This window comes from Pseudomonas sp. GD03944, assembly GCF_029839275.1.
Taxonomy (GTDB): domain Bacteria; phylum Pseudomonadota; class Gammaproteobacteria; order Pseudomonadales; family Pseudomonadaceae; genus Aquipseudomonas.
In genome coordinates, this window is the sequence record NZ_JAOCAH010000001.1 from 224,181 (window position 1) to 338,264 (window position 114,084).

The 114,084-nt window shown below is 64.5% G+C and carries 102 protein-coding genes and 1 tRNA gene (2 of these 103 running past the window's edge); 44 read left to right on the forward strand and 59 right to left on the reverse strand.

Annotation, left to right across the window (positions count from 1 at the left end; all coding sequences use genetic code 11):
* The 4 genes from N5C28_RS01090 to N5C28_RS01105 all read right to left on the reverse strand — a co-directional run.
* Positions 1–938: the beginning of a DNA internalization-related competence protein ComEC/Rec2 gene (locus N5C28_RS01090; protein WP_279820302.1), read on the reverse strand. It extends 1,276 nt beyond the left edge of the window; only the first 938 of its 2,214 coding nucleotides appear in the window; its start codon is at positions 936–938; its stop codon lies beyond the left edge, outside the window.
* Positions 939–1,136: 198 nt separating this feature from the next.
* On the reverse strand, positions 1,137–2,381 hold the full coding sequence (locus tag N5C28_RS01095) for a lipoprotein-releasing ABC transporter permease subunit (protein ID WP_279819128.1): 1,245 nt from the start codon (positions 2,379–2,381) through the stop codon (positions 1,137–1,139).
* The gene (gene lolD / locus N5C28_RS01100) at positions 2,381–3,064 is read right to left on the reverse strand and encodes a lipoprotein-releasing ABC transporter ATP-binding protein LolD (RefSeq protein WP_279820305.1); all 684 of its coding nucleotides are present in this window, start codon (positions 3,062–3,064) and stop codon (positions 2,381–2,383) included. Before lolD ends, N5C28_RS01095 begins: the two co-directional genes overlap by 1 nt.
* A 7-nt stretch (positions 3,065–3,071) precedes the next feature.
* Positions 3,072–4,322: a lipoprotein-releasing ABC transporter permease subunit gene (locus N5C28_RS01105; protein WP_279819131.1), complete on the reverse strand. Its 1,251-nt coding sequence runs from the start codon at positions 4,320–4,322 to the stop codon at positions 3,072–3,074.
* 150 nt (positions 4,323–4,472) lie between these two features.
* On the opposite strand from N5C28_RS01105, the gene N5C28_RS01110 reads away from it, so the two are divergent.
* From N5C28_RS01110 to N5C28_RS01120, 3 genes are read left to right on the forward strand one after another with little or no spacing between them, the layout of a single operon-like run.
* A complete protein-coding gene (locus N5C28_RS01110) occupies positions 4,473–5,042 on the forward strand; it encodes a PilZ domain-containing protein (protein WP_279819134.1) in 570 nt (189 codons plus the stop codon).
* An 11-nt stretch (positions 5,043–5,053) separates the two neighbouring features.
* Positions 5,054–5,356 carry a phosphodiesterase gene (locus tag N5C28_RS01115; RefSeq protein ID WP_279819136.1) on the forward strand — a complete coding sequence of 101 codons (303 nt, stop codon included), beginning with the start codon at positions 5,054–5,056 and terminating at the stop codon, positions 5,354–5,356.
* Complete coding sequence (locus N5C28_RS01120) at positions 5,353–6,072, forward strand: glycerophosphodiester phosphodiesterase (RefSeq protein WP_279819139.1); 720 nt, start codon at positions 5,353–5,355, stop codon at positions 6,070–6,072. The genes N5C28_RS01115 and N5C28_RS01120 overlap by 4 nt, the downstream gene beginning before the upstream one ends.
* 157 nt (positions 6,073–6,229) lie before the next feature.
* On the opposite strand, the gene sthA is transcribed toward N5C28_RS01120, so the two are convergent.
* From sthA to N5C28_RS01165, 9 genes are all read right to left on the reverse strand, one after another.
* Complete coding sequence (gene sthA, locus N5C28_RS01125) at positions 6,230–7,624, reverse strand: Si-specific NAD(P)(+) transhydrogenase (protein WP_279819141.1); 1,395 nt, start codon at positions 7,622–7,624, stop codon at positions 6,230–6,232.
* A 96-nt stretch (positions 7,625–7,720) separates the two neighbouring features.
* Positions 7,721–7,951 carry a (Na+)-NQR maturation NqrM gene (nqrM, locus tag N5C28_RS01130; RefSeq protein ID WP_279819143.1) on the reverse strand — a complete coding sequence of 77 codons (231 nt, stop codon included), beginning with the start codon at positions 7,949–7,951 and terminating at the stop codon, positions 7,721–7,723.
* Positions 7,948–8,871, reverse strand: a complete 924-nt coding sequence (locus N5C28_RS01135) for an FAD:protein FMN transferase (RefSeq protein ID WP_279820308.1) — start codon at positions 8,869–8,871, stop codon at positions 7,948–7,950. Before N5C28_RS01135 ends, nqrM begins: the two co-directional genes overlap by 4 nt.
* A gap of 112 nt (positions 8,872–8,983) precedes the next feature.
* The gene (gene nqrF, locus N5C28_RS01140) at positions 8,984–10,207 is read right to left on the reverse strand and encodes an NADH:ubiquinone reductase (Na(+)-transporting) subunit F (protein WP_279819145.1); all 1,224 of its coding nucleotides are present in this window, start codon (positions 10,205–10,207) and stop codon (positions 8,984–8,986) included.
* 15 nt (positions 10,208–10,222) lie between these two features.
* Complete coding sequence (gene nqrE / locus N5C28_RS01145; protein WP_279819149.1) at positions 10,223–10,831, reverse strand: NADH:ubiquinone reductase (Na(+)-transporting) subunit E; 609 nt, start codon at positions 10,829–10,831, stop codon at positions 10,223–10,225.
* Entirely contained in the window at positions 10,831–11,505 is a 675-nt protein-coding gene (locus N5C28_RS01150; protein ID WP_279820311.1) for an NADH:ubiquinone reductase (Na(+)-transporting) subunit D, read from the reverse strand. The genes nqrE and N5C28_RS01150 overlap by 1 nt, the downstream gene beginning before the upstream one ends.
* Positions 11,502–12,290, reverse strand: a complete 789-nt coding sequence (locus N5C28_RS01155) for a Na(+)-translocating NADH-quinone reductase subunit C (RefSeq protein WP_279819152.1) — start codon at positions 12,288–12,290, stop codon at positions 11,502–11,504. Before N5C28_RS01155 ends, N5C28_RS01150 begins: the two co-directional genes overlap by 4 nt.
* Entirely contained in the window at positions 12,283–13,494 is a 1,212-nt protein-coding gene (locus N5C28_RS01160) for an NADH:ubiquinone reductase (Na(+)-transporting) subunit B (protein ID WP_279819155.1), read from the reverse strand. The genes N5C28_RS01155 and N5C28_RS01160 overlap by 8 nt, the downstream gene beginning before the upstream one ends.
* Before the next feature lie 3 nt (positions 13,495–13,497).
* A complete protein-coding gene (locus tag N5C28_RS01165; protein ID WP_279819157.1) occupies positions 13,498–14,835 on the reverse strand; it encodes a Na(+)-translocating NADH-quinone reductase subunit A in 1,338 nt (445 codons plus the stop codon).
* 274 nt (positions 14,836–15,109) lie between these two features.
* On the opposite strand from N5C28_RS01165, the gene N5C28_RS01170 reads away from it, so the two are divergent.
* Positions 15,110–15,667: a chalcone isomerase family protein gene (locus tag N5C28_RS01170; protein ID WP_279820312.1), complete on the forward strand. Its 558-nt coding sequence runs from the start codon at positions 15,110–15,112 to the stop codon at positions 15,665–15,667.
* Between the two features lie 47 nt (positions 15,668–15,714).
* Here N5C28_RS01170 and N5C28_RS01175 read toward each other — a convergent pair whose 3' ends face one another.
* Entirely contained in the window at positions 15,715–17,181 is a 1,467-nt protein-coding gene (locus tag N5C28_RS01175; RefSeq protein WP_279819159.1) for a glyceraldehyde-3-phosphate dehydrogenase, read from the reverse strand.
* Between the two features lie 130 nt (positions 17,182–17,311).
* Here N5C28_RS01175 and mfd point away from each other — a divergent pair, with 130 nt between their 5' ends.
* Positions 17,312–20,764, forward strand: coding sequence for a transcription-repair coupling factor (gene mfd, locus N5C28_RS01180; RefSeq protein ID WP_279819161.1), 3,453 nt, complete (start codon positions 17,312–17,314; stop codon positions 20,762–20,764).
* Between the two features lie 13 nt (positions 20,765–20,777).
* Positions 20,778–21,317, forward strand: coding sequence for a CsiV family protein (locus N5C28_RS01185; protein ID WP_279819164.1), 540 nt, complete (start codon positions 20,778–20,780; stop codon positions 21,315–21,317).
* A 72-nt stretch (positions 21,318–21,389) separates the two neighbouring features.
* On the opposite strand, the gene nagZ is transcribed toward N5C28_RS01185, so the two are convergent.
* The 3 genes from nagZ to N5C28_RS01200 are packed head-to-tail and all read right to left on the reverse strand — an operon-like array spanning position 21,390 to position 23,678.
* Positions 21,390–22,388, reverse strand: a complete 999-nt coding sequence (nagZ, locus tag N5C28_RS01190; RefSeq protein WP_279819166.1) for a beta-N-acetylhexosaminidase — start codon at positions 22,386–22,388, stop codon at positions 21,390–21,392.
* A gap of 9 nt (positions 22,389–22,397) precedes the next feature.
* Positions 22,398–22,922, reverse strand: coding sequence for a L,D-transpeptidase (locus N5C28_RS01195; protein WP_279819168.1), 525 nt, complete (start codon positions 22,920–22,922; stop codon positions 22,398–22,400).
* 48 nt (positions 22,923–22,970) lie between these two features.
* The gene (locus N5C28_RS01200; RefSeq protein ID WP_279819170.1) at positions 22,971–23,678 is read right to left on the reverse strand and encodes a TetR/AcrR family transcriptional regulator; all 708 of its coding nucleotides are present in this window, start codon (positions 23,676–23,678) and stop codon (positions 22,971–22,973) included.
* Positions 23,679–23,955: 277 nt separating this feature from the next.
* Between N5C28_RS01200 and lexA the strand changes: the two genes are divergently transcribed.
* Together lexA and sulA are read left to right on the forward strand one after the other, a co-directional pair.
* Positions 23,956–24,564, forward strand: a complete 609-nt coding sequence (lexA, locus tag N5C28_RS01205) for a transcriptional repressor LexA (protein WP_279819171.1) — start codon at positions 23,956–23,958, stop codon at positions 24,562–24,564.
* Positions 24,565–24,574: 10 nt separating this feature from the next.
* Entirely contained in the window at positions 24,575–25,048 is a 474-nt protein-coding gene (gene sulA / locus N5C28_RS01210; RefSeq protein ID WP_279819172.1) for an SOS-induced cell division inhibitor SulA, read from the forward strand.
* A gap of 70 nt (positions 25,049–25,118) precedes the next feature.
* On the opposite strand, the gene N5C28_RS01215 is transcribed toward sulA, so the two are convergent.
* The 6 genes from N5C28_RS01215 to fadB all read right to left on the reverse strand — a co-directional run bounded on the left by N5C28_RS01215 (position 25,119) and on the right by fadB (position 32,435).
* Positions 25,119–25,355 carry a hypothetical protein gene (locus tag N5C28_RS01215; protein WP_279819174.1) on the reverse strand — a complete coding sequence of 79 codons (237 nt, stop codon included), beginning with the start codon at positions 25,353–25,355 and terminating at the stop codon, positions 25,119–25,121.
* A 68-nt stretch (positions 25,356–25,423) separates the two neighbouring features.
* Positions 25,424–25,942: a DUF6586 family protein gene (locus tag N5C28_RS01220; protein WP_279819176.1), complete on the reverse strand. Its 519-nt coding sequence runs from the start codon at positions 25,940–25,942 to the stop codon at positions 25,424–25,426.
* A 74-nt stretch (positions 25,943–26,016) separates the two neighbouring features.
* A complete protein-coding gene (gene topA, locus N5C28_RS01225; RefSeq protein ID WP_279819178.1) occupies positions 26,017–28,623 on the reverse strand; it encodes a type I DNA topoisomerase in 2,607 nt (868 codons plus the stop codon).
* 145 nt (positions 28,624–28,768) lie between these two features.
* Complete coding sequence (locus N5C28_RS01230; protein ID WP_279819180.1) at positions 28,769–29,005, reverse strand: DUF1653 domain-containing protein; 237 nt, start codon at positions 29,003–29,005, stop codon at positions 28,769–28,771.
* 77 nt (positions 29,006–29,082) lie between these two features.
* Positions 29,083–30,258: an acetyl-CoA C-acyltransferase FadA gene (gene fadA / locus N5C28_RS01235; protein ID WP_279819183.1), complete on the reverse strand. Its 1,176-nt coding sequence runs from the start codon at positions 30,256–30,258 to the stop codon at positions 29,083–29,085.
* Positions 30,259–30,287: 29 nt separating this feature from the next.
* On the reverse strand, positions 30,288–32,435 hold the full coding sequence (gene fadB / locus N5C28_RS01240) for a fatty acid oxidation complex subunit alpha FadB (protein ID WP_279819186.1): 2,148 nt from the start codon (positions 32,433–32,435) through the stop codon (positions 30,288–30,290).
* A 476-nt stretch (positions 32,436–32,911) separates the two neighbouring features.
* Here fadB and N5C28_RS01245 point away from each other — a divergent pair, with 476 nt between their 5' ends.
* On the forward strand, positions 32,912–33,721 hold the full coding sequence (locus N5C28_RS01245) for a hypothetical protein (protein WP_279819188.1): 810 nt from the start codon (positions 32,912–32,914) through the stop codon (positions 33,719–33,721).
* 106 nt (positions 33,722–33,827) lie between these two features.
* Here N5C28_RS01245 and N5C28_RS01250 read toward each other — a convergent pair whose 3' ends face one another.
* Positions 33,828–34,265 (reverse strand): hypothetical protein, encoded by a 438-nt coding sequence (locus N5C28_RS01250; RefSeq protein WP_279819191.1) that lies wholly within the window; start codon positions 34,263–34,265, stop codon positions 33,828–33,830.
* Between the two features lie 87 nt (positions 34,266–34,352).
* On the opposite strand from N5C28_RS01250, the gene N5C28_RS01255 reads away from it, so the two are divergent.
* Positions 34,353–34,793 carry a universal stress protein gene (locus N5C28_RS01255; RefSeq protein ID WP_279819193.1) on the forward strand — a complete coding sequence of 147 codons (441 nt, stop codon included), beginning with the start codon at positions 34,353–34,355 and terminating at the stop codon, positions 34,791–34,793.
* A 45-nt stretch (positions 34,794–34,838) separates the two neighbouring features.
* Here N5C28_RS01255 and N5C28_RS01260 read toward each other — a convergent pair whose 3' ends face one another.
* On the reverse strand, positions 34,839–35,525 hold the full coding sequence (locus N5C28_RS01260; RefSeq protein WP_279819196.1) for a hypothetical protein: 687 nt from the start codon (positions 35,523–35,525) through the stop codon (positions 34,839–34,841).
* A 36-nt stretch (positions 35,526–35,561) separates the two neighbouring features.
* Complete coding sequence (locus N5C28_RS01265) at positions 35,562–37,487, reverse strand: ATP-binding cassette domain-containing protein (protein WP_279819199.1); 1,926 nt, start codon at positions 37,485–37,487, stop codon at positions 35,562–35,564.
* Positions 37,488–37,789: 302 nt separating this feature from the next.
* Here N5C28_RS01265 and N5C28_RS01270 point away from each other — a divergent pair, with 302 nt between their 5' ends.
* Positions 37,790–39,718 carry a transglycosylase SLT domain-containing protein gene (locus N5C28_RS01270; RefSeq protein ID WP_279819201.1) on the forward strand — a complete coding sequence of 643 codons (1,929 nt, stop codon included), beginning with the start codon at positions 37,790–37,792 and terminating at the stop codon, positions 39,716–39,718.
* A gap of 51 nt (positions 39,719–39,769) precedes the next feature.
* Here the strand turns inward: N5C28_RS01270 and N5C28_RS01275 are convergent, their stop codons facing one another.
* From N5C28_RS01275 to yegS, 3 genes are all read right to left on the reverse strand, one after another.
* Positions 39,770–40,573: an MOSC domain-containing protein gene (locus N5C28_RS01275; RefSeq protein WP_279819204.1), complete on the reverse strand. Its 804-nt coding sequence runs from the start codon at positions 40,571–40,573 to the stop codon at positions 39,770–39,772.
* 111 nt (positions 40,574–40,684) lie between these two features.
* Positions 40,685–41,620, reverse strand: coding sequence for a chemotaxis protein CheV (locus N5C28_RS01280; RefSeq protein ID WP_279819206.1), 936 nt, complete (start codon positions 41,618–41,620; stop codon positions 40,685–40,687).
* Between the two features lie 119 nt (positions 41,621–41,739).
* Entirely contained in the window at positions 41,740–42,645 is a 906-nt protein-coding gene (gene yegS / locus N5C28_RS01285; protein WP_279819208.1) for a lipid kinase YegS, read from the reverse strand.
* Between the two features lie 215 nt (positions 42,646–42,860).
* On the opposite strand from yegS, the gene N5C28_RS01290 reads away from it, so the two are divergent.
* On the forward strand, positions 42,861–43,559 hold the full coding sequence (locus tag N5C28_RS01290) for a pirin family protein (protein ID WP_279819210.1): 699 nt from the start codon (positions 42,861–42,863) through the stop codon (positions 43,557–43,559).
* Positions 43,560–43,594: 35 nt separating this feature from the next.
* Here the strand turns inward: N5C28_RS01290 and N5C28_RS01295 are convergent, their stop codons facing one another.
* Genes N5C28_RS01295 through N5C28_RS01305 form a run of 3 tightly spaced genes read right to left on the reverse strand, consistent with a single transcriptional unit; the run spans position 43,595 to position 48,350 of the window.
* A complete protein-coding gene (locus N5C28_RS01295; protein WP_279819213.1) occupies positions 43,595–45,154 on the reverse strand; it encodes an FGGY-family carbohydrate kinase in 1,560 nt (519 codons plus the stop codon).
* A 17-nt stretch (positions 45,155–45,171) separates the two neighbouring features.
* Positions 45,172–46,758 (reverse strand): glycerol-3-phosphate dehydrogenase/oxidase, encoded by a 1,587-nt coding sequence (locus N5C28_RS01300; protein WP_279819215.1) that lies wholly within the window; start codon positions 46,756–46,758, stop codon positions 45,172–45,174.
* Positions 46,755–48,350 (reverse strand): FAD-binding oxidoreductase, encoded by a 1,596-nt coding sequence (locus tag N5C28_RS01305; RefSeq protein WP_279819218.1) that lies wholly within the window; start codon positions 48,348–48,350, stop codon positions 46,755–46,757. The genes N5C28_RS01300 and N5C28_RS01305 overlap by 4 nt, the downstream gene beginning before the upstream one ends.
* Positions 48,351–48,477: 127 nt before the next feature.
* Here N5C28_RS01305 and N5C28_RS01310 point away from each other — a divergent pair, with 127 nt between their 5' ends.
* Entirely contained in the window at positions 48,478–49,518 is a 1,041-nt protein-coding gene (locus N5C28_RS01310; protein WP_279819219.1) for an AraC family transcriptional regulator, read from the forward strand.
* Between the two features lie 38 nt (positions 49,519–49,556).
* Here N5C28_RS01310 and glp read toward each other — a convergent pair whose 3' ends face one another.
* Both glp and moaB read right to left on the reverse strand, forming a co-directional pair.
* Positions 49,557–50,771, reverse strand: coding sequence for a gephyrin-like molybdotransferase Glp (gene glp, locus N5C28_RS01315; RefSeq protein WP_279819221.1), 1,215 nt, complete (start codon positions 50,769–50,771; stop codon positions 49,557–49,559).
* Positions 50,768–51,307 (reverse strand): molybdenum cofactor biosynthesis protein B, encoded by a 540-nt coding sequence (gene moaB, locus N5C28_RS01320; RefSeq protein ID WP_279819223.1) that lies wholly within the window; start codon positions 51,305–51,307, stop codon positions 50,768–50,770. The genes glp and moaB overlap by 4 nt, the downstream gene beginning before the upstream one ends.
* A gap of 68 nt (positions 51,308–51,375) precedes the next feature.
* Here moaB and mobA point away from each other — a divergent pair, with 68 nt between their 5' ends.
* The 4 genes from mobA (at position 51,376) to N5C28_RS01340 (ending at position 53,350) form a co-directional block, all read left to right on the forward strand.
* The gene (mobA, locus tag N5C28_RS01325) at positions 51,376–51,969 is read left to right on the forward strand and encodes a molybdenum cofactor guanylyltransferase MobA (protein WP_279819225.1); all 594 of its coding nucleotides are present in this window, start codon (positions 51,376–51,378) and stop codon (positions 51,967–51,969) included.
* 80 nt (positions 51,970–52,049) lie between these two features.
* Positions 52,050–52,271 (forward strand): YgdI/YgdR family lipoprotein, encoded by a 222-nt coding sequence (locus tag N5C28_RS01330; RefSeq protein WP_279819227.1) that lies wholly within the window; start codon positions 52,050–52,052, stop codon positions 52,269–52,271.
* Positions 52,272–52,429: 158 nt separating this feature from the next.
* Positions 52,430–52,506: transfer RNA gene (locus N5C28_RS01335), tRNA-Pro, on the forward strand.
* Positions 52,507–53,059: 553 nt separating this feature from the next.
* Positions 53,060–53,350, forward strand: coding sequence for a DUF3077 domain-containing protein (locus tag N5C28_RS01340; RefSeq protein ID WP_279819229.1), 291 nt, complete (start codon positions 53,060–53,062; stop codon positions 53,348–53,350).
* 401 nt (positions 53,351–53,751) lie between these two features.
* Here N5C28_RS01340 and N5C28_RS01345 read toward each other — a convergent pair whose 3' ends face one another.
* On the reverse strand, positions 53,752–54,000 hold the full coding sequence (locus N5C28_RS01345) for a hypothetical protein (RefSeq protein ID WP_279819230.1): 249 nt from the start codon (positions 53,998–54,000) through the stop codon (positions 53,752–53,754).
* Between N5C28_RS01345 and N5C28_RS01350 the strand changes: the two genes are divergently transcribed.
* Positions 53,968–54,543: a hypothetical protein gene (locus tag N5C28_RS01350; protein WP_279819232.1), complete on the forward strand. Its 576-nt coding sequence runs from the start codon at positions 53,968–53,970 to the stop codon at positions 54,541–54,543. The genes N5C28_RS01345 and N5C28_RS01350 overlap by 33 nt on opposite strands.
* A 139-nt stretch (positions 54,544–54,682) precedes the next feature.
* On the opposite strand, the gene N5C28_RS01355 is transcribed toward N5C28_RS01350, so the two are convergent.
* From N5C28_RS01355 to N5C28_RS01370, 4 genes are all read right to left on the reverse strand, one after another.
* Positions 54,683–55,567 (reverse strand): chemotaxis protein, encoded by an 885-nt coding sequence (locus tag N5C28_RS01355; RefSeq protein ID WP_279819234.1) that lies wholly within the window; start codon positions 55,565–55,567, stop codon positions 54,683–54,685.
* Positions 55,568–55,649: 82 nt separating this feature from the next.
* Positions 55,650–55,886, reverse strand: a complete 237-nt coding sequence (locus tag N5C28_RS01360; protein WP_279819236.1) for a glutaredoxin family protein — start codon at positions 55,884–55,886, stop codon at positions 55,650–55,652.
* A gap of 44 nt (positions 55,887–55,930) precedes the next feature.
* Positions 55,931–57,091, reverse strand: a complete 1,161-nt coding sequence (locus tag N5C28_RS01365) for a DUF5610 domain-containing protein (protein ID WP_279819238.1) — start codon at positions 57,089–57,091, stop codon at positions 55,931–55,933.
* 136 nt (positions 57,092–57,227) lie between these two features.
* A complete protein-coding gene (locus tag N5C28_RS01370; protein WP_279819240.1) occupies positions 57,228–58,436 on the reverse strand; it encodes an ammonium transporter in 1,209 nt (402 codons plus the stop codon).
* A 382-nt stretch (positions 58,437–58,818) separates the two neighbouring features.
* Between N5C28_RS01370 and N5C28_RS01375 the strand changes: the two genes are divergently transcribed.
* The 4 genes from N5C28_RS01375 to N5C28_RS01390 all read left to right on the forward strand — a co-directional run bounded on the left by N5C28_RS01375 (position 58,819) and on the right by N5C28_RS01390 (position 61,095).
* The gene (locus N5C28_RS01375) at positions 58,819–59,145 is read left to right on the forward strand and encodes a DUF883 family protein (RefSeq protein WP_279819242.1); all 327 of its coding nucleotides are present in this window, start codon (positions 58,819–58,821) and stop codon (positions 59,143–59,145) included.
* Between the two features lie 11 nt (positions 59,146–59,156).
* Positions 59,157–59,540, forward strand: a complete 384-nt coding sequence (locus N5C28_RS01380) for a phage holin family protein (RefSeq protein ID WP_279819244.1) — start codon at positions 59,157–59,159, stop codon at positions 59,538–59,540.
* On the forward strand, positions 59,537–59,842 hold the full coding sequence (locus N5C28_RS01385) for a hypothetical protein (protein WP_279819247.1): 306 nt from the start codon (positions 59,537–59,539) through the stop codon (positions 59,840–59,842). The genes N5C28_RS01380 and N5C28_RS01385 overlap by 4 nt, the downstream gene beginning before the upstream one ends.
* Positions 59,843–59,931: 89 nt before the next feature.
* Positions 59,932–61,095, forward strand: a complete 1,164-nt coding sequence (locus tag N5C28_RS01390; RefSeq protein WP_279819250.1) for an EAL domain-containing protein — start codon at positions 59,932–59,934, stop codon at positions 61,093–61,095.
* A gap of 42 nt (positions 61,096–61,137) precedes the next feature.
* Here the strand turns inward: N5C28_RS01390 and N5C28_RS01395 are convergent, their stop codons facing one another.
* On the reverse strand, positions 61,138–61,791 hold the full coding sequence (locus N5C28_RS01395) for an SCO family protein (protein ID WP_279819253.1): 654 nt from the start codon (positions 61,789–61,791) through the stop codon (positions 61,138–61,140).
* A gap of 28 nt (positions 61,792–61,819) precedes the next feature.
* Positions 61,820–63,658, reverse strand: a complete 1,839-nt coding sequence (locus N5C28_RS01400) for a multicopper oxidase domain-containing protein (RefSeq protein WP_279819255.1) — start codon at positions 63,656–63,658, stop codon at positions 61,820–61,822.
* A 627-nt stretch (positions 63,659–64,285) separates the two neighbouring features.
* On the opposite strand from N5C28_RS01400, the gene N5C28_RS01405 reads away from it, so the two are divergent.
* From N5C28_RS01405 to N5C28_RS01415, 3 genes are all read left to right on the forward strand, one after another.
* Positions 64,286–65,617 carry a deoxyguanosinetriphosphate triphosphohydrolase gene (locus N5C28_RS01405; RefSeq protein ID WP_279819257.1) on the forward strand — a complete coding sequence of 444 codons (1,332 nt, stop codon included), beginning with the start codon at positions 64,286–64,288 and terminating at the stop codon, positions 65,615–65,617.
* Between the two features lie 3 nt (positions 65,618–65,620).
* On the forward strand, positions 65,621–66,694 hold the full coding sequence (locus tag N5C28_RS01410; protein WP_279819260.1) for an FUSC family protein: 1,074 nt from the start codon (positions 65,621–65,623) through the stop codon (positions 66,692–66,694).
* A 129-nt stretch (positions 66,695–66,823) separates the two neighbouring features.
* The gene (locus N5C28_RS01415) at positions 66,824–69,778 is read left to right on the forward strand and encodes an HD domain-containing phosphohydrolase (protein ID WP_279819262.1); all 2,955 of its coding nucleotides are present in this window, start codon (positions 66,824–66,826) and stop codon (positions 69,776–69,778) included.
* Between the two features lie 45 nt (positions 69,779–69,823).
* Here N5C28_RS01415 and N5C28_RS01420 read toward each other — a convergent pair whose 3' ends face one another.
* The gene (locus N5C28_RS01420) at positions 69,824–70,165 is read right to left on the reverse strand and encodes a YggL family protein (RefSeq protein ID WP_279819265.1); all 342 of its coding nucleotides are present in this window, start codon (positions 70,163–70,165) and stop codon (positions 69,824–69,826) included.
* A gap of 258 nt (positions 70,166–70,423) precedes the next feature.
* Here N5C28_RS01420 and dacB point away from each other — a divergent pair, with 258 nt between their 5' ends.
* The gene (gene dacB, locus N5C28_RS01425) at positions 70,424–71,863 is read left to right on the forward strand and encodes a D-alanyl-D-alanine carboxypeptidase/D-alanyl-D-alanine-endopeptidase (RefSeq protein WP_279819267.1); all 1,440 of its coding nucleotides are present in this window, start codon (positions 70,424–70,426) and stop codon (positions 71,861–71,863) included.
* A 30-nt stretch (positions 71,864–71,893) separates the two neighbouring features.
* On the opposite strand, the gene N5C28_RS01430 is transcribed toward dacB, so the two are convergent.
* Positions 71,894–74,692: a diguanylate cyclase gene (locus N5C28_RS01430; RefSeq protein ID WP_279819273.1), complete on the reverse strand. Its 2,799-nt coding sequence runs from the start codon at positions 74,690–74,692 to the stop codon at positions 71,894–71,896.
* Positions 74,693–74,784: 92 nt separating this feature from the next.
* Complete coding sequence (rlmKL, locus tag N5C28_RS01435) at positions 74,785–77,031, reverse strand: bifunctional 23S rRNA (guanine(2069)-N(7))-methyltransferase RlmK/23S rRNA (guanine(2445)-N(2))-methyltransferase RlmL (protein ID WP_279819276.1); 2,247 nt, start codon at positions 77,029–77,031, stop codon at positions 74,785–74,787.
* A 434-nt stretch (positions 77,032–77,465) separates the two neighbouring features.
* Between rlmKL and rmf the strand changes: the two genes are divergently transcribed.
* Positions 77,466–77,681, forward strand: a complete 216-nt coding sequence (rmf, locus tag N5C28_RS01440; RefSeq protein WP_003244273.1) for a ribosome modulation factor — start codon at positions 77,466–77,468, stop codon at positions 77,679–77,681.
* 107 nt (positions 77,682–77,788) lie between these two features.
* On the opposite strand, the gene N5C28_RS01445 is transcribed toward rmf, so the two are convergent.
* Together N5C28_RS01445 and N5C28_RS01450 are read right to left on the reverse strand one after the other, a co-directional pair.
* A complete protein-coding gene (locus N5C28_RS01445) occupies positions 77,789–78,817 on the reverse strand; it encodes a quinone-dependent dihydroorotate dehydrogenase (RefSeq protein ID WP_279819278.1) in 1,029 nt (342 codons plus the stop codon).
* 85 nt (positions 78,818–78,902) lie between these two features.
* Complete coding sequence (locus tag N5C28_RS01450) at positions 78,903–79,124, reverse strand: DUF2835 domain-containing protein (RefSeq protein ID WP_279819280.1); 222 nt, start codon at positions 79,122–79,124, stop codon at positions 78,903–78,905.
* A 150-nt stretch (positions 79,125–79,274) separates the two neighbouring features.
* On the opposite strand from N5C28_RS01450, the gene N5C28_RS01455 reads away from it, so the two are divergent.
* Positions 79,275–80,165 (forward strand): DUF6685 family protein, encoded by an 891-nt coding sequence (locus N5C28_RS01455; protein ID WP_279819282.1) that lies wholly within the window; start codon positions 79,275–79,277, stop codon positions 80,163–80,165.
* A gap of 361 nt (positions 80,166–80,526) precedes the next feature.
* Here the strand turns inward: N5C28_RS01455 and N5C28_RS01460 are convergent, their stop codons facing one another.
* Positions 80,527–80,916, reverse strand: coding sequence for a helix-turn-helix transcriptional regulator (locus tag N5C28_RS01460; protein ID WP_279819283.1), 390 nt, complete (start codon positions 80,914–80,916; stop codon positions 80,527–80,529).
* A 122-nt stretch (positions 80,917–81,038) separates the two neighbouring features.
* Here N5C28_RS01460 and N5C28_RS01465 point away from each other — a divergent pair, with 122 nt between their 5' ends.
* The 3 genes from N5C28_RS01465 (at position 81,039) to N5C28_RS01475 (ending at position 82,656) form a co-directional block, all read left to right on the forward strand.
* A complete protein-coding gene (locus tag N5C28_RS01465; protein ID WP_279819285.1) occupies positions 81,039–81,260 on the forward strand; it encodes a DNA-binding protein in 222 nt (73 codons plus the stop codon).
* Entirely contained in the window at positions 81,257–81,541 is a 285-nt protein-coding gene (locus tag N5C28_RS01470) for a hypothetical protein (RefSeq protein WP_279819287.1), read from the forward strand. Before N5C28_RS01465 ends, N5C28_RS01470 begins: the two co-directional genes overlap by 4 nt.
* 116 nt (positions 81,542–81,657) lie before the next feature.
* Positions 81,658–82,656 carry an alpha/beta hydrolase gene (locus tag N5C28_RS01475; RefSeq protein WP_279819290.1) on the forward strand — a complete coding sequence of 333 codons (999 nt, stop codon included), beginning with the start codon at positions 81,658–81,660 and terminating at the stop codon, positions 82,654–82,656.
* Positions 82,657–83,142: 486 nt separating this feature from the next.
* Here the strand turns inward: N5C28_RS01475 and N5C28_RS01480 are convergent, their stop codons facing one another.
* The 5 genes from N5C28_RS01480 to N5C28_RS01500 form a co-directional block, all read right to left on the reverse strand.
* The gene (locus N5C28_RS01480; protein WP_279819292.1) at positions 83,143–87,999 is read right to left on the reverse strand and encodes an NAD-glutamate dehydrogenase; all 4,857 of its coding nucleotides are present in this window, start codon (positions 87,997–87,999) and stop codon (positions 83,143–83,145) included.
* A 404-nt stretch (positions 88,000–88,403) separates the two neighbouring features.
* On the reverse strand, positions 88,404–89,708 hold the full coding sequence (locus tag N5C28_RS01485) for a TRAP transporter large permease subunit (protein WP_279819293.1): 1,305 nt from the start codon (positions 89,706–89,708) through the stop codon (positions 88,404–88,406).
* Between the two features lie 52 nt (positions 89,709–89,760).
* Positions 89,761–90,264 carry a TRAP transporter small permease gene (locus tag N5C28_RS01490; protein WP_279819296.1) on the reverse strand — a complete coding sequence of 168 codons (504 nt, stop codon included), beginning with the start codon at positions 90,262–90,264 and terminating at the stop codon, positions 89,761–89,763.
* Between the two features lie 119 nt (positions 90,265–90,383).
* Positions 90,384–91,370 carry a TRAP transporter substrate-binding protein gene (locus tag N5C28_RS01495; RefSeq protein WP_279819298.1) on the reverse strand — a complete coding sequence of 329 codons (987 nt, stop codon included), beginning with the start codon at positions 91,368–91,370 and terminating at the stop codon, positions 90,384–90,386.
* A gap of 319 nt (positions 91,371–91,689) precedes the next feature.
* Complete coding sequence (locus tag N5C28_RS01500; RefSeq protein WP_279819302.1) at positions 91,690–92,640, reverse strand: LysR family transcriptional regulator; 951 nt, start codon at positions 92,638–92,640, stop codon at positions 91,690–91,692.
* Positions 92,641–92,965: 325 nt separating this feature from the next.
* Here N5C28_RS01500 and N5C28_RS01505 point away from each other — a divergent pair, with 325 nt between their 5' ends.
* The 12 genes from N5C28_RS01505 to N5C28_RS01560 all read left to right on the forward strand — a co-directional run bounded on the left by N5C28_RS01505 (position 92,966) and on the right by N5C28_RS01560 (position 106,653).
* The gene (locus N5C28_RS01505; RefSeq protein ID WP_279819304.1) at positions 92,966–94,183 is read left to right on the forward strand and encodes an OprD family porin; all 1,218 of its coding nucleotides are present in this window, start codon (positions 92,966–92,968) and stop codon (positions 94,181–94,183) included.
* A 145-nt stretch (positions 94,184–94,328) separates the two neighbouring features.
* Positions 94,329–96,209 (forward strand): methyl-accepting chemotaxis protein, encoded by a 1,881-nt coding sequence (locus N5C28_RS01510; RefSeq protein WP_279819306.1) that lies wholly within the window; start codon positions 94,329–94,331, stop codon positions 96,207–96,209.
* A gap of 432 nt (positions 96,210–96,641) precedes the next feature.
* On the forward strand, positions 96,642–97,394 hold the full coding sequence (locus N5C28_RS01515) for a LamB/YcsF family protein (protein ID WP_279819308.1): 753 nt from the start codon (positions 96,642–96,644) through the stop codon (positions 97,392–97,394).
* Positions 97,391–98,107 (forward strand): allophanate hydrolase subunit 1, encoded by a 717-nt coding sequence (locus N5C28_RS01520; protein ID WP_279819310.1) that lies wholly within the window; start codon positions 97,391–97,393, stop codon positions 98,105–98,107. Before N5C28_RS01515 ends, N5C28_RS01520 begins: the two co-directional genes overlap by 4 nt.
* The gene (locus tag N5C28_RS01525) at positions 98,104–99,024 is read left to right on the forward strand and encodes a biotin-dependent carboxyltransferase family protein (protein WP_279819312.1); all 921 of its coding nucleotides are present in this window, start codon (positions 98,104–98,106) and stop codon (positions 99,022–99,024) included. The genes N5C28_RS01520 and N5C28_RS01525 overlap by 4 nt, the downstream gene beginning before the upstream one ends.
* 169 nt (positions 99,025–99,193) lie before the next feature.
* Positions 99,194–100,153: a MoxR family ATPase gene (locus N5C28_RS01530; protein ID WP_279819315.1), complete on the forward strand. Its 960-nt coding sequence runs from the start codon at positions 99,194–99,196 to the stop codon at positions 100,151–100,153.
* 5 nt (positions 100,154–100,158) lie between these two features.
* Positions 100,159–101,100, forward strand: a complete 942-nt coding sequence (locus N5C28_RS01535; RefSeq protein ID WP_279819318.1) for a DUF58 domain-containing protein — start codon at positions 100,159–100,161, stop codon at positions 101,098–101,100.
* Entirely contained in the window at positions 101,097–101,588 is a 492-nt protein-coding gene (locus tag N5C28_RS01540) for a DUF4381 domain-containing protein (protein WP_279819321.1), read from the forward strand. Before N5C28_RS01535 ends, N5C28_RS01540 begins: the two co-directional genes overlap by 4 nt.
* Positions 101,581–102,612: a VWA domain-containing protein gene (locus N5C28_RS01545; RefSeq protein WP_279819324.1), complete on the forward strand. Its 1,032-nt coding sequence runs from the start codon at positions 101,581–101,583 to the stop codon at positions 102,610–102,612. Before N5C28_RS01540 ends, N5C28_RS01545 begins: the two co-directional genes overlap by 8 nt.
* On the forward strand, positions 102,609–104,351 hold the full coding sequence (locus N5C28_RS01550; protein WP_279819327.1) for a VWA domain-containing protein: 1,743 nt from the start codon (positions 102,609–102,611) through the stop codon (positions 104,349–104,351). Before N5C28_RS01545 ends, N5C28_RS01550 begins: the two co-directional genes overlap by 4 nt.
* Positions 104,348–105,988 (forward strand): BatD family protein, encoded by a 1,641-nt coding sequence (locus N5C28_RS01555; protein WP_279819330.1) that lies wholly within the window; start codon positions 104,348–104,350, stop codon positions 105,986–105,988. Before N5C28_RS01550 ends, N5C28_RS01555 begins: the two co-directional genes overlap by 4 nt.
* Before the next feature lie 197 nt (positions 105,989–106,185).
* Positions 106,186–106,653, forward strand: coding sequence for a hypothetical protein (locus N5C28_RS01560; RefSeq protein WP_279819333.1), 468 nt, complete (start codon positions 106,186–106,188; stop codon positions 106,651–106,653).
* Positions 106,654–106,843: 190 nt separating this feature from the next.
* Here N5C28_RS01560 and N5C28_RS01565 read toward each other — a convergent pair whose 3' ends face one another.
* The 3 genes from N5C28_RS01565 to N5C28_RS23855 all read right to left on the reverse strand — a co-directional run bounded on the left by N5C28_RS01565 (position 106,844) and on the right by N5C28_RS23855 (position 107,939).
* A complete protein-coding gene (locus N5C28_RS01565) occupies positions 106,844–107,020 on the reverse strand; it encodes a hypothetical protein (protein ID WP_279819335.1) in 177 nt (58 codons plus the stop codon).
* A 2-nt stretch (positions 107,021–107,022) separates the two neighbouring features.
* A complete protein-coding gene (locus tag N5C28_RS01570; RefSeq protein ID WP_279819336.1) occupies positions 107,023–107,481 on the reverse strand; it encodes a hypothetical protein in 459 nt (152 codons plus the stop codon).
* Between the two features lie 188 nt (positions 107,482–107,669).
* Positions 107,670–107,939: an HlyD family efflux transporter periplasmic adaptor subunit gene (locus tag N5C28_RS23855; RefSeq protein WP_347881247.1), complete on the reverse strand. Its 270-nt coding sequence runs from the start codon at positions 107,937–107,939 to the stop codon at positions 107,670–107,672.
* A 347-nt stretch (positions 107,940–108,286) separates the two neighbouring features.
* On the opposite strand from N5C28_RS23855, the gene N5C28_RS01580 reads away from it, so the two are divergent.
* Positions 108,287–109,123 (forward strand): AraC family transcriptional regulator, encoded by an 837-nt coding sequence (locus N5C28_RS01580; protein ID WP_279819339.1) that lies wholly within the window; start codon positions 108,287–108,289, stop codon positions 109,121–109,123.
* Here N5C28_RS01580 and N5C28_RS01585 read toward each other — a convergent pair.
* The 4 genes from N5C28_RS01585 to N5C28_RS01600 form a co-directional block, all read right to left on the reverse strand.
* Positions 109,120–109,710: a LysE family translocator gene (locus N5C28_RS01585; protein WP_279819342.1), complete on the reverse strand. Its 591-nt coding sequence runs from the start codon at positions 109,708–109,710 to the stop codon at positions 109,120–109,122. The two genes, N5C28_RS01580 and N5C28_RS01585, sit on opposite strands and share 4 nt — an antisense overlap.
* Positions 109,711–110,140: 430 nt before the next feature.
* The gene (locus tag N5C28_RS01590; RefSeq protein WP_279819345.1) at positions 110,141–112,519 is read right to left on the reverse strand and encodes an RND family transporter; all 2,379 of its coding nucleotides are present in this window, start codon (positions 112,517–112,519) and stop codon (positions 110,141–110,143) included.
* A gap of 21 nt (positions 112,520–112,540) precedes the next feature.
* Positions 112,541–113,629, reverse strand: coding sequence for a YCF48-related protein (locus N5C28_RS01595; protein WP_279819348.1), 1,089 nt, complete (start codon positions 113,627–113,629; stop codon positions 112,541–112,543).
* Between the two features lie 380 nt (positions 113,630–114,009).
* A protein-coding gene (locus N5C28_RS01600) for a DUF1329 domain-containing protein (RefSeq protein ID WP_279819349.1) crosses the window boundary here: on the reverse strand, positions 114,010–114,084 show its 3' end. Its footprint extends 1,296 nt past the window's final position; only the last 75 of its 1,371 coding nucleotides appear in the window; the start codon falls outside the window, past its right edge — the gene reads right to left on this strand; the stop codon is at positions 114,010–114,012.

Here is a 114,084-nt window from a genome sequence, read left to right on the forward strand (position 1 = left end):
AGCACGAAGGCCATGGCCAGCATGAACGGCAGCCACACCCCCAGATGCAGGAAGCGCCAGCGCCACAGCAGGACCATGCCGACCATCACGCAAGCCCGCCGTACCGGCACCTCGAAGCCGGCCAGGAAGCCATAGCCCAGCGCCCCGCTGAAGGCCACCGCGCAGGCCCAGGGCAGCCAGGGCAAGGCCCGCGGCCACCACCCGAGGCGCGCCAGCCCGGCGATCAGGCCATAGATCAGACCGGCCACCAGGCTGATGTGCTGCCCGGAAATGACCAGCAGGTGCACCGTCCCGGTGTCCTGCAGCACCCGCCAGTCGGCCACCGACAACCCCGAGCCATCGCCCAGCACCAGCGCCGCGATCGCCCCTTCACGGCCGTGGGCGGGCGTCGCCAGCACCTGCTGCCGCAGGGCATCGCGCCAGGCGCCGCCGCCCCGCGCCTCGTGAAGGCGCTCGCCACTTTTCACCGTACCGGTTGCACCGAGCCGACGCGCCAGTAGCCAGGCCTCGTAATCGAACGACTGGGGATTGACCAGGCCATGGGGGCGCTTCAAGCGCACGACCAGCCGCCAGGTCTCGCCACCCCGTAGCGACGGCCCGCCGTACCAAGTCAGGCGCAGGGTATTGGGCAGGCTGGCGCGCCGCGATGTCGCGCCCTCCAGTTGAAAACGAACCAGCCCGTCGCGGGTATCCGGCAACCCCACCACCGTGCCCTGCACCCAGAGCGTGCGCCCGTCCAGCGCCGGAGCCAGGCGGTCATCCAGGGCCGACTGGGCGGAGAAAGAGGCCCAGGTCAGGCCAAACAGAAACAGGGCCAGCGGGTAGACACGAAACGGCAGCAGCATCAGCCCGAGCACCGGCATCAGCCACAGCACCCAGGCCGGCGGCAACGCCGGCAGGAAACGCAGCAGGAGCAGGCCTGCCACGAACGCGAACATCCCTGTACGCATGTCATGCTCCCGGCTCCCGTCCCTGGGAGCCCGTCGAGATAGCGAAACGCCGATGGTATCGGCAGCGCCCGTTCACCCTAAGCGCAACCGATGGCGCAGCGCAAACGGGAACGCGACGGGGTGCGCGTCCCGCTGAAACGAAAAAGCCGCTACGGGGTAGCGGCTTTTGTGGTCGTCATGCGCCCATCACTCGTAGCGCAGGGCCTCGGCCGGCTGGATGCGCGACGCCCGCCAGGACGGGTACAGCGTGGCCAGGAAGCTCAGGCTCAGGGCCGCGCTGCAGATCAACAGCACGTCCATGCCCTGCAGGTCGGAAGGCAGGTTGCTGATGAAGTAGACATCCGAACTCAGCACCTGCTGGCCGCTGAGGCGCTCGATCCAGCCCACCAGTTGACTGACGTTCAGCGCTGCCAGCACGCCGAGGACGCCGCCGACGGCGGTGCCGATCAGGCCGATGACCGTACCCTGCACCATGAAGACCCCCATGATCTGGCCGGGCGTGGCCCCCAGAGTCCGCAGGATGGCGATGTCCGCGCCCTTATCGGACACCACCATGATCAGGGTGGCGATGATGTTGAAGGCCGCCACGGCGACGATCAGCAGCAGGAGCAGGCCGATCATGGTCTTCTCCATCTTCATCGCGCTGAACAGGCTGCCCTGGGTCAGGGTCCAGTCACTGGCGCGGTAGCCCTCGCCCAGGTCGGCTGCCACCGCCGCCGACACCTGCGGTGCCTGGTAGAGGTCCTTCAGTTTCAACCGTACGCTGGCCACCTGGCCGGGCTGCATGCGCTGGATGTGCGCGGCGTCGGCGACGTTGAGCAGGGCCAGGGAGCTGTCGAGTTCGGCGCCCACCTTGAAGATGCCCACCACGTTGATGCGCTGCATGCGCGGCGTGATGCCACCCGGCACGGAGCTCAGCTCCGGCACGATCAGCGCCAGCTTGTCACCCAGCTTCAGTTGGAAACGCCGGGCCGTAATCTCGCCGATCACCACCCCGAACTCGCCTTCGCGCAAGTCGCTGAGGCTGCCCTGCACCATGTGCTGGTCGATGATCGAGACCTGCGATTCCAGCGCCGGGTCGACGCCCTGCAACTGGATCGGCTGCATGCCGCCGCGGTAGGACAGCATGCCCTCCAGCTCGGCGAAGGGCGCGGCCGCCACGACTTGCGGGTGCTTGAGTGCGGCCTCGGCGACGACCTTCCAGTCATCCAGGGGCTTCATCCCGCTGATGCTGGCATGGGGCACCATACCGAGGATGCGCGAACTCATTTCCTTCTGGAAACCGTTCATCACCGACAGCACCACGATCATCGCCAGCACGCCCAGGGACAGACCGATCATCGAGGTCAGGGAGATGAAGGAAATGTAATGGTTGCGTCGCTTGGCCCGCGTATACCGCGTGCCGATGAAGATGCTGAGGGGACGGAACATCAGGCGGCCACCAGCTTGCCGTCTTCCAGGCGCAGCACGCGGTCCATCTTCTGCGCCAGCTCCAGGTCGTGGGTCACCACCAGGAACGCGGTCTGCGAGGCGCTGCTCAGCTCCTTCATCAGGTCCTGAATGCCCTGGGCGGTGTGGTGGTCGAGGTTACCGGTCGGTTCATCCAGTAGCACCAGGCCCGGCTGGTTGACCAGCGCCCGGGCGATGGCCACGCGCTGACGCTCGCCACCGGACAGCTCCGCCGGCTTGTGCGCCAGGCGATGGCCCAGTCCGACACGCTCCAGCAGCGCGGTGGCGCGCTGGCGGGCCTCGCTGATCGGGGTCTTGCCGATCAGCAGCGGCATGCACACGTTCTCCAGTGCGGTGAACTCCGGCAGCAGGTGGTGAAACTGGTAGACGAAGCCCAGCGCGCGGTTGCGCAGCAGACCGCGCTGTTTCTCGTTGAGCGCCGACAGCTCCTCGCCCGCCAGCCACACACTGCCGGTGCTCGGGGTGTCGAGGCCGCCCAGCATGTTCAGCAGGGTACTCTTGCCCGAGCCGGAACTGCCGACGATGGCGACCCGCTCACCGGGGTGCAGCTCCAGCTCCAGGCTGTCCAGCACGACCACCGACTGCGGGCCTTCGTCGTAACTCTTGCCCAGGTTGCGGCAGCTCAGGACGGCGCCATCGTGCAGGGTTTGCTTACTCATAACGCAGTGCCTCCGCGGGCTGGGTGCGCGCCGCGCGCCAGGCCGGATAAAGAGTGGCGAGGAAACTCAGGACCAGGGCCGCGCCGCAGACTTGCAGGACGTCGGCCCACATCAGTTGCGACGGCAGGTAATCGATGAAATAGACGTCGGCATTGAGGAATTTGATGCCCAGCACGCTCTCCAGCGCCGCGATCATGGCGCTGATATTGAGGGCCGCCAGGATGCCCAGGCACGCGCCGATGGCCGTGCCGAACACGCCGATCACGGTGCCCTGGACCATGAAGATCGCCATGATCTGGCGCGGCGTGGCCCCCAGGGTGCGCAGGATCGCGATGTCGCCCTTCTTGTCGGTGACCACCATCACCAGCGTGGAAATGATGTTGAACGCGGCCACCGCGACGATCAGCAGCAGGAGCAGGCCGATCATGGCTTTTTCCATGCGGATCGCCTGGTACAGGTTGCCGTGGGTACGGGTCCAATCGCGGGCGTGGTACTCGCGGTCGCCCAGGGTCTGCGCCAGTTCCCAGGCAGTACGCGGTGCCTGGAACAGGTCATCGAACTTGAGGCGGATACCCTGCACCTGATCACCCTGCCAGCGCTGCAGGCGAGCCAGGTCCTGGACGTGGGCCATGGCCAGGAAACCGTCGATCTCGCCAGCGCCCACGTGGAAGATGCCGACCACGGTGAACCGCTTGAGGCGCGGGAACATGCCCGCCGGGGTCACGGTGACCTCGGGTGCGACGAAGGTCACCTTGTCACCAATGCCAACGCCGAGCTTGGCCGCGGCCTTGTCGCCCATGACGATGCCGAACTCGCGGGGTTGCAGGGCCTGCAAGCTGCCCTGCTGGAAGAAGTCGCCGATGATCGACACCTTGGCTTCTTCCGCGGGGTCGACGGCGTTGATCAAAACCTTCTGCACCTTGCCGTCGTTGGTCAACAGCCCCTGCATCTGGCTGAACGGGGCCACGGCCACGACTTGCGGGTGTTTCAGCGCTTCATCACCCAGGGCCCGCCAATCCTTGATCGGCGTCGGGCTCTCGATCGTGGCATGGGGCACCATGCCCAGCACGCGGGTGCGCATCTCATGGTCGAAGCCATTCATCACCGACAGCACCAGGATCATCACCAGCACCCCCAGGGCCAGGCCGATCATCGAGGTCAGGGAAATGAATGACACGAAGTGGTTGCGGCGTTTGGCACGCGTGTAGCGCATGCCGATGTAAACAAACAGAGGTCTGAACATATCGAGGCTGGTTCGAGGGGGAAAGGAACGTCCGTGTGGTGGCGCCAGGCAAGCGACCGTCAAGGCCGCCAAAAACGACAGAGCCAGACTCTCGCTACGCGTTTCGACGGCCTGATACACTCAGACCATCACCGCAGCCCTGGGTTCGCCATGTCGACTCACGATGAAGATGACCGCCGCGAATACTATCGTATCGACGATACGATCGCACTGGATTTCACCCCCTTGTCCAGCGCCGAAGCGCTTGCCAGTGATGAACTCCAGGACAGCTCCCCGCTGTTCAACCTGCTCAGCGACCTGCACCTGATGGACTTCGAGTCGCAGCACCTGCTGCGGCATATCAGCGAACGCGACCGCACGCTGGCCAACTACCTGAAAGTCATGAACAAGCGCATCGACCTGCTCGGCCAGGCGGTCGCCCAGAGCCTGCTGCGCGATATCGGCCCGCCCAAACGCGTGAGCCTGTCCGAAGGCGGGGTCAGCTTCAACAGCCCGCAACAGGTCGCGGTCGGCACCCACCTGGCGATCAAGATGGTGCTCATGCCCCAGGCCCTCGGCCTGCTGCTGCGCGCCAAGGTCATCCACTGCCGCACTCGCCCCGATCAGCAGTTCGACATCGGCGCGGCGTTCGAAGCGTTGACCGACGCACAGCGGCAACTGCTGGCGCGGCATATCCTTCAGCGCCAGGCCCTGGAACGTCGCCAGGCCCGAGAAAACTGATGGGAACCGCCATGCCACGCCTCTTGCCGCTACTCGCCCTGCTCCTGCCGCTGTACGCCACCGCCGACACCCTGCAGATTCCCGTCGGCCAGCAAGGTGCCGACCTCCAGGACTTGCCGCGTCTGGGCGAATCGCGCCGCGCGGTGCTCGAGCGCCACGGGCTGGCCGACCAGGAGCACCCCGCCGTCGGGCAGCCGCCCATTACCCGCTGGGACTACCGCGACTTCAGCGTGTATTTCGAATACGACCATGTGATCAACAGCGTGCGCCATCACCAGCCACGCGCAGTGACGCCCAGCAAGGAGCAACCGTGACCCAGATCTATGGCCATCGAGGCGCCAAAGGCGAAGCACCGGAAAACACCCTGACCAGCTTTCAGCGCTGCCTGGAACATGGCGTGCGCCGCTGCGAGCTGGACCTGCACCTGTCGCGCGACGGCGACCTGATGGTCATCCACGACCCGACGCTCAAACGCACCACGGGCCACCGCGGCAAGGTGGTCGAACACGATGCCGCCGACCTGGTGGGCTATGACGCCCGCAAGGGTGGCCCCGGCTGGAAGGCGCCCTGCCCCATCCCGCGCCTGGACGAACTGTTCGAACGTTGCGATTTCGAGCACTGGCAGCTCGAGGTCAAGAGCGCCTCGAAGGTTCGCGCCGCGCGCACGGTCGAAGCCATCGCCGCGCTGACCGAACGCCACGGCATCACCGACAAGATCACCGTGACCTCCAGCTCCCGCGAAGTGCTCAGCGCCCTGCAGCGCCACACGCCGCACCTGTCCCGTGGGCTGGTGGCCGAATACGCCTGGCTCGACCCGATCAAGGTGGCGCGGCACTACGGCTGCGACCTGCTCGCACTGAACTGGACGCTGTGCACCCCCGAACGCCTGCTCAAGGCGCAGAAGGAAGGGCTGCATGTGTCGGTCTGGACCGTCAACGAGCCCGCGCTGATGCGCCGCCTGGCCGACTTCGGCGCCGACAGTATCATCACTGACTTCCCCGGCCTGGCGGTGGCAACTCTGCAGCCCTGACCCGCGAAAACCGCGCAATAAAAAAACCGGCCCCATGGGCCGGTTTTTCGTTACTGCGTCGCGCCTGGTCAGAAACTCTCCCGGTTAGGCCAGCGCCAGTCGCGGGAGTTGCTGAACGGGTCCTCCCCGACCGGCTCAGGCCACCGGTCGGAGCCGCTCAAAAAAGCCGGTTGAGACCGTCGAACGCGGCCACCCGATAGGCCTCGGCCATGGTCGGGTAGTTGAAGGTGGTGTTGACGAAATACTTGAGGGTATTCGCCTCGCCCTTCTGGTTCATGATCGCCTGACCGATGTGCACGATCTCCGAAGCCTGGTAGCCGAAGCAGTGCACGCCGAGCACTTCCAGGGTTTCACGGTGGAAGAGAATCTTCAGCATGCCCACCGGTTCGTGGGAGATCTGCGCACGGGCCATGCTCTTGAAGAAGGCCTTGCCCACTTCGTAAGGCACCTTGGCCATGGTCAGCTCGTGCTCGTTCTTGCCGATCGAGCTGATCTCCGGAATGGTGTAGATACCGGTCGGGATGTCATCGACGACGCGCCAGCTGCCGTTGTCGACAATGCTGCCGGCGGCCGAACGGCCCTGGTCGGCCGCGGCACTGGCCAGGCTCGGCCAGCCGATCACGTCACCGGCGGCATAGATATTGGCGACCTCGGTGCGGTAGTGCTCGTCGACCTGCACCTGGCCCCGGCTGTTGACCTTGATGCCGATGTTTTCCAGGCCCAGCTTGTCGGTGTTGCCGGTACGCCCGTTGCACCACAGCAGCGCGTCCGCCTTGATCTTCTTGCCGGACTTCAGGTGCAGGATCACCCCGTTGTCCAGGCCTTCGATGCGCTCGTACTCCTCGTTGTGACGAATCAGCACGTTGTTGGTGCGCAGGTGGTAGCTCAGGGCGTCGGAGATTTCCGAATCGAGGAAGCTGAGCAACTGGTCGCGGTTGTCGATCAGGTCGACCAGCACGCCCAGGCCGCTGAAGATCGAGGCGTATTCGCTGCCGATCACCCCGGCGCCGTAGATGATCAGGCGACGCGGCGTGTGGCTGAGGGTCAGGATGGTGTCGCTGTCGTAGACACGCGGGTGGTTGAAGTCGATATCGGCCGGGCGATACGGGCGCGAGCCGGTGGCGATGATGACCTGCTTGGCCACCAGGGTTTCCACCACGCCATTGGGGCACACCACCTCGATGGTCTGCTCGTCGGCGAAGCTGCCGGTGCCACAGAACACGTCGATGCGGTTGCGGGCGTAATAGCCGGTGCGCGAGGTCACCTGCTTGGCGATCACCCGCTCGGCGCTCTTGAGCACATCGGGGAAGGAGAACCAGCGCGGCTCGCCGATCTGGCGGAACATCGGGTTGGTGTTGAACTGCATGATCTGCCGCACCGAGTGACGCAGTGCCTTGGAGGGGATGGTCCCCAGGTGGGTGCAGTTGCCCCCGACCTCACGGCGGCTGTCGACCACTGCCACCTTGCGCCCGGCCTTGGCCGCGTTCATCGCAGCCCCCTCTCCCGCCGGGCCTGAGCCCAATACCACTACATCGTAGTTGTAGACCGCCATGTTTACTCCTCAGATCAGGCCGGAGCGCTTGTGGCGCACCCTCGGCAGGGCCGGCCGCGAATGGTGCGTACCGGCTGTCAATCTATACCGACTCGATCAGCGTTTGCTCGCGTCGTAAGCCAAGTCGGTGCTCGGTGCATCGGTCTTGTCGCGATTGACCTCTTCGCACTTCTCCCGGCTGCCCCCGCAAATCGAGCATTCCTTCTCGATCCCGAGATTGGCGATACCGCCGCAGGAGCCGGCAATCGGCTTGCGGCCCATGATCACACCGATCGCCATCATGCCGACAACCAGCACCATGACGAGAAAAACCACCAAGAAAGTCATTGCTCATCTCCCGCGGCGAATAGCCGCTCGAATTCAGCAGTCGTGCGTGTGACGAAACCGTCGCCCTCACGCGTCACGAAAAAGGCCGCGATAGCGTTACGCTCGGCGAACGCCATGCCCGCATCCGGCCCCAGTACCATCAATAGGGTAGACAACCCATCGGCGCGTAAGGTCGATGGATCGGCCACCGTGACGGCCGCGAGCCTGTGGTCCACCGGCAATCCGGTCAGCGGATTGAGGGTATGGGAGTACCGATGACCATTTTCTTCGAAATAGTTGCGGTAGTCGCCGGATGTGGAAATACCGTAGCCATCAAGTTTCACGATACGCTGCGCGACACGCTGGTCGGCCCGTGGCGCTTCGAGCCCGATGCGCCAGTGACTGCCGTCCGGCTTGAGACCGGCAGCCTTCAACTCGCCAGTGGCTTCCACCAGGTAGCTCCGCACCCCGAGCTCGCCGAGCCGATCGATGATGCGGTCGACCGCATAACCGGCCGCGATACTGTTGAAATCCACTTCGACGTCCGCATCCTTGCACAGGCGCTGTCCATCGATGCGCAGATGATGCTGACCGATACGCTGAAGCGTCTCGGCCAACTGATCGGCGCTCGGTACCGCTTCCCCCTTCGCCTTGGGGCCGAATCCCCACAGGTTGAGCAACGGTTCGAGGGTCAGGTCGAATGCCCCTTCGCTCTCGCGGTGCAGCCGATCACCGGCGCTGACCAGATCCAGTACCCCTTGCGGCATGGGCTGACAGGTGCCCGCAGGCGCCTCGTTGAAGCGTTCGATCAGCGAGTCGGGGCGATAGGTCGATACCTGGGCATCGAGCTCGGCCAGTATGGCCTCGGTCTCGGCCTTGAGCACTGCCGCAGGCGCCACCGCGTCGGTCCGAACGTACTTCACGGAATAGGTGCTGCCCATGGTCGGGCCGCCGAACGTTTCGATGCGCTCAGAAAACCAGCAGCCCGTTAAGGCTGTCGACAAGGCGACAGCGATAACGGGCCGGAGTGCAGCGTAGTGTGTCAGCAACGGATCAGCCGCCGAAGTCGTCAAGCAGGATGTTCTCCTGCTCGACGCCGAGGTCGACCAGCATCTTGATGACGGCGGCGTTCATCATGGGCGGGCCGCACATGTAGAACTCGCAATCCTCGGGAGCTGGGTGATCCTTGAGGTAGTTCTCGAACAGCACGTTGTGGATGAACCCCTTGAGACCGCTCCAGTTGTCCTCCGGCTGCGGATCGGACAACGCCAGGTGCCACTGGAAATTCGGGTTCTCCGCCTGCAGCTGGTCGTACTCTTCGGTGTAGAAGGCTTCGCGCATGGAGCGCGCGCCGTACCAGAAGCTGATCTTGCGCGTCGACTTCAGGCGCTTGAGCTGGTCGAAGATGTGCGAACGCATCGGGGCCATGCCCGCACCACCACCGATGAAGACCATCTCGGCATCGGTGTCCTTGGCGAAGAATTCACCGAAGGGGCCGTACACGGTGATCTTGTCGCCCGGCTTCAGGCTGAACACATAGGAAGACATCTTGCCTGGTGGCAGATCGTCCTTGCCTGGAGGTGGCGAAGCGATACGAATGTTGAATTTGACGATGCCGCGCTCTTCCGGGTAGTTGGCCATGGAGTAGGCACGAATCACGGTCTCGTCGACCTTGGACACGTACTTCCACTGGTTGAACTTGTCCCAGTCGCCGCGGTACTCCTCCTGAATGTCGAAGTCCTTGTAGTTCACCGTGTGCGGCGGGCACTCCAGCTGCACATAGCCACCCGCGCGAAAATCGACGTTCTCGCCCTCCGGCAGCTTCAGGGTCAGCTCCTTGATGAAAGTGGCCACGTTGGGGTTGGACTCAACGGTGCACTCCCATTTCTTCACGCCGAATACTTCTTCGGGTACCTCGATCTTCATGTCCTGCTTGACCGCGGTCTGGCAGGACAGGCGCCAGCCCTCCCGGGCCTCGCGCTTGGTGAAGTGCGATTCCTCGGTGGACAGCATCTCGCCACCACCGCTCTCGACGATGCACTTGCACTGTGCACAAGTGCCGCCGCCGCCACAGGCCGAAGACAGGAACACGTTGTTCGCCGCCAGGGTCTGCAGCAGCTTGCCGCCGGCTGGTACCACGATGGTGCGTTCGCCGTTGATCTCGATGTTCACGTCACCGCTGGAAACCAGCTTGGCACGCGCTACCAGAATGATCAGCACCAGCGCCAGGACGATGGCCGTGAACATGCCGATCGCCAGAAAGATTTCATAGTTCATCTGTTCATTCCTTCCTTACAACTGCACGCCGGAGAAGGACATGAAGCCAAGCGACATCAGACCGATGGTGATGAAGGTGATACCCAGGCCCTGCAGGCCGTCGGGTACGTCACTGTACTTGAGCTTCTCGCGGATGCCTGCCAGCGCAGCGATCGCCAGCGCCCAGGAAAGACCGGAGCCGAAGCCATACACGGTACTTTCCGCCAGGTTGTAATCACGCTCGACCATGAACAGGGTGCCGCCCATGATGGCGCAGTTCACCGTGATCAGCGGCAGGAACACACCGAGCGCGTTGTAGAGCGCCGGTACGTACTTGTCGAGGAGCATCTCGAGAATCTGCACGATGGCCGCAATCACACCGATGTAGCTGAGCAGACCGAGGAAGCTCAGGTCCACGTCCGGCAGGCCGGCCCAGGCCAGTGCGCCATCCTTGAGCAGGTAGGCGTAGATCAGATTGTTGGCCGGCACGGTGATGACCTGCACCACCACCACGGCGATGCCGAGGCCAATGGCCGTTTCCACCTTCTTGGAAATGGCGATGAAGGTACACATGCCAAGGAAGAAGGCCAGCGCCATGTTCTCGACGAACACGGCCTTGGCCATCAGGCTGAGATAGTGTTCCATCAGTAGGCCTCCTTGTTGGAAACCTGAGGTGCCATCTTGAAGCTCGGCTTCTCGACCTGATCTTTCTTCCAGCTACGCAGCGCCCAGATGAACAGGCCGATCAGGAAGAACGCCGAAGGCGGCAGCAGCAGCATGCCGTTGGGCTGGTACCAGCCACCGTCATTGACCACCGGGATGATGGTGTAGCCCATCAGTTTGCCGGCACCGAACAACTCCCGGACGATACCCAGCACGATCAGCATGGCGCTGTAACCCAGGCCATTGCCGATACCGTCGAAGAACGACAGCATCGGCGGGTTCTGCATGGCGAAGGCTTCGGCACGGCCCATGACGATACAGTTGGTGATGATCAGGCCGACGAATACCGACAGCTGCTTGGACAGGCTGTAGGCATAGGCCTTGAGAATCTGATCGACCACGATCACCAGGGACGCGATGATCACCATCTGCACGATCATGCGGATCGAGCTCGGGATCTGGCTGCGAATCATCGAAATGAACAGGTTGGAGAAACCGGTCACCAGCGTCAGCGCGATGGACATCACCAGCGCGGTCTTCAGGTTCGAGGTCACCGCCAGGGCCGAGCAGATACCGAGGATCTGCAGGCCGATGGGGTTGTTATTGAAGAGCGGATTAAGCAGGACTTCTTTGATGGTTGGCTGCGACATGATCAGGCCTCCCCTTTCTGCAGATTGGTCAGGAAACGGGCGAAGCCGTTCTCACCAAGCCAGAAGTGCAAAAGATTGTTCACGCCGTTCTGGGTCAGAGTCGCACCCGCCAGGCCATCGACCTGATGAGTCGCCTGCGAGCTCTGCGCATCGACGTTACCTTTGATGATCCGAATGACCAGATCGCCCTGCTCGTTGTACAGGGTCTTGCCTGGCCACAGGCTCCGCCACTTCGGATTATCCACTTCGCCACCCAGACCAGGCGTCTCGGCGTGCTGGTAGAAACCGAAACCGGCAATGGTGTTCAGGTCACCCTTGAGCGCCATGAAACCATGCAGGGTCGACCACAGGCCGTAACCACGCACGGGCAGGATCAGGGTTTCCAGCTCGCCATCACGCTCGACCAGGTAAACGGTGGTGAGGTTCTCGCGACGTTTGATGGAGGCGATGTCCTCGCTACCACTGAGGGCTTCGGACTGCTGCGGGTCTTTGGCTGCGACCAGCGGATCGAAGGTCAGCGGATCCTGCGCATCGCTGAACGTACCGTTGTCCAGATCGACCACGCGGGCGCTGATGCGCTCATCGAACAATGCCTTTACCTCAGCGCCGCTCATGTTCGCCTCGCCCAGCCCGGCAATCGCCAGGATGCTGCGCTGCTTGTCGAGCAGGCGGTTTTCCACTTGGGTCGGTCTGAGCGCGATCGCTGCACCGGCCACGAACACCGAGCACACCAGGCAGACCAGCAGAGCGACGGTCAGCGTGCGAGCGGTGGATTCTTTTTGACTAGACATTGCGTGCCAGCCTCCGCTTGATATTGGCTTGAACGACGAAGTGGTCGATCAGCGGTGCGAACAGGTTGGCGAACAGAATCGCCAGCATCATGCCCTCGGGGAATGCCGGGTTGACGACACGAATCAACACCACCATCACGCCAATCAGGGCGCCGAAGATCCACTTGCCGGTATTGGTCATGGAAGCGGACACCGGGTCAGTGGCCATGAAGATCATGCCGAACGCGAAACCACCGACCACCAGGTGCCAGTACCAGGGCATGGCGAACAACGGGTTGGTCGCCGAGCCCAGCAGGTTGAACAGCGTGCTCAGGCCGATCATGCCGAGCATGACGCCTGCGACGATGCGCCACGAGGCGATCTTCGTCATCAGCAGTACCGCTCCGCCGATCAGGATGGCCAGCGTGCTGGTCTCGCCCAGGGAGCCATGCATGGTGCCGATGAAGGCATCCATCCAGGTGATGCCATTGTTCACGATGTTTTCGATGCCGCCCGAGGCCGCCAGACTCAGCGACGTGGCACCAGCGAAACCATCCACGGAGGTCCATACCGCGTCACCGGACATTTGCGCCGGGTAGGCGAAGAACAGGAACGCACGACCGGTCAGCGCCGGGTTGAGGAAGTTCTTGCCGGTACCGCCAAACACTTCCTTACCGATCACCACGCCGAAGCTGATACCCAGGGCCACCTGCCACAGCGGAATGCTTGGCGGCAGGATCAGCGCGAACAGCACCGAGGTGACGAAGAAACCTTCGTTGACTTCATGCTTGCGGATCGAGGCGAACAGCACTTCCCAGAAACCGCCCACGATGAACGTCACCGCATAGACAGGCAGGAAATAGGCCGCACCCTGAATGAAGTTGTCCCACAGGCTGTTCGGATCGAAACCGGCCAGCGAGCCGATCAGGGCGAAGCGCCATCCCTCTTGCGCAGCCAGCAGCTCAGGGCTCTGGGCGAAGATCAGGTTGGCCTGGTAACCGGTGTTCCACATGCCGAAGAACATCGCCGGGAAGGTGCACAGCCAGACGGTGATCATCATGCGCTTGAGGTCGATGCCGTCGCGCACGTGAGCGGTGGTCTTGGTCACGCTGCCAGGGCGATAGAAGAAGGTGTCGACAGCCTCGTACAAGGCATACCACTTCTCGTACTTGCCGCCCTTCTCGAAGTTGTGCTCGATCTTGTCGAGCAATGCGCGAATACCCACGGTTTAACCCTCCTTCTCGATACGGCTGAGGTTGTCCCGCAGGATCGGACCATATTCATACTTGCCGGCGCACACATAGGTGCACAGCGCCAGATCCTCTTCGTCGAGCTCGAGGCAACCGAGTTTCTGCGCCATCTCGGTGTCGCCGACGATCAGATAACGCAGCAGTTGGGTCGCCAGGATGTCCAGCGGCATGACCGCTTCGTAGTTGCCCACCGGCACCATCGCACGCGGGCTGCCATTGGTGGTGGTGGAGAAGGCGAATGTCTTGGCGGCCATCAGCTTGGACACGAAGATGTTCAGCACCGAGTGCTTGTTAACGCCAGCACGCAGGTAGTGCAGCATCTCGCGGTCGGTGCCCTCGGCCAGGCACGACACCTGCTGGTGGTAGCGCCCCAGGTAGGCGAACGCACCACGGGCGGTCCGCCCACCGAGGACCGAGCCGGAAACCACACGATTGTATCCAGTTTCCAACTGACCGGCGGTCAGTTCGTCCAGGTTGGCCCCCAGGCGCGTGCGCAGCAGGCGCGGCTCTGTCACCACCGGGCCAGCCAAGGACACCACGCGATCCACCCACAGGTGCCCCGTGGTGAACAGCTTGCCAATAGCGATCACGTCCTGGTATCCGATCGACCACACACTCTTGGTGGCATTGACCGGATCGAGAAAATGAATGTGGGTCCCGGCCAGGCCTGCGGGATGCGGACCGGCGAAAGCCTCTACCTGCACCTTTTCCAACTGTTCGCCCGGCAGGCTGGCCTGTGGCGCCTTGCACAGGAACACCTTGGCGAGACCACTCAGAACGGTCAGGCCGTTTTCGAAATCAGCGGCATGGTCGGCAATTACCACGGCGGGATCGGCTGCCAGCGGATGGGTATCGATCGCCGTCACGAAAATCGAGCTGGGTACCGCGTCGATCGCTGGAACCTGGCTGAACGGGCGGCTGCGCAGTGCTGTCCACAATCCGGACTGCTGCAGGTTTTCGCGAATGCTCGAATCGCTCAGGGTGGCCAGTTCGCTCACGGGGTATTGGGCGAAGGTCAGCTGGTCATCACCCTCGAGGTCGATGACCACCGATTGCAGCACCCGCTTTTCGCCGCGATGGATCGCGCTGATGACACCGGCTCCGGGAGCCGTGTAGTTGACCCCAGGCAGCTTCTTGTCGGAAAAGAGGACCTGCCCCAGCTTGACCCGATCACCGACCTGAACCTCCATGGTCGGCTTCATGCCGTGATAATCGAAGCCTATGACGGCGACGCTGCGCACGGGCCTTGCGGCTTCTATACGCTGCACCGGCGCGCCGGTTATGGGCAAATCGAGCCCATGTTTTATTTTGATCATAGGTTTGCCTAACCACTGATTTATAAAGCTTTTTAGAATACGCGGGACGCTTCACGAACCGAATGACGGCCCCTTGCCAGAAGCGTTCCTGGCAAGAGTTATGATGTCCGACACGGGTAACAAATCCGCCCGATTATAAAGACGCCCAGGCCTCACTGGCCACCCAAGCACTTGCTTTTTTTGAACTTTCCGTAACAGAGAGCAACAGAGACCCGCTTGACCACAAGCATTGGGCAGGCGAAATAGCGGCATTTACACCCATCGGAATTTCATGATGCTTCGCGCATACGCATTACTTATCCTGCTTGCTCAAAGCCCGGCTCTGCTGGCCGACACGGCACGTCTGCGCGAGGCCGCCTTTCCCTCGGAGCACTGCGCGGAACAACGCTGCCTGGAGCGAAAGAATCAGTCCGTGCTGGTCTACCTGTGGGTAGACGTCTATGTCGCCGCGCTGTACGCAGAACCCGGGATCAGCGCCTCACAGGCACTGGCCGAGCGAGGCGACAAGCGCCTGGAGCTCTATTACCTGCGCAACATTGATCGAAAAGACGTGATAGAGGCAGCCTGGGTCACGCTGCGCCGACAGCAGGGCGCCGCCGAACTGGAGGCACTGCGCAGCGAACTGGATGCCTTGCACAGCCGCTTCGAGAATATCCGCCCGAAGGATCGTTATGCGCTCAACTACCGCGGCGAGCGCGGCATGAACCTGGAGCGCAATGGCGAGGTGGTGTTCAGCAGCGCCAATCCGGCGCTGGCGGATGCCTACCTGGGTCTCTGGCTGAAACCGCAAGGGCTGTCGGATGCCTTGCGCACCGACCTGCTGAAAGATTGAGGATGAAAAACGGGAGCCGAAGCTCCCGTTTTTTGGACCCCTACCGCTTAGCGGGGGAACGCTGGCGGGTTGACCCCGGCCATGTCTTCCATCACGCGAACGACCTGGCAGCTGTAGCCGAACTCGTTGTCGTACCAGACGTACAGCACGACACGGTTGTCGTTGGCGATCGTCGCCTCGGCATCCACCACACCGGCATGGCGCGAGCCGACGAAGTCGGTCGATACCACTTCCTGGGAGCTGACGAAATCGATCTGCTTCTGCAGGTCGGAGTGCATGGCCATCTGGCGCAGGTACTCGTTGATTTCCTCGCGGGTGGTGGCCTTCTCCAGGTTCAGGTTGAGAATGGCCATGGACACGTTCGGCGTCGGAACGCGGATCGCATTACCGGTCAGCTTGCCTTTCAGCACCGGCAGCGCCTTGGCGGCAGCGGTGGCGGCGCCGGTCTCGGTGATCACCATGTTCAGCGCGGCACTGCGACCACGACGACTGCCCTTGTGGAAGTTGTCGATCAGGTTCTGGTCGTTGGTGTAGCTGTGCACGGTTTCCACGTGACCGTTGACGATGCCGTACTGATCATTGACTGCCTTGAGCACCGGCACGATGGCGTTGGTGGTGCAGGAAGCGGCGGAGATGATCTTGTCTTCGTCGGTGATTTCGCCATGGTTGATGCCATGCACGATGTTCTTCAGCGCGCCCTTGCCCGGTGCGGTCAGCACCACGCGGTCGACACCCGGGCAGGCCAGGTGTTGGCCCAGGCCCTCGGCATCACGCCAGACGCCGGTGTTGTCGACCAGCAGGGCGTTCTTGATGCCGTACTGGGTGTAGTCGACTTCCTTCGGGTCCTTGGCGTAGATCACCTGGATCAGGTTGCCGTTGGCGGTCAGGGTGTTGTTTTCTTCGTCGATGGTGATGGTGCCGTCGAACTTGCCATGCACCGAATCGCGACGCAGCAGGCTGGCGCGCTTGACCAAATCGTTGCTCGCCCCCTTGCGCACGACGATGGCACGCAGGCGCAGGCCGTCGCCACCACCGGTCTTCTCGATCAGGATGCGTGCCAGCAGGCGGCCGATGCGACCGAAACCGTACAGGACGACGTCAGTGCCTTCGCGGCCGGCGCCGTTCTGCTTGCCAACGACATCAGCCAGCTCATCCTTGACGAACTGCTCGACGCTGCGGCCATTGCCTTCGGCCTTGAACTTGCCGGCCATCTTGCCCAGATCGACCGACGCGGCGCCCAGCTTGAGCTCGCTCATGGCCTTGAGGATCGGAAAGGTATCGTGCACCGACAGCTCGGCGTCGTTGGCCAGGCGATGACGGGCGAAACGATGGGCCTTGAGAATGTCGATCACCGAACGGTTGATCAGACCACGTCCGTAGATAGAGGTGACCACGCTGTTGTTACGGTAGAGCTGGCCAATCATCGGAATCATCGCTTCCGCGAGGGCTTCACGATCGATCCACTCACCGAGACACTGGTCGGGCTTCTGAGTCACGGGCAGTACCTTCCACATGTAGGGGCTGAAAAAAGGGGCTACATTATGACGGCGCACGCAGGCGGGAGCAATGCACACCTGTCGCGACTGACAGCTGGCGCCCTCGCCCGCTACAATCCCCGACCCGTGCCATGACCGTGAGCCGCCTGTGTCTGCAACGACCGCTTCCGTACTGAGCCTCCCGTCCCTGCCGGCCAGCGCCGGAAAACAACACTGGGGCAACCTGCCCGGCGCCGCACTGAGCCTGGCGATTGCCGAAGCCGCCAGCAGCGCCAAGCGCTTCACCCTGCTGCTGACCGCCGACAGCCAGAGCGCCGAGCGCCTGGAGCAGGAGCTGAGCTTCTTCGCCCCCGGCCTGCCCGTGCTGCACTTCCCGGACTGGGAAACCCTGCCCTACGACCTGTTTTCGCCACACCAGGACATCATCTCCCAGCGCATCTCGGCCCTGTACCGCCTGCCGGAACTCAAGCACGGCGTGCTGGTGGTGCCGATCACCACCGCCCTGCACCGCCTGGCGCCGACGCGCTTCCTGCTGGGGTCGAGCCTGGTGCTGGATGTCGGCCAGAAGCTGGATGTCGACGACATGCGCACCCGCCTCGAAGCCGCCGGCTACCGCTGCGTCGACACGGTCTACGAGCACGGCGAATTCGCGGTCCGCGGCGCTCTGATCGACCTGTTCCCCATGGGCAGCTCGCAGCCCTTCCGCATCGACCTGTTCGACGACGAAATCGAAACCCTGCGCACCTTCGACCCGGAAACCCAGCGCTCCATCGACAAGGTCGAGTCGATCAAGCTCCTGCCAGCCCGCGAATTCCCGCTGGAGAAGAAGGCCGTCACCGACTTCCGCGGCCGCTTCCGCGAGCGCTTCGACGTGGATTTCCGCCGTTGTCCTATCTATCAGGACCTCTCGTCGGGCATCACCCCGGCCGGCATCGAGTACTACCTGCCGCTGTTCTTCGAAGAAAGCGCCACGCTGTTCGATTACCTGCCCCAGGACACTCAGGTGTTCTCCCTGCCCGGTATCGAAAAGGCCGCCGAGCAGTTCTGGAACGACGCCCGCAACCGCTACGAAGAGCGCCGCGTCGACCCCGAGCGCCCGCTGCTGCCACCGGCTGACATCTTCCTGCCCGTGGAAGACTGCTTCGCCCGCCTGAAAGACTGGCCGCGCGTGGTCATCAGCCAGGACGACATCGAACCCGGGGTCGGCCGTACCCGTTTCGACGCCCGGCCACTGCCGGACCTGGCGATCCAGGCCAAGGCCAGCGAGCCCCTGGCTGCCCTGCGCCGTTTCATCGAGGAATATCCGGGCCGGGTGCTGTTCTGCGCCGAATCCGCCGGGCGCCGCGAAGTGCTGCTGGAGCTGCTGGCGCGGCTCAAGCTGAAACCGAAGGAAGTCGACGGCTGGCCGGCCTTCACCGCCAGCAAGGAGCGCCTGGGCATCACCATCGCCCCGCTCGACGAAGGCCTGCAACTCGACGACCTGGCGCTGGTGGCCGAAAGCCCACTGTTCGGCCAGCGCGTCATGCAGCGCCGACGCCGGGAGAAGACCCGCGACGCTGGCGATAACGTCATCAAGAACCTCACCGAGCTGCGTGAAGGCGCGCCTGTGGTGCACATCGACCACGGTGTCGGCCGCTACCTGGGCCTGGTGACCATGGAGTTCGACGGCCAGGCCGCCGAGTTCCTCGCCCTGATGTACGCCGAAGAGGCCAAGCTCTATGTGCCGGTGGCCAGCCTGCACCTGATCGCCCGCTACACCGGCAGCGACGACGCCCTGGCACCGTTGCACCGCCTCGGTTCGGAAACCTGGCAGAAAGCCAAGCGCAAGGCGGCCGAACAGGTTCGCGACGTCGCCGCCGAGCTGCTCGACATCTATGCCCGCCGCGCCGCCCGCGAAGGCTATGCGTTCGCCGACCCGCTGGCCGACTACGCCACCTTCAGTGCCGGCTTCCCGTTCGAGGAAACCCCGGACCAGCAGGCTGCCATCGATGCGGTGCGCGACGACATGCTGGCCGCCAAGCCGATGGACCGCCTGGTCTGTGGCGACGTCGGCTTCGGCAAGACCGAGGTGGCCATGCGCGCCGCCTTCATCGCCGTGCACAGCGGCCGCCAGGTGGCGGTGCTGGTGCCCACCACCCTGCTCGCCCAGCAGCACTACAACAGCTTCCGCGACCGCTTCGCCGACTGGCCGGTGCGGGTCGAGGTGATGAGCCGCTTCAAGAGCGCCAAGGAAGTCGAGAACGCCATGCAACAGCTGGCCGAGGGCAAGGTCGACATCGTCATCGGCACCCACAAGCTGCTGCAGGGCGACGTCAAGTTCAACAACCTCGGCCTGGTGATCATCGACGAAGAGCACCGCTTCGGCGTGCGCCAGAAGGAACAGCTCAAGGCGCTGCGCAGTGAGGTCGACATCCTGACCCTGACCGCCACGCCGATCCCGCGCACCCTGAACATGGCCGTCTCCGGCATGCGCGACCTGTCGATCATCGCCACCCCGCCGGCTCGCCGTCTGTCGGTACGCACCTTCGTCATGGAGCAGAACAACCCGACCATCAAGGAAGCGCTGCTGCGTGAGCTGCTGCGCGGTGGTCAGGTCTACTACCTGCACAACGACGTGAAGACCATCGAGAAGTGCGCGGCCGACATCGCCGAGCTGGTTCCCGAAGCCCGCATCGGCATCGGCCACGGCCAGATGCGCGAACGCGAGCTGGAACAGGTGATGGGCGACTTCTACCACAAGCGCTTCAACGTGCTGATCGCCTCGACCATCATCGAGACCGGCATCGACGTGCCGAGCGCCAACACCATCATCATCGAGCGCGCCGACAAGTTCGGCCTGGCGCAGCTGCACCAGCTGCGCGGCCGCGTCGGCCGCAGCCACCACCAGGCCTATGCCTACCTGCTGACCCCGCCGCGCAAGCAAATGACCGATGACGCCCAGAAACGCCTGGAAGCCATCGCCAACGCACAGGACCTGGGCGCCGGCTTCGTCCTGGCCACCCACGACCTGGAAATCCGCGGTGCCGGCGAACTGCTGGGCGACGGGCAAAGCGGGCAGATCCAGGCCGTCGGCTTCACCCTGTACATGGAAATGCTCGAGCGCGCGGTGAAAGCCATTCGCAAGGGCGAGCAGCCGAACCTCGACCAGCCCCTGGGCGGCGGTCCGGAGATCAACCTGCGCGTGCCGGCGCTGATCCCCGAGGACTACCTGCCGGACGTGCATGCCCGATTGATTCTCTACAAACGCATCGCGTCGGCCACCGACGAGGACGGCCTGAAAGAGCTGCAGGTGGAAATGATCGACCGCTTCGGCCTGCTGCCCGAGCCCACCAAGAACCTGGTGCGCCTGACGCTGCTGAAGCTGCAGGCCGAAGCCCTGGGCATCACCAAGGTCGATGCCGGCCCGCAAGGTGGCCGCGTGGAGTTCGCCGCCGACACCTGCGTCGACCCGCTGACCCTGATCAAGCTTATCCAGAGCCAGCCGAACCGTTACAAGTTCGAAGGGGCCACCCTGTTCAAATTCCAGGTGCCGATGGAGCGCCCGGAAGAGCGATTCAACACACTCGAAGCGCTGTTCGAGCGCTTGACCCCATCCAAGTAAAGGACTGACCCCCATGCGCGCATTACGCACCCTGGCCCTGCTGCCCCTGCTCCTGCTGTCCCTGCTCGGCCCCGGCCTGGCCTGGGCCGATCGCCTCCACCAGGTGGAGATCATCGTCTTCCGCCAAGCTGGCGAGCCGATCCCGGCCGCCCAACCGGTACCGGACGACTGGGCCCAGGGCGCACTGCCAGTCGACGCAACCCAGGAACGTGCCACCGCACTCAACGGCGAAGCGGCCAAGCTCAACCCGGGCAACGGCTACCAGGTCCTGCTGCACAAGGCCTGGACCCAGAGCCTTGGCAGCGCGCCGAGCACCGCCGCCATCAGCACGGGCAACGAGCAATTCGGGCACTTCCCGGTGGAAGGCACCCTGCGCCTGACCCAGGCACGCTTCGTCGATGTCGAGGCCGACCTGTGGGTCAACCAGTTCGATGGCAGCGGCCTGGTCACCGGCAGCGAGCGCATCAAGCAGAGCAGCCGCCTGAAAACTGGCGAACTGACCTACCTGGACCACGGCAGCCTGGGCCTGCTGATCCGCGTCAGCCCGCTGTAAGCAACAGCGGAATGCAAAAAGGGCCGCATGAGCGGCCCTTTTTCATATCACCTGGCTGCGCCAGGAAACGGTTCAATCGATCAGCTGCGCCGCCCGCAGGGCATTCACCGCCACCCGCCAGCGTGGGTCCTGTCGGTACTCCGTGCCTGGAAAGGCGCTACGGCGCATGCGGGCCAGGCCCTGGGGCACTGTCACCTTCAAACGCTGCAAGGCGCTCAGTGCCAGCTCGGCGGCCGCACGGTCATTGCACACCAGGCCCATGTCGCAGCCGGCATTCAAGGCCGCCTCGATGCGGCAGGCGGCATCGCCCACCACATGGGCACCAGCCATGGACAGGTCGTCACTGAAAATAACGCCCTGGAAGCCCAGCTCACCACGCAGGATTTCCTGCAGCCAGCGCCGCGAGAAGCCGGCGGGCTGGACATCGACCTGCGGGTAGATCACGTGGGCCGGCATCACCGCCGCCAGCTGCCCGGCGAGGCGGGCGAACGGCTGCAGGTCGACGGCACGAATGTCCTCGAGGCTGCGCTCATCCACCGGAATCGCCACATGGGAGTCCGCTTCGGCCCAGCCATGCCCTGGGAAGTGCTTGCCCGTGGCCGCCATGCCCGCGGCGTTCATGCCACGAATGAAGGCGCCCGCCAGCTGGGCGGCCCAGGCGGCGTCGCCCTCGAAAGCGCGACTGCCGACCACCGCACTGCGCTGGTGATCGAGGTCCAGTACCGGCGCAAAGCTCAGGTCCAGGCCAACGGCCAGCACCTCGGTCGCCATCAGCCAGCCGCAGTGCTCGGCCAGGACCTCGGCATTCGGGTTGTCGGCAATCGCGCGCATGGCCGGCAACCGGACAAAGCCTTGGCGCAGGCGCTGCACCCGACCGCCCTCCTGGTCGACCGCCAGCAGCAGATCGGGGCGCACAGCGCGAATCGACGCCGCCAGTTCACGCACCTGGCGCGGATGCTCGATGTTGCGCGCGAACAGAATCAGCCCACCCACCTCGGGCTGCCGGAGAATCTGACGGTCGTCGGCAGTCAGCCAGGTGCCGGCGATATCCAGCATCAGAGAGCCTTGCATGTTCAATCCTTACTTGAGTGGGGCCGCCGCCCAGACCGGGCACGGCGCTTCTTCGATCTGTACCGCGCAATGGACGGGAACCCGGGCAAAGAGTTCCAGCAGGTCGGCGTTGCGCAAGCGCACGCACCCGTGGGAGCGGGCCACGCCCATCGGCTCGGTTTCGGGGGTGCCGTGCAGGTAGATATAGCGGCGAAAGGTGTCAACGCTGCCCAGGCGATTGCGCCCCGGCTCGCAGCCGCTCAGCCAGATGATCCGCGACAGGATCCAGTCCCGGCCGGGGAACTGTTCGGCCAGCGCCGGCGACCAGACCTCGCCGGTCCAGCGCCGGCCGCGCAATACGGCGCCAATCGGCAGGCCATCACCGATCTTCGCGCGCACCTGGTGCCGGCCACGGGGCGTACAGCCGGAGCCGTTGAGCTCTCCGGGGCCGTTCAGGGCAGTGGAAACAGGAATACGCAGCAGCAGGTCGCCGTCAGCGAAGCCGTACAGGCGCTGATCGGCAATGGAGATATGCAGGAGATCGAGAGAACGCATGGGCAGCTAGCTTAGCGGATCGCCTCCGCCAAGCCCACTCCCCTTGCATCACACCTTGGCCGGTGTGGTGCTGCTCTTGCTGCGCGGTTTGAGTTGCGCGGCGGCCAGCGCCTCGTCGGTGACGCCGCTGTCGGAACGCATGCCGGCGGCCAGGAACGGCACCATCAGCCGCATGACCTGCTCGATCGAGGTGTTCACGCCGAAATCGGTTTCCGCCATGGCGCGCAGCGCCTTGATCCCGGACATGCTGAACGCCGCAGCCCCGAGCATGAAGTGCACGCGCCAGAACAGCTCCAGCGGCGGAATGCGCGGAGCGGCTTCGTGGACCAGCAGCATGTAGCGCCGGAACACCTTGCCGTAGACCTCTTCCAGGTATTTGCGCAGGTGTCCCTGGCTCTGGCTGAACGCCAGGCCCAAGAGGCGCATGAAGATGGACAGGTCGTTGCCGCTGCGCGGCTTGACCGCGAGAGCCTGCTCGACCAGTAACTCCAGCAGCTCTTCGAGGGTCGCCTTGGCTTCGGGTTTGGACTGGCGACGGTCCAGTTCGCGCTCGAGACTGGCGCAGAACGGGCCGAGGAAACGGGAGAAGACTGCCTGGATCAGGGCTTTCTTGGAGCCGAAGTGATAGTTCACCGCCGCCAGGTTGACCCCGGCCTTGCTGGTGATCAGCCGCAGCGACGTCTCGGCGAACCCTTTCTCCGCGAACAACTGCTCTGCCGCATCAAGAATGCGCTCAACGGTTTCCGACTGTGCCATGAACCTTCACCTGACAAACACTCGTTTGAAACATACGTTTCAGCCTGTCGCCTTGTCAAGCCGCATCATCCGCCTTTTGGCTGGCCGGTCACGCGCGCACTACAAGGAAGCCGCTGACGTCCTTAATAGATGCATTGACGCGCACACAACCCGCCAAGTAACGCGCAGCCGATATGAAATCGCAAGCCCAATTGCTCGCCTCGCTCAAAAGGAGGATTGCCAAGCTCGATTCACTGTATATAATCCCAGTCACTGTATAAAAAGACAGAGCCCAGCCATGCTGAAACTGACGCCACGCCAAGCCGAGATTCTTGCCTTCATCAAGCAATGCCTTGAAGACAATGGCTACCCGCCCACTCGTGCCGAGATCGCCCAGGCGCTCGGGTTCAAGTCACCCAATGCCGCGGAAGAGCACCTCAAGGCGCTGGCCCGCAAAGGCGCGATCGAAATGACGCCCGGCGCCTCGCGCGGCATCCGCATCCCGGGCTTCGAACCCAGCAACGAGGAAGAAGGCCTGCCGGTCATTGGACGCGTCGCTGCCGGTGCGCCGATCCTCGCGCAACAGCACATCGAAGAATCCTGCCGCATCAACCCCGAGTTCTTCCACCCCAAGGCCGACTACCTGTTGCGCGTGCGCGGCATGAGCATGAAGGACATCGGCATCTTCGACGGTGACCTGCTGGCGGTACACACCACCCGTGAAGCGCGCAACGGCCAGGTGGTCGTGGCCCGTATCGACGACGAGGTCACGGTCAAGCGCTTCAAGCGCGAAGGCAACACGGTGTGGCTGATCGCTGAAAACCCGGAGTTCTCCCCTATCGAGGTCAATCTCGAAGAGCAGGACCTGGTCATCGAAGGCTTGAGTGTCGGCGTTATCCGCCGCTGAAGGAGGCCCCATGCAGTTCCCGCAATCGCTGAACCGTACCCAACTGCCACTGTTCGATGCCTTCCTGGCGTCATCCGTACCGCCGCTGCTCGAGGAAACGGATGCCGACTGGCAGGAACAGCCCGAGGCGTTCAGTGAGTTGTCGTTACGGGGAGCTGCCGGGCACTGCCTGACGCTGCTGGCGCCGATCCTGCGCGAGCTGAGCCAGAACGATGATGAGCGCTGGCTGACCCTGATCGCGCCGCCGCGCAGCCTGACCCAGGCCTGGCTGCGCAAGGCCGCGGGCCTGAACCGCGAGCGCATCCTGCTGCTGCACCCACGGGGCGAGCAGACAGCGCTGGAGCTGGCCCAGGAAGCCCTGAAACTGGGGAGAAGTCACACGGTGGTCAGCTGGCTGCATCCGCTCGAACGCGCTGCCCGCCTGCAGCTCGAACAGGCTGCCCTCCTCGGCAAGGCGCAAAGCCTGAACATCAGCCTCGGCTAGGCTGCTGCGTACCCGGGCACAGGGACCGTGCCACGCGGGATACGCCTACTTCCTACTGCGCCACACGCACTCAATGCAGAACGCGCGGGCCTTCTTCGTCATGCTGAAAATCGTTTTCCGCCAGCTTGCCTGCCATCTGCACGCCTACATTGAGCATGGCCTTGGCCACCTCTACGTGCTGGCCTTGCAGAAACGCCTTGGCATCGGCAGAAAAATCGAGCACGACCAGCGCCTCTTCATCCTCCGCGCGGCGCAAGGCAATGCGCCCATCGGGTAATTCAACGATTTCCAGGAAGGATGTCGGCATAACTCAGGTTCTCCACGTCAGGCCGGCATTGTAACAGCCACCTTCCTGACCCGCCCACCGAAAGTGGACTACCACTCGGTGAGCGTTTCGCGAAATCGCCTGGCCAGCCCTTTCAACTGCTCACGCCACGCTTCCAGCGTCTCACGCGCCAGAGGCGGCTCTTCCTCGTCCAGGCTGACCGCCTGGATCAGCGGTGTGGACGGGTCGACCTTGGCCTTCTTGTCGGCCTGGGGCGGCTGGAACAATGCCGCGTAAGCGGCTAGGAGCTGCGCCAGCCAGGTTTCCGATTGCTGGGCGAGTTCGACCAGCTCGGCCAGCTCCGGGCAAGGCGCCGACTCGACGACGGCCGGCACCAGGAACTGCTCGGCGCGGGGCGCGGTGCTGCCAGGCAGGCGGTAATAGCCGGCAATCTCGTGGCACAGCCCCAGCACGGCACCGTACAGGTGAAACAGCGCCGCTTCGCGCTCGGCCTGAACCAGCGCCTGGGCATTCATCGCCCGCCCCTCTTCCGCCACGCGCCAGGCGTCCAGCGCCAGGCCGGCGTAGAAGATCTTCTGGTTCGTTCGGGTATACAACTCATTGGCCATGATCGGGGCCCTCCGCTGCAGATCGATCCACTATACGCCCGCGCTCACCGCCAGGGTGTGCGCGGGCGTATCGGTCAGCGTTTGTCTTCGACCTTCCACTTGCCGCCGTCGAAGAACGCACGCCAGCCCGTCGGTTTGCCTTCGACTTCGGTCTGCACGTACTGCTCCTTGGTCTTGCGGCTGTAGCGAATCACGGCCGGGCGACCTTCCGGATCCTTCTTCGGCGCATCCAGCAGGAAGTGGTACTTGGCATCGATCTCGTCCTTGTGCGGAATCAGCTCCTGAACCAGCGGCGCACGGGTCTCGCGGTTCTTCGGGAACTGGCTCGCCGCCAGGAACAGGCCGGAAGCACCATCGCGCAGCACGTAGGTGTCGTTCACCTTCTCGCACTTCAGCTCCGGCATCTTCACGGCGTCCATCTTGGGTGGCGCAGGCTCGCCGCTGCGCAGCAATTTGCGGGTGTTCTTGCACTCGCTGTTGGTGCAACCGAAGAACTTGCCGAAACGGCCGGTCTTCAGCTGCATCTGGCTGCCGCACTTGTCGCACTCCAGGCTCGGCCCTTCGTAGCCCTTGATGCGGTACTGACCCTGTTCGATCTCGTAGCCCGAGCAATCCGGGTTGTTGCCGCATATATGCAGCTTGCGGGTTTCGTCGAGCAGGTAGGCGTCCATCGCCGTGCCGCACTTCTGGCAACGGTGTTTGCCCAACAGCACCAGGGACTCGGACTCACCCTCGTCATCCGCCGCAATTTCATCGCCCGGCACCAGGTTGAGGGTCGCCTTGCAGCGTTCCTTCGGCGGCAGGCTGTAGCCCGAGCAGCCGAGGAACACGCCGGTCGAGGCCGTGCGAATCATCATCGGTCGGCCGCAGTCGCGGCAGGCGATGTCGGTCAGCGTCGGCAGGTTGGCGCGCATGCCGCTGTCGCTGGCTTCGGCCACTTCGAGTTTCTTCTTGAAGTCGCCGTAGAACTCGTCGAGCAGGTGTTTCCACTCACGCTCGCCCTGGGCCACGTCGTCCAGGTTCTCTTCCATCCCGGCGGTAAAGCCGTAGTCCATCAGGTTGGCGAAGCTCTCCGACAGGCGCTCGGTCACGATGTCGCCCATCTTTTCGGAGTAGAAGCGCCGGTTGTGCAGCGTGACGTAGCCACGCTCCTGAATGGTCGAGATGATCGCCGCATAGGTCGACGGACGGCCGATGCCACGCTTTTCCATTTCCTTCACCAGGCTGGCTTCGGAGTAGCGCGCCGGCGGCTTGGTGAAGTGCTGGCTCGGGTCCAGCTTGATCAGCTTGAGGGCTTCACCCTCTTTCATTTCCGGCAGTACATCGTCATCGCCCGGTTTGCTCAGCTGCGGCAAGACGCGGGTGTAACCGTCGAACTTGAGGATGCGGCCCTTGGCGCGCAGCTCGAACTGGGCGGCATTGACCGTGACGGTGGTCGACAGGTATTCGGCCGGCGGCATCTGGCAGGCCACGAACTGGCGCCAGATCAGCTCGTACAGGCGCTCGGCATCACGCTCCATGCCGGACAGCTGGGTCGGCTTGAGGTTGACGTCGGACGGGCGAATCGCTTCGTGCGCTTCCTGTGCCCCTTCCTTGCTGCTGTAGAGGTTGGCCTTGGCCGGCAGGTATTTCTTGCCGAACTCGCCCTCGATGAAATCGCGCACCATGCTCACGGCATCAGCCGACAGGTTGGTCGAGTCGGTACGCATATAGGTGATGTAGCCCGCCTCGTAGAGACGCTGCGCCATCATCATGGTCTTCTTCACGCCGAAGCCCAGACGGTTGCTGGCCGCCTGCTGCAGGGTCGAGGTAATGAACGGTGCCGACGGCTTGCTGCTGGTCGGCTTGTCTTCGCGCTTGGCGACGCTGTAGCTGGACGCCTTGAGCACATTCAGGGCCGCAGTGGCCTGAGCTTCGTTGAGCGGCTTGAAGGCAGCGCCGTTCTCGCGGGCGACCTCGAAGCGCACGTTGTCACCCTTGGCGGTACCCAGGTCGGCGTGCACTTCCCAGTATTCTTCCGGCACGAAAGCGCGGATTTCCTTTTCGCGCTCGACCACCAGCTTCACCGCCACGGACTGCACACGACCGGCGGAGAGGCCACGGGCGATCTTCGACCACAGCAGCGGCGACACCATGTAGCCCACGACGCGGTCGAGGAAGCGACGCGCCTGCTGCGCGTTGACGCGGTTGATATCCAGCTCGCCCGGCTTGGAGAACGCTTCCTGGATGGCTTTCTTGGTGATTTCGTTGAACACCACGCGCTTGTAGCGGCTGTCATCGCCGCCGATGGATTCGCGCAGGTGCCAGGCAATGGCTTCCCCCTCGCGATCCAAGTCGGTTGCGAGGTAGATGGTGTCGGCTTCCTTGGCCAGGCGGCGCAGTTCGTCGACGACCTTCTCCTTGCCCGGGAGGATCTCGTACTTGGCTTTCCAGCCATGCTCCGGGTCCACCCCCATGCGGGCGAAGAGTTGACGCTTGGCCTTTTCCTTGGGCGACAACGCAGGCGCTTCGGCAGCCGCCTTGCCACGTTTCGCAGGCTCCTTGGCGGCACTCGCCGAGCCACTGGTAGGCAGGTCACGGATATGGCCGATGCTCGACTTCACCACGTACTGGCTGCCCAGGTACTTGTTGATGGTCTTGGCCTTGGCCGGGGATTCCACGATGACCAGCGATTTGCCCATGGATTGGAAAATTCCTGAAATTCGATAAATGAAAGGCGTGACGCCTTGAATCTGTTGCCGTGCTGCCGGTGAGCCACCCTCGCGGCACCGCTATATATAGTGGCGGTCGAGGTGAGGTCAAGCGCAGCAATGGCGCGACATCGGCTCAGGGCCGATCAAAGAGGGCCGTTTCAGCCTGAACCAAAGCAAAGCGCGGAACGGTCTCGCCGTCCACTTCGACGCGCTCGCAAAACATCTCCAGCGGCCGGACCCACAGGCCGAAATCGCCGTAGAGCGCCTGGTAGACCACAACCTGCTGTTCGGTCTCGGAATGCCGGGCAACGCCAAAGACACGGTACTCGGGGCCTTTATAGTGCCGGTAGAGGCCGGGTTGTAATTGCATGCCAGATGTCCTTGAAAAATTTTCGCCTGAAAAACGAAAACCGGGGCACCTGGCCCCGGTTTCGTGTCGACCAACGCTTAGATGCGTTCGAAGACGGTGGTGATGCCTTGGCCCAGGCCCACACACATGGTGGACACGCCAAACGTACCACCGTTCTGCTTCATTACGTTCAGCAGGGTACCGGAGATACGGGCACCGGAACAACCGAAGGGGTGACCCAGGGCGATTGCGCCGCCGTGCAGGTTGACCTTCTGTTCCATCTTGTCGAGCAGCTTGAGGTCCTTCAGCACAGGCAGGGCCTGGGCGGCGAAGGCTTCGTTGAGTTCGACGAAATCGATGTCATCCATGCTCAGGCCGGCACGCTTCAGGGCCTTCTGCGTGGACGGCACCGGGCCGTAACCCATGATCGCCGGATCGACGCCGGCCACCGCCATGGCGCGAACCACGGCCATCGGCTGGATGCCCAGGTCCTGAGCGCGCTGGGCGCTCATCACGATCATGCAGGACGCACCGTCAGTGATCTGCGAGGAAGTGCCCGCGGTCACGGTACCGCCCTTCGGGTTGAACGCCGGCTTCAGCTGAGCCAGGCTCTCGACGGTGGTTTCCGGACGAATGGTTTCGTCGAAGTCGAAGACTTTCAGGAAGCCGTTCTCGTCGTAGCCTTGCATCGGGATGATTTCATCCTTGAACTTGCCTTCGACGGTGGCCTTGTGTGCCAGACGGTGCGAACGCTCACCGAAGGCATCCTGCTGCTCGCGGCTGATGCCGTGCATCTTGCCCAGCATTTCAGCGGTCAGGCCCATCATGCCGGACGCTTTGGCGGCGTACAGCGACAGGTGCGGGTTCGGGTCGACGCCGTGCATCATGCCGACGTGGCCCATGTGCTCCACACCACCGACGACGAACACGTCGCCGTTGCCGGTCTGGATCGCCTGCACGGCAGTGTGCAGGGCGCTCATGGACGAACCGCACAGGCGGCTGACGGTCTGGCCGGCGCTGGTGTGCGGGATCTGGGTCATCAGCGACGCCATGCGCGCGATGTTCCAGCCCTGCTCCAGGGTCTGGTTGACGCAGCCCCAGATCACGTCCTCGACCTCGGCCGGATCGACCTTGGTGTTGCGCTCCAGCAGCTTGCTGATCAGGTGTGCCGACATGGTTTCGGCACGGGTGTTGCGGTGCATGCCACCTTTGGAGCGCCCCATCGGGGTGCGGCCGAAGTCGACAATGACTGCATCTCTCGGATTCAGGCTCATAAATTCACTCTCGCTCTAGTCTGTCCGCATTAACCGAAGAACTTCTGGCCTTTGGCGGCCATTTCGCGAAGTTTGGCGGTCGGGTGGTACAGCGCGCCCAGATCGGCGTATTTGTCGGCCAGGGCCACGAATTCAGCTACACCGATGCTGTCGATGTAACGCAGCGCACCACCGCGGAAGGGCGGGAAGCCGATGCCGTAGATCAAGCCCATGTCGGCTTCGGCAGCGGTGTCCACGATGCCGTCTTCCAGGCAACGGACGGTTTCCAGGCACAGCGGGATCATCATGAAGTTGATGATGTCTTCGTCGGTCACTTCGCGTTGCTCGGTGACGATCGACTTCAGCAGCTCGTAGGCCGCCGAGTCGGAGACCTTCTTCGGCTTGCCGCGCTTGTCGGTCTCGTAGGCGTAGAAGCCCTTGCCATTCTTCTGGCCCAGGCGGTTGGCCTCGTACATCACGTCGACGGCGGTCTTGCCTTCCACGGCCATGCGGTCCGGGAAGCCTTCAGCCATCACGTCACGGCCATGGTGACCGGTGTCGATACCGACCACGTCGGAGAGATACGCCGGGCCCATCGGCCAGCCGAACTTCTCCATGACCTTGTCGATGCGCACGAAGTCGACGCCGAAGCCCAGCAGCTTGGAGAAACCACCGAAGTACGGGAACAGCACGCGGTTGACCAGGAAGCCCGGGCAGTCGTTGACCACGACCGGGGTCTTGCCCATTTTCTTGGCGTAGGCAACGGTGGTGGCCACGGCCACTTCGCTGGACTTCTCGCCACGGATGACTTCAACCAGCGGCATCATGTGCACCGGGTTGAAGAAGTGCATGCCGACGAAGTTTTCCGGACGCTTGAGAGCCTTGGCCAGCAGGCTGATGGAGATGGTCGAGGTGTTGGAGGCCAGGATCGCGTCTTCGCGCACCGCACCTTCCACTTCGGCCAGCACGATCTGCTTGACCTTGGGGTTCTCGACCACGGCTTCGACGACGATGTCGACGTTGCCGAAATCACCGTAGGACATGGTCGGGCGAATGGCGTTGAGGGCTTCGGCCATCTTCGCCGGGGTCATGCGGCCCTTCTCGACGCGCTTGCCGAGCAGCTTGCTCGCCTCGTTCAAGCCCATCTGGATACCCTCTTCGCGGATATCCTTCATCAGGATCGGGGTGCCCTTGGAGGCCGACTGGTAGGCGATGCCGCCACCCATGATGCCGGCGCCCAGTACGGCAGCCAGTTTCACGTCACGGGCGATCTCGTCGTGGTGTTTGGCTTTCTTCTTGAGTTCCTGGTCGTTCAGGAACAGACCGATCAGGCTCTCGGCAACCGAGGTCTTGGCCAGCTTGACGAAGCCGGCGGCCTCGACTTCCAGCGCCTTGTCACGGCCGAAGTTGGCCGCTTTCTGAATGGTCTTGATCGCTTCGACCGGAGCCGGGTAATTCGGGCCGGCCTGGCCTGCCACGAAACCCTTGGCGGTTTCGAAGCACATCATCTGCTCGATGGCGTTGAGCTTGAGCTTTTCCAGCTTCGGCTGGCGCTTGGCCTTGTGATCCAGCTCGCCGGAAATGGCGCGCTTGACCAGGTCCAGAGCCGCAGCCTGCAGCTTGTCAGCCGCTACCACCGCATCGACCGCGCCCACTTTGAGGGCGTCGTCGGCTTTGCTTTCCTTGCCCGAGGCAATCCACTCGACCGCGTTGTCAGTACCGATAACGCGCGGCAGGCGCACGGTGCCGCCGAAGCCCGGGTAGATGCCCAGCTTCACTTCCGGCAGGCCGATCTTGGCGCTTTCGCTCATGACGCGGTAATCCGCCGCCAGGCACATTTCAAAACCACCGCCCAGGGCGATGCCATTGATGGCTGCCACGGTCGGTACAGCGAGGTCTTCGAAGTCACTGAAGATCTTGTTGGCTTCGAGGTTGCCGGCCACCAGCTCTTCGTCCGGCAACTTGAAGTTGTCGACGAACTCGGTGATATCGGCACCGACGATGAATACGTCTTTGCCACTGGTGACAATCACGCCCTTGATCGAACCATCGGCCTTGATCGCATCTACGGACTGACGCAGCTCGTTCAGGGTAAGACGGTTGAATTTGTTGACGGATTCACCCTTGAGGTCGAACTTCAGTTCGACGATGCCGCTCTCAAGAGCCTTAACCGTGATGGCTTTACCTTCGTAAATCATCAACTGATCTCCACGGTATGGAAGCTAAACAGTACACATCGGAGCCAACCAGCGAGCACTCTCGCGGCGCAGCCGTCGAGAATAGCCCCAATCAGCCTGGCACACCCGCCGACGCGATAATCGGGCTGTAAAGGCGCTGCTTTTTCAGGCAAACGCTCAATTCATACGCCCGTTTGATTTGGGTGTGCACACCATCACGGAAAAGCATTCGCTTGTCAATTGGGCCCACGTCGCTCTCGGCGACGAAAACGCACCACACTCCCCTCTACCCTGCCGCCCAACGGGTGCGACCCCGCCATAATCACCGGCATCGATGGCGGCTTATCAACCGCTTTTCAGGCCCACAAATGCGACACAGTGCGCACCTAGCAAAATGATTCTGCTGCGGGTACAGTCGTCTCAATACGGCCGGCCTAGACCGCCCGTAATAAAAAATAAAAACAATGAAACCCTAGGGCACACGGAGTTCTCCCCTCATGTCGAGCCGACTGTTTGCCGCTTCCCTGAGCGCCCTGCTCGCCGTCACGTTCTCCATCACCAGCCATGCCGCCGACTCGGCCAGCAACCTGCTGAACCTTCACCAGCTGCGCCTGGCCGCCCAGAAAAGCCTCGGCGACTTCTACATGTACAACGGCATGGAAGGCGACCAGCGCTACGCACGCATGATCAACGAGGCCGTGGCGTCGGCCGACGGCCACCTGGCCGCCATCTCCGACCTTCCCGGCGACGGCTCCAGGGCCCTGCGCTCGCAGCTCGACCAGCACTGGAAGGGCTACCAGATCGACCTGACCAACCTGATCAATGCCCTGAAGAACCAAGGCTACACCGACCTGCAGCCGGTGGCCGACCTGGCCGCGCGCAACCAGCAACTGATCGCCCTGAGCCAGGAGCTGTACAGCAAGATTCAACAGGAAGGCAGCTACAACGTGCCGGCCATGACCCAGCAGAGCCGCGACCAGAGCGTGCTGATGCAGACCATCGCGGTGGACTACGCATCGCGCAGCGCCTCGGTGGGCGCCACGTTCATGGGAGGGGGCGAGAACCGCCCGATCGAGGAGCTGGTGGGCGAGTTCGCCACCCGCCTGGACACCCTGGAAAAAGCGCCGCAGAACACCGACCAGATCAAGCAGACCCTGAGCAGCGTCAGCACCAAATGGCGCTACATCGAGAAATCACTGCTTAACTACAATGAAAATACCGTGCCCTTCCTCATCAACAAGTACTCCGACAGCATCATCGAAGGCCTTGAAGAAGCGTCGGCACAGTATTCGGCTACCCAGCTGTGAAGATGCCGGCACGTGCGGCATGATGAACAGGATTTTTCCGGCCTGCCTGGCCACACCCCCAGCCCAGTGTCTGCACTGGGCTTTTCTTTGCCCGGCGCAAGACGCCTCAGGCGCGCGCCGCCAGGAAATCGGCAATCTTTTGCAACGCTTCCGCCGACGCCCGCTCTCCCCAGTACAGCGAAACCATCTGCACACTGGCCTCCGCCTTGTAGACGTCCACGGGCAGATGGGAGAGCTGTTCCAGCAATGTCGCATCCGGGCAGGGTTCGCGCCACTGGTTCACCCAGTTTCCCGGCTCGATCTGCCAGTAGCACCAGTTGTCCACCTGCCCTCGCCGGCGGCTGCGGTAGTACTGCGGGCAGGGGCTCGGCGGCGCCGGTTGCAGCCAGTGCGGCCACTCCTGACGCGACAACTGCATCGCCAGCCCCAGGCGCCGAGCCTGCAGGCGCATGTCCATGCGGCCGCGCTGGTGCCGGGACGGCATCAGCAGCGCGACGGGACTGAGCACCACGGCCAGGAGTAACAACACGATCCACGGAGTCATACAGTACATCTCGTAGGGAAAAGCCTGCCTTTAACGCTCAAGACAGCCATACTTAACACCATTGGTCACCTTTAAAAGGAGTTACCCATGCCGTATCAACACATTCTGGTCGCCGTCGACCTGACCGAGGAATGCGACCCGGTCATGCACCGCGCTCAAGCCCTGTCGGCCAGCTGCGGCGCCAAGCTCTCGGTGGTTCACATCGTCGAACCCATGGCCATGGCCTTCGGTGGCGACGTCCCGATGGACCTGTCGATGCTGCAACAGCAACAGTTCGAACAGGCCCGTGAGCGCCTGGACAAGTTCTCCAGCAAATACCCGGACCTGGCCAACGACCGCCGCCACCTGGCCTACGGTCAGCCGCGCCAGGAAATCCACCGCCTGGCCGGTGAGCAGCAATGCGACCTGATCATCGTCGGCAGCCACGGCCGCCATGGTCTGGCCCTGCTGCTCGGCTCCACCGCCAACGACGTGCTGCACGGTGCACCGTGTGACGTGCTGGCCGTGCGCCTGAAGAAGCCGGAGTAAGCCGTCACGGGCGAGCGGCACGCAACGCGCCGCTCGCCGGGACCGTCAATCGAAGTCGCCGCCCGCGCTCATCACCAGGGGGCGGATCTTCTGCAGCTGGGTCTCCAGCGAATAGGTCATGCTCGACGACATCGAGAAGAACGTCAGGAACGCCTTCAGGTTGGAGTCGCCCTGGCAGGTGTCATGAATACGCTGCCAGAAGGCCTGGTTGACCAGCTGCAACTGCTGGAACATCCGCACCAGCCCCTTCAACTCCCAGTCCGCGTGGCGCCCTTCGCGGAAGTTGAAATACTGCCGCGACAGGTACAGTGAAAACGCCCGCAGGATGAATTCCTGATTGTTGGCAAACGGCAGGTGGTTGTGCGCCATGGGCCGCAGCTTGCCCAGCACCGGACAGGCACTGGTGGCCATGATCACCCCCAACAGCGCGCGCAACCCTTCCTCCAGCCCGACCTGCTTGGTGTACTCGCGCTCCGGCGTGCGCACCCAGACCGACGCCCGCTTGAACGCCGGCAAACCCTGGAAGTCCTCGATCACCCGGTGCAGATCGACTGCCGCCGGGCAATGGCTGAAGGCATTCTTGCTCAATGGGCAGTTGCTGCACTGCTGGTAATCCAGCCGGGTCCAGCTCGGCGCCGTCTTGGCCTGCTCGGCGTCGTACACACGGTCCAGCTCTATGCGATAACTGAACTCGTGGTTGTCGTCGAGGGTAATCCTGTACTCGATAGCCATGCATGCTCCATCAGGCATTTTCTATAAGCGTAGCGTTCAACCTTCCAACTCGGCCCAGCGCTCGACCAGAAGGTCCAGCTCACCCTGCCGCGCCTGCAGACGGGCCAGCACCTCGGCAGTCTTCTCCGCCGGCTGCTGGTAGAAGGCAGGATCACCAATCTGCGCCTGCAACGTTTCGATCTCCCGTTCGAGGGCATCGATCTGTTCAGGCATCGCGTCCAGCTCGCGCTGCAGCTTGTAGCTCAGTTTCTTCTTGGCCTCGGGAGCCGCTGCGGCCGGCGCAGGGGCTGCGACCTCAGCCACCGGTTCAACCACCGCCGAAGCCAGCTCGGCCTTGCCCGACTTGCTTTCGCCCACGCCGAGCAGGCGCGGCGAGCCGCCCTGGCGAAGCCAGTCCTGATAACCGCCCACGTACTCGCGCACGCGCCCTTCCCCTTCGAAGACCAGGGTGCTGGTCACCACGTTGTCCAGGAATTCCCGGTCGTGGCTGACCATCAACACCGTGCCCTTGAAGTTCGAAAGCACTTCTTCGAGCAGCTCCAGGGTTTCCACGTCGAGGTCGTTGGTCGGTTCGTCGAGCACCAGCAGGTTGGCCGGCTTACTGAACAGCTTGGCCAGCAGCAGCCGGGCGCGCTCCCCGCCGGACAGCGCCTTGACCGGCGTACGGGCACGCTGCGGACTGAACAGGAAGTCGCCCAGGTAGCTCAGCACATGGCGGTTCTGGCCATCGATCTCGATGAAGTCGCGGCCTTCGGAAATGTTGTCGATCACGGTCTTTTCCAGATCGAGCTGGTGGCGCAGCTGATCGAAATACGCCACTTCGATCTTGGTGCCCTGCTCCACCTTGCCCGCGGTCGGCTGCAGGCCGTCGAGCATCAGCTTGAGCAGCGTGGTCTTGCCGGTGCCGTTGGCGCCGAGCAGACCGATGCGGTCGCCGCGCTGCAGCACCATGGAAAAATCCTTGATCAGCAGCGGGCCGTCCGGATGGGCGAAGCTGACATTCTCCAGCACCATCACCTGCTTGCCGGACTTGTCCGCCACCTCCAGCTGAATGTTGGCCTTGCCGGTGCGCTCGCGTCGCTCGCTGCGCTCCACGCGCAGGGCCTTGAGGGCACGCACGCGGCCTTCGTTGCGGGTACGGCGGGCCTTGATGCCCTGACGGATCCACACTTCTTCCTGGGCCAGCTTCTTGTCGAACAGCGCATTGGCGGTTTCTTCGGCGGCCAGCGCAGCCTCCTTGTGCACCAGGAAGCTGGCGTAATCACCATTCCAGTCGATCAGCCCACCACGATCCAGTTCGAGGATGCGCGTAGCCAGGCTCTGCAGGAAGGCACGGTCGTGGGTGATGAACAGCACCGCGCCCTGGAATTCCTTGATCGCCTCTTCCAGCCAGGCGATGGCACCGATGTCCAGGTGGTTGGTCGGCTCGTCCAGCAACAACAGATCGGGCTCGCTGACCAGCGCCTGGGCCAGCAGCACACGGCGGCGCCAGCCACCGGAAAGCTCGGCGAGGGTCTTGTCGGCCGGCAACTGCAGGCGGCTCAGGGTGCTGTCCACCAGTTGCTGCAGGCGCCAGCCGTCACGGGCTTCAAGCTCCTGCTGCACGTGCATGAGCTTGTTCAGGTCGTCTTCGGTCACGCAGTTCTGCGCCAGGTGATGGTACTGGGCGAGCAGATCGCCAACGCCATCGAGCCCCTGAGCGACCACGTCGAACACGGTGCGGCCATCGGCCACCGGCAGTTCCTGGGGCAACTCGCCGATCTTCAGGCCCGGCGCGCGCCAGATGGCGCCGTCGTCGGGTTTCTGCTGGTCCTTGACCAGCTTGAGCATGCTCGACTTGCCGGTGCCGTTGCGCCCGATGATGCACACCCGCTCGCCCCGGGCGATCTGCCAAGACACCTTGTCCAGCAGCGGCATGGCGCCAAAGGCCAGGGAAACATCGGTGAACTTGAGCAGGGTCATGGTGTGCCTCGTGTGTGCAGCGACAGGGGAAACAGGTGCCAGGATGGGGCGATTGGCATGACGCCTCGCACGCCTGGAGCGGCACCGGGTTCCCCGTCGCAAAACTGGGTTGCCGCAACGATCGGTCACGACAAAAACTGGGCGCGCATTCTAACCGAGATGGCCCTTGCGATTGCGGGCATTTTTTCATTCAGGCGCCGGCCGGCGGTGCGGCTTTCGCCGCGCCCCGGCAAAAGGCTAAGCTAGGGCCATCCAGCGTCGGCACTGCCGACGCCCACTCACATGCCTACTTCGGAAGTGTCATGCGCGGTCGTCTTCTTGGTCTGTTGTCCTGCCTGTTCCTCTCTGCTGCCACGGTCTCCACTGTCCATGCCGCCAATCTGGCCCAGCAGCGCCTTTACTACGATGAAGCCAAGCGTGCGCTGGCCAAGGGCGACAGCGCACCCTACAAGCGTTACGCCAGTGCGCTGCGCGATTATCCGCTGGAACCCTACCTGGCCTACGACGAGCTGACGGCCCGTTTGAAGTGGGCGAGCAACGACGAGATCGAGAAATTCCTCGCCGAACATGGTGACCTGCCCCAGGCCAACTGGATGAAATTGCGCTGGTTGCGCTGGCTGGCCGAGCGCGGCGAGTGGAAAACCTTTGCAAATTACTACGACCCGGCGATGAATTTCACCGAGCTGGACTGCCTCTACGGGCAATACCAGCTGAGCCACGGCCAGCAGGCCGAAGGCTTCAAGACCGCGGAAAAACTCTGGCTGGTGGGCAAGTCGCAACCCGAGGCCTGCGATCGCCTGTTCGACCGCTGGGCCGCCGAAGGCCAGCTGACCGAAGAGAAACGCTGGCAGCGCGCCAAACTGGCCGCCGAAGCCCGCAACTATGGCCTGGCGACCTACCTGAGCAAGAATCTGCCCACCCTCGGCAACCACGCCAAGCTGCTGATCGAGGTGGCGCAGAAGCCACAGATTCTCACCCAGACCGCCCGCTTCACCCCGGTCGACGATGCCATGGGCGACGTGGTCGGCCTCGGCCTGCGCCGCCTGGCCCGCCAGGACCCGGAAAAAGCCCTGTCGCTGCTGGACGGCTACGCCCAGCGCATGCACTTCTCCAACACTGAGAAAGTCGCCATCGCCCGGGAGATCGGGCTGACCCTGGCCAAGCGCTTCGACGCCCGTGCCCTGCAGGTCATGGCCAAGTACGACCCGGAACTGCGCGACAACACCGTCAGCGAATGGCGCGCCCGCCTGCTGCTGCGCCTGGGCCGCTGGGACGAAGCCTACCAGCTGACCCGCGCCATGCCCGCCGACCTCGGCCAGACCAACCGCTGGCGCTACTGGCAGGCGCGCAGCCTGCAACTGGCCCAGCCCAACAGCGCAGAACCGCAGGCGCTGTACCAGAGCCTGGCCAAGGAGCGTGACTTCTATGGGTTCATGGCCGCCGACCAGGTCAAGGCGCCCTACAAGCTGAACAACACCCCCCTGGCCCTCGACCCCAAGGTCATCCAGAAGGTGCGCAACACCGCCGGCATCCGCCGCGCCATGGAATTCCACGACAAGGGGCAGATCGTCGACGGGCGCCGCGAGTGGTACCACGTGAGCCGCCTGTTCAGCCGCGACGAGCTGGTGGCCCAGGCCCGCCTGGCCTATGACATGCAATGGTACTTCCCCGCGATCCGCACCATCAGCCAGGCTCAGTACTGGGATGACCTGGACGTGCGCTTCCCCATCGCCCATCGCGAGCCGCTGACCGTCGAAGCCAAGAAGCGTGGCCTGCACGCCAGCTGGGTGTTCGCCATCACCCGCCAGGAAAGTGCCTTCATGGCCGACGCCAAGTCCCACGCCGGGGCCATGGGCCTGATGCAGGTGATGCCGGCCACCGCCAAGGAAACCGCACGCAAGTTCGGCATTCCCCTGAGCAACCCCAACAACGCCCTGCTGCCCAGCGTGAACATCCAGCTGGGCGCCGCCTACCTGAGCCAGGTCTACGGCCAGTTCAACGGCAACCGGGTGCTGGCCTCGGCCGCCTACAACGCCGGCCCCGGCCGGGTGCGCCAGTGGCTGCGTGGTGCCGACCACCTGGCGTATGACGTGTGGATCGAGAACATCCCGTTCGACGAAACCCGCCAGTACGTGCAGAACGTGCTGTCGTACTCGGTCATCTACGGGCAGAAGCTCAACGCGCCGCAGCCGCTGATCGGCTGGCACGAGCGCTATTTCGACGATCAGTGATCCGACGGTGGGGCGAGGCAGCGCAAGGCTGGCTCGCCCCGGTCACTGCACTTACTCCAGCACCTCGACCGGCATGCCGACCTGCAACTGGCCATGGCCCAGGTTGATCAGGTTCTGCCCGAAGTACACCTCGCCTTCACGCTCCCGATAGGTCTTCAGCGTTGTCAGCGGCTCGCGGTCGCGGCTGCGCTCGCCGGTCTGCGGGTCGATGGTGGTGAGGATGCAGCGCGTGCAGCCCTTGGCCACGCTGAATTCCACCTCGCCGATACGGATACGCCGCCAGGTGTCCTCGGCATAAGCCTCGGCGCCCTCGATCACCAGGTTCGGTCGGAAACGCAGCATTTCCAGCGGGCGCCCGACCCGCGCAGACAGGTCGTCCAGCGAGGCCTGGCCGATCAGCAGCAGCGGGAAGCCATCGGCGAAACCGACCTTTTCCTCGGCACTGAGATTGCCCTGGATGAAACGCGCACGCTCGGCCGGCACGTGCACCAGGCGGCAGGCCTTGCCGATGAAGTCGCTGAGCCACTCGGCGGCCTCGTCGCCGGCGTCCGGCACCTGTAGGCTGTCGCTCCAGATGAACACCCCGCGCAGGGCGTCGTCGGCGCCAGGCAGCGCCACGTCCAGGTCAGGGCGACCGGCCGCGCTCAGGGTCAGGCCGCCGGCCAGGTTCCAGCGGGCGCGCAACTGGCTCATGTGGGGCAGCGCGCGCTGCGTGAGGAAGCGGCCGTTCTGGGCATCGACCAGCATCCAGCGGCGGTCGCCCACCACGCCCAGGGCATCCAGACCGATGCTGTCGAGCGGCTCGGCAATGGCGGATTTGAGGGGGTAGCGGTACAAACCGGCGAGACGCAACATGGGTCGATCATCCGTTGGGAAAACGCCGTTATACGAGCAAGCCGTCGCCCCTACAACCCCCAACGTACAGCCGTTCAGGCAGGGGCCGGTGCGCCCCCGCCCGCCGATGACTCAGGCGCCGGGCTCGTCCAGCAGCAGGCGCTGGCGGATCACGTCGACCAGCTTGTCCGGCTGGAACTTGGAGAGGAAGTTGTCGCAGCCGACCTTCTTCACCATGGCATCGTTGAAGCTGCCCGACAGCGAGGTGTGCAGCACCACGTAGAGCCCTTTCAGGCGCGGGTCCTGGCGGATTTCCGTGGTCAGGCGGTAGCCGTCCATTTCCGGCATCTCGGCATCGGTGAACACCATCAGCAGCTTGTCGGTCAGCACCTCGCCGGCGTCCGCCCACTTCTTGAGCATCTGCAGGCCCTTGAGGCCGTCGGTGGCCACGTGCAGCTTGAGCCCCAACTGGGTGAGGGTGTCGCGCAATTGCGCCAGGGCCACGCTGGAATCATCCACCAGCAGCACTTCGCGCCCGGCCGCGCGAGCCAGTACAGGGTCGCTGAGGCGCTCGCCGGAAATCTTCGCGTTGTACGGCACGATCTCCGCCAGCACCTTCTCGACGTCGATGATTTCCACCAGTTGCTCGTCGACCTTGGTGATCGCCGTCAGGTAGTGCTGGCGACCTGCGCCACCCGGTGGCGGCAGGATGGATTCCCAGTTCAGGTTGAGGATGCGGTCGACCCCGCCCACCAGGAACGCCTGCACCGAGCGGTTGTACTCGGTGACGATGATGGTGCTGCGCTCATCCGGCACGATCGGGCGCATGCCGATGGCCTGGGACAGGTCGATCACCGGCAGGGTCTGCCCGCGCAGGTTGACCACGCCGCAGACGAAACGGTGCCGGTGCGGCATCAGGGTCAGCTTCGGCATCTGCAGGACTTCCTGCACCTTGAACACGTTGATCGCGAACAACTGCCGTCCGGCCAGACGGAACATCAGGATTTCCAGGCGGTTCTCACCCACCAGTTGGGTACGTTGGTCTACCGAGTCGAGAATGCCAGCCATTAGGGGCTCCTGTGATTGATCGAATGCAGCTCAGCTACACCTGTATCGGCCAGCGATGGCAGAGCTGTAGGAGCATGGCAGAGCGCCATCATGCCCGACCCATCAGGCCCGCACCACTGCTATTGATCGCCTTCCGCCAGCAACGGTGAACCGGTTGGCAAGTGCACGCGCAAAGCACCGGGCCGGGCATCGAAACGCAGCCGGTGGTTTTCCATCGGTTCGCCGTCGAGGTTGAGGTCCAGCCCCTCGGCGGCCTCGATTTCCAGCCAGGGCAACCGTGCACTCAGGGAAATGCTGTCCAGGCCATTGATACCACCGGACAACAGCGTGCCTAGGGTCCCTACCACGTCGGTGGCGGCCGGCACGATGCAGATATCCAGCAGGCCGTCGTCGACCAGCGCCTTGGGGCACAGCGGATGGCCGCCGCCGGCTTGGCGCCCGTTGCCGATGCCCAGGGCCAGGAACTCGCCCTCCCAGGCGAAATCCGGTCCGTGGAAGCGGCCGAATGCCGAGCGCACCTCGGCAAACCGGGTCAGGCCGGTCAGCAGGTAGGCCGCTCCGCCCAGCACGCGCTTGAGGTCTTCCGAGGTATTGGCAGTGACGTTGGAACCGAAGCCGCCGGTCGCCATGTTGAGAAACCACTGCCCATCCACTTCGCCCATGTCGATGGGCCGGGCCGGGGTGTCCAGCAGCGCCAGTGCCTCCAGCGGGTTGTCGGAAATGCCCGCGGCGTGGGCGAAGTCGTTGGCCGTGCCCAGTGGCAGCAGCGCCAGGCTCGCCGTGCTTTGCGCCTTGGCCATGGTTTCCGCCACCTCGCGCAGGGTGCCGTCACCACCGCCAGCGATCAGCGTGGGGTAGCCCGCCGCCAGCGCTTCCTCGACCAGGCGCTGGGTGTCGCCCGCCTCCCAGGTCACCCGTACCGCCAGCTCCCAGCCGTCTTCTCGGCGAGCGGCCACGGCGGCCCGCACCTCCTCGTTCATGGCCTGCTTGCCATGCAGGATCAACAACGCCTTGCGCTCGTGCATACCTGTGTCCTCACCCTCGTAGGGAGCCCGCGTGCCCGGCACGCGAAGAACGAATTCGGGGGTTGTGGGCCGCGTCGAAACGGCCTCAAAACCCATCTAATAACCTGATAAATACACCCAACAAATCAGCATTTTATTCCAACAATAGCTGATAGATCATGCTCGCCACGACAACCGCTGCCGAACCCGCGGCAGCGACCTGAGAGGATAGGACCATGATCGACGTACGCCCCTTCGAACAACTCGGTGGTGCCCACCACGGCTGGCTGAATGCCCGCCATCACTTCTCCTTCGCCGAGTACTACGACCCGACCCGTATGAACTGGGGCCAGCTGCGCGTGTGGAACGACGACGAGATCGCGCCGCAATCCGGCTTCCCGGCGCACCCGCACCGCGACATGGAGATCATCACCTATGTACGCCAAGGCGCGATCACCCACAAGGACAACCTGGGCAACCAGGGCCGTACCGAAGCGGGCGACGTGCAGGTCATGAGCGCTGGCACCGGTATCGCCCACAGCGAATACAACCTGGAAGACGAGACCACCACCATCTTTCAGATCTGGATCACCCCGGATCAGTTCGATTCGCCACCCTCCTGGGGCGCGCGGCCGTTCCCGAAAGATGATCGCGCCGGCCAGTTCGTGACCCTGGCCAGCGGTGTCGAAGGCGACCAGGACGCGCTGTCCATCCGCGTCAACGCGCGGCTGGTGGCGGCCAACCTGAAAGCCGGCCAGAGCGCCGAGTACCACCTGTGCGGCGGCCGCAAGGCCTACCTGGTCGGTGCCACCGGCCAGTTCGAGGTCAACGGCGTGCCCGCCAAGGCGCGGGACGGTGTCGCGGTGCGTGATGTCGAGACGGTGCGGGTCACCGCCCTGGAAGACAGCGAGATCGTGCTGGTCGATGTGGCCTGACCGGAAGCAGGCGCCATGGCCTGCCTCCACACACCTCAGGCCGGGTAACGGGTGATTCGCCGAATTGCCCGGTACAGCGGCCTGAGTTGCTTGTACATGCGCTGGTAGACCTCGACATACAGCTGCTCGTAGGTCCGCTGCGCCTGGGGATTGGGCTGGAACACCCGGCCGACCCGGGTCATCGCCTGGATGGCCGTGGGGAAATCCGCATGCAGCCCCAGCCCCACCGCACAATCGATGGCCGCTCCCAGGCCAGACGTTTCATAGACATGCGCCCGCTCCGCCGGCAAGCCGAAGATATCGGCGGTCAGCTGCATGGCTGCGTCACTCTGCGAACCGCCCCCGGACACCCGCAGGCGGGTGATCTGCGTTCCCGAGCGTTTCTCGATCTTTTCCTTGCCCTGGCGCAACGCGTAGGCCAGCCCTTCCAGGATGGCGCGGTACAGGTGTGCCCGGGTGTGCACGTCGCCAAAGCCGATGATCGAGCCCTTGGCCTCCAGCCCCGGTTCGCGAATGCCCGGCGACCAGTAGGGTTGCAGCATCAGCCCCATGGAGCCTGGCGGCACGGCGTTGACCAGCTCATCGAACAGCACCTCCGGCTCGACCCCCAACCCCGGCGCCCGCTGCATCTCGAGCAGGCCGAACTGCTGCTTGAACCAGCTGACCATCCAGAAGCCACGGAAAATCATCACCTCGGTGTTGTAGTGATCGGGAATCGCCGCCGGGTACGGCGGGATCAGCGGCACGGTTTCCAAGTAGGACCGCCGCGTGGTGTTGATGGTCGCCGTGGTGCCGTAGGACAGGCAGGCGATGTGCGGCTCCACCCCGCCCGCGCCCAGCACCTCGCAGGCCTTGTCGGCGCCGGCGGCGATCAGCGGCAGGCCTTCGGGAATCCCGGTGTGGGCGCTGGCCGCCGCGGTGATGGTGCCCAGTTGCTCGCCCGGCTTGTACAGCGCCGGCAGTTGCTCGCGACGTACCGGCATCGACAACCACTTCCAGTCCCGGGCGCCCGCCCAGCGCAGCTGCTTGTAGTCGAATGGCAGGTAGGCCACGCAGCAAGCCACGGAGTCGACGAAGCGCCCGCACAGGCGGTGGCTGAGAAAACCGGACAACAGCAACACCTTGTCGGTCCGGGCCCAGATCTCCGGCTGCTGCTGGGCGATCCAGTTGACCTCGGCCTGGGCGCGGAAGTAATCCACGGTGGCCTCCAGACGCAGCAGCCTGAACAGCCAGCCCCAGGGGCCTTTCATCCGGCCCCGGACCTCGGCCTGGCGCTGGTCCAGCCAGAGGATCGCCGGGCGCAGCGGCACGCCCTGGGCATCCACGTTGATCAGCGTGCCGCGCTGGGTGGTCAGCGACACGCCCTTGATCAGCCGGCGGTCGATGTCCACCTGCTGCCACAACAGCTGACAGGCTTCGCCCAGGCTGCGCCAGTAGTACTCCGGGTCCTGCTCGGCCCAGCCGGGCTGGTCGGCGTAGTAGGCGTCCAGGTCGACCTTGCCCTTGCCGAGCAGGTTGCCCTGCAGGTCGAACAGCAGCGCCCGCACGCTCTGGGTGCCGTTATCGATGGCCAGCAGGTAGCTTTTCTCGCTCACGGTGCACTCCTCGCGCATCAGGCCGTTGGCAGGCTGTAGCAGCGGTGCCAGAGCTGCAGGTAATCACGTTGTTCCTGGTCCCAGCGCGCGTCGCTCCAGCCCAGGCGCAGCTGGCACAGCGAGCGAACGCGCGGCAGCTCGGCCACCGCGCCACCGGCCAGCAGCAGGCCGATCCGGGTACGGCGCAGCAGCAAGTCATCCAGGTGCAGCACCAGCTCGTTCTGCGCCGCCCAGGCCAGTTCGGCCCACAGGGTGTCGGTGCCGGCAACCGGCTCGCTGCCGACCTCGGCCATCAGCGCCAGCAGGCCGGGCAGCTCGCGCCCGTGCCGTCCGGCCAGACGCCGCTGCCGGGCCGGGCTGAGCCCCGGCATCGCGGGCGCTGTCGCGACCTTGAACACCGCGCTGCCCTGGTCGCTGACCGGACGCCCGACGAAGGCCGCGCAAGCCCGCAGCACTTCCAGCGCCAGCAGGCGGAAGGTGGTCAGCTTGCCGCCGGCCAGGGTCACGCAGCCGGGTTCGACCCAGAGGGCGTGCTCGCGCTTTTCGTCCGATGGCGTGCGCCCACCCGCGCCATCGCTGACCACCGGACGCACCCCGGCCCATGTGGACAGCACGTCCGCCGCCGTGATCGCCGCGCCAGGGAACTGCTGGCGGCAAGCCTCCAGCAGGTAGTCCAGCTCGTCCTGATTGATGCGGGCATCCAGGTCCAGCGGGTCGCGGTGGTCGAGGTCGGTGGTGCCGACCACCGTCGCCCCCTCCCACGGGAAGACGAACACCGGGCGCTTGTCGGCCCCGTGCATGAAACTGAAGGCATGGGCCACCGGCAGCCGCCAGGCCGGCAGCAGCAGGTGGCTGCCACGCAACGGGCGGATGTGCTCCAGCCCACCGTGGCGACGCAGGCTGTCGGCCCAGGCGCCAGTGGCCTGGGCCACGGCGCGGCAACGGAAGGTATGGCGCTGGCCGCTCTCCCGGTCTTCGCCGACCAGGCCGACCACCTGCTCACCCTCGCGCAGCAGCTCCACCACGCGCACCCCGTTCAGCGCCTCGCCACCGTCCGCCCGGGCCTCGCCCAGCACGCGCTGCACCAGGCGTGCGTCATCGGTCACTGCGTCGAAAAAGCGGGTACCGCCCAGCAGGCCGTCTTCTTTCAGGCCGGGCGCGAGGAAGCGCAATTGCATCAGCGGGTAGTAGAGGTGGTTGCGCTTGCCAGCCAGGGCGTCGTACACCGCCAGCAGGCCGCCGAACACCTTGGGGCCGGGAAAGCCGCCCTGGTAATGGGCCATGACGAAACTCAGGGGATCCACCAGACCGGGCGCTTCCTGCAACAGGCGCTGGCGCTCGCGCACCGAATCACGGGTCAGCTTGAGCTGGCCCTTGGCGATGTAGCGCAGCCCGCCGTGCACCATCTTTGACGAGCGGCTGGACGTGCCCCAGGCGAAATCGCGCTGCTCCAGCAGCAGGCAGCGCCAGCCGCGCCGCGCAGCTTCCCGCAGGATGCCGGCCCCGCTGATGCCGCCGCCGACGACGATCAGGTCCCAGTCCCGCGCCGCCAGCTCGGGCAGCGCCTGGTCGCGCCAGGCGGCGTTCCAGCTCGATGTGGTCATTTTGGCAACAGGACGCCCGGTGCCAGGCGCTGGTCTGGATCGAAATGGTCGGACAGCGCCTGCAGCGCCGCCATGCCCAATGCACCTTTTTCCGCCGCCAGGTACGGCGCATGGTCACGCCCGACCCCGTGCTGGTGGCTGATGGTGCCGCGCCCCTCGGCGATGACCTGGCTGGCCGCGTGCTTGAGGGTCTGCCAGCGCGCCATCGCCTGCTCATAGCTGCTACCGGGGCGGAACACGTACGTGGTGTAGATGCTCGAGCCTTCGCCATACACATGGGACAAGTGGGTGAACACATGCACCTGCTCGCCCTCGCCCGCCAAGCCGTCGCGCAGGCTGCTCTCGACCTGGTTCAGCAGGCTGTCGACATTGCTCCAGTCGGTGGCGGTTTCCAGGGTGTCCACCGCATAACCGGCGCTCCACAGGGCATGGCGCAGGTAAGGGAAACGGAAACGGTTCTGTGCCCACTTCTTGCCCAGCAGGGTGCCGGTGAACACCCCGCCGAAGCCTTTCAGCAGGTGTTTGGCCTGTTTCAGCGAGGCCGCGTTCTGCACCCGGCTGCCGGTCACACCGAAGGTCAGCATGCATTTGCCATCCCCTGCGCCGCGCAGGGCCAGGTACTTTTCCAGCCAGGCGATCTGCTGCGGGTGACCGGCCAGGGCCAGCTGCGTGCGGGTTTCGATGGCATTCGACAGGCGCAGCATGGACAGCGGCACCCGCGCCTGGGCCAGGGTGCGGATGGCCTGCAACGCCTGGGCCCAGTTCGGCAGGAACACGGCGTAGAAGCGCTCGTCATCGGCCGGGCGGGAAATGCGCACCTTGACCTCGGAAATGATGCCGAAGCGCCCTTCCGAGCCCATGATCACCTCGCGCAGGTCAGGCCCGGCGGCGGACGCCGGAAAGGTCGGAATCGACAGGGTGCCGGCAAAGGTCTCGACCTGGCCGCCGGCGAACAGTTGCTCGATCCGACCGTAGCGCAGGGACTGCTGGCCGCTGGAACGGCTCGCCACCCAGCCGCCCAGGGTCGACAGCTCCCAGGACTGCGGGAAATGGCCGAGGGTGTAGCCCCGCGCGCGCAGCTGGCTTTCCACCTGCGGGCCGTTGGCACCCGGGCCGAAGGTGGCGATCAGGCTGTCCTCGTCGATCTCGATCAGGCGGTTCATGCGCGCAAGGGACAGGGTCAGCACCGGGCGTTCGCCGGCCTCCGGGTTGATGTGCCCGGCCACCGAGGTGCCACCGCCGTAAGGGATCAGCGTGACGTTCTGCTCGACCGCCCAGGCCAGCAGCTCGCGAATCTGCGCGGCGGTTTCCGGCAGCGCCACGCCATCGGGGAACACGCCAAAATCGCCGGAGCGCATCGCCAGCCAGTCCGGCAGGCTCTGCCCCCGCGCATGCCGCACGCGCAGTTCGGCATCCTGGGACACCAGCGGGTGGGCCGGCAGTCGGGACGGCGGCACCTGGCCGATGACCTGCTCCAGGGTGGCGTCGGCCAGCGCCTGGCCGGGGCCGACCAGCTCATTCAGGAAGGCCTCGCCCTGTGGCGGTAGTTCCACCACGGTCGCCTCGTCACCCCAGCCGTTCCAACGTCGCATTTGCCTCTCCCCGGATATTCCGATCACGCCTGTTGGCTGCCTATACTAGCCGGCCACGGTCGGGCGTCACTGTCGTATCAGGACAGGCCATATCGCCAATCAAGCCAACCAGAACAAGAAAAAAACCATGGATAACCTCGGCTATACCTCCGTCCCCGCCCTGCTCAAATACCTGCGCCATGCCGAGCACCTCGGCCTCGACATGGACCAGGCCCTGAGCGCCGCCGGGCTGACCGCCGAGGCCCTGGCCGACAACAGCAAACGCATCCCCAGCGAAGCCCACGAACGCCTGCTGCAGCACCTCATGCAGGTCTCCGACGACCCGCTGTTCGGCCTGCATTCGGCGCGCTTCGTGCAGCCGGGCTCGTGGAGCGTGCTGGGCTACATCACCATGAACTGCTCCACCCTCGGCGAAGCCATGAGCCGCATCGTTCCGTACGAGAAACTGGTGGGTGACATGGGCGTGAGCCGGGTCGAGCCCGGCGACGGGCACGTGAAGCTGATCTGGAACTGCCGGCACCAGACCGCGGAGATCCGCCGGCACATGGTGGAGAACGTGCTGGCGTCCTGGCTGCTCTATGCACGCTGGATCGCCGACTCGCAGCAATCACCCAGCGAAGTCTGGTTCGAACACCCCAAGCCCGAAGCGGCCGACCTCAACGAATACGAAACCCTGTTTGGCTGCCCGATCCGCTTCGAGCAGCCCTGCAATGCGTTGCTGGTGCCCCTGGCCTACCTCGGCGTGCCGCTGCGCCAGGCCGACGCCACGCTGCTACGGACCCTGGAAGAACACGCCCTGACCCTGATGGCCGGACTGGACGACAACGAGCCGCTGCCCCTGCGGGTCAAGAACGCCCTGCGCCTGCTGCTCAAGGACGGTTTGCCGCGCAAGGAACGGGTGGCGGAAAAATTCGACATGACGGTGCGCACCCTGCAGCGCCACCTGCAGCACGCCGGCACCAGCTACCAACAGATTCTCGATGAGTTGCGCCAGGAACTGGCCGAGCACTACCTGCTGCGCAGCGACCTGGCGATCCAGGACATTGCCAACTACCTGGGCTTCACCGAGTCGCGTTCGTTCCACCGCAGTTTCAAGGGCTGGACCGGGCTGACACCCGGCGAATTCCGCGAAAGCCGGCGGCGTGCCGCCGATACCCCGCCGCTGTAACCGACCGGGGCGCCGATGTCGGCGCCCCGGCCAGACACCTAACCGAGAATCTCGCTGAGCGGAATGAAGCGCAGGCTGTCGCCCTCTGCCAGCGTGCTGTTCTCCAGCACCTCGGCGATCCCCTCGGCCCAGGCAGCACTGCGCAGCACCCCGGAGCTCTGGTTCGGGTACGGCACCACCCGGCCATCCTGCAGACGGGCACGCAAGTACTCGCGGCGCTTGCCCGGCTTGCTCCAGGTGAAGCCGGCCGGCATCGGGAAGCCCAGCGGCTCGACCCGCGTCACGCCCATGCGGCGCAGCAGATAGGGTCGCGCCAGCAGGCCGAAGGTCACCAGGGTCGATGCCGGGTTGCCCGGCAAACCGATCACCGGCACACCCCGGAACTGCCCGCAGGTCAGCGGCTTGCCCGGCTTGATCGCCAGCTTCCACAACGCCAACTCGCCGGCCTCACGCAAGGCCACGCCGAGGAAATCCGCCTCGCCCACCGACACACCGCCGGTGGACAGAATCAGGTCGACATCGCCCAGGGACGCCAGTGCCTCGCGGGTCTTGTCCAGGTCATCGACCAGGATGCCGGCATCCACCACCTCGCAGCCCAGGCGTTGCAGCCAGGTCATCAGCAGGCGCCGGTTGCTGTTGTAGATCTGCCCAGGCCCCAGCAGCTGGCCGGGTTCGACCAGCTCGTCACCGGTGGACAGCACCGCCACCCGCGCGCGGCGGCGCACCAGCAACTGGGCGGCACCGAGGGACGCAGCCAGGCCCAGCTCGATCGGCCCCAGGCGCGTGCCGGCAGGCAGTACGGCGTCGCCGGTGCGGGTTTCCTGGCCTTGGGGGCGCACGTTCTGGCCGACCCGCAACGGCTCGAGGAAGGTCACCCGGCCGTCATCCGCGACCTGCACGTTCTCCTGCATCTCTACCGTGTCGGCCCCGTCCGGCAGCGGCGCGCCGGTGAAGATGCGTGCGCAGGTTCCCGGCTGCAGCGGCTGCGGCGCGTTGCCCGCCTGAATCCGCTGACTGACCACCAGTGGCTCACCGGTCCAGTCCGCCAGGCACAACGCGTAACCGTCCATGGCACTGTTCGGCCATGGCGGCAGGTCCAGGGTCGCTACCAGCGGCTCGGCCAGCACCCGGCCGTCGGCCTGGCTCAACGGCAGCGACTCGCTCCCGGCAATGGGCGCGGCATCCGCCAACGCCATCAAACGCTCGAGGGCGGTCTCGACCGGCATCAGGCCCGGCTGGTCACAGCAGCTCATCCACGGCTCTCGCAAGGCGCGGCCTGCTTCAGGTGCGGCACGAAGTTGCAGGGGCGGTGACGGGCGTCCAGTTGCTCGGCCAGGATGCCTTCCCAGGCGGTGCGGCAGGCATTGGTCGAGCCCGGCAGGCAGCACACCAGCGTGCCGTTGGACAGCCCGGCCAAAGCGCGGGACTGCACGGTGGAGGTGCCGATGTCGGCCACGGAAATCTGCCGGAACAGCTCGCCAAAACCGTCCACCTGCTTATCCAGCAGGCAGGTCACGGCCTCCGGGGTGCTGTCGCGGCCGGTGAAGCCGGTGCCACCGGTGATCAGCACCACCTGTACTTCGTCTTCAGCGATCCAGGTGGCGACCTGGGCGCGGATCTTGTACAGGTCGTCCTTGAGCAGAACCCGGGCAGCCAGGTTGTGCCCGGCGGCCTTGAGGCGGTCGACGAACAGTTGACCGGAGGTATCGGTTTCCAGCGTACGGGTGTCGCTGACGGTCAGAACGGCGATATTCAGCGGCACGAATACCGCCTCGGCCTTGTGGTTCATGGCAGGCTTCCAGTTGTCGGAGAGAATGCCCGATGTTATATCACAGCCCCGCCTTTGGAGGCCCTGCCATGCCCGCTGCGACATTACGTCCCCCCTGCTCCGTGCTGCTGCTCGCCGGTGGCCGCGGCCAACGCATGGGCGGGCGCGACAAAGGCCTCGTGGAGTGGAACGGGCGCCCCCTGATCGCCTGGCTGCACGACCAGGTGCGCGGGCTGACCGACGACCTGATCATCTCCTGCAACCGCAACCGCGAGCAGTACGCCGCCTACGCCGATCACTGCGTGGACGACGGTGAGGCGGATTTCCCAGGGCCCCTGGCCGGCATCCGCGCCGGCCTGCGGATCGCCCGCCACGCCCAGGTTCTGGTCTTGCCCTGCGACGCCCCGCTGATCGACGCCGCCCTGATCGACAGCCTGCTGGAAAAAGCCAGCGAACGACCGGTCATGCTGCGCCAGGGCGAGTATTGGGAACCGCTGTTCTGCGTGATCCCCACGGCCCTCGCCGCTTCGCTGGAAAGCGCATGGCAGAGCGGCGAACGCAGCCCGCAGCGCTGGTTGCGGCCCTTCTCGCCGGTCGCGGTGGACTGCCCCCAGGGCGACCCGCGCCTGGCCAACCTGAACACGCCCGAGCTGCTGACCCAGGTCAACAAAAGCCAACAATGAAGGGCGATCACGGAACTTGGCTGCCAATTCCCCATCTGAGCCAAGGTAAACACTTACGTACCGTGCAAGGAGATCTCACCATGATTCAACGGACTATTCCCGCCCTGTTGCTCGCCCTTGGCCTGGTTACCCTGGCCGGCTGCGCATCGCCATCAGTGATCACCCTGAATGACGGCCGCGAGATTCAAACCGTGGATCACCCCGATTACGACGACGAGTCCGGCTTCTACGAGTTCGAGCAACTCGACGGCAAGCGCGCCAAGGTCAACAAAGACCAGGTTCGCACCGTAAAAGAGCTGTAACCCGCCTCGAACAGGCCCTGGCACGCCAGGGCCTGCGCAATGCCCCGACATTCCGCGTTTCCCCTCCCTGCACCGCTCGTCAGCTCCCCGCCGTCGGTAAAAAATTTCCCGCTAACCCCTTGTGCGGTAAAACTTTTTCAGTACAATCTCGACCTATTCGGAGTGTAGCGCAGCTTGGTAGCGCGTCTCGTTCGGGACGAGAAGGTCGCAGGTTCGAATCCTGTCTCTCCGACCAAATCCCCAAAAAGCCCGCCTTAAAAAGCGGGCTTTTTCGTTTCTGCTGTTTTTCCTTCTCAGCTTAGATATCTGCGCACCCTCCACCCTCGGTGACGCAGAGCGTCACGGGATGCGTGCCCACGCGGAGCGTGGGTACGATCAAGCCCTATTGTTTCAGCCTATCCTGCCCAGAATGGTATGCCGATTGGTATGCCGCAATCATGGTGCCCACCACTACTTCGAACATGGGCATACCAAAACGCGATAAACGCACGGATAAGCGTCAACCGATGGCCAACTTGCGCACTCCGGTTGCCCACGCCTATAGTTCGCCCGTCGTTGCCAATTCAACGACCGGGTTTGACGGCCCGCTCAAACAGTAGGCGCACAGGCGCTCACCATCCGAAAGCAGGCGCTTTTTTTGTGCCTGTCATTTCGTGTTATGGCGGCTGTGTGCGGGGCACTTTCGAGTGCGCCGGGTTCCTATTGTCCCGGTCCGTCAACCTGCACACAGCTGCCACCATTCGTTTGACGGCGACTCGTGGCAGCTCTCGACAATAGGAGCTTTACCCATGACGGATCATCACGCCCACCCTGCCCCGCCGCTGACCACCACCAGCGCCACCTTTCACCCCTGCAACGCCGCCAGACAGCCACTGTTTGCCGTACTCCCGGGCGTGCCCGTAGCAGACGCACTCGACAGCGTGTACTGCCTGCTGGATGTAGCGGAAGAACTGACCATCAGAATGAGCGATGCAGCTGACCCGAACCGCGAACAGCTTGGCCATGCCTGCACCTACCTGATGGAAATGGCCAAGGCCACCGTGCGCACCTGCATCGAGGGGTTGGATCACAAGGCGTAGCGCAAGCGACTGACTCAGATTATTGAGTGCTAGCCTCCTGCCCTCCCCTAACCCACGAGTAATGGCAAACGAGCGTGCGAAGAGCTGCGCACAATGGGACCGGGCTCTCAGACTCTTGAGGGCAACGTTTACCGCCAACGTGACCTGGTTTGATCACTCCCTCGGAGCTGGGTGGAGTTACTGACTGCAACCTCACCAACCAGCTTTGACTCCGAACACAGGAAAGCGGAGCCCATGTAGTCGGCACCTGACAAGGCAAGAGTCCGTGGCACCTATAGAGTGGAGGAGGAAGTAGCGTTGTGCCATCCTATCGACGCTGACAAGAAACAGAGACCGGAATGGGGGCTCTGCCCATCACGCTGGTGCTGTTCCTGAAGGGGAAAAGCTTTAGAGCTCGCACTTCATCCAACACGGACGATATGCGCTAATTCAGTAGTGCCAAAAAAAGGAGCTATGCTGATGACCGACAATAACCGCCAGCCACCCAAGCCGCAGCCGTCCCGACCAACGCCCACACCGAACAATGACAGGCCGACTCCCGCACGTGATGGGTGGATCGACAAGAGCGGACCAAATACCATTTCTGAGAGCAGGCCAGTTCCACCGAGACCAAAGAAATGACCGAAGCCGACAAAGAGGATGAGCTTCATAGGCTCACATTCTATGTGCAGCGCAACATCCGCTACCACATGCGGCGTGCGGCATTCTTCACTAGATGGAGTCGTCTCTCTTCTTTTGTCGGCGTATTCTTTGGTTCTGCAGCAGCTATAACCTTTTTATCCTCGGTAAGCGGCAGCCACCCACTACTGCCGGTGTTGCTGGCGGGAGTGGTTGCCCTTGCATCTGCGGTTGAACTTGTTGTGGGCGTCAGTCAACGCGCGTGGCTTCACAATGATCTGCGCCGCCGTTTTCTGGATATCGACGAGAAAATGCAGGTAAACCGGAAGATGCCTATGAAGGGTATTAACGAGTTGTGGGCATGTGTCAGACGTATAGAGACTGATGAACCTCCGACTATGGAAGCTTTAGAGCTGATGGTCAGGAACGAAGTGATCATCTCTATGTACAACTATGAAGAACGCAGTGAGCACTACATTCCACTGCCTTGGTGGCAGAAATTGACTGCGCACTGGGTTCATTGGGATGTTTCCCAAGCCTCCCCGGCACCAGCGCAAAAGCACCAGTGTGCTTGATAAGCCTTACGCTCCAGGAGATAAGCTTTTTCCCAAGCTCAGCTAAGCCAAGGTGCGTGCTGCCGACCGGCAGCATGCAGGATAGTTACCCACAAAAAAGCCCGCTTACGCGGGCTTTTTTTCATTCCAGCAGGTCGCCTTATCCCAGCGTCTGAAACGCCCGCAGCAGTGCCTTGCTTAGGTCCACGGTGGAGAATTTGGTGAGCACGTCGTTGGCGCCAACCTGGCGGGCCTTTTCGGTGTTCATGGTGCTGTCGAGCGAGGTGTGCAGCAAGACGTAGGTGTGGCCAATCTGGGCGTCCTTGCGGATTTCCTTGACCAGGTTGTAGCCGTCCATCTCGGGCATTTCGATGTCGGAGACCAGCACTTCGATCGGCTGCCCCGCCTCGTGCTGGGCGCGCAGCTGTTCCAGGGCTGCGGCGGCGCTGCGCACGGCCTGGCAGTCCAGGTCGAGGCGGCGCAGGGTGTTCAGGCTCTGCTGCAGGGCCACCTGGGAATCGTCCACCACCAGCACGCGGCGCCCGCGCAGCAACGCGAGTTCGCTGTCGGAGAGCAGTTGCTCGTCCGTTTCCTCTTCCGGGGCCGGGGCGATTTCGTGCAGGACCTTCTCGATGTCGAGGATCTGCACGATGGCGCCGTCGATCTGGGTCACGCCGGTGATGAATGCCCGGCCACCGGCACCGGCAGGTGGCGGACGCACGTCACGGGTGGAGCACTGGACGATGCGCTCGACCTGGTGCACGTGCAGCCCCTGGCGCGAGCGGCTGAGTTCGGTGACGATCAGGCAGCCGTCCTGGCTGTCGCTGCCGCCGCGCTCGCCGATCGCCCGGGCCAGGTCGATGACGGTCAGGGCCGCGCCGCGCAGGGTCGCGACCCCGCGCACATGGGGATGCCGGTTGGGCATCTTGGTCAAGGCGGGACACGGGATGATCTCGTTGACCTTGAGCAGGTTGATCCCCAGCAAACGCCCGCTGTGCAAGCGAAACAGCAACAGCGACAACGCATCCCCTAACACCAGACTCATCAAGGCCTCCCTTTCATTATCAGTTCGCACACACCGGGCCGGGCGGCTCGGCGCGCCTCGGTCTTCTCTGGGGTATGCGTATTCAGCGCAGGAACGCCACCACCTGCTCGGCCTCGAACGGCCAGTTCAATTCAGCACCGGTGTCGCAGCGACGCAACACCGGGATACGCAGGCCATAGGTTTCGACCAGCGCTTCGTCATCGGCGATGTCGACCAGTTCGACCAGCAGGCCGCGTTCGACGAACGGCATCAACAGTGCCTCGGCTACCTCGCACAGATGGCAGCCCAGGGTGCCAAACAACTGGCATTCAGGGAGCATGGACGCGCCTCCTCAGCAAAGAGGCGTGCAGTCTACCACTAGCCTCAAGCGTTCGCGGCAGGCGTCGGTTTCGCCGCGTTGGCCTGTGGCAGGAGCCCCTGCAACCCGTCGAGCAGACGGCTGTTGAGTTGCTCGGCCTTGTCCAGGCGCCCGGTATCGAAGCGGTTGTCGAGAGAGAACCCGCCCTTGAGCAGTTCGAGCAGCGTGCCCTTGCTGTCCTGGGCCACGGCGTCGGCGCTGCGCAGTGCATCGAGCAGGCCCTGGGCGTAGTCGGCCAGGGAGCTGTTCACCGCGCTGGCAGCCGCCTGGCCACCCTGCTCGGCCACCGCGCTGTAGGCATCGGTGGCCTGGCGCACGGTGGTCTGGGTCAGGCGCAGGGACATCGAGGCCAGTTGCTCGCCGTCCATGTCCAGGGCCATGGCCCGGTCGAAGGCGCCATTCAGGTCGCCTGCGTAGAATTTGTCGGAGAGGTCCTGGACCTGGGTGAAGAGTTTCTCCAGGGCCGCCACTTCTTCCTCGTCCAGCTCGCCCTCGACTTCGACCTGCCAGCCGCCGATCTGCAGGCTGCCGGACTGGCTGGCGCCCACCACGGCGCTGCCATTGGCGGTTTTTGCCGCGCCGACAGCGGTCTGCGACCAGTTGGCCGAGGCCTGGGCCACGGAAATACGCAGGCGGTCGCCGTCACGGGTGGTGATGGCCATGTCGAAGGTTTCGGCCCGCGCCGAGAAGCGCTCGCTGTAGGCCGCCGCCGACACGCTGCCACCAGTGGTGGGCGCCGGGGTGCTGCCGAAGCGCTTGTCCAGACCGGCGAAACCGTCCTGGATGCGTTTGTAGGTGTCGTCGATGTCCGCTGCCACCTTGCCGTGCAGCGCACCCATGCCGTCGATGATCTTGCGCGCTTCGGCGAAGCCTTTCTCCACGCCTTCGCGGGCCTGGTTCAGCAGGCCCTGCAGCTTGGCCGGATCGGCGCCGGCAGCGGCCTCGCTCTGCAGGCGCTGCTCGACGAAGCCGATGATGCGTTCAGCCACTTTTTCCGGCGTGTAGTCGTCGCGCTTGCCGTTGAGCGCGCCCGGTTCCATGCCCATGCGCTCGGCCAGGCGGTTGGCCAGGGTGTTCTGTGCATCGGCGGAGGCACGCGCGGCGGGCTGGTTGTGCAGCTGGGACGCGCGCGAAGCGGAGGAATACAGAGAGGCCAGAGGATTCATGACGAGGTACCCGTGGGACAGAGTGTCTGGTCGTTTGACGGCCGTTACCGGAAAAACTTTAACCAGGGTGCGCTTTTTCTCGACCAGCGGTACCTGCCAGACATGAAAAGCCCGCCAGGTGGCGGGCTGTGGTGGATCAGTCCTGGCTGACCGAGCCGATCTTGTGAATCGACAGGTCCGCGCCGTAGTACTCCTGTTCCTGGCTCAGGCGAATGCCGATGAAGGCCTTCAGCAGCCCGTAGACCAGGAAGCCCCCGGCCAGGGCCACCAGCACCCCCAGCGCGGTACCGGCCAACTGGCTGGCCAGGCTCACGCCACCGAGGCCGCCCAGCATCTCCTGACCGAAGATGCCGCAGGCGATCCCGCCCCACACGCCGCACAGGCCATGCAGCGGCCAGACGCCGAGCACGTCGTCGACCTTCCATTTCACCTGGGTCGCAGTGAAGGCCCAGACGAACAGCGCACCGGCCACCGCGCCGGTGGCCAGGGCGCCCACCGGGTGCATCAGGTCCGAACCGGCGCACACCGCCACCAGGCCGGCCAGCGGGCCGTTGTGCAGGAAGCCCGGGTCGTTGCGACCGACCAGCAGCGCCGCCACGGTGCCGCCGACCATCGCCATCAGGGTGTTGACCGCCACCAGGCCGCTGACGCTGCCCAGGGTCTGGGCGCTCATCACGTTGAAGCCGAACCAGCCGATGATCAGGATCCACGAGCCCAGGGCCAGGAACGGGATGTTCGACGGCGCGAACGCCACCAGGCGCCCGTCGCGGTAACGGCCATCGCGGGCGCCCAGCAGCACCACGGCGCCGAAGGCCAGCCAGCCGCCGACCGCATGCACCACCACCGAGCCGGCGAAGTCATGGAACGGCGCGCCAAACTGCGCCTCCAGCCAGGCCTGCACGCCGTAGTTGCCGTTCCAGATCATGCCCTCGAAGAAGGGATACACGAAGGCCACGATCAGCACCGTGGCGCAGAGTTGCGGGCCGAAACGGGCACGCTCGGCGATGCCACCGGAGATGATCGCCGGGATCGCCGCGGCGAACGTCAGCAGGAAGAAGAATTTCACCAGCGCGTAGCCGTTGCCCTCGGTCAGCACACTGGCCGGTTCCAGGAAGGTCACGCCGTAGGAAATCCAGTAGCCCATGAAGAAGTACGCCAGGGCCGACACCGCGAAGTCGGAGAGAATCTTCGACAAGGCGTTGACCTGGTTTTTTTGCCGGACCGTGCCAACCTCAAGAAAGGCGAAGCCGGCATGCATGGCCAGCACCATCACGGCGCCCAGCAGGATGAACAGGGTATTGGAACCGTGGATCAGCGTTTCCACGGCACTGTTGATGTCTTCCATCAGAGAAACAGGCTCCGTCGGCAGGAAAAAAGCACCAAAGCGGATCAACCGCAACGGTGCGCGCACCACAAAGCGGCACGCACCGTCATCGACCACGCTCCACCCAGCCTTGCAGCGCGCCATCACGGCTCGCACCACACACTTGAATGAGGCACTTATTTTTTAGTTATCAAGGGGTTATAAACGCACCGCGGCATCCTGGCCTACCGCCTGCGAGCCCCACGAAGGCGCACGACGACACAGTGATGCACCTGCACAATGCAAGCGCTGTACCAGCGCAGCGGCATTGGAAACCACGCCTGACCGGCGTACAAAAAAGTGAACCGGTGCTTTCAAGCGGACTCGAACCTTTACACTGACCACCCAACGGAAGGAGACACCCATGGCTCGCAAGACGCCCAGCGCAACCACCTCGGCTGAAGAGAAAGAGCTGCTCGACGAATTCCAGGCCCTGGTAAAAGACACCGAAAAGCTGCTGCAGCATTCGGCCAGCCTGGCCGGTGAACAGGCAGAAGAACTGCGCGAGCAGATGCGTGCCAGCCTGGCCCGGGCGCGCACCACCCTGCACGATGCCGAAGACACGCTGCGCGTGAAAGGCAAGGAGGCGGTACAGGCCACGGAAGAGTACGTACAGACTCATCCCTGGCAGACACTGGGTATCGCCGCGGCCATCGGCATGCTGCTCGGCATGTTGATCACCCGGCGCTGATGAGAGGCGACATGGACGCTACGTCACCCGAAGAAAAAAGCCGCGGCCCTTCGCCGCGGCGCTTCGCCGCCGCACTGGCCGGGCTGCTGCACGGCCATGTCGCGCTGTTCGGCGAAGAGCTCAAGGAACAGCAGGGCAACACCGTACAGTTGCTGATACTCGCCGGCCTCGGTGTGGTGTTCTCCCTGCTGCTGATCATTGGCCTGTCGGCCGCGCTGCTGATCATTTTCTGGGACACCCACCGACTCACCGTCACGTTTTCGCTGTGCGCCGTCTATGCGGCCGGCCTGCTCACCTGCGTCGGCATGCTGTTGCATCGCCTGCGCCACGCCCCGACGCCCTTCAGCGCCAGCCTCGAAGAACTGGCCCGTGACCGCGAGCAATTACTGCCATGACCCCACCGAACCTGCCCAACAAGTCGTCCCACCGCGACCTGCGCAAGGCCATGCTGCGCATGCGCCTGGAGATGCACCGCCAGGAGCTGCGCCACGAGACCCTGGTCATGATGCAGCCCGTGCGCAAGGTGCAGCACTTCGGCAGCCACTGGCGCGAAGAGCTGCGCGAGAACAGCACCTCGCTGTGGATGACCGGCGGCGCCCTGCTGCTCGCCACCTTCGGCGTACGCCACACCAACTGGCGGCGCCTGCTGCGCCTTGCCCTGGTGGTGGTGCCGCTGCTGCGCAAGCAGTCCAAGTAACCCCGAACCTGGCCACGATCTTGCTTGGCTGAACGATCCCACCGCATTCCGCGGTGGCCGTTTTGCTGGACCAGCTAAGGACGTACCCGGTGCTCGACGGTCAACCCCTCGCCGTCTTCCAACCCTTCATCGATACCGCCACGGGCCAGATCGCCGGAGTCGAAGCCTTGGCCCGACTGCGGGGCGCCGATGGCCAGCTGCACTCGGCCGGCCCGCTGTTCAGCGACCCGAAGACCCCACCCGCCGCCCTGCGCCGCCTGGACCGGCAAGTGCGGGCGCAAGCCCTGGAACGCTTCCACGAGGCCCCGGCGCCGTGGTTTCTCAGCCTGAACATCTCGCCCCGCTGGATCAGCCGCCTGCGCCCGGAACAACCCCTGCCGAGCCTGAAGCAACTGGAAGCCAGCGGCATCGACCCGCGGCGCATCGTCTTCGAGATCACCGAACTGGGCGGCGCCAGCCAGCGCCTGCCAGGGGTGGTGGCGCGCTACCGCGAGGCCGGCGCGCGGATCGCCATCGACGACTTCGGCGCCGGCTACTCGCAGCTCGACCGGGTGCTGGCCCTGCAGCCGGACATCCTCAAGCTCGACATGCGCCTGTTCCAGGCCGCGGCCCGTGGCGGCCCCAGTGGCGAGGTGGTCAAGGCCCTGGCGCTGATGGCGGAGAAAACCGGCTGCTGGATCATCGCCGAAGGGGTGGAAACCGAAGCCGAGCTGGACTTCGCCCTGGAATGCGGGGCGCGCTACGTGCAGGGCTACCTGTTCGCCCGGCCCGAGCTGGCGTTCTTCCCCAATGATGCTTTTGTCCGGCATTTTGCCGAGCTGCGAGACCGCTACGTGCGGCGCAAGCTGGTCGAGCGGGCGCGCCTGATGACCCTGCGCCAGCAGCTCACCCAACTGATGGGCGACCTCAAGCAGTGGGCCGAGGCCAACGCCGCCACTGCCGCCCTGCCCGCCCCGGACGCCTACCCCTGGCTGCTGCGCCTGTACCAGTGCGACCGCCACGGCACGCAGATCAGCCCCAACCTGGAATGGCGCGACGGCACCTGGCAGGCCGACACCCGTTACCTGGGGCACAACTGGTCCTGGCGTCCCTACTTCTACCAGTTGCTGGCCGAAGGCTGGGAAGAACGCCGGCTGATCATTTCCAACACCTACCGCGACGCCACCAGCAACCAGTACTGCGTGACCGCCGGGCAATTCATTGACAACGGCCAGCGCCTGCTGCTGGTGGACATCGACGCCGCCGGCTTGTGACGCTGCCGCCGAGCACGGGGCCCGGTGGCAGCGGTTCCCGGCTCAGCCGAACACCGATGCCTGCTCGGTTGCACGGTAGGCGGTGTGCACCACCCGCGAGTCGACGTGGTTGATGGTCGAGAGGATCTGCAACGGCTCGGTCAGGGTCGGTGCCATGGTCCAGCGGTCCAACGCGTCATTGCCCACCCGCAACATGCCGGTGTGCGACAGGTCGTTGAAATCCACCACCGGGTCCACGTCATAGAACCCCAGGCTGCGCCGCAGCAGGTCGATGTCGGCCCGCGCCCCGGTGAGGAACAGCCAGCCGGGACCGATCCGGTAGCGCGTCACGTACTCCTGCAGGCGCTCCGGGGTATCCAGTTCCGGTTGCAGCGACAACGAGTACATGAACACATCGCGCCCCGCCCGCTCGCCCAGCAGCTTCTGCACGTGGCGCAGGTTGGCGGTGCTGGTGGGGCAGGAACGCTCGCACTGGGTGTACATCATGTTCAGCGCCACCACCTTGCCGCGGACCAGGTCGTCGTAGAACTTCACGGCCTTGCCTTCGTGGGTGTACAGGGTCACGTTGGGGAAGCGGGACGAGCCTGCCGCTCTTGGCTGTGGCGCAGCGGGCTGCGCCAGGCTGCCGGCGCGCCAGGCGGCCAGGCCCAGGGCAGCGACACCCGCACCGGCCAGCAGTTTTCTTCGCGTATTCATCTTCTACCTCCTGGATGAGGTGCGCGGCTCAGACGATGTCCCAGCGCAGCATCATGGCGTGATCTTCGTGGATCAGGTTGTGGCAGTGCATGACGTACTTGCCCTTGTAGTCGCGGAACCGCAGCAGCACCCGAGTGGTGCTTCTTCCCTCGAGCACATAGACGTCCTTGCGCCCTTTTTCATGGGGCGGCACCGCGACCGCGCGACCGTCGATGACCTTGCTGAGAATCCGCCCTTCCTCGAAGTGGATGTGCACGGGATGGTCCCAGCCGTCATCGATGTTCACCAGCTCCCAGATTTCCGTGCTGCCCTGGCTGATCACCGCACGGGGCACGTTGACGTCGACGAACTGCCCGTTGATCGCCCACATGTTCTGCCGTCGCTCGAACACGAAACGCCGCACCGGCAACGCCGCCAGCTGCGCCGCCGTGGGCAGCGGACGCAGGGGCCGCAGGGTGGCCGGCACCTGGCTGAGGTCCTGCTCCGGCGGCTCGCGGTTGATCACGATCTTCAGCACCCGCACGCCCGGCGCCACCACCTGGTGGGGCTGGCGCGTGTCTTCGGGCTGGTGGGTCAGGCGGTTGACCACGTACAGCTCGGTGCCGATCGGGTAGCGGGAGAAATCCACCACGATGTCGGCCCGCTCCGCCACCCCCAGGCGCACGCTGGTCTGGTTGAGCAGCGGCTGCTCCAGCAGGTTGCCGTCGTTGGCGATGTAGGTGAAGGGCTGGACCACGTTGTTCGCCCGCACCAGGTAGAACTGGTAGAAGCGGCTCGGCCCTTCGTTGAGCAGGCGCAGGCGGTACTTGCGCCGTGCAACCCGCAGCACCGGCTCGATCTTGCCGTTGACCAGGATCTTGTCGCCCAGCACCCCTTCGGGGCTGATCTGGTCGTAGTAGAGGATGCCGTTCGGGTCGAAGCGCCGGTCGGCAAAACCCAGCGGGTAATCGTACGGGTGGCTTGGCAGGCGCAGGGCACCGGGGCTCGGGTCACGCTCATCGCCCGAATCCAGGTGGTCGAACAGCAGGTAGAAACCGACCAGGCCACGGACGATGTTCGGCGCCGTGAAGTCGGTGGTGTGGTCGTGGTAGAACAGCGTGCCCAGGGCCTCGCGGAAGTCGCCGATACCGTTGGCCATCTCGTCGTAGCCGGCATAGATGTTGGCGTACAGGTGGTCCTTGTAGCCGCCCGGCGCGGTGAGGGTCGGGCCGGCCTTGGTCGCGCTGTAGTAATCGCCTGGGAAGCCGTCGCTTTCCGAGCCGGTGTGCAGGTTGTGCAGGTGCGTGGAGATTTCCGGCGTGCCGAAGCCGGTGTGGTTCGCCGGCAGGTCGTTGTACATGCGGCACAGGATCGGGTAGCCGTAACGGGCGAACACCACCGGGCTCAGGGTATTCAAATCCGGCACGGCGGCCTGGTAGGTCCAGACCTTCTGCGGCGGGTAGGACGGGCTGAACACCCAGTTGTCACGCTGTGCAGCGTGCAGCTCGTAGGGCTCGGCCTGGGGACCGAATTCGGCCCAGCGCTGGTGCGCCGGACGCCCGGCTTCCCCGCCAGCCGTGTTGCAGTCACCGGTCGGGGTGGAACTCAGCGCCCCCCCATACAGGCGGGTGATCTCATCGGGCAGGAACTCCTGCCAGGGCACGGTTGGCGGGCTGGCCGGCACGGCGGCCATGCTCTCCTGCGACTTCAGCAACAGCGGCGCGGCAGCCAGAGCGGCACTGCCCTTGAGGAAGGTACGGCGCGAGGCCTGGACAGGCGCATCGCAGGAGTCGAACGTGGATGAATGCTGCCCTTGCACCAATGGCGGCGTGCTCCAGCCACCCGGGTGCAGCAGGCCCGTGCAGCGTGTCAACAATGAAGACTTCATGAATTTCCAGCTCCCCGATGACATCCCACTGCACCACGAACACAGGAATGACGGGCACAACAGTTCGTCACCGATCAACAGGTGAACGCAACGATTTGCACGATGAAAAGGAAGGCCGCCCGTGCGCCTGGAAGACGACCAGGGCGTACCCGGTCAGGCTCCAGGCGGGCCGTGAATGGGAAATGTGAAACCTGGAGGCAGAGAACGACTCACGGGGTGAATCTGCGAGCCACTGTTCATGATGTTCTCCCTAGCGACAACCCATGAAGATGGTTTCGCCGCGCCCTCTCCTTCGCGACAAAACCATGGAACCGCCATGCGCTTCTCACCTCTAACTAAAGCGCTGCCTAGGGGGCATGTCAATTAGCCGTCATTTATTCAGACAGACGGACTCAATGCGCATAACCTGCTGTATATAAATAAAAAATAGAAAAACAAAAGCGAACCGCTCATCGTGAAAACCGCCCATTATCAGCCTTGCCACCTGCGAGGAATCACCCTGCAGGCTGCGTACCGTCAAACGTGCGTCACCGCGCATTCGCCCCAGGCGCGTGCGACGCGGGGTTGCAGATGACGGCGCGAACCTCGAAGCTAGGATCAACAGCCACTGACTGGCGAGGAGCGGCCTTGGACTGGCACACCCTGCTTACCCGTGAACGACTCGGCAAACCGACCCACAGCGTCGATGAACTGGGGCGTAGCCCGTTCCACAAGGACCATGACCGCATCATCTTCTCCGGGGCCTTCCGTCGCCTTGGGCGCAAGACCCAGGTGCATCCGGTCTCGAGCAACGACCACATCCACACCCGCCTGACCCATTCGCTGGAAGTCAGCTGCGTCGGCCGCTCGCTCGGCATGCGTGTCGGCGAGATGATCCGCGAGGCATTGCCCGACTGGTGCGAACCCAGCGACCTGGGCATGGTGGTGCAGTCCGCCTGCCTGGCCCATGACATCGGCAATCCGCCCTTCGGCCACTCCGGCGAAGACGCCATCCGCCACTGGTTCCAGCAGGCCGCCGGCCGCGGCTGGCTGGATGCGATGAGCGACGCCGAGCGCGCCGACTTCCTCAATTTCGAAGGCAACGCCCAGGGCTTTCGCGTACTGACGCAACTGGAGTACCACCAATTCGACGGCGGTACGCGCCTGACCTATGCCACCCTCGGCACCTACCTCAAATACCCCTGGACCGCCCGCCACGCCGAGGCCCTGGGGTACAAGAAACACAAGTTCGGCTGCTACCAGAACGAACTGCCGCTGCTCGAACAGATCGCCCACAAGCTGGAACTGCCGCAACTCGAAGAACAACGCTGGGCGCGCCACCCGCTGGTGTACCTGATGGAGGCGGCGGACGACATCTGCTACGGCCTGATCGACCTCGAAGACGGGCTGGAAATGGAGCTGCTCGACTACCAGGAAGTCGAAGCCGTGCTGCTCGACCTGGTGGGCGACGACCTGCCGGAAACCTACCGCCAGCTCGGCCCCCAGGACTCGCGGCGGCGCAAGCTGGCGATCCTGCGCGGCAAGGCCATCGAACACCTGACCAACTCCGCGGCCCGGGCGTTCGTCGAGCAACAACCGGCGCTGCTGGCCGGCACCCTGCAGGGCGACCTGGTCGAACACATGCACGGCCCGGCCAAGCGTTGCGTGCAGCACGCCAAGGCCATGGCCCGGGAAAAGATCTTTCAGGACAAGCGCAAGACGCTGCATGAAATCGGCGCCTACACCACCCTGGAAATCCTCCTCAACGCCTTCTGCGGCGCCGCCCTGGAACAGCACGGCGGGCGCACGCCGTCCTTCAAGCACCGGCGCATTCTCGACCTGCTCGGGCACAACGCACCGGACCCGCACGGCCCGTTGTACAAATCGTTTCTGCGCATGATCGACTTCATCGCCGGGATGACGGACAGCTACGCTACTGAAATGGCCCGAGAGATGACGGGACGTTCGAGCCCGGTATAAACGATGAAAACGGTGTTGAAACAAACCTTCAGCTGGCATGCCGGGCCTCCCGCCTGGGGCCCTGCCATGGTGGCGGGCCTGGGCTGCGCGCTGCCGCTGCTGCTGGGCCTGTTCAGCGCCCACCCGGGGTTTCTCTGGGCGTCGGCCGGCGCCTTCCAGGCGGCCCAGGCCAACCCGCTGCACCGTTTCGGCATGCTGCGCATGCTGCTGCTCACCGGCCTCGGCGCCTGCAGCGCCGGCCTGGGCTTCTGGGCTGCCACCCACCCGATGATCAGCTTCTGGCTGTTCGGCGCCTTCGGCTTCCTGCTGGCCTGGCTGCAACGCTTCGGCACCGAGGCCGGCAAGCTCGGCATCGGCCTGGCCGTCTGCCTGTGCCTCGGCCAGGGTCAGTACGGCATCGGCAGCCTCAACAACCCCCAGGCCATCGCCATGCTGTTCATCCTCGGCGGGCTCTGGGTGATGCTCCTGGCGTTCGGCCTGCGAGGTTTGCACGGGCTGCGCATGTGGCCGTACATGCCACGCTTCATCAGCGTCCTCAAGGTGCTCAAGCGTCACGCCAAGCGCCTGCCGCAACAGCAATGGCGCCTGCATGCCCTGGGGTGCACCCTGGCCCTGTCGCTGGCCGGCCTGCTGGTCAACCTCGCCAACCTGCCGCGCGGCTACTGGCTGACGCTGACCGTGGTCACCACCCTGCAGCTGGAATTCCAGGGCAGCCTGGTGCGCGCGCTGCAATCGAGCCTGGCCGGTCTCGCCGCGGCCGGCCTGCTGATTCTCTTCGGCCACAGCCTGCAGAGCCCGGGGCTGATGGTGGCGACCATGCTGCCGCTGATCGCGCTCAGCCGCGCCCTGCAGGCCAATCACTACGGGCTGTTCGTGCTGCAGACCACCGTCTGCTTCGTGCTGCTGTCGGAGAGCCTGGCCCAGGACTGGCACCTGGCCGAGGTGCGCCTGATGAACGCCCTGCTCGGCGTCGCCCTGGCCCTGTCCATCGCCCTGCTGATGCACGGTGTGCGCCAGTGGCTGGCCAAGCGCGAGCTGAAGAAGACCGTCACGCCCCAGCAGCAGTCCACCTCCTGACGCCCCCGCCACAGCACCGGCTCGCATAAGCGGGCCGCGCCCTTATTCTCAATCGTTTTTAGTCGGCACGTTTTCAGTCCTTTCACTATGCTTGCTGGGTCCGCAGCGCAATCCATGGAGTGACGCGCTATGCCCGCCGCCGCCTCGTCCCGTGAACGACGTTTTCCCCTGCATGTGCACATCAGTGTACTGTTCACCCTGCTGCTGTTGCTGACCGGCGTGGTGCTGGGCTTTTTCAACTACAAGCAGACCACCCAGATCATCTTTTCCAGCAGCGCCAAGCTGTTCGAGCGCATCCAGCAGGACGTGCAGGGCGACCTCAACCACACCTACCAGCCCATCCGCCATCTGCTCAGCCTGCTGGCCCTGGACGACGCCACCCAGGCCACCGACCTGGACGGTCGCCTGGAGCTGTTGCGGCCCATGGTCCAGGCGCTGCGCGACAACCCCAAGCTCGCCTCGCTCTACCTGGGCTACGACGACGGCGACTTCTTCATGGTCCGCCCGCTGCGCAGCGACCTGCTCAAGCAGCACTTCGACGCCCCGGACAAGGCGGTCTACCAGGTCTGGTCGATCGAGCGCAACGGCGCGGGCACCGAGGCCAACTACCTGTTCTACGACGGCTCGCTGAACCTGGTCAGCCGCCGCCAGCGCCTGCAGGAAGGCTACGACCCCCGGGGCCGCGACTGGTACAAGCGCGCCCGTGCCGATGGCGGGCAGATCACCACCGCGCCCTACGTGTTCTTCTCCACCGAAGAGGTCGGCACCACCCTGGCCCGACGCGCCGGCCTGACCAGCGTGCTGGGCGCCGACCTGACCCTGCTCGACCTGTCGGCCACCCTGGCCAAGCACCAGGTGACCGCCCACAGCGAGGTGGTGCTGTTCGACCCCGAAGGCAGTGTGGTCGCCTACCCGGACACCAGCCGGCTGATCACCCACGAAAACGGCCCCAAGCTGGCCCGTGCCGCCGACCTCAGCTCGGAGCTGGGCAGCCTGCTCACCCGCGACCCGGACGGCCGGCAGCAAGGGGCGATGGAGCTGGACAAGCGCCGCTGGGTGGTGTCGCGCAGCCACATGCAGGAAGGCGGCCCCCAGGGCCTGCACCTGGCCCTGCTGGTCCCGGAAGACGAGCTGCTGGCCGATGCCTACCGCATCCGCTGGCAGGGCGCGCTGGTGACCCTGACCACCCTGCTGCTGTGCCTGCCCCTGGGCTGGCTGACCTCGCGGATCATCGTCAAGCCCCTGCGCTCCCTGGTGCTGGAGGCCGAGGCGATCCGCCGCTTCGACTTCAAGCACCCGGCCAGCGGCCGCTCGCCGGTGCTGGAAGTGGACCAGCTCGCGGTGTCGATGGCGCGCATGAAGGAAACCATTTCCAGCTTTCTGGAAATCACCGCCAGCCTCTCCGCGGAAACCCGCTTCGACGCCCTGCTCAAACGGGTCCTGGAAGAAACCGTGCAGATCGGCGGCGCCCACGGCGGCCTGATCTACCTGCTCGATGCCGACAGCGGCCGCCTGGAGCCCCACGGCCTGTTCCTCAACGGCACCCAGCACAGCCCGGGGCGCCACGGCATCCTCAGTTACGAACGGCAGAGCGACCAGATGCCGGCCTGGCTGCAGCAACCGGCCACGGGCGGCAGCAGCCGTGTGGCGTCGATCGGCTTCGACCTGGCGGGCGATTACCGCAGCCTGCTGCAGGTGCTCGACAGCCCGCGCGTGCACCTGGTCGCCACCGGCCTGCACAACCGCAGTGGCGACACCGTGGGCGTGCTGGTGCTGCTGCACTGCGACCGTGGCGACGAGAACGACCTGACCATGCAGCGCCCGGAGCGCGTGGCGTTCATCGAGGCGGTGTCCGGCGTGGCGGCGCTGTGCATCGAAAGCCAGCGCCTGCTGGAGCGGCAAAAGCAACTGCTCGACGCCTTCATCCAGTTGATCGCCGGCGCCATCGACGCCAAGAGCCCGTACACCGGCGGGCATTGCCAGCGGGTGCCGGAAATCACCCTGATGCTCGCCCGCGCCGCCGCCGCCAGCCAGGAGCCGGCCTTCCGCGACTACCAGCCCACCGACGAGGAATGGGAGGCGCTGCACATCGCCGCCTGGCTGCATGATTGCGGCAAGGTCACCACGCCCGAATACGTGGTCGACAAGGCCACCAAGCTGGAAACCCTGTACGACCGCATCCACGAAGTGCGCATGCGCTTCGAGGTGCTCAAGCGCGACGCCTGGATCGCCTACTGGCAAGGCCGGGCCCAGGGTCAGGACGAACCCGCCCTGGCGCACCTCCGCGACCAGTTGCTCAGCGCCCTGGACGACGAATTCGCCTTTGTGGCGCGCACCAACCTGGGCGGCGAAGCCATGGCGGAAGCCGACCTGCAACGCCTGCAGGGCATCGCCGCGCGCACCTGGACCCGTACCCTGGATGACCGCCTGGGCGTGTCCTGGGAAGAAGCCCAGCGCCAGGAACGACGCCCGGCCGCCCCGCTGCCGGTGGAGGAACCGCTGCTGGCCGACCGCCCCGAGCACCTGATCGACCGTCCCTTCGGCGAAGCCATCCCGGCGGACAATCCCTGGGGCTTCAAGCTCGACGTACCCGTGCACAAGTTCAACCGCGGCGAGCTGCACAACCTGAGCATCACCCGCGGCACCCTGACGGCCGAAGAGCGCTACATCATCAACCACCACATCGTGCAGACCATCCTCATGCTCAGCCGCCTGCCCTTCCCGGCGCACCTGCAGAACGTCGCGGAAATCGCCGGGGGGCACCATGAAAAAATGGACGGCACCGGTTACCCGAAACGCCTGCGTCGCGAGCAGATGAGCCTGCCGGCACGGATGATGGCGATCGCCGATATCTTCGAAGCGCTGACCGCGGTGGACCGGCCCTACAAGAAAGGCAAGCGGTTGTCCGAGTCACTGGAGATCATGGCGGGCATGTGCCGGGGGGCGCACATCGATCCGGAGCTGTTCGGCCTGTTCATCCGCGCGCAGATCTACCGGCAGTACGCCGAGCGCTTCATGAAGGTGGAACAGATCGATTCGGTGGACGAAGCCAGCATCCTGGCCAAGGCGGGGTTGAGCGGGTGAAACAACAGGGGCCGGGAGGCGTTGCGCCTGCCCGGCCCCATGACATCAGGCCGGATTGATCTCGTTTTCCGGGTACCAGACGTCGATCAGCGGGCTGACACTGAAGTCGACCAGCTCGCTGCGGCCTTTCAGCCAGGCTTCGACCTGAGCCCGCTGCTCTTCGCTGACCGAGCCACGCTTGGCCAGGCACACCAGACCGTAGTCGTCGCCGCCCACATAGCCCAGGCCATTGGCGGTCATCGCGTCACTCAGGAACTGATCCAGAAACGCATCGACAGCCTCGTCGCTCAGGTCTTCCTTGAAGTTCAGGTTCAGTTCGAAACCCAGCTCCTGGAATTCATCCACGCAGAGTTTCTTACGCAGACGACGGGAACGGTTAGTAGCCATGGAGCAATCCTCAAGAGTGATATAACGCGCGGCACTCTAGCAGTTTAGCGGCCGACGTGCCCGACTCTCTGCCCGATACCGGGTGGATGAAGCTGAATCCACGCTGAATTTCGGCTGTTTCACGGTGTGACGCAGCGCACGCGCGCCACCCGAACGGCGAGGCTTGGGGCATAATGCGCCTCACTTTCCAGAACCGCCGAGGAATCGTCTTCTTATGCCTCGCTTCATCGTTACCCCTCGCCACGAGGGTGTTCGCCCATGATCAAGACCCTCCGCCGCCTGGCCATCGCCAGCCTGTTGCTGCCCCTGGCCCTCCCCCTGCACGCCGCCGTCAACGCCACCCTGCCCAGCAAGGTGCAGCAGGCCCTGAAAGCCAACAAGATCGGCACCCAGTCGCTGTCGCTGGTCACCATCCCGCTGACCGGCCCCGGCGCCAGCACCTATTTCAACGCCGATGTCTCGGTCAACCCGGCCTCGACCATGAAGCTGGTCACCACCTACGCCGCCCTGGAGCTCTTGGGCCCGACCTACCAGTGGAAAACCGAGTTCTACACCGACGGCCAACTGAAGGACGGCGTGCTCAACGGCAGCCTGTACCTCAAGGGCGGCGGCGACCCCAAGCTGAACATGGAAAAGCTCTGGCTGCTGATGCGCGACCTGCGCGCCAACGGCGTGCGCCAGGTCACCGGCGACCTGGTGCTGGACCGCGGCCACTTCATCCAGCCCGACCTGCCGGTGTTCAACGATGACGGCGGCGACGCCAACAAACCCTTCCTGGTGACCCCGGATTCGCTGCTGGTCAACCTCAAGGCCCTGCGCTTCATCGCCCGCAACGAAGACGGCAAGGTGCACATCGCCGTGGAGCCGCCGATCGCCGAGATCCGCATCGACAACCGGGTCAAGGCACTTCCCGCCGCCAAATGCCCGGGCTGGCCAGATGTGCGCTACAACCCGGTGACCCAGTTCGACGGCACCACCGTGATCGTCACCGGCCAGCTCGCGGCCGGCTGCAGCGCGCAGACCTACCTGTCGCTGCTCGATCACCCGAGCTACGCCGCCGGCGCCGTGCGCGCGATCTGGCAGGAACTGGGCGGCAGCATCATCGGCAAGACCCGCCTGGCCGATGTGCCGAAAGACGCCCGCCTGCTGGCCCGTGCCTTCTCGCCGGACCTGGTGGAAGTCATCCGCGACATCAACAAGTACAGCAACAACACCATGGCCCGGCAGCTGTTCCTGAGCATCGGTGCCAATGCGCGCAACGAGGCCGACGGCGACGACGCCAAGGCCGCGCAGCGGGTCATCCGCGCCTGGCTGGCGCGCAAGGGCATCACCGCGCCGCAGTTGGTGATGGAGAACGGTTCGGGGTTGTCACGCGACGAGCGCATCAGCGCCCGGGAGATGGCCAAGCTGCTGCAGGCGGCCTGGAAGAGCCCCTACGCCGCCGAGTTCATCAGCTCCATGCCGCTGGTGGCGATGGACGGCACCATGCGCAAGCGCCTGCGCAACACCGCCCTGGTGGGCGAGGCCCACATCAAGACCGGCACCCTGAACAACGTGCGCGCCATCGCCGGCTACAGCCGCGACAGCAACGGCAACAGCTGGGCCGTGGTGGCGATCCTCAATGACCCGCGCCCCTGGGGGGCCTCGTCGATTCTCGACCAGGTGCTGATCGACCTGTACCGCCAGCCCAAACGCTGAGCATCCCGGCCCGCGCCGTGCGCGGGCCGGTCAGGCCGGTTCGCCGCGCACCTGATCGCGCCCGGCCTGTTTGGCCCGATAGACCCCCGCATCGGCGCGGCGCAACAGGTCGTCGCTGCTTTCACCGGCACGCCAGGCGGCCACGCCGAAACTTGCCGTGACCCGCCCCACGCCCTCGACCGGCTCTTCGCGCAACGCCTGGCGCAGCACCTCGGCCAATGCCTCGGCCTGCTCGGTGCTGGTGTCCGGGCAGAGCACGATGAACTCCTCGCCTCCCAGCCGGCAGAACAGGTCGGCACGGCGCAGGCGCTGGCCGATACGCTGGCAGACATTCTTCAGCACCCGGTCGCCCGCCTCGTGGCCGAAGCGGTCGTTGATCGACTTGAAGTGATCGATGTCGAGCATGATCACCGCCAGGCTTCCGTCCGTACGCCGCACCCGGGCCAGTTCGACCTCCAGGCGATCCTGGAAGAAACGCCGGTTGTAGATGCCCGTCAGCACGTCGGTGACCGACAGTTCGCGCAGCTCCTGCTCGACCAGCTTGGGGCCGGTGACGTCCGTCAGGTAGCCGTGCCACAGCACCGCGCCATCGGCCTGCCGCTCCGGCACCGCCTCCCCGCGCACCCAGCGCAACCCGCGTTGCGGCAGCAGCACCCGATACTCATCGCGCCAGACGCTGACACGCTCGGCGGACTGGCGGATCGACAGGACGACCCGCTCCACGTCCTCTGGGTGGATACGTTCGAGCACCGGGGCACCGTCGACCCGCAGCAGCGTCGGGTCCAGCTCGTAGATGTCGCGGATGCCGGCACTGACATAGGGGAACGACGCATGGCCGTCCGCACTCACCTGGTACTGGTAGATCGCGCCGGGCACCTGGGCGGAGAGTTTCTCCAGCAGCCGATCCCGGGCCGCCAGCACCTCCAGGATGCGGGTGCGCTCGGTGATATCACTGGCGATGCCGAGGAAGCCGATCAACTGGCCCTGCTCGTCGCGCACCCCGGTGCAGATCAGGTTGACGGTCAGCTCGCTGCCGTCGCGGCGCACGTAGGTCCACTCGCGCTCCTCGTGGCGATGTTCCTCCGCCGCGGCGGCCACCAGGGCCTCGAAGCCGATCACCGGCCGGCCGTAGCGCCGGGTCAGCTCGATCTGCCGCGCCTCGACCTCATCGCGCCGGTGCAGGCATTCGGGGGTGCGCCGGCCGATCATTTCCTGCGCCGTGTAACCGAGCATGCGTTCGGCCCCGACGTTGAAGGTGAGAATCAGCCCGTCCACGTCCGTGGCGATGATCGACACCTGGGTCGCGGCATCCAGCAGGCCGTGCAGCTGGCCATGGGCGCGGGCCAGCTCCAGCTCCGCGGCCTTGCGCCAGGTGATGTCGGAATAGGTGCCGATGACCCGCGACGGCTGCCCGTCCGCCAGGCGCTCCACCACCTTGCCCCGGGCCAGCACCCAGCACCATGAACCGTCCTGGCGACGCATGCGGTGCTCGCAGCGGTAGAACTCGGTCACGCCGAGCACGTGCTGCTGCAAGGCCTCCAGGCTGCCGCTCCGGTCCATGGGGTGGATGCGCTCCTCCCATTCGCCGATGCCATCGCCGACCTCCGCGTCGGCATAGCCGAGCATGCGTTTCCAGGTCGAGGAGAAATACACCGTGTCGGTCTGCATGTCCCAGTCCCAGACGCCATCGCCGGAGCTGTCCAGGGCGAAGCTCCAGCGCTGCTCGGCGGCGGCCAGTTGCTGCTCCCGCGCCCGCAGTTCGGCGGTGCGCGTATCGACCAGGGCCTGGGCCCGCTGGCGCTGGCCGGCCAGGCTGAACAGCAGCGCCGAGAGCATCAGGCTGAGCAGGACGCCGGCGGTGACGATCACCGCCACGCCCGACATCCGATTGGCCGCGACGAAGGCGTCGCTGGGGTGGACGGTCAGGCGGTAGCTGCGATCGGCCAGGTGCAGGGTGCGGGTCACCGCGAGCGGCGCGTGGGGCTGCATCTCGACCGTCCGGTAGAACACCGGCGAATCGTCCGTGGCGGACTCGTCGAGCACCTCCAGCTCCAGGCCATCGCTGTGCTGCCCGCCTTCGAGCATCTGGCGCACGCTGACCACTGTCATCACGAAGCCGCGCAAGGTGCTGCTGCGCAGCGCCGGCTCTTCCGGCACCTGCGCACTCGCATACACCGGCGCCACCAGCAGCACGCCCCGGCGGTTGCCATCGTCCGGGCCGATCAGTTGCAGGATGTCGGTGGCCGCCATGAAGCCGTTCGCCCGGGCCCGCTGCAGCGCCTGGACACGCCCGGCGTGGGACGCCAGGTCGAAGCCCAGGGCAAACGCGCGGCCACTCCGGCTCACGTTGTAGAGCACGGGGAAATACTCGGCACGCTGCACCGCCTCGACCAGCGCGCCGTTTTCACCGCGCTCGCGAATGGCGAAATCGCCCAGGTTCTCGCCCTGGACCCGCTGTTCGAAGGCATCACGCTGCGCCGCCGGCACCCGGGGTACCCAGGAAACCGCCAGGGCCTGTTGCAGCAGCGCCTCGCCATAGCGCTGGAAATCGAGGCGCGTGACCTCATCGGAACTGACGAAGAAGCGCCGCACGCCGTCCAAGTCGCGCGCATGGCCGTCGAAACTGGTCTGGATGGACGAGGCGCGGATCTCGGCGGCGGCCTCGAAACGCTCCTGCAGGGCCTGCTCGTTCAGGCGCTGGGTGACCGACGCCACCAGGGCCGTGAGCAGCAAGCCCACCACGGCGCTACCCAGGGCCAGCAGCCAGGGCGTGGGCAACTCACTGAGGAATCCCGGCGCCGGGAAGCGCCGGTTAGAGACGGAAGGCATAGTGACAGCTCGACAATATGCCAACCCTGGCACTTGCACATGACACCAGAGTTATAGCCTGCCTGAAGCACCCTGCCTAGCGCAGCGCCCGGTCAGCGTGCGCAAAAGCGCCAGGCGCGGTGGATCTTCGGGTTGCGGGCGAAGTCCGGGTCGAGGGTCGTGGCGCTGATGTCTTCCACCGCGTAGCGCGTGCTCAGGCCCTCGTCGAGCAGGAACTTGCGGAAGTTGTTGGAGAAATACAGCACGCCCCCCGGCGCCAGGCGCGCCATGGCCAGGTCGAGCAATTGCACGTGGTCGCGCTGCACGTCGAACACGCCCTCCATGCGCTTGGAGTTGGAGAAGGTCGGCGGGTCGATGAAGATCAGGTCGTACTCGCCCCGGTCCTCGGCCAGCCAGGCCATCACGTCGCCCTGCTCCAGGCGGTTCTTGTCGGAGAAGCCGTTGAGCGACAGGTTGCGCCGCGCCCAGTCCAGGTAGGTCTTCGACAGGTCGACGCTGGTGGTGCTGCGCGCCCCGCCCTTGGCCGCGTGCACGGTGGCCGTGGCGGTGTAGCAGAACAGGTTGAGGAAACGCTTACCGGCGGCTTCCTTCTGGATGCGCAGGCGCAGCGGGCGGTGATCGAGGAACAGCCCGGTATCCAGGTAATCGGTGAGGTTGACCAGCAGCTTGGCGCCGCCCTCGCTCACTTCCATGAACTGGCCCTGGGTGTTCTGGCGCTGGTACTGCTTGGTGCCGGCCTGGCGCTCACGGCGCTTGATGATCACCTTGCTCTTGTCCACGTTCAGCGCCTGGGGAATCGCCGCCAGGGCGTCGAACAGGCGCGCCTGGGCCTTCTCCGGATCGATGGATTTCGGCGCGGCGTATTCCTGCACGTGCACCCAGTCCTGGTACAGGTCGACAGCCAGGGCGTACTCGGGCATGTCGGCATCGTACAGGCGATAGCACTCGACGCCGTCGCGGCGCGCCCACTTGCCCAGTTGCTTGAGGTTCTTCTGCAGGCGGTTGGCGAACATCTGCCCGCCTTCGCTCAGGCGCACCTGCTCGACGGGTGCGGGTGCCGGCTTGATCGGGTTGCCATTCCTGTTCAGTGCCGGCGCTTCGGCCTGCAAGGCATTCTGCTCGCGCTCACGTTCACGCTGCTCGGGGGTGCGGCGCTCGCCGGTGACGAACTGCTCGGGCTGCACCTTGATCAGCAGCAGCTTGCACGGCAGCGCGCCGTTCCAGAACGCGTACTGCTTGTGGCTGCGGATGCCCATGCGCTTGCCCAGGTCCGGGGCGCCGGTGAACACCCCGGCCTCCCAGCCCATGCAGGCCTGGCGCAGACGCTCGCCGAGGTTCTGGTAGAGGTACAGCAGGCTCGCCTCGTCGCCCAGGCGCTCGCCATAGGGTGGGTTGCAGATGACCAGGCCTTTCTGGTTCTGGTCCGGGCGCGGCTCGAAGGTCGCCACTTCGCCCTGGTAGACCTTGATCCAGTCGCTCAGCCCGGCCCGTTCGATGTTGTTGCGTGCCGGCTGGATCAGACGCGGGTCGGCTTCGTAGCCGCGAATCCACAGCGGCGGCTTGGCGAGCCCTGCAGCCGCGCGCGCTTCGGCCTCGGCATGCAACTTCTTCCATAGCGCCGGGACGTGCCCCATCCACTGGCTGAAGCCCCACTGCTCGCGGCTCAGGTTAGGCGCGATATCGGCGGCGATCATCGCCGCTTCGACGAGGAAGGTCCCCACACCGCACATCGGGTCGGCCAGGGCGCCGCCTTCGGCGGCAATCCGCGGCCAGCCGGCACGGATCAGCACGGCAGCGGCCAGGTTTTCCTTGAGCGGCGCGGCGCCCTGCTGCAGGCGATAGCCACGCTGGTGCAGGCTGTGGCCGGACAGGTCGAGGGACAGGATCGCCTCGCCGCGGTCCAGGCGCAGGTGCACCCGGATGTCCGGGTTGACCTTGTCGATCGACGGCCGCGTGCCGTCGGCCTGGCGCAGCTTGTCGACGATGGCGTCCTTGACCTTCAGGGCGCCGAAATGGGTGTTGTCGATGCCCGACCCGTTGCCACTGAACTCCACCGCCAGGCTGCCACTGGGCTCCAGGTGATCGAACCAGTCGACGTCCAGCACGCCCTGGTAGAGGCTCTCGGCGTCCTTCACCGGGAAGCGCTTGAGCACCAGCAGCACGCGGTTGGCCAGGCGCGACCACAGGCACAGCCGGTAGGCGGTTTCCAGTTCAGCGGTGCCGCGGATGGCGGACGTGTGCTCGCGCGCCTCCTCGAGGCCCAACTGGCCGGCTTCTTCGAGCAGAAGACCTTCAAGGCCTTTGGGGCAGGTGAGGAAGAGTTCGTAACGATCCGACATGTGGGGGTATCCAATACCTGAAACAGTGATGAGCGGCCGCATTAGACCCGGCACGGCTCAAAATAAGTGACAAAAAGTCACAGCGCGACCCTTCGTCGGAATAAATACGGCTCGCAATCGCAATCGATTCGCGACGGCACGGAGCCACTACATTCACCGCAAACGCCCGTGCGCCGTAGCCCGGGGATAACGCGGTGGCCCCGGAGGCGGTTTGGCTTATGGCCTCACCCGCAAAAGCGTTACGTCCTTATGACAAAACGATCATTCACAGCCTTACGGGCATTCGATAGAAATCTACCCATGCCCCCATCGCAACGACGGGGGCCAAGGAGGCCCGCGACGCCGGCAGCGGACTCCGTAGGCAGAGCGAACTCTGCCTGACCTCGCCTTGAGGTCCACGGGACATAACAGTCAACAAGTGAGGGCAACACCCTATGAGAAGACTTAAGCGTGATCCGTTAGAAAGAGCTTTTTTGCGCGGCTATCAGTACGGCATCAATGGTAAATCCCGCGAGCTTTGTCCCTTCACCCTTCCGTCTGTTCGCCAAGCCTGGTTGAACGGCTGGCGCGAGGGCCGTGGTGACAACTGGGACGGCCTGACCGGCACCGCCGGAATTCATCGCCTCAACGAACTTCACGCTGTCGGCTGACACAAGGAACCTACCGACTTCACAAGCACGCCCCAATTCGGGCGGCGGGCGCAAGCCCAGGGGCTCCCTCAGGGAGCCCTATTTATTTCCGGCCTGCGCAAGGCCACTCAGGCCTTGCGAGGCAACCCGGCAATCGCATCCACCGCTTCGCGAATCAGCGCCGGCCCCTTGTAGATGAAACCCGAATAGACCTGCACCAGGCTCGCACCCGCCTCGATCTTCTGCGCGGCATGCTGGCCTTCGGTAATCCCGCCCGCCGCGATGATCGGCAGACGCCCCGCCAGCTCCCCGGCCAATACCCGAACCGTGTGAGTGCTCTTGTCGCGCACCGGTGCACCGGACAGACCGCCGGCCTCGTCGGCGTGGGACAGCCCCTCGACGCCTTCGCGGCTCAGGGTGGTGTTGGTGGCGATCACCGCGTCCATGCCGGTTTCCACCAGCGCGCGGGCCACCTCGATGATCTCTTCGTCAGTCATGTCCGGGGCGATCTTGATCGCCAGCGGCACCCGCTTGCCGTGCTGCTGGGCCAGGTCTTCCTGGCGCTGGCGCAGCGCTTCGAGCAGTTGCTTGAGCGAGTCGCCGAACTGCAGGCTGCGCAGGCCCGGGGTGTTCGGCGAGCTGACGTTGACCGTCACGTAGCTGGCGTGGGTGTAGACCTTGTCCAGGCACAGCAGGTAGTCGTCCACGGCGCGCTCGACCGGGGTGTCGAAGTTCTTGCCGATGTTGATCCCCAGCACGCCCTTGTAACGGGCGGCCTGCACACGCGCCACCAGGTGATCGACGCCATGGTTGTTGAAGCCCATGCGGTTGATGATCGCCTCGGCCTCCGGCAGGCGGAACAGGCGCGGCTTGGGGTTGCCCGGCTGCGGGCGCGCGGTGACGGTGCCGATCTCGACGAAACCGAAGCCCAGCTGGGCGAACCCGTCGATGGCGTCACCGTTCTTGTCCAGCCCCGCCGCCAGCCCCACCGGGTTGGCGAAGGTCAGGCCCATCACGTTCACCGGCAGCGCGGCCGGGGCCTTGGTCACCAGGCCGTTCAGGCCCAGCCGGCCACCCGCGCCGATCAGGTCGATGGACAGCTCGTGGGAGGTTTCCGGGGACAGCTTGAACAACAGCTCGCGGGCCAGTGTATACATGGGCAGGCTTAGCTCGATCAGGACGGTGGGGACGAAAGCGGCGATTATACAGACCTGGCCGCCCAGCGGGCGATGCCTGCGCCCTTCAGGGCAAACGCTGCAGGCTGAGCAGTTCGCCGCTGGTGCTGAACTCCAAGACAAAGGCGCCGTAGACGCCTTCGTGGGCCAGGAACGGGCGCAAATGGTGGGCCGGCAGGTTCACCCGACGCCCATCGCGACTGCGCAACAGGATACGGTTGGCCTGCCCTTGGTAGACTGCGAGCAGCCGATCGGCTGAAATCGCGATATCCAGTACCAGACTGGGCATGGAGGCACCTTAAGCAATGAATGGGGCAAGTTTGCCACAGCCGGCGCCACAAGCCGGCAACAAACACCGTTACCTGGCCTGCAAAGCCTGTGCAGCACCAGCCCACCTCTGCCACACTGGTACGGGTGACCCTGGAGTTAGTACCCGGCCATGAGCCTGTCCGAGCAGCCATCGACCCTCAGCACACGTCTTGCCGCGCTGGCTCAGCGGCTGGGGCTGATCGGTCGTGCGCAACGCCAGATCCTGGAACGGGCCAGTCGCCTGCAGCTGCCGTTCAGCCCCCTGCCCGCCACCCGTGACAGTATCTTCTGGCAGGAAGGCCCGCCCCTGCATCAATTGGTCGACCTGCCCCGCGGCGCCCTCTCCGGCCCCGTGCAGGAAGACAAGGCTGAAGCGCACGCCGTGCTGGTCCGTGTGGTGAGCCTGATGGAACAGGAACTCAACGCCTTCGACCTGCGGATGATCGACGGCATCAGCGGCACCACCCCGGCACCGGTGCTCTTCAGCGATTTCGAAAGCTACGCCGCCAGCGACGCCTGCCGGCAGATCCGCATCATCAGCTACAAGGACTTCGTCAAGACCATCAGCCTGGCACTGCCACGCTTCCTGGCCGGCGAGCGCATCAACCTGTGCCAGGCCAGTTGGCACAACAAGCGGGTGTTCTGGGCCGACGACCACAACAGCCCGGCCTTCGCCTGCGCCATCGCCTATGCCCGGCGCCGCGGCCTGGAAATCAGCCTGCCGGCCAACCTCGCCACCTACAGCCTCAGCCAGCGCGGCATGAATGCCTTGCAGAACCAGTACCACGTGCTGGCCATGCCGGCCGCCGCCTGGAGCGACCCGGCGTTCATGGGGCTGCTGCTCGACAACCACCTGCCCTACGCGCGCCTGTCACTGCTGCGCAGTCCCGGTGCCCCCGAATTCCTCCTGCTGCCCAAGCACTCCGCTGACGCCACCGCCCTCGGCGAAGGCCTGCGCCTGGCAGGCGCTCCGGACGTGGTCGCGCACATCCACGCACTGTCCGGGCAGCCCCACAACTGACCCCTCAGAAACGCAAAGGCCCCGCACGGGGCAGTAATGTCGTTCACCTGAAAGGTAAAGCCGGTAAATGGATCGGGTCGCGTAAGTGGCGAGCCAACCAGGGGCCTGTGCGATGGATGAGCAAAAAGACCAGGCGCCTGTAGGAGCCGCGCCCCGCGGCGAATAGTGGGCACAACATGAATTGCGTTGAGTGGCTGAAATCGTTTCGCGCCGAGGACGACGCTCCTACACCCCAGCCTCCTGGCTCTGCGGACGAAATCCCCGGATGCAGGCCCAGAAAAATGCCGCTTCCTGGAGAAAAGGAAGCGGCATTTTTTATGTGAACAGCATTACGTCCATGCGGGGCTTTTCTTAGACAACCTCAGTCGGCTTCCTTGTCGCTCAACTCATCCAGGGTCGCCTGGTGGCGGCGCTGCCATTCGTCGATCGACAGACCGCTGTGCTCCAGCAATTCGGGGTTGTGCTTGACCAGGTACACCGCGGCCATCTGCGCCGAGTCGGCCACCTTGAACTCCAGGGCCTGGCGATCCACCGGGCCTTCGTAGGCGATCCAGCGGCTGAACTCTTCATACACGCTGCAGACTTTCTCGAAGTCCTCGTCGTGCATTTTCTGCAGGCCGTTCTCGATGTTCTCCAGACGCTTGGGCTTGATCCCGACGATCTCCGAGAACGCCGGCCGGCTGAGTCCCATGAGTTCGCGCAGGCCGCGCAGCCGCTCGCCGGCGGAGAAGAGAAAACGCTTCTTTGTCATGGTTGGTTACATCCGTGTCGTCGGAATATCAGCACAGCATTGACATACTAATTATTAGTAACTACAAATACGCCATGGACGAGATGACTCGCCCAGGACGCAGTCATGGTGCAGGAAGCCGAATGAAAGTGGAAGAACTGCTCGCCGAGCGTTTCGCTGGCTGCCCCCGCTACCTGACTGTGGAACGCTTCAGTGAACTTGCTGGGCTAAAAGGACACCAATGCTTAGTGGAACACTGGATAACAGAGGGCGCCCTGCCGACCTGCTGGTTCGGCCGTTACCGTTTGATCGATATGCAGGCGCTCCTGATCGCTATGAGCACCAATAAGGGGACTCAAGGATGAACCACAACGTTTACCCATCTCAAATCTGCGTTCACGCCGCTGACCTGTCACGGGCCAAGCGGGTGTACCTCACCGACGAAGAACGGACGGTCTTCGAGCACTTCGCCCAGATCGGCTACGTGACCTTCCACACCGACCGCCACATCGCCTCGTCGCGCACGCTCTGCACCTGCCGCCACCCGGCGCTGTTCGAGTTCTATTTCTACTACCGCTGGCTGCCGGAGAACCTGCACAACTTCAAGGTGCCACGCCGGCAGCAGGACATGGCGACTGGAACTTGACCGGAAAATCGTCGAAACCGGCATTCCAGACAGCTTTTGTAAAATATTTCACCTGTTGTTAGCGACAGGCCAATGGCAGTGTACGGCGCATTGTTCACCCACCGTGGAGCCTCATGATGCGCCGTTTGCTCACCCCCCTGCTGCTGGCCTGCAGCCTGCCTGCCCTGGCCAACGAAGCGCCGGTCTATGGACCGGAGCTCGAGGGTTTCGACTACCCCCATCCGGTCAAGCGTTTCGCCTTCGAATCGCAGGGCGTGAAGGTCCAGATGGCCTACATGGACGTTGAGGCCGAAAAACCCAACGGCCGTACCGTGGTGCTGATGCACGGCAAGAACTTCTGCGGCGCCACCTGGGAAGGCAGCATCGAGGCCCTGAGCAAGGCCGGTTACCGGGTCGTGGTACCGGACCAGGTCGGCTTCTGCAAATCGAGCAAACCGGCTCACTACCAGTTCAGCTTCCACCAGTTGGCCGCCAACACCCAGGCGCTGCTGGAAAGCCTCGACATCGACAAAGTCACGGTCATGGGCCACTCCATGGGCGGCATGCTGGCCACCCGCTTCGCCCTCTCCTACCCGAACACCACCGAACAGCTGGCCATGGTCAACCCGATCGGCCTGGAAGACTGGAAAGCCCTCGGCGTGCCGTTCATCAGCGTCGACCAGTGGTACCAGAGCGAGCTGAAGAGCACCGCCGAAGGCGCTCGCAACTACCAGAAGACCACCTACTACGCCGGCCAGTGGCGCGCCGAGTTCGACCGCTGGGTCGAGATGCAGGCCGGCATGATGCGCGGCGAAGGCCGTGAGGCCGTGGCGTGGAACTCCGCCCTGACCTACGACATGATCTACACCCAGCCGGTGGTCTACGAGTTCGACAAACTGAAGATGCCGGTGCTGCTGCTGATCGGCGAGCAGGACAACACCGCCCCGGGCAAGAACGCCGCCCCTGAAGAGCTGCGCGGCAAACTGGGCAACTACAAGGCCCTGGGCCCGGCCACCGCCGAGCGCATCCCGAACGCCACCCTGGTGACCTTCCCTGACCTGGGCCACTCGCCGCAGATCCAGGAACCGGATCGCTTTCACAAGGCGCTGCTGGACGGCCTTGCCAAGAAGTCCTGAGGCTTCTGAACGACAAAAGCCGCTCACCGTGATCCGGTTGAGCGGCTTTTTTGTGCCCGGGCTATCTGCCTGACAGACAGCCACCTGTAGGAGCGGCTTCAGCCGCGAGCTTTTCTCTGTCGTCATCCAGATGACCGGTTGTGGCGCAGATCAGAAGCTCGCGGGCAAGCCCGCTCCTACAGGGGATGCGCATGAGTCGCACCGGCGCTCAGCGTCCGCCATGGCCGTCGGTGCAATGCAGCGCTGCGGACAGACCCATTTCCGTGGGTGACGCGGAGCGTCACGGGATGCATGCCCACGCAGAGCGTGGGAACGATCAGCACACAGCCAAACGCGATCCCCGTAGGAGGGGCTTTAGCCGCGAGCTCTTGTCCGGGCCCCAAACACACAAACAAAAACGCCCGATGCAAGGCATCGGGCGTTTTTGTTTACAACAGGCACCTCTGAGCGGTTACCCCCTCAGAAGCCCTACGGGGCTGCAACCACTCAGTGCTGGGTGGTCTGGCCGCTCTGGGCCAGGTCCATCAGCTCGCGGTTGGCCACGGCGTACATGGCGTAGTCGGTGCCGGTGGCGGCCCGCAGGTCGGCCAGCATGCTCTTCCAGCGCTCGAACAGGCGACGGTGCTGTTCCAGCCAGACCGCTACCCGTGCGTCGATTTCCTCCGGTCCGTCGACCATCTGCAGCACCGACACGGTCATGGCGCGCTGCTGCCAGTCCAGGTCGTCGCGGAAGGCTTCGCGGGCCAGGGCCTGCCAGTTGCCGTCCACCGGCAGGTTGGTGATCTGCTGCAGGTACCAGGACAGCTCCAGCGCCCCGCCCACCGCGAAGTAGGCCGCCGCGACCCGCTCCGGCGCCTGGCCGGTGACGTCCGAGGCTTCGATGATCGGCAGCAAGGTGTAGAGGTGACCGGTGCCGGCCACCACCCGCGCCAGCACATCCGGCACGCCCGCCTCGACATACCCCTGGAAGCGCGCCAGCCACTGCTCGCGGGCCGGGCCTTCGAGCAGTTCGTCCAGGCGCAGGGCCAGGGCTTCGACACGGGGCGCGAAGTGTCCCACATCACGGGCCGCGTCCAGCTCGTTGCGGCGGCTGCGCAGGAACCAGCGGGTGGCCCGGCGACCCAGGCGCATCAGCTCGTCCATCAGTTGCAGCTGCAGGTCGGCCGGCACCTTATGGTCCAGCGCCTCGATCTGTTGCCACCAGTACGGCAGGCGGAACACGTCGCGCACGATGACATAGGCACCGGCCACGTTGGCCGCGCTCATGCCGGTGGACTCCTTCAGGCGCTGCACGAAGGTGATGCCCATGTGGTTGACCAGGTCGTTGGCGATCTGGGTGCTGACGATCTCGCGCTTCAGGCGGTGGCGACGCATCGCCTCGCCGAACTTCTTCGCCAGCAGCGGCGGGAAGGCGGTTTCCATCTCGCGGGCCAGGTACTCGTCGTCCGGCACCAGGGACTTGAGCAGCGACTCCTTGAGGTCGATCTTGCTGTAGGAAATCAGCACCGACAGCTCCGGCCGGGTGAGGCCGAAGCCCTTGGCGGCGCGCTCGTTGAGTTCCTCGTCGGACGGCAGGAATTCCAGGGCGCGGTCCAGCTTGCCCGCAGCTTCCAGCGCGGCCATCAGGCGCTTGTACTCGCCCATGCGTTCACGGGCACGACGCTCGGCCAGGGACAGCGCCTGGGTTTGCTTGTAGTTGTTGCCCAGCACCAGGCCGCCGACCGCGTCGGTCATGTCCGCCAGCAGCTTGTTGCGCTGCTTGCCGGTCATGTCGCCAGCGGCAACGATCTCGTTGAGCAGGATCTTGATGTTCACCTCGTGGTCGGAGCAGTCCACCCCACCGGCGTTGTCGATGAAGTCGGTGTTGCTCTTGCCGCCGTTGAGGCCGTACTCGACGCGGCCCAGCTGGGTCATGCCGAGGTTGCCGCCCTCGCCCACCACGCTGGCACGCAGCTCGTGGCCGTCGACCCGCAGGGCGTCGTTGGCCTTGTCGCCGACGTCGGCATGGCTTTCCCGGCTCGACTTCACGTAGGTGCCGATACCGCCGTTCCACAGCAGGTCCACCGGCGCCTTGAGCAGCGCGTTGAGCAGCTCGGTCGGGGCCAGCTTGTCGGCACTGATGTCGAAGCGCTCTTTCATTTCCGGGCTGATGGCGATGCTCTTGGCGCTGCGCAGGAAGATGCCGCCGCCCGCGGAAATCAGCGAGGTGTCGTAGTCGGCCCAGCTCGAACGCGGCAGGTCGAACATACGCTTGCGCTCGACGAAGCTCTTGGCCGCATCCGGGTTCGGGTCGATGAAGATGTGCATGTGGTTGAACGCGGCCACCAGTTGCAGGGTGTCCGACAGCAGCAGGCCGTTGCCGAACACGTCGCCGGCCATGTCGCCGATGCCGATTACCGTGACGTTGTCCTTCTGCACGTCGATACCGCGCTCGCGGAAGTGCCGCTGCACCGAGACCCAGCCGCCCTTGGCGGTGATGCCCATGCCCTTGTGGTCGTAGCCGGCGGAGCCGCCGGAGGCGAAGGCGTCACCCAGCCAGAAGCCGTATTCGCCGGCAATGCCGTTGGCGATGTCGGAGAAGGTCGCGGTGCCCTTGTCGGCCGCCACCACCAGGTAGGGATCATCCGGGTCGTGGCGCACCACGTTGGCCGGCGGCACCACGTCGCCGTCCTTGAGGTTGTCGGTGATGTCCAGCAGACCGCTGATGAAGATGCGGTAGCAGGCGATGCCCTCGGCCAGCACCTCGTCGCGCGAACCGCCCACCGGCATGCGCCGTGGCACGAAACCGCCCTTGGCGCCCATCGGTACGATCACCGCGTTCTTCACCTGCTGCGCCTTGACCAGGCCCAGCACCTCGGTGCGGAAGTCTTCCTCGCGGTCGGACCAGCGCAGACCGCCCCGCGCCACGTCGCCGAAACGCAGGTGCACGCCTTCGACGCGGGGGCTGTAGACGAAGATTTCGAACTTCGGCACCGGCCGCGGGATTTCCGGGATCAACCGCGGGCTGAGCTTGAAGCTGAAGTAGGACTTGGCCTGGCCGCCCTCGCCGGTCTGGTAGAAGTTGGTGCGCAGGGTCGCCTTGATCAGGTCCAGGTAGCGCCGCAGGATGCGGTCTTCGTTGAGCACCGCGACGTTGTCCAGCTCGGCGAGGATGGCCTGTTCGAGCTTCTGCTGCTTGTCTTCCAGGTCCTCGGCGGTGAGCTTGCGGGCCAGGTAGAAGCGCGTCTTGAACAGGCGCACCAGCTCCTTGGCGATGTCCGCGTGGTTGACCAGGGTGGCCGCGATGTAGCTCAAGTCGAAGCCCAGGCGGATCTGCTTGAGGTAGCGCGCGTAGGCACGCAGCAGCGCCACGTCGCGCCACGGCATGGCTGCGGTCAGCACCAGGCGGTTGAAGGCATCGTTCTCGGCGTCGCCGCCGACGATGTGCACGAAGGCATCCTGCAGGGTGTCGTTGAGCTGCTGGATGTCGACATCCAGGCCTTCGGCGTAGGTGAAGGCGAAATCATGGATCCAGAACTCGCGGCCATTAAGCTGGTGCAGGCGGTACGGGAACTCGCCCAGCACGCGCAGGCCGAGGTTTTCCAGGATCGGCAGCACGTCCGACAGCGGCAGCGGCGTGTCGGCGTGGTACAGCTTGCAGTGCAATTGCTGGCCGTCCTGGGACAGCGGCTGGTAGAAGCTCATCACCAGCGGCCGCTCGTTGCTCAGGCTCAGCAGGTGCTGCATGTCCACCACTGCCGAGTGCGGCGCGAAACGCTCGCGGTAACCGGCCGGGAAGCCACCCGGGAAATCGGCCAGGACACTGGTGCCCTTGGCCTCGCCGAAGCTTTCCACCATCAGGTTGACGTAGTCGTCCTTCCACGAACGGCAGGCCTGGATGACTTCCTTCTCCAGGCGCGCGGTGTCGATCTGTACCTTGTTCTTCGGGTCGACCCGCAGGATGAACTGCACCCGCGCCAGCACCGACTCGGAGAAGAAGGTCCAGAACTCGCAATCGGTGGCCTGCAGGCGCTCCATCAGCACCTGCTGGATCTTCAGGCGGGTTTCGGTGGAGTACACGTCGCGCGGCACGTAGGCCAGGCAGTAGCAGAAGCGGCCATAGGGATCGCGGCGCAGGAACACGCGGATCTTGTTGCGCTCCTGGATCTGCACGATCGACATGGCGGTGCTGAACAGCTCGTCCACCGGGGTCTGGAACAGGTCATCGCGCGGCAGCACTTCCATGACCTGGGCCAGTTCCTTGCCCAGGTGAGCGCGGGCGTCGAAGCCCGAACGCTGCTCCACCGCCGCCACCTTGCGGCGGATGTAGGGAATGTCCCACACGCTCTGGGCATAGACCGCCGAGGTGTAGAGGCCCATGAACCGGCACTCCTTGACCACCCGCCCCTTGCTGTCCAGTTCGCGCACGGACACGAAGTCCGGGTAGGCCGGACGGTGCACGCGGCTCGGGATGGCCGCCTTGGCGAACGACAGCAGCAGCGGCTCGCGCAGGTAGCTGACCGCCTCCGGCTCGATATGCAGCTCGTCGCGGGTCAGGCCGGTGCGCAGGCGCTTGGACAGGCCCAGCAGCGAGGATTCGTCATAAACGATGGTGCCACCGTCCGGTGCATCGGCGACGGTGAATTCTTCATAACCGAGGAAGGTGAAGTGGTTGTTGGACAACCAGCCCATGAACACCTTGATTTCTTCCAGCTCGGCGCCTTCGACCTTGAGCTTGGCCTTGCCCAGCCAGGCCAGCAGTTCCTGGGCCTTGGCCTTCATCGGTTCGAAGTCGGCGACGCTCAGGCGCACGTCCTCGAACACGTCGTGCAGGGATTTCTCCAGGCTCTTGAGCTCGGCCGCGCTGGCGCAGCGGTCGATCTCCAGGAACATCAGCGCTTCCTGCTGCACGTCCTTGCCCTGGGTGCCCTTGGGCAGCACTTCCTGCAACTCGCCCTTCTTGTTGCGGCGCACGCTGAACACGCTGTTCTGCAGGGTGTGGATGCTGTAGCCGCGGCGGTTCAGTTCCATGCGCACCGAGTCGACCAGGAACGGGATGTCGCGGTGCAGGATTTCCACCGCGGTGTGGGTGGACTGCCAGCCGTGCTTCTCGTAATCGGGGTTGAACGCGCGGACCACCGGCTGGCTGGGGTCGAAGCGCTCCAGCAGGCGCCAGGACGACAGCGTGCAGCCGACCAGGTCGGACAGCCGGCGTTGGGTGAGTTCTTCCAGGGCGATGATGCCGAAGAATTGGTCGGCGAACAGCGCGACTTGTGGCAACGCCTGTTCACTGACGTGCTGCGCCAGGGCCGCTTGCAGTTGGTGCTGGAAGTCGGCTTTGCTAGCCGCGGTGAAGAACGCCATGGTTGTCTCCGTTTTTGGGCTTGTTAGTGCGGATCGTGTTGCATGTCCTAGATCAACCTTAGACCGGGGTTCACAGGTCGTTGGAAAACGAAGGCGAGACAGGCAAGACAAGGCAAAAATGGCCGGGTGAAACGGGCATTGCGCGCAGCGGATGGGCACTCGGGGGGCATTTTTGACGCTGTAATGCCAGCGCAGGCGGTTTTCGACAACCTGTTGCTGGGCAGCGGTCCTCCAACATGAAAGGCTGAGCATGACTCGATGGTCACAGGTGCCGAACGAGCTTAACGGCAGTGCATGAACCTACGCTTGCCGTCGCGCGACATTTTCGTTCACCCCTGCTCGCCCCCTGTAGGAAAAGGCCCCTCGCAGCGTGCTGGGAGGGGCCTTGGTGACCGGTGAAGGGGTCAACTGGCGGTCATGGCGTCAGGCAGGGCCAGCACGATCTCGGGGAATACCGTGATCAGGCCGGCCATGAACACCAGCAGCAGGAAGAACGGGAAGCTGGCCTTGGCCACCGTCCACATGTCCTTGCCGGTGAGGTTCTGGATGACGAACAGGTTGAAGCCCACCGGCGGCGTGATCTGCGCCATCTCCACGGTGAGGATGATGAAGATGCCGAACCACAGCAGGTCGATCCCCGCCGCCTGCACCGCCGGCAGGATCACCGCGGTAGCCAGCAGGATGATCGAGATGCCGTCCAGGCAGCTGCCGAGGATGATGAAGAAGATCATCAGCGCCGCGAGCAGCACGTAGGGCGACATCTGCTTGGCGATGATCCAGTCGGCCAGTGCCGCCGGCAGCCCGGTGAAGCTCATGGCCGCGGTCAGGTAGGCCGCTCCCAGCAGGATGAAGAAGATCATGCACGAGGTGCAAACGGCCCCCAGCAGGCTCGACATGAAGGTGTCCACCGTCAGCGAACGCGAGTACAGGGCGATCAGCAGTGCCCCGACCACACCCAGCGCGGCCGCCTCGGTGGCCGTGGCGATGCCGCTGTAGATAGACCCGATCACGGCGATGATCAACAGCACCACCGGGATCAGCAGATGGGCACGGCGCAGCTTTTCCCGCAGTGGCAGCGCGGGTTCTTCCTCGGGCAACTGGGCGGCATTGAGCCTGGACCAGATCATCAGGTACCCAGAGAAGATCGCCAGCAGCAACAGGCCAGGCAGGATGCCGCCGATGAACAGACGCGATACCGAGACCTGGGCCCCCACGGCGTAGACGATCATCATGATGGAGGGCGGGATCAACAGGCCCAGGGTGCCGGCACCCGCCAGCGAGCCCATGGAAATGCCTTCCGGGTAGCCACGGGATTTCAGCTCCGGCAGCGAAATACGGCCGATGGTGGCCGCCGTGGCGGCGGACGACCCGCTGACCGCGGCGAAGATGCCGCAGCCCAGCACGTTGACGTGCAGCAGGCGGCCCGGCAGGCCGCGCACCCAGGGCGACAGCCCCTTGAACATGTCTTCCGACAGTTTGGTGCGATAGAGGATTTCCCCCATCCAGATGAACAGCGGCAACGCCGTCAGGGTCCAGCTGGCACTGGCGGTCCAACTGCCGGACGCGAGAATGGAGCCGGCAGGCGCCCCCCCGAACAGCTCCATGCCGATGATGCCGACACCGAGCAGCGACAGGGCTACCCAGACACCGCCGCCCAGCAGCGCGAACAGCGCCACCAGCAGGGTGATTCCGATGATTGTGTATTCCACGGTCAACTCACTGTGATCGGGTGGCCTCGGCCACCGTGGCTATTGGGATGGCTCATTCGCTCATCACGCCCGGGGTGTCGTCTTCGAACCGGCGGCCCTTGCACACCAGCACCAGGCGCTCGGTCATGGCGATCACCAGGATCGCGGTGCCCAGCACCATCGGCAGCTGGGGAATCCACATCGGGATGGGCAGCAGGCCGGAGGACACTTCCTTGAATTCGTAGGACTCGAGCACGAACAGCGCGCAGTACCACGCCAGGTAGGCGGCGATCACCAGCCCGACGACATTGCTCAGCACCTCGACGGCGAACAGGCTGCGGCGTGGCAACACGCGAAACAGCAGTTCGACGCGAATGTGCGCGCCGCGCATCAGGGCGTAGGGCAAGGCCAGGAAACCGGAGGCCGCCATGCAATAGGCCGCGAATTCATCGGTCGACGGGATCATCGTGCCGAACTGCCGGGCCAGGATCTGCGCGACGATCAGCACGCAGATCAGGATCAGGAACACGCCGGCCAGCAGGCCGGACAGGGTGTACAACTTACGGAGCCAACTCATGGCGCAAACGCCTCGCACGCAGAGGGAGCGAGGGACAAGGTGCTGCACCTTGCCACTCGGGGAGTGAAACGCTCATCGACGGTGATGCGGGGTACGCCGGGCGCGCCCCATGCCCGCCCTTACTGACGGTAGGCCTCGATGATCGCCTTGCCTTCGGCGCCGGTGCGCTCCAGCCATTCGGCGGCCATGGTCTCGCCAATCTTCGCGAAACCGACCTCGACCTCCGCCGGCGCGTCTTCACTGACCTGCATGCCCTTCTCGGCCAGGGTGGCGACCAGTTGGCTGGTCTCGGCCTGGGCGGCAGCCCAGCCCTGCTTCTCGGCACGCTCGGCGGCAGCCAGCACGGCCTGCTGGGAGGCTTCCGGCAGGCGGGCGAAGGCACGGGCGTTGACGATCACGAAGTTCTTCGGAATGAACGCCTTCACGTCGTAGTAGTACGTGGAGAAGTCCCAGGCCTGGGTGTCCACGCCGGTGGTCGGCGAGGTCAGCATGCCGGTGATCATGCCGGTGCTGAATGCCTGGGGCACTTCACCGGTGTTGATCACCGTGGGGATGGCGCCCATCAGTTCGGTCATCCGCGAGGTGGCCGGGTTGTAGGCGCGGAACTTCATGCCCTTGAAGTCGGCCATGGTGGTGATCGGGGTCTTGGTGAAGATGCTCTGCGGCGACCAGGGCATGGCGTACAGCAGCTTGACGCCCTGCTTGGCCAGGCGCGCTTCCACCGCCGGCTTGCTGACTTCCCAGAGCTTCTGGGCATCGGTGTAGTTGCGGGCCAGGAACGGCACGCTGTCGATCTCGAAGATGGCGTCTTCGTTGCCCAGCACGGACATCAGCACTTCACCGACCTGCACCTGGCCGGTCTGCACCGCCCGCTTGACCTCGGGGCGCTTGAACAGCGAGGAGTTGCTGTGCACGCGAATCACCAGCTCGCCCCCGGTGGCGGTGGACACGTCTTCGGCGAACGACTTGGCGACCTTGGTCAGCGAGTTGCCATCGGGCTGCTCGACGCTCATGTTCCAGCGCTCGGCGGCCTGGGCGGACATCGCGCCAAAGGCAAGCACGCATGCCATGGCCGAGAGGGCAAAACGGAACGGGGCTTTCTTCATGGTGTTCTCCTGATCATTATTCTGTGTACTGGCCACGGGGGTGAGCGCCAGTGTTGGGGAAGACGATTCGAGTCTCAGTGGATCGCCACAGGCTGTCCAACTAGAAAAACCGGGGGCACATGATCGGAATTCGTTATGAGACGAAACGAGACGACCCGGTCCATCGCGCACCACATTGGTGCGCTTTCGACCCATCCAAGATGCGAACGACGCAACGGCTCAAGCCCGGCCTTCCCCGGACTCGAGCGGCATGAAATAAGGGGGATACGGGACGCGGAGGCCGGGCACATCAGCACCCGGCCAGGCCCATAGCGGCCGCTCAGGCGGTGGCCGTCTTCTGTTCGCTGACCGGGGTGGCCAGCGACATCATGCGTTCGCCCATCCGCTCGCCGTACTCGACCAGCACCTCGCAGGCCAGGGCGATGATGTCCTCGCTGAGCTCCAGGCCGACCCCGGTGCGCCAGGTGGCCACCACGTTGAGCGGCGACGGTTGCGGCACGCCCTGGAGGATGGTCAGCACGTCGCGCTTGATCTCTTCGCTGACCAGCGCCGCCGGCAGCGCGCCGATGCCGAAGCCATCGCGGATCAGGCGCGTCATGGCCGCCACCGAGTTCACGCAACTGATACGCGGGGCGCTGACGTTGCCCGCGTGCAGCAGGTTGAGGATGTCCTGGTGCGGCCGGGAATTCCTGGAGAAGGTAATGATGCGTTCCTTCGCCAGCTCATCCATCGAACCGTAGTCCCGGTCGTACAACGACCCGGTCGGCACGATCCACTGCACCGGGAAACTGGCCAGTTCCAGGTTGCGCACGCTGTCGCCGTGCACCATGTCGGTCTGGAAGATGATGTCCAGGTAACCCTTCTGCAATTGTTCGCTGAGGTTGCGCGCGGTGTCGGCGGTCAGCTCGATCTCCACCGCCGGATAGCGCTCCATCAGCTTTGTTACGAAGGGACTCAACCAGGTGTGAATGACGGTATCCATCGCCCCCACACGGATACGCCCCTGGATGTTCCCGGTGTCGCTGATCGACTGCTTCAACGCCTGCATGGTATCGATCATGCGCTCGGCATATTCGAGCACCTTCTGCCCCTCGGGGGTCAGCGATACGCCCTTCGAATCACGCAGGAACAGGCGCGTGCCCAATTCGTCTTCCAGCGCGGCAATCCGGCTGGAAATGGAAGCCTGGGTGCTGAACAGTTTTTCCGCCGTGAGGCGAAAACTCTTCAGCCGTGCCACCCAGACAAAGGTCTCGAGAAATCTCAGGTTCATGGCCGACTCGACCCTCTGTGCATTGACGTTCCACGGCTCACATGAGCACGCACCAACCGCTCGATAAAGCACGTTGCATGCCAGCGAACCGCTCGCGCATGGCACACCGGCGCATCGGTTTTTCTTATCGGCCACCCCCGTTTTTTCTCGTTGGACGCTCGCGCAACGCGCTTCCAAGAATGCGCCGGCGGTATCGACGCCCCCGTGAGGTCCTCGGTCTTGCGGGGCCCGGCGATACGCCTGCCCTGATAACAACAACTACAGATCGCGCTCTGCCAAGCAGCTGGCCCAGGCCGCTGTGCGCTCATCACCAGGAGACAATCGCATGACCCCAACCCATCGCATGGCGGCGCTACTGCTCGCCAGTGGCCTCCCCGGTCTGGCTCACGCCGACTTCATCGACGACAGCAAGGCCAGCGTCGAACTGCGCAATTTCTACTTCAACCGCGACTTCCGCCAGGAAGGTGCACGGGACAAGGCCGAGGAATGGGCCCAGGGTTTCCTGCTGCGCCTGGAGTCCGGCTACACCGAAGGCACCGTCGGCTTCGGTGTCGACGCCCTCGGCATGCTCGGGGTCAAGCTCGACTCCGGCGACGGCACCGCCGGCAGCGGCCTGTTGCCGGCGGACGGCTCCGGCGGCTCGCAGGATGAGTATTCCAAGCTCGGCCTGACCGGCAAGGTCAAGGTCTCCAACAGCACGCTCAAGGTCGGCGCCCTGCACTTCCGCAGCCCGATCGTCTCGGCCAACGACTCGCGCCTGCTGCCGCAGACCTTCCAGGGGGCACTGCTCAACGTCCAGGAGATCGACAACCTGATCGTCCAGGGTGGCCAGATCAACCGCATCAAGGCCAACAGCTCCACCGACTACACCAAGATGAGCGCCAACCGCATCGGCGGCACCAGCGACGACTTCGTGTTCGGCGGCGCCGACTACAAGATCACCCCGGCCCTCACCGCCGGCCTGCACTACGGCAAGCTCGAAGACATCTACCAGCAGTACTACGGCACCCTGAGCCACCTGTTGCAGCTGGGCGAGGGCCAGTCGTTCAAGACCGACCTGCGCTACGCCAGCAGCCGCGAGGACGGCAACTTCCGCGACATCGACAACCGGGCCTTCGGCGCGATGTTCACCTACAGCCTGGGCGGCCACGCCGTGGGCGCGGGCTACCAGCGCATGAGCGGCGACGACCCGTTCCCGTACATCGCCAGCAGCGACCCGTTCCTGGTCAACTTCGTGCAGATCAACGACTTCGCCAACATCGACGAACGCTCCTGGCAGGTGCGCTACGACTACAACTTCGCCGCCATGGGCATTCCCGGCCTGACGTTCATGACCCGCTACATCTCGGGCGACAACGTGCAGGTCGGCGCCAGCAACGGTGGCAAGGAGTGGGAGCGCAACACCGACATCGGCTACGTGTTCCAGGAAGGCGCACTGAAGAACCTCGGCGTGAAATGGCGCAACGCCACGGTTCGCTCCAACTTCGGCAACGACCTCGACGAAAACCGTCTGATCCTCAGCTACAGCCTGGCGCTCTGGTAACAGGCCCGCCCACGGTCGGCCCGAGCGGCTGGCCGTGGGCGCTTACCCCCTCACCGTTGACCCTGCGTCAAAATGGTGCTCAAGTTGTACGACAACCTGCCGACTCTTGGGCATATAACAATGACAATGGCGCGAAGGAGTTACCGTGCAGTTCTTCCTATCCTGGCAACAGAAGTTTCGTCTGCTGATCGCGATCACCCTGCTCAGCCTGGGGCTGATGGCCGCGGCCTCGTTGTGGGCCAGCATGCAATTGAGTGCCTCCCTGCAAGCCCGTGAAGATGCCCGCGGCTACGCCAGCGCCACCACCTCGCTGATGAACGAGTGGCTGAAGATCGCCGCCCTGCGCCAGCAGCTCAATCCGCAGAACCAGGCGCGCTATCAGGAACGCCTCGGCCTGCTCGAACAGCAAGCCCAGGCCCTGGTGACCACCGCCGACACCCTCGGCGACAGCGCCGTCAGCCAGAGCGCCCAGGGCCTCGAAGCCTCGCTGCGCGAGGAAGTCGCCCAGCAGCGCGCCTGGCTGGCCCTCAACCAGCAGCTCGGCCTCAGCCCCTTCGAGGGCAAGCGTCAGGCACTGGCCACCACCGCCAAGGACCTGGAAGCGATCACCATCAGCCTGATCCAGCCGGACATCGCCGCCGCCCTCAGCAACCAGCGCGACTACCTGGCCAGCTATGACCTGGCCTACGCCGAACAGGCCCAGGCTGCCATCGATGGCCTGCTGGCCAAGATCGTCGACCTGGAGTGGCAAGAAACCCAGATCGGCACCAACGCTACCCTCTTCAGCCAGGCCTTCACCGAGGCCCACGGGCTGATCCGGCAGATCCGCAGCGGCAACCAGCGCCTTGGCGAACTGGCCCAGCAGATCGAACAACAGATCGACACCCAGACCAGCATGCTCGACAGCGGCATCCTGGCGCGCACCGAACGCGAAGCCCAACAGGCCCGCAGCTCCAGCCACTGGATCATGGGCCTGAGCTTCGCCGCCGTGGCACTGTTCCTGACCCTGACCCTGAGCCAGGCGTCGCGGACCCTGGTGACGCGCCTGCAAGCCGTCACCGCGCTGATGTCCCAGGCGGCCTCGGGCAACCTCACCGGCACCCTCGCCGTGGGCAGCAACCCCAAGGACGAGTTCAACCAGTTGGGCGATGCCTGCAACCGCATGATCCAGGGCATCAGCCGCATCGTCCGCCAGGTGGTGGAAGCCAACCGCGAGCTGAGCCAGCTGCACAACTACCTCAACGACTCGATGCGTCACCTGGGCGACAACAGCAGTCAGGTGGAAATCCAGACCGAACAGGCCGCCTCGGCCTCCCAGCAGATTTCCGCGACCATCAACGAGATGGCCCAGCGCACCTCCGATGTCGGCAGCGCCACCCACACCGCCTACGACTCGGCACGCCAGGGCAGCACGGTGATCGACGCCAGCGTCGGCAGCATGCGTCGCCTGTCGCAGCTGATCCAGCAGACCCATGCCCAGGTCGAACTGCTCGGCCAGTCCAGCAGCAAGGTCAGCGGCATCATCGACGTGATCAACAGCCTGGCCGACCAGACCAACCTGCTGGCGCTCAACGCCGCGATCGAAGCGGCCCGCGCCGGTGACGCCGGGCGCGGCTTCTCGGTGGTGGCCGACGAGGTGCGTTCCCTGGCGCAGAAGACCGTTTCGGCGACCACCAACATCGCCACCATCGTCGGCGAGTTCCGGGAACAGACCCAGAGCATGCATGCCCTGATGAACGACGGCATGTCCCTGGCGGCCGAGAGCGAGGACCATGCCAGTCAGGTGGCGGCGTCCATCGCCCAGATCACCTGTTCCATGGAACAGCTCACCGGCGAGATGAACCAGGTGGTGGTCGCCATCGAAGAGGTCTCCACCACCACCGAAGACATCGCGGTGAAGATCGAGGAAATCAACGTACACACCGGGGAAACCAAGACCCTGCGCATGACCCTCGACCAGCACACCCGCAGCCTGTCGGCCCAGGTCGAAGCCCTGAGCCTCAGCGCCCGTCAGTTCCAGCTCTGAGCCGACCGCCCGCAGCCCGTGCTGTCGATACATCCCAACGCCCTGCCCTGCAGGGCGTTGTTCGTCATGCCCCCGTCAGAAAACACCCCCGGCCGGGATGGGGCCGACCGGGGGTGAGCGCAAGCGTTTCTGCGCGAAGGAGCAAAAACCACAGCGTCACTTTCCGGACTGCGCCTGCGCCCGTCCAACGAGAAAAACCGCGGGTCGCCCATCGAAAAAACCGAGCGCCCGGCGCGCCGTGAAGGGCAATGCGCGGCCTTCGGGCGGCTGCGCGACGCCATCGGGTTTTCCTATCTCCTGCGGTCATTTTTTATAGTTGGACGCTCGCCCCCTCCCCCCTCAAGAATGCGGCACATAATCGATAAACACGGCCGCCTGGGCTCCATCAGGCTCGCCATACGAGGCGGCAGCGCGCCGCCAAGAGGAATCGCCTTGAACAGCCTGCTCCTGAATTGCGATATCGGCGAAAGCTTCGGTGCCTGGACCATGGGCCTGGATGCCGAGGTCATGCCTTTTATCGACTGTGCCAACATCGCCTGCGGCTTCCACGCCTCCGACCCCAGCACCATGCGCAAGACCGTGGCCTTGGCGGTGGAGCACGGTGTGCGCATCGGCGCACACCCGGCCTACCCTGACCTGGTGGGCTTCGGCCGCCGCTCCATGGACTGCACGCCCCAGGAAGTCGAAGACCTGCTGCTCTACCAGGTCGGTGCCCTCGAAGCGATGTGCCGCCGTCATAGCACTGAAGTGACCTACGTGAAGCCGCACGGCGCCCTGTACCAGGACATGATGCGCAAGCCGCAGATCCTGCGTGCCGTGATGCGTGCCATCGCCAGCTACGACAAAAGCCTGCCGCTGATGCTGATGACCACCCGCGACAACAGCGCCGCCCAGGCCATCGGCGACGAATTCGGCCTCACCCTGTGGTTCGAGGCCTTCGCCGACCGCGCCTACGACGCCGCCGGCTACCTGGTCGCCCGCAGCCAGCCGGGCGCCGTGCACCATGACAGCGAGATCATCGTCAACCAGGCCATCACCCTGGCCCGGGGCGAGCCCCTGGTCGCCAGCGACGGCAGCAGCCTGCCGCTGCAGGCCCAGACCCTGTGCGTGCATGGCGACAACGCCAGCTCGGTGGCGGCGGTCCGGCGCATTCGCGAAGCCTTCGACGCACTGGGCCAGGCATGACTCAGCGCCCGGTTCCCCGCCTCGAAGTCGCCGGTATCGACAGCCTGATCCTGCGTCTTTTCGAGCAGATCGACGAAGCCAACATGCCCTGGATCCTGGCCGCCAGCCAGGGCCTGCGCAGCCGCTTCGGCGCGGCGCTGATCGACCTGGTGCCGTCCTACACCACGCTGCTGCTGCACTACGACCTGCAGCAGCTCGACACGCTGCAGGCCCAGGCCCTGATCGCCGAGGTGTTCAGTGACCTGCAGCCGGTGGCCGGCGGCGTCGGTCGTTGCCACAGCCTGCCGACCTGGTACGACCGCCGCGTCGGCCCGGAACTGGGCCTGCTGGCGCAGCGCAGTGGCCTCAGCGAAAGCGAGGTCATCACCCGGCACAGCAGCCACGAATACCAGGTGTTCGCCCTGGGCTTCGCGCCCGGCTTCGCCTTCATGGGCCTGGTCGACGAGATCCTCGCCACCCCGCGCCTGAGCACCCCGCGCAAGCGCATCGCCCCTGGCAGCGTGGGCATCGCCGAACGCCAGACGGCCGTGTACCCGGTGGTCTCGCCGGGCGGCTGGAACCTGCTGGGGCGCTGCCCGAGCAAACTGTTCGACCGCAGCATCGAGGGCTACAGCCTGCTGCAACCCGGCGACCGGGTGCGCTTCGAACCCATCGACCACGCCGAATTCATCCGCCTCGGCGGCGACGACAGCCCGCTGGAGGCGACCCCATGAGCCTGGAGGTCATTCGCAGTACCCCCTTCATCCAGCTGCAGGACGGCGGTCGTTTCGGTGTCCGTCACCTGGGTGTGACCCAGAGTGGTGCCCTGGACTGGGTGTCCCTGTACTGGGCCAACTGGCTGCTGGGCAACCCGCTCGCCGCCGCCGTGCTGGAAATCCCCCTGGGCGGCCTGGAGCTGCACTGCCAGCAGGACGCGACCCTGGCCCTGGCCGGCGCCGACCTGGGCGCAACCCTCGACGGCCAGCCCCTGGCCCCCTGGCGCAGCTTTCGGGTGCGCCAGGGCCAGCAGCTGAAGTTCGCCCAGCCACGCCAGGGCGCCCGCGCCTATCTGGCGGCCCCCGGCGGCTTCGAGGCGCCCCAGGTGCTCGGCAGTTGCGCCAGCGTGGCCCGTGAAGAACTCGGCGGCCTGCAGGGCAATGGCGCGCCCATCGCGGCTGGCGATCAGCTGCGCTGGTCCGGCCAGGCCGAGGCACTGCGCGAGGTGCCGACCAGCCTGGTGCCTGTATTCGGCGCCTCCCCGCGCCTGGAACTGGTGATGGGCGCCCAGCACAGCGACTTCAGTGGCCAGAGCCTGTTCGACGTGTTCAACAGCGCCTGGAAGATCGACCTGCGCGCCGACCGCATGGGCGTGCGCCTGCTGGGCCCGGTGCTGCAGTGCCAGCGCACCACCATGGTCTCCGAGGGCATTCCCCTGGGCGCCGTGCAGGTGCCGCCGGATGGCCAGCCGATCATCCTGCTCAACGACCGCCAGACCATCGGCGGCTACCCGCGCCTGGGCGCCCTCACCCCGCTCGCCGTGGCGCGTCTGGCGCAGTGCCTGCCCGGTGAAACCCTGCAGTTGCGGCCGATGCTGCAGGCCTCGGCCCAGGACGCCCACCGTGCCCTGCTCGGGCAATGGCAGGCCCGCTGACAGGTTTTGTCTCAGGCTTCTGACAAGGATGCCGAGTCGTGCATAGCCGGCACCTCGGCAAATGCTTTAAAGTCGGTGTTCTGCGCGTGCGGTCGGCCCATCGGGGCGACACGTACGCCGAACCCGGCCGTCGCACGACGAGCACCTTCCTTCAGTAAAGAGCCCAACGATGGAACACCGTGAAGCGCTTGTCGCCCTGCGACAGTTTCTTTCAAGCCAGATCCTCGGTCAGGAAAAACTCGTAGAAAGGTTGCTGATCGCCCTGCTCGCCGATGGCCACATGCTGGTCGAAGGCGCCCCCGGCCTGGCCAAGACCAAGGCGATCAAGGAGCTGGCCGAAGGCATCGAAGCCGAGTTCCACCGCATCCAGTTCACCCCCGACCTGCTGCCGGCCGACATCACCGGCACTGAGATCTACCGCCCGGAAACCGGCAGTTTCGTGTTCCAGCAGGGGCCGATCTTCCACAACCTGGTGCTGGCCGACGAAATCAACCGCGCGCCGGCCAAGGTGCAGTCCGCCCTGCTCGAAGCCATGGCCGAGCGCCAGGTGTCGGTGGGCCGCAGCACCTACGACCTGTCACCGCTGTTCCTGGTGATGGCCACCCAGAACCCCATCGAGCAGGAAGGCACCTACCCGCTGCCCGAAGCCCAGCTCGACCGCTTCCTGATGCACGTGAAGATCGGCTTCCCCGACGCCGCCGTGGAACGCAAGATCCTGCTGCAGGCCCGGGGCGAAGCCCTCAACGGCGAAACCAAGCCGGAGCACCGGGTCAGCCAGCAGGCGATCTTCTCCGCCCGCAAGGAAATCCTCGGCCTGTACATGGCCGATGCGGTGGAGGAATACCTGGTGCAGCTGGTCATGGCCTCGCGCACCCCGGGCAAGTTCGACCCGGAACTGGCCGAGTGGATTTCCTACGGCGCCAGCCCCCGTGGCTCCATCGCCCTCGATCGCTGCGCCCGGGCCCACGCCTGGCTGGCAGGGCGTGATTTCGTCAGCCCGGAAGACATCCAGGCCGTGCTGTTCGACGTGCTGCGTCACCGCATCATCCTGTCGTTCGAGGCGGAAGCCGCCGGTATCGACCAGGACCGGGTGATCCAGCGCATCCTCGACGTGGTCGCCGTCGCCTGACGCCCATGCACGTCCTGCCCACGCAACCCGGGGTCCGGGTCAATCTCGCCGAACTGATCGAGATGCGTCACCGCGTGCGCGAAGTGCAGCTGTTCTCCACCCCCGCGCGGCGCAGCCCGCTGATCGGCCTGCACCATTCCAAACTGCGCGGGCGCGGCGTCGACTTCGACCAGGTGCGGGTCTACCAGGCCGGCGACGACGTGCGCACCATCGACTGGCGCGTCACCGCACGGACCCAGGAACCCCACACCAAGCTGTTCCATGAAGAACGCGAACGGCCGATCTACATCATCGTCGAGCAGAGCCAGCGCCTGTTCTTCGGCTCCGGGCTGTGCTTCAAATCGGTACTGGCGGCCAAGGCGGCCAGCCTGATCGGCTGGGCGGCCCTGGGGCACAATGACCGTATCGGCGGCCTGGTGTTCGGCGACAACGAACACCATGAAATCAAGCCACGGCGCAGCAAGCAGAGCCTGCTGCAACTACTCAACCGCCTGGCGCGGGCCAACCAGGCCCTGCCGACCAGCCCCCAGGCCAGCCGCGACAGCTTCGGCCTGGCCCTGCGCCGTGCCCGCGAAGTGCTGCGCCCCGGCAGCCTGGTGATCGTGCTCTGCGACGAGCGCACACTGACCGACAGCAGCGAGCAGCAGCTGATCCTGCTCGCCCGCCACACCGACCTGTTGCTGCTGCCGCTGTCCGACCCGCTGGACCACGCCCTGCCCGCCGCCGGCCTGCTGCGCTTCAACGAGCGCGGCGCCCAGCTGGAGCTCGACACCCACAACGCCGACCTGCGCCAGGCTTACCGCAGCCAGGCCGATGCCCGTCAGGCCCGCTGGCAGCGCCTGGCGCAAAAACTCGGCGTGCCCCTGCTGTCGTTGAACACCCAGACCGAGATGGTCGAACAACTGCGCGAACACCTCAGCGCCCAGCGCCCGAGGAAGCAGCCATGAACCCGCTGGATAAACTCGAACCGCTGATCGCACCCGCCCCCATCAGCTGGTGGCCGCCGGCGCCGGGCTGGTGGGCGCTGGCCCTGTTGCTGCCGCTGCTCGTCTGGGGCCTGGTGCACCTGATCAAGCGCCTGCCGCGACGCAAACAAACAGTGGAAGAACAGCGCCTCGATCCGCTGCGCCAGGCCGCGCTGGCGGAACTGGCCCAGTTGCGCAAACCCTACGACGGCGTGGAGGCCGGCCCCTGGCTGCAACAGCTCAACGCGCTGCTCAAGCGCCTGTGCCGGCACCGCTACCCGGAGAGCAACAGCCACACGCTGAACAGCCGCGCCTGGCTGGCGTTTCTCGACAACCGCTGCCCGGCGGCGGGCCTGACCCGCTGGATGATCCTGGTCGAGGGTGCCTACCGGCCGCACTGCAGCCTGGATGACAAGGCCATCGACGGGCTGTACCAGGCCGTCGACACCTGGATTCGCAAGCATGTTTGAATTCACCTGGCCCTGGCTGTTCCTGCTCGCGCCCCTGCCCTGGGTGTTGCGCCTGGTGCTGCCGGCAGCGGACAGCGGCGAGGCGGCGCTCAAGGTCACCTTCCTCAACGAACTCGAAGGCCTTACCGGCCGCCGCGCCCGGGCCAACCTGCCGGCCTGGCGCCAGCAGATGCGCTTCATCCTGCTCTGGTTGCTACTGGTGTGCGCCAGCGCCCGTCCGGAATGGGTGGGCGAGCCGCTGCCGCTGCCGGCCAGCGGTCGCGACCTGCTGATCGCCGTGGACGTCTCGGGCTCCATGGATTACGCCGACATGCGCTGGGAGAAGCAGGACGTCAGCCGCCTGACCCTGGTCAAGCACCTGCTCGGCGAATTCATCGAGGGACGCCAGGGCGACCGTGTCGGCCTGATCCTGTTCGGCAGCCAGGCCTACCTGCAGGCACCGCTGACCTTCGACCGCCAGACCGTGCACACCTGGCTGGACGAAGCCGCCATCGGCATCGCCGGCAAGAACACCGCCATTGGCGATGCCATCGGCCTGGCGGTCAAACGCCTGCGCCAGCGCCCGGCCGACAGCCGCGTGCTGGTACTGGTCACCGACGGTGCCAACAACGGCGGCGAGATCGAACCGATGGTCGCCGCTCGCCTGGCGGCCGAAGAAGGGGTAAAAATCTATCCGATCGGCATCGGTGCCGACCCGGAGCAAGGCGGCGTGCTCGGCATGTTCGGCCTCAACCCGGGGCTGGACCTGGACGAGCCGACCCTGCGGGCCATTGCCGACGCCACGGGCGGCGAATACTTCCGCGCCCGGGACAGTGCCGAGCTGCAGAGCATCGAGGCGACTCTCGACCGCCTGGAGCCGGTGGCCCAGCAGCCGACCCTGGCTCGCCCGGCCCTGGCCTTGTATCCCTGGCCGCTGGGCGCCGCCCTGCTGCTGAGCGTGCTGCTGGTGCTGCGCGAGCTCTGGCCGCAGCTGCAACAACAACTGCGTCAACTGCCCACTCCCCCCTGGCGGAGGCAGCCATGATCGACGAGTCACTGCTCGGTTTCTGGCCGTACTGGCTGCGCCCCTACTGGTTGCTGCTGGTGCCCCTGCTCGGCTGGCTGCTGTGGCTGCTCTGGCACCGTGAAAAACGCACCGGCCGCTGGCAATTGCTGCTACCCGCCGCCTTCCACAGCACGCTGCTCAGCGGCGGACGCGGCCACAACAGCCGCCTGCCGTGGATCGCCCTGGGCCTGGCCTGGCTGCTGGGGCTGCTGGCACTGCTCGGCCCGAGCTGGCAGCGGGTCGAACAGAGCAACCTGAAACCGGCCGACCCGCTGGTGGTGATCCTCGAACTCACGCCGTCGATGCTCGCCAGCGACGCCTCGCCCAACCGCCTGGCCCAGGCCAAGCGCAAACTGCTCGACCTGCTGGAGGCGCGCCGTGATGCGCAGACCGCCATCGTCGTGTTCGCCGGCAGCGCCCACACCCTGGTGCCGCTCTCGGACGACCTGGCGACCAGCCGCAACCTGCTGGAATCGGTCAATCCGTCGATCATGCCGGAGCCCGGCCACCGCGCCGACCTGGCCGTCGAGCGCGCGCTGGACCTGCTGAAACAGGGCGCCCAGGGCCAGGGCCGCATCCTGCTGATCGGCAGCACCCTGGACGAGCCGGAGAAAGCCGCCATCAGCAAAGCCCTGGGCAACCGCGGCAGCCGCCTGAACATCCTCGGCATCGGCACCACCCAGGGCTCGCCGATCCTCCAGGAGGACGGCGGCTTCCTCAAGGACGCCCAGGGCGCGATCCTCATCCCGCGCCTGGACAGCGCCGGCCTGTCGCGCTTCGCCCAGGCCCTCGGCGGGCGCTACCGCCCGGCCAGCCTCGACGACCGTGACCTGCGCAGCCTGGGCCTGCTCGACGGGCCGCAGCACCTGCGCAGCGAAGGCGAACCGACGCGCCTGCAGGCCTGGGCCGATCAGGGCCACTGGCTGCTGATCCCGCTGCTGCTCCTGGCGGCGTGCGCCGGCCGCCGCGGCTGGCTGTTCTGCCTGCCGTTGCTGATGCTCAGCCTGCCGCAGACTAGCTACGCCTTCGAGCGCAATGACTTGTGGCTGCGTCCCGACCAGCAGGGCCAGCGCCTGCTGGAGGCACAACGTCCCGCCGACGCCGCCCAGCGCTTCGACGACCCGCAGTGGCAAGGCATTGCCCTGTACCAGGCCGGCGACTACGCCGCGGCCGCCGAGCGCTTCGCCCTCGACGACAGCGCCACCGGGCACTACAACCGGGGCAACGCCCTGGCCCGCAGCAACGAGCTGGAAGCGGCCGTGGATGCCTACACTCAGGCCCTGGAAAAGCAGCCGGACCTGGCCGCCGCCCAGACCAACAAGGCCCTGGTCGAAGACCTGCTGCGCCAGCGCCAGCAACAGCAGGACGGCCAGCAGTCGCAGAGCGATCAGGAGCAGCAGCCGGCCGACGATCCGCAGCAAGGCAGCCCCGGCCAGCAGGACGAACAGAACGATTCGCCCGCGGACGCGCCGTCCAGCCCCGGCAACGGCGACAACCCGCCCCCTCAGCCGGGCGACGATGCCCCGCCCCAGGAGCCGGGCGAACCTGGCGAGCCGCCCAGCGGCGAAGAACAGATCGCCCAGGGCGACGACGGCCTCGATGGCGAACGACGCCAGGCGCTGGAACAATGGCTGCGGCAGATCCCCGATGACCCGGGTGAATTGCTGCGCCGCAAATTCTGGTATGAACAGCAACAGCGTCAGGAACCGACCCGATGATCCGCCTGCTCTGCACCTTTCTGCTCGCGCTGCTGGCCGTCAATGCCAGTGCCGAGGGCTTTTCCGCGAGCGTTGACCGGGCGCGCCTGACGGCCGGGGAAACCGTCGAGCTGACCCTCGAATCCGATGACGTCACCGCCTTCGGCAAGCCGGACCTCACGCCCCTGAAAGAGCTGTTCGACGTCCTCGGCACCCGCCAGGTCAACCGCCTGACCAGCCTCGGTGGTGCCGCCCGCGCCACCACCCGCTGGATCGTCACCCTGCAGCCGAAACACAGTGGCTACGTGGTGGTACCACCCCTGAGCCTTGGTGATGTCCAGAGCCGCCCCATCACCCTGCACGTGATGGAGCCCAGCAAGGACAGCGCCAGCGACCAGCTCGCCCCCGTGTTCATCGACGCCAGCCTGGACCAGGAAAGCGTCTACGTGCAGGCCCAGGCCGTGCTGACCCTGCGCATCTACCACTCGGTTTCGCTGTACGACGACAGCAGCCTGACCCCGCTGGAAATGCCCGAGGCGCGCGTCGAATCCCTGGGCGAACCGCGCACCTACGAGAAAGACATCAACGGCATCCGCCACGGGGTCATCGAGCTGCGCTACGCGGTGTTCCCGCAGCAGAGTGGCGACCTGACCATTCCGTCGCAGATGTTCAGCGCCACCACCGTCGACCGGGCGCGCAGCAACGACTACATGCCGTTCGGCCCGCGCCCGGGCAAGGTCACGCGCGTGCGCTCGCCGGAAATCCCCCTGCACGTCAAAGCCAAGCCGGAGAGCTACCCCAAGGACGCGCCCTGGCTGCCGGCCCGCGCCCTGAGCCTGGCCGAAGCCTGGAGCCCGGAGCCGGACCAGGCCAAGGTCGGCGACTCCCTGACCCGCAGCCTGATGCTCAAGGTCGATGGCCTCTCCAGCGCCCAGCTGTCGCCACTGCCCGCCACCAGCGTCGACGGCCTGCGCCGCTACCCCGACCAGCCGCAGCTGTCCAACAACACCAGCGAACGGGGCCTGATCGGCAGCCGCGAAGAACGCGAAGCCCTGGTGCCGACCCGCGACGGCGCCATCGAACTGCCCGCCGTCGACGTGGTGTGGTGGAACACCCATGAAGACCGCCTGGAGCGCACCAGCCTGCCTGCGCGCACCCTCCAGGTGGTGGCCAACCCGGGCCTGGAGAGCGAACCGCTACCTGCCGACATCGCGCCCCAGGCCGTCATCCAGGGGCCGGAACTCTGGCCATGGCAACTGAGCAGCGCCGTCCTGGCCCTGACCACCCTGCTCGGCTTCGGCCTGTGGTGGCATGCCAGGCGCCAGCCGGCGATCATGCGCGCCGCCCAGACCGGCCCCAGCCCACGCACCCTGCTCGACGACCTGAAACGCGCCTGCCTGGCCAACGACTCCCAGGCCACCCGCCACGCGCTCGACGCCTGGGCCCGCCAGCAACCGGAAACCCTCGCCGACATGGCCGCGCGCTTCATTCCCCTGTCCGACGCCCTCGACGGCCTCAACGGCGCCCTCTACAGCGAAACCGGCCAGCAATGGCAAGGCGAAGACCTCTGGCGCGCCATCCGCACCCTGCCCACCGCCGAAGCCACCCAGGAAAGCGCCCAGGAAACCAGCCCGCTGCCGCCGTTGTATCCGCGTTGAGAAAGAAAAAAGCCAGCGTTATGCTGGCTTTTTATTCTGTTTAACACTGTCACCTTTATGGGCTCTCAACGGCTACAGGCTCTAGAAAATAAACCCTGTACTAGGCTACGCGCTTTAAAATCCACCCTAAAGCAACTGCCCTTCAGCTGACAACTAATAAGACGAATCCCGACACGACCTTAAGACTTGGAAGAACCATGAACTTCATTAATGAATATATTCCTAAGTCCGACATGGAAAAATATCAGATAAAGGAAATTGATCAGAGAGTGCGCCGTTATCTGAGTACCAATTCAGACTCATGGACGATCGACCGAGAATCTGAAACTTATCTACGCTGCGTCGCATGGGGAGGCGAAGAAAATATAGGTGAAAGCGCATGGACCTTCTATTGGCAGGGCGAAATGCTTTGGATAGAACTGAAGATATTGGATACCAGCAGTAATGGGCGAAATGCCCCTGGCTGGTCGCGACAAATAGTGAAGAAACTCTGTTTGATGGGGGGCGGCAGCGATCATCTTCCTGAGCGCCTCGCCGTTCATAAATATAAAATATTGAAATATCTGGAAGAGGCACTTCTTGCATACAAAGATGGCGGCGTTTATTCATCGACCACTACTTACACACTGACGCTTGAAGTCGAAAAGGGTGTACTGGGACCTTGACTGAAGAAGCCTTACAGATGGTCCTCTATGCCGAATTAAATACAAATATTACATGTAAAAGCATGGGTAAGAACTGACCTTTAATCTGTACTTCTGACAGCCAGCAACAGTTCGTTTTTCCGGACAGAAAATGGTGGCTTGCTCAGCAGAAGCAACGCCGAGAAAACCCAAAAATCAAACTGGCGGTAGACTACGTACCAAAACCAGAATGAACATCATTAACCCAACCGCTATACAATACTGTAACTTCACCCTCAGTAAAAGTACTGACCTGTGCAGCTAAATTCCTCAGCGCTTCACGCGTCGCATAGCGTTCTGGATTATTAAGAAGGAGTTCTTTTGCAGCCCTGCAGTCAAAGTGACTCATACTTACACTCCTTCTGCAACTTCAAGCTTAAAGGTATAGGTGGTTGCCGACGCATAGACCCCACCATCCTTGTAGGCAAGGAGCGCCGCCTCCAAATCTTCGAGTATTCGATTTTTCTGAATTGAAAGCCGCTCAGAAAGATGGTCGCTATTCTCGCCCATAACACAGAGCTTCATCACCTTTTTATGCGACCAAGCAGGAGCGTTTCTGCCATTACTACTAATATCCAATATCTTTAGCTCAATCCAAAGTAACTCGCCCTGCCAATAGAATGTCCATGCACTTTCACCTAATTGATCTTCACCTCCTCTAGCCACACAGCGCAGGTAAGTTCCGCTCTCACGATCAACTGTCCATGTATCTGCATTGGTACGCTGATACCTGCGCACCCTTCGATCAATATCCTTTATCTGAAATTTATCCATGTCGTCTTTAGAAATATATTCATTAACGAAATTCATAGCCTCCCTCCTGAAATCATAGAATTTTTTTTCGATCACCACTAAAACACCAACTGCACTTGCTCTAAAGCCATGCATAATCATTCGATCTTAACAGGCAACAACTCATAGCAAAACGCTCAAAAAGCGCGCACTACCAGCACTTTCAGGTATCGATTTAAGTACATAAACACGGGCACATTATTGGCTCACAAAAAGCCAATGTCCTTGTTCTCCAACATGGCTTCGACTTCCACAGGCTGATCCGTGGGCACGATGACCATCAGCGGTTGGGCCTCGGTGACCACGCCACCATTGGTATGAATCGCCAGCTGTTGGACGGTGCCATCCAACGGGGCAGTCAGGTGCATCAGGCGGTTGCGCTGCTCGGCCTTTCTCAGTTCCTGGGTCAACGCAGCGACGCGCTGTTCCGACTCGTGCTGAAGATCAAGCATGGCGCGCCGGGTCTGTTCAAGCACGCTGTCCTGCTGGCTCTCGGCCGCCTTCCTGGCTGCATTGAGCGCGCTGATGCGCGCAGCTCACGCTCTTGATCGAGTCGAGCCTGCTCTCTTTCCAGGTAGGCGTCTTTGGCAATGAACTGCTTGTCGAGCAGACGCTTGTAGTCAGCCGCCAGTTCACGGGTGATCGGCAGGGTCTGGTTCAAGGCAGATATAACGGTGCGTACAGACTGAATCTCAGCGGTGCGCCACACACCGCATGGATACTATCTGCAATTTTTGGCTCCGCAAGCTGGGCACAAAGAAAAAATTACACCACGATAAGCATTGAGCAAAAGGCATCATGCCTACCTTGAACGGATACCGATATGTCCCGCCTTAGCAGCCCTCGCAAGCCCTCCCCCGCCGCCCGCTTCTGGCGTGACGACGCCCTGCCCTTCATCGAGGCGCGGCAGGTCGAGGATGGGCGGGAGCTGTGTTACGCGCGGCATTCGCACGAGACCTTTTCCATCGGGGTGATCACCCGGGGCGAGAGCACCTACATCAACCGCGAGGTTCACCTGCGCGTATGCGAAGGCACGGTGGTGTTGATGAACCCGGGGGATGTGCATGCCTGCAACCCGATCGACGGGCTGCCCTGGTCCTACGTGATGTTGTACGTCGACGCGGCCTGGCTGGGCGGCTTGCAGCACGCACTGGGTCTGAGTGAGGGGCCTGGGTTCCAGCCGCTGAGCGCCATCATGAGCCCCGACCGGGCGCTGTATGACGGCGTGGTGCAGCTGTATGGCGTACTCACCGATGACACACTCTGCGTCGAGGACAAGCAGGACGCCGCCACCGCGTTTTTCACCCGGGTGTTGCGAACGCTGGAGACCGCCCCGCTTTCGCAGTCGGAGGCCCACGACAAGCTGCAGCGGGCGGCGGCCTTCATGCAGGCGCACTGCGCCCAGGCCCTGAAGATCGACGACATCTGCGCCGCGGCCGAGCTGTCGCCCTCCTACCTGACCCGCGCCTTCAAGAAGCTCTACGGCATGACGCCGCATGCCTTCCTGCTCAACCAGCGGGTGCAACTGGCCCGCCTGCTGCTCAAGCGCGGCGAGTCGCTGGCCGAGGTCGCCCTGGCTTCAGGCTTCGCCGACCAGGCGCACTTCCAGCGCGCCTTCAAACAACTGCTGGCAGCCACGCCGGGTCAGTACAAGGGCTAGGCGGTCCACAGCAGGTAGAACGCACTCGCCGCCAGCAACGCGGCCATGCTGCGATTGAACAGGCGCATCTTTCTCGGTTCGCTCAGGTGCCGGCGCAGAAAACCGCCGGCAACCGCCCAACTGCCCACCGACAGGTAGCAGATCACGAAGTAGATCAGGGCGAACTGCAGGAGCAGCCACACATCACCATTGGCGACGAACGCCCCCATGCCCGCCACCGTGGCCAGCCAGGCCTTGGGGTTGAGCCATTGCATGGCGGCGCCGTGGAAGAACGACGGCCCCTTGCTGCTTTCCGCGGTAGGCATGCCACCGTCGTCCCGCGCCAGGTTGTAAGCCATGTACAACAGAAAGGCGACGCCGCCCAACTGGATGCCCAGGGTCAACCACTGCCAGCGCACCAGCACCTCGTGCAGCCCAAGGCCGACCACGATCAGCAACACCGTGAAGCCGATGGTCGCCCCGCTGACGTGACGCATACTGGCGCGCACGCCGTAGCGCGCACCGGCGCTCAGGGCCACGATATTGACCGGCCCCGGGGAAATGGACATGGCCAGGGCAAAGGCCGCCATGGATAGGAAAAGAGTCATCGATTACCGCTCCGTCAGGTATGAACGGCTGCCACGGTAAAAGACGGTGAATCCGGCGTATTGAAGAAAACACCCCTGTCACGGAAACATGGAGACAGACCTCGAGCATCAGCCCCGAATCTTTGCCCCAGATATTGGCAATGCTGGGAGCGGCACACCCGTAGGGTGGGTTAGGCGCCAGTCCGAGGTTATGCAACACCGCACAGATCAGCGGCGCCGTAACCCACCAGATGTCGCGGGCACAACAACGCTGGTGGGTTACGTGGCGCTCCGATGCGCGGTGGCCATTCAAGATCGGTGTGCGCCACTAACCCACCCTACGACCTGTCCCGTCCGGTGCCCCGTGAATGTGAGATGCCTGGAGCAGCTCACCCGACAGGCATAAAAAAACCGCAGCCGAAGCTGCGGTTTTCAGGGGCCAGATGCCAGATCAGTGAGCCAGCAGCGAACCGCCCGCTTTGCCCGCCAGTTTCTCGGGCTTGATCAGGAAGCGTGCCAGTGCCGGGAGCAGCAGCAGCGCGCCGATCATGTTGACCAGGAACATGAAGGTCAGCATCAGGCCCATGTCGGCCTGGAACTTGATCGCCGAGAAGATCCAGGTCGCCACGCCGATGGCCAGGCACAGGCCGGTGAAGAGCACGGCCTTACCGGTGGACTTCAGCGTCTGGTAGTAGGCCTCTTGCAGCGGCAGGCCCGCACGCAGGAAGCTTTCCAGGCGGCTGTAGATGTAGATGCCGTAGTCCACGCCGATACCGACGCCCAGGGCGATCACCGGCAGGGTCGCGACCTTCATGCCGATGCCCAGGAACGCCATCAGGGCGTTGCCCAGCACCGAGGTGAGGATCAGCGGCAGCACGATGCAGATGGTGGCCGGCAGCGAGCGGAAGGTGATCATGCACATCACCGCCACCCAGATATACACCAGCACCAGAATGGTCAGCTCGGCAGTCGAGATCACGTCGTTGGTGGCCGCTTCGATACCGGCGTTACCGGCCGCGAGCATGAACTCCACATCATCGGTGTTGTGCTCGGCCGCGAAGCTCTGCACCGCTGCCACTGCACGCTTGAGGGTCTGCGCCTTGTGGTCTTCGAGGAACAGCAGCACCGGCGCCAGGGAGCAGTCGGCGTTGTACAGACCGTCCGCGCGGGCGATGGAGTTGTTCAGCACGTCCTGGTTGCGCGACAGGGTTTCCCATTTCAGGTTGCCCTCGTTCATGCCTTTGATCACCTGCTTGGAGACGGTGACCATGGACACGGCCGATTGCACGCCCGGGGTGTTTTCCATCTTCCACATCAACTCGTCCATGGCCGACAGCGCCGGGTAGGTCGAGCACCCTTCCGGGGCGGTCTTGACCAGCACCACCAGCACATCGGAACTGGTCGAGTAGTTCTTGATGATGAAGTCGTTGTCCAGGTTGTAGCGCGAGTCCGGACGCAGCTCCGGCGCCCCCTGGTCGAGGTCGCCGACCTGCAGGTTGGCCTTCTGGTAGAAGAAGCAGCCCACGCCCCCCACCAGCGCCAGCACCACCATGAACGGTGCGACATTCGGATGGGCCACGTTGGACAGCAGACGCCAGAGTGGCTTCTCGGCCACGGCATCCTGCTTGCTGCGCGCGACGGCCTTCTTGCTGATGCCCAGGTAGGAGATCGCCACCGGCAGCAGGATCAGGTTGGTGAACACGATCACCGCCACACCGATGGAGGCACCGATGGCCAGCTCGTGGATCACGCCGATGTCGATGATCAACAGAGTGATGAAGCCCACGGCGTCCGCCAGGATGGCGATCATGCCGGGCAGGAAGAGTTGGCGGAAGGCGCGCCGGGCGGCGGTCAGGGCGTTGTCCGAATCACCGGATTGCAGGGCGATCCCGTTGATCTTCTGCACGCCGTGGGAAATACCGATGGCGAAGATCAGGAACGGCACCAGCATCGAATACGGGTCGAGACCGAAGCCCACCAGATTCATCAGGCCCAGCTGCCAGCCCACCGCCACCAGGGTGGTGACCAGCACGCCGATGGTGCTGCGGATACACCAGCTGAACCAGTAGAGCAGCGCGAAGGTGATCAACAGCGCGATGGCGAAGAAGCCGACCACCATCACCAGGCCGTCGATCAGGTCGCCGACCTTCTTGGCGAAGCCGACGATGTGCACTTGCACGTTGGGGTTCTGGTCCTGGTACTTCTCGCGGATCTTCTCTTCGAGCTGATGCGAGAACACCTGGTAGTCGAGCTTGATCAACTGGCCCTGGTTGTTCGGGTCCGGGTAGGACTCCAGCAGCGGCACGTCGACGATGCTCGACTTGAAGTTGTTGGCCACCAGGCGACCGACCTGGCCGGACTTGAGCACGTTGCTGCGCAGCTCTTCCAGGCTCTGGGCGCTGCCGTCGTAGGTCTGCGGAATCACCTCGCCACCAGCGAAGCCCTCTTCGGTCACTTCGGTCCAGCGGACGCTCGGGCTCCACAGCGACTTCAGGCCGGAACGGTCGACACCATTGATATAGAACACCTCGTCATGCACCTGACGCAGGGTTTCCATGTATTCCTTGGTGAAGATGTCGCCTTCTTTGGCTTCCACCGAGATGCGCACGGTGTTGCCCAGGTTGGCGAGGTCGTTACGGTGTTCCATCATCTTCTGGATGAAGGGATGGCTCAGCGGGATCATCTTTTCGAAACTGGTCGAAGGACGAACCTGGGTGGCTTGGTAGAACAGGAAGATACTGACCAGCAGGCAGACCAGAATGACTGCCGGGCGGTTGTTGAAAATCAGGCGCTCGAGGAAGCTCGCCTTGTCCTGGTGATGGCTACTCATCAAACACTACCCCACAACTTATTATTGTTCGCTCGGCTTGGCGCCCGTAGGCGAAGAGACGTGGACACCGCCGACGCCGACCAGAATCAGGCGCCCGCTGTCATCCGCTGCCACGCTTGCCAGCGACAGGCGATCCGGCCGGTTGAAGACGCTGAAGCTGCGGCCATCATCGCTGCTGCGCAGCACGCTGCCGCCATGCCCGACGACCACGATGCCATCGTTCAGCAAGGCGCTGTTGGCCAGGCCGAATTCCAGCGGTCCGTTGTTCTGGGTGTTGAGCTCGATCTGCTCCCAGGTGGAGCCGAAATCGTTCGAGCGGAACAGGTGGCCACGCAGCCCGTAGACCAGCAGCCCGCCGGCTTCGTTGGTGCCCATGGCACCGAACAGCGAGCCTTCGTACGGGCCTTCGAGGGTTTCCCAGGTCTGGCCCCAGTCCGGGGAACGGAACATGCCGCCCAGCTCGCCCACGGCGAACAGGCCGGAATCCTTGACCGCGGTGATGGCGTTCAGGTGGTAGCCGTCTTCGTTGTCCATGCGGTCGCTGACGTCTTCCCAGTTCTCGCCACCGTCGGTGGTTTCCAGCAGCGCGCCATAGGCGCCCACGGCGTAACCGGTCTGCAGGTCCTTGAACCAGATGTCGAGCAACGGTGCTTCGCGCTCGAGGTCTTCGAACTGTTTGTCCCAGGTCAGGCCGCCATCCTTGCTGGCGAGGATCTGGGCGTCATGGCCGACGGCCCAGCCATGCTGGTCATCGACGAAGAAGACGGAGGTCAGCATCTGCCGGGTAGGCACCTTGGCCTGGGTCCAGGTGCTGCCGTTGTCGTCGGAATAAAGGATGTGGCCACGGTCGCCCACTGCCACCAGACGCTTGCCGGCATTGGCGACATCCAGCAGCAGGCTGGTCTTGGCTTTGGCTGATTCGACGGAGTAACCGGCGGAGGCTGGTTCGGTGGTTTGCGCCTGCAGCGGCAAGGCTGCGAGTGTCAGCATGGATAGCACACTGCACAGCGAGAGCGCTTTAGCCAGCGGCGAGTGGACGCGGAACGCCGGTGCGCGGGTGGAACGCGCGATACAACCGGCCTGGGTGCGCCGCATGACGGGCTCACTCATATACCTTCCCCCTTATTGTTATAGGTGGTACTGCTTTTAGCAGGCCATTGAAAAACTACCTGCGTTGGCAATACTGCGTTTAAAACGGCCTCAAAATGCTCATTTACACCGCGTAAACTGCGCTTTTTCGGCCGTTTTTGCCTTGTCTTGCCTGCCTCGTCTACGTTTTTCAACGGCCTACTGGCTGCCCCCTATGCTACTGAGCTTTCGAAACGCCTGACAATCGCGGGGACGTTATGTTTTGTTAAGCCAAACCCGCGTGATTGACGCTCTATTCGACGGACTGATACGAAAAGGCCGCTACACACTGTAGCGGCCTTTTGGTTGGAACTGTGGATGTTTCGCGGCAACCGCCGCCAGCTCCTAGAACGGCATCACGATCAACGGGTACCGCGACGACGCAGGGCAGCCGGCTTGAAGTAGCCGTCGTCCGGAATCGCCTGGCTGAAGTCGAT

Bases quoted from the DNA above. Each gene is read 5' to 3' on its own strand.
- fadB (WP_279819186.1), bottom strand. From the start codon at position 32,435: ATGATTTACGAAGGTAAAGCCATCACGGTTAAGGCTCTTGAGAGCGGC.
- N5C28_RS01265 (WP_279819199.1), bottom strand. From the start codon at position 37,487: ATGACCCTGCTCAAGTTCACCGATGTTTCCCTGGCCTTTGGCGCCATG.
- N5C28_RS01455 (WP_279819282.1), top strand. From the start codon at position 79,275: ATGAGCCTGTCCGAGCAGCCATCGACCCTCAGCACACGTCTTGCCGCG.
- N5C28_RS01245 (WP_279819188.1), top strand. From the start codon at position 32,912: ATGTCGAGCCGACTGTTTGCCGCTTCCCTGAGCGCCCTGCTCGCCGTC.
- nqrM (WP_279819143.1), bottom strand. From the start codon at position 7,951: ATGACTTTCTTGGTGGTTTTTCTCGTCATGGTGCTGGTTGTCGGCATG.
- N5C28_RS01230 (WP_279819180.1), bottom strand. From the start codon at position 29,005: ATGCAATTACAACCCGGCCTCTACCGGCACTATAAAGGCCCCGAGTAC.
- N5C28_RS01400 (WP_279819255.1), bottom strand. From the start codon at position 63,658: ATGAAGTCTTCATTGTTGACACGCTGCACGGGCCTGCTGCACCCGGGT.
- N5C28_RS01570 (WP_279819336.1), bottom strand. From the start codon at position 107,481: ATGAATTTCGTTAATGAATATATTTCTAAAGACGACATGGATAAATTT.
- sthA (WP_279819141.1), bottom strand. From the start codon at position 7,624: ATGGCGGTCTACAACTACGATGTAGTGGTATTGGGCTCAGGCCCGGCG.
- N5C28_RS01505 (WP_279819304.1), top strand. From the start codon at position 92,966: ATGACCCCAACCCATCGCATGGCGGCGCTACTGCTCGCCAGTGGCCTC.
- N5C28_RS01300 (WP_279819215.1), bottom strand. From the start codon at position 46,758: ATGACCACATCGAGCTGGAACGCCGCCTGGCGCGACCAGGCGCTGCCC.
- N5C28_RS01260 (WP_279819196.1), bottom strand. From the start codon at position 35,525: ATGGCTATCGAGTACAGGATTACCCTCGACGACAACCACGAGTTCAGT.
- N5C28_RS01595 (WP_279819348.1), bottom strand. From the start codon at position 113,629: ATGAGTGAGCCCGTCATGCGGCGCACCCAGGCCGGTTGTATCGCGCGT.
- N5C28_RS01370 (WP_279819240.1), bottom strand. From the start codon at position 58,436: ATGGAAGACATCAACAGTGCCGTGGAAACGCTGATCCACGGTTCCAAT.
- yegS (WP_279819208.1), bottom strand. From the start codon at position 42,645: ATGCACGAGCGCAAGGCGTTGTTGATCCTGCATGGCAAGCAGGCCATG.
- N5C28_RS01175 (WP_279819159.1), bottom strand. From the start codon at position 17,181: ATGTGGAAGGTACTGCCCGTGACTCAGAAGCCCGACCAGTGTCTCGGT.
- N5C28_RS01350 (WP_279819232.1), top strand. From the start codon at position 53,968: ATGACCGAAGCCGACAAAGAGGATGAGCTTCATAGGCTCACATTCTAT.
- glp (WP_279819221.1), bottom strand. From the start codon at position 50,771: ATGAGCTGCTGTGACCAGCCGGGCCTGATGCCGGTCGAGACCGCCCTC.
- N5C28_RS01500 (WP_279819302.1), bottom strand. From the start codon at position 92,640: ATGAACCTGAGATTTCTCGAGACCTTTGTCTGGGTGGCACGGCTGAAG.
- N5C28_RS01580 (WP_279819339.1), top strand. From the start codon at position 108,287: ATGTCCCGCCTTAGCAGCCCTCGCAAGCCCTCCCCCGCCGCCCGCTTC.
- N5C28_RS01275 (WP_279819204.1), bottom strand. From the start codon at position 40,573: ATGTTGCGTCTCGCCGGTTTGTACCGCTACCCCCTCAAATCCGCCATT.
- mobA (WP_279819225.1), top strand. From the start codon at position 51,376: ATGCCCGCTGCGACATTACGTCCCCCCTGCTCCGTGCTGCTGCTCGCC.
- N5C28_RS01340 (WP_279819229.1), top strand. From the start codon at position 53,060: ATGACGGATCATCACGCCCACCCTGCCCCGCCGCTGACCACCACCAGC.
- N5C28_RS01550 (WP_279819327.1), top strand. From the start codon at position 102,609: ATGATCGACGAGTCACTGCTCGGTTTCTGGCCGTACTGGCTGCGCCCC.
- N5C28_RS01220 (WP_279819176.1), bottom strand. From the start codon at position 25,942: ATGGCCAATGAGTTGTATACCCGAACGAACCAGAAGATCTTCTACGCC.
- N5C28_RS01200 (WP_279819170.1), bottom strand. From the start codon at position 23,678: ATGGCACAGTCGGAAACCGTTGAGCGCATTCTTGATGCGGCAGAGCAG.
- N5C28_RS01170 (WP_279820312.1), top strand. From the start codon at position 15,110: ATGCTTCGCGCATACGCATTACTTATCCTGCTTGCTCAAAGCCCGGCT.
- N5C28_RS01095 (WP_279819128.1), bottom strand. From the start codon at position 2,381: ATGTTCCGTCCCCTCAGCATCTTCATCGGCACGCGGTATACGCGGGCC.
- N5C28_RS01480 (WP_279819292.1), bottom strand. From the start codon at position 87,999: ATGGCGTTCTTCACCGCGGCTAGCAAAGCCGACTTCCAGCACCAACTG.
- N5C28_RS01565 (WP_279819335.1), bottom strand. From the start codon at position 107,020: ATGAGTCACTTTGACTGCAGGGCTGCAAAAGAACTCCTTCTTAATAAT.
- N5C28_RS01365 (WP_279819238.1), bottom strand. From the start codon at position 57,091: ATGAATCCTCTGGCCTCTCTGTATTCCTCCGCTTCGCGCGCGTCCCAG.
- N5C28_RS01460 (WP_279819283.1), bottom strand. From the start codon at position 80,916: ATGACAAAGAAGCGTTTTCTCTTCTCCGCCGGCGAGCGGCTGCGCGGC.
- N5C28_RS01280 (WP_279819206.1), bottom strand. From the start codon at position 41,620: ATGGCTGGCATTCTCGACTCGGTAGACCAACGTACCCAACTGGTGGGT.
- N5C28_RS01530 (WP_279819315.1), top strand. From the start codon at position 99,194: ATGGAACACCGTGAAGCGCTTGTCGCCCTGCGACAGTTTCTTTCAAGC.
- N5C28_RS01525 (WP_279819312.1), top strand. From the start codon at position 98,104: ATGAGCCTGGAGGTCATTCGCAGTACCCCCTTCATCCAGCTGCAGGAC.
- N5C28_RS01310 (WP_279819219.1), top strand. From the start codon at position 48,478: ATGGATAACCTCGGCTATACCTCCGTCCCCGCCCTGCTCAAATACCTG.
- N5C28_RS01555 (WP_279819330.1), top strand. From the start codon at position 104,348: ATGATCCGCCTGCTCTGCACCTTTCTGCTCGCGCTGCTGGCCGTCAAT.
- N5C28_RS01465 (WP_279819285.1), top strand. From the start codon at position 81,039: ATGAAAGTGGAAGAACTGCTCGCCGAGCGTTTCGCTGGCTGCCCCCGC.
- N5C28_RS01395 (WP_279819253.1), bottom strand. From the start codon at position 61,791: ATGAATACGCGAAGAAAACTGCTGGCCGGTGCGGGTGTCGCTGCCCTG.
- N5C28_RS01345 (WP_279819230.1), bottom strand. From the start codon at position 54,000: ATGAAGCTCATCCTCTTTGTCGGCTTCGGTCATTTCTTTGGTCTCGGT.
- N5C28_RS01380 (WP_279819244.1), top strand. From the start codon at position 59,157: ATGGACGCTACGTCACCCGAAGAAAAAAGCCGCGGCCCTTCGCCGCGG.
- N5C28_RS01450 (WP_279819280.1), bottom strand. From the start codon at position 79,124: ATGCCCAGTCTGGTACTGGATATCGCGATTTCAGCCGATCGGCTGCTC.
- N5C28_RS01115 (WP_279819136.1), top strand. From the start codon at position 5,054: ATGCCACGCCTCTTGCCGCTACTCGCCCTGCTCCTGCCGCTGTACGCC.
- sulA (WP_279819172.1), top strand. From the start codon at position 24,575: ATGCAGTTCCCGCAATCGCTGAACCGTACCCAACTGCCACTGTTCGAT.
- N5C28_RS01375 (WP_279819242.1), top strand. From the start codon at position 58,819: ATGGCTCGCAAGACGCCCAGCGCAACCACCTCGGCTGAAGAGAAAGAG.
- rlmKL (WP_279819276.1), bottom strand. From the start codon at position 77,031: ATGTCGGATCGTTACGAACTCTTCCTCACCTGCCCCAAAGGCCTTGAA.
- nqrE (WP_279819149.1), bottom strand. From the start codon at position 10,831: ATGGAACACTATCTCAGCCTGATGGCCAAGGCCGTGTTCGTCGAGAAC.
- N5C28_RS01535 (WP_279819318.1), top strand. From the start codon at position 100,159: ATGCACGTCCTGCCCACGCAACCCGGGGTCCGGGTCAATCTCGCCGAA.
- nagZ (WP_279819166.1), bottom strand. From the start codon at position 22,388: ATGCAAGGCTCTCTGATGCTGGATATCGCCGGCACCTGGCTGACTGCC.
- rmf (WP_003244273.1), top strand. From the start codon at position 77,466: ATGAGAAGACTTAAGCGTGATCCGTTAGAAAGAGCTTTTTTGCGCGGC.
- N5C28_RS01215 (WP_279819174.1), bottom strand. From the start codon at position 25,355: ATGCCGACATCCTTCCTGGAAATCGTTGAATTACCCGATGGGCGCATT.
- N5C28_RS01430 (WP_279819273.1), bottom strand. From the start codon at position 74,692: ATGCCTTCCGTCTCTAACCGGCGCTTCCCGGCGCCGGGATTCCTCAGT.
- N5C28_RS01195 (WP_279819168.1), bottom strand. From the start codon at position 22,922: ATGCGTTCTCTCGATCTCCTGCATATCTCCATTGCCGATCAGCGCCTG.
- N5C28_RS01185 (WP_279819164.1), top strand. From the start codon at position 20,778: ATGCGCGCATTACGCACCCTGGCCCTGCTGCCCCTGCTCCTGCTGTCC.
- lexA (WP_279819171.1), top strand. From the start codon at position 23,956: ATGCTGAAACTGACGCCACGCCAAGCCGAGATTCTTGCCTTCATCAAG.
- N5C28_RS01155 (WP_279819152.1), bottom strand. From the start codon at position 12,290: ATGTCTAGTCAAAAAGAATCCACCGCTCGCACGCTGACCGTCGCTCTG.
- N5C28_RS01255 (WP_279819193.1), top strand. From the start codon at position 34,353: ATGCCGTATCAACACATTCTGGTCGCCGTCGACCTGACCGAGGAATGC.
- N5C28_RS01520 (WP_279819310.1), top strand. From the start codon at position 97,391: ATGACTCAGCGCCCGGTTCCCCGCCTCGAAGTCGCCGGTATCGACAGC.
- N5C28_RS01490 (WP_279819296.1), bottom strand. From the start codon at position 90,264: ATGAGTTGGCTCCGTAAGTTGTACACCCTGTCCGGCCTGCTGGCCGGC.
- N5C28_RS01475 (WP_279819290.1), top strand. From the start codon at position 81,658: ATGCGCCGTTTGCTCACCCCCCTGCTGCTGGCCTGCAGCCTGCCTGCC.
- fadA (WP_279819183.1), bottom strand. From the start codon at position 30,258: ATGAGCCTGAATCCGAGAGATGCAGTCATTGTCGACTTCGGCCGCACC.
- N5C28_RS01355 (WP_279819234.1), bottom strand. From the start codon at position 55,567: ATGAGTCTGGTGTTAGGGGATGCGTTGTCGCTGTTGCTGTTTCGCTTG.
- moaB (WP_279819223.1), bottom strand. From the start codon at position 51,307: ATGAACCACAAGGCCGAGGCGGTATTCGTGCCGCTGAATATCGCCGTT.
- N5C28_RS01135 (WP_279820308.1), bottom strand. From the start codon at position 8,871: ATGGGCAGCACCTATTCCGTGAAGTACGTTCGGACCGACGCGGTGGCG.
- N5C28_RS01545 (WP_279819324.1), top strand. From the start codon at position 101,581: ATGTTTGAATTCACCTGGCCCTGGCTGTTCCTGCTCGCGCCCCTGCCC.
- N5C28_RS01165 (WP_279819157.1), bottom strand. From the start codon at position 14,835: ATGATCAAAATAAAACATGGGCTCGATTTGCCCATAACCGGCGCGCCG.
- N5C28_RS01410 (WP_279819260.1), top strand. From the start codon at position 65,621: ATGAAAACGGTGTTGAAACAAACCTTCAGCTGGCATGCCGGGCCTCCC.
- N5C28_RS01250 (WP_279819191.1), bottom strand. From the start codon at position 34,265: ATGACTCCGTGGATCGTGTTGTTACTCCTGGCCGTGGTGCTCAGTCCC.
- N5C28_RS01560 (WP_279819333.1), top strand. From the start codon at position 106,186: ATGAACTTCATTAATGAATATATTCCTAAGTCCGACATGGAAAAATAT.
- N5C28_RS01590 (WP_279819345.1), bottom strand. From the start codon at position 112,519: ATGAGTAGCCATCACCAGGACAAGGCGAGCTTCCTCGAGCGCCTGATT.
- N5C28_RS01385 (WP_279819247.1), top strand. From the start codon at position 59,537: ATGACCCCACCGAACCTGCCCAACAAGTCGTCCCACCGCGACCTGCGC.
- N5C28_RS01470 (WP_279819287.1), top strand. From the start codon at position 81,257: ATGAACCACAACGTTTACCCATCTCAAATCTGCGTTCACGCCGCTGAC.
- topA (WP_279819178.1), bottom strand. From the start codon at position 28,623: ATGGGCAAATCGCTGGTCATCGTGGAATCCCCGGCCAAGGCCAAGACC.
- nqrF (WP_279819145.1), bottom strand. From the start codon at position 10,207: ATGAACTATGAAATCTTTCTGGCGATCGGCATGTTCACGGCCATCGTC.
- N5C28_RS01415 (WP_279819262.1), top strand. From the start codon at position 66,824: ATGCCCGCCGCCGCCTCGTCCCGTGAACGACGTTTTCCCCTGCATGTG.
- N5C28_RS01420 (WP_279819265.1), bottom strand. From the start codon at position 70,165: ATGGCTACTAACCGTTCCCGTCGTCTGCGTAAGAAACTCTGCGTGGAT.
- N5C28_RS01290 (WP_279819210.1), top strand. From the start codon at position 42,861: ATGATCGACGTACGCCCCTTCGAACAACTCGGTGGTGCCCACCACGGC.
- N5C28_RS01540 (WP_279819321.1), top strand. From the start codon at position 101,097: ATGAACCCGCTGGATAAACTCGAACCGCTGATCGCACCCGCCCCCATC.
- dacB (WP_279819267.1), top strand. From the start codon at position 70,424: ATGATCAAGACCCTCCGCCGCCTGGCCATCGCCAGCCTGTTGCTGCCC.
- N5C28_RS01110 (WP_279819134.1), top strand. From the start codon at position 4,473: ATGTCGACTCACGATGAAGATGACCGCCGCGAATACTATCGTATCGAC.
- N5C28_RS01105 (WP_279819131.1), bottom strand. From the start codon at position 4,322: ATGTTCAGACCTCTGTTTGTTTACATCGGCATGCGCTACACGCGTGCC.
- N5C28_RS01495 (WP_279819298.1), bottom strand. From the start codon at position 91,370: ATGAAGAAAGCCCCGTTCCGTTTTGCCCTCTCGGCCATGGCATGCGTG.
- N5C28_RS01360 (WP_279819236.1), bottom strand. From the start codon at position 55,886: ATGCTCCCTGAATGCCAGTTGTTTGGCACCCTGGGCTGCCATCTGTGC.
- N5C28_RS01585 (WP_279819342.1), bottom strand. From the start codon at position 109,710: ATGACTCTTTTCCTATCCATGGCGGCCTTTGCCCTGGCCATGTCCATT.
- N5C28_RS01305 (WP_279819218.1), bottom strand. From the start codon at position 48,350: ATGCGACGTTGGAACGGCTGGGGTGACGAGGCGACCGTGGTGGAACTA.
- N5C28_RS01445 (WP_279819278.1), bottom strand. From the start codon at position 78,817: ATGTATACACTGGCCCGCGAGCTGTTGTTCAAGCTGTCCCCGGAAACC.
- N5C28_RS01330 (WP_279819227.1), top strand. From the start codon at position 52,050: ATGATTCAACGGACTATTCCCGCCCTGTTGCTCGCCCTTGGCCTGGTT.
- N5C28_RS01270 (WP_279819201.1), top strand. From the start codon at position 37,790: ATGCGCGGTCGTCTTCTTGGTCTGTTGTCCTGCCTGTTCCTCTCTGCT.